This is a genomic window from Indolivaga capnocytophagoides DSM 22835, assembly GCF_000426485.1.
Lineage (GTDB): Bacteria > Bacteroidota > Bacteroidia > Bacteroidales > Dysgonomonadaceae > Dysgonomonas_A > Dysgonomonas_A capnocytophagoides.
The window spans coordinates 288,358-390,905 of the sequence record NZ_AUFL01000004.1; the positions used below are offsets into that span (position 1 = coordinate 288,358).

Genomic DNA, 102,548 nt, shown 5'->3' on the forward strand with positions numbered 1-102,548 from the left:
GGGGTGAAACTGTGTAGCATAAAAATTGTCTTTATGAAGTGCCGCACTGAATGGCTGTATATAGTCGGTAGTAGCGGTCGTATAAGTATTAACGGGTACATAAAAGCTATGTACAAAGTAAACATACTGATCTTCGAGGGAAATATCAAATAAAGGTGTTTTTACATCTTTGATTGTGTTCCAGCCCATGTGAGGGATTTTATCCTCGTGTCTCTCGGATATGAAACGTTTTACATCCGTATCAAATATATTCAGACAGCGGGCATCTCCTTCTTCCGAATGAGAGCACATCAACTGCATACCGAGACAGATACCCAATACCGGCTGTTTCAGACTCCGTATAAGAGTATCCAGTTGGTTTTTGCGAAGGTAATCCATAGTAGTACTGGCCTCTCCTACTCCCGGAAATATTACTTTGTCGGCTTTAGCTATGAGTTCTTTGTCATCCGACACAACAGCATCAACCCCTAAACGTTTCATTGCAGAGTCTACCGAAAATATATTCCCTGCATTATATTTTATAATAACAATACCCATTCGTTTGCGAGTGCTTATTCTTGTAACAAATTATCAAGGACTTTTACCATTTGCGAAAATTCCTCCGGATCATATAGTCTTGTTAACATAACTATTTTTCCATCTTTACCGATTATAACATTACGTGTTATGCCTGCGTCTTTTTCGGCATATAATTCAAAGATACCGGCTTTGGGATCTAGTCCGATCGGATAAGTTACTCCTGTCTTTTTTGCAAAGGCCAAAACTGTTTCAGCCGGCTCATCTCTGTCTATACCATAAAGAGCAAACGCAGGGTTTGATTTATGTTTCTGCCAGATGTCAGACTCTATAAAGGGCATCTCTTTACGGCAAACACCACACCAACTTGCTGTGAATTGCAACATAACGACTTTACCTTTCAGATCCGAAAGTTTAACAACCGAACCATCGGGTAATGTCATTGTAAAGTCCGGAGCTGTATCTCCGACCTTCACCAGATATTTGCGGTCGGCCTCTTCCTGAGCAAAAAGACTACCGAACACCGATATTAAAAGAGTAAATATTATAATAGTCCGTTTCATTTTTATATCACTTATTTAAAAGATAATTACGATACTTAAAAGCAAAAGGTAAAGCTGCTAATGAACCTAATGTATCTGCAAGAAAATCGAACCAGTCTCCTGAACGGGGCGGAAAATAATTTTGCTGCAGAATCTCAATCAGACCACCGTACAATATGGGGCAGACAAATGCATAAAATAATAATTTGCCAATATGTATATGTCCCTGTTTTGCATGAATGTAATTCAGAGCCGTAGCCCCAGATAATCCTAAATACATTAAGAAATGAACTATCTTATCGGTGGGGATCAAAAAGTCGAATTGGACTTCGGGAATGTCCCTCGGTGGGATAAAACAGCATAAATATAAGATCACAAATGATATAACCACAGGAACACTCGCATATCTTAAAATAGAATAACGCTTCATCTATTACCTTTTTGTAAATTAAGCAAATGAAAGTATATCATTAAATACTTTCAAGTTATAATAAGCTTAGGCTCTTATATTAGCCAAAGTAATAAATAGGTCTGCAACCTTAAAAGTCTCAGACTTTTTTATTGACTTTCTTAATGTGATAGCAATATCATAGTGTGCCTCAAACAGGCAACCTCAAATTCTTACTATTACTTAAATAATACAAAGATGCTACAAATTATTGATATTTACATATAAATAATAACAGTTTTCATATCTGTTTACTGTATTTTTGCAGTCCAAAACTTTTTAGGCTATTACATTGTTTAAACGTGCAGAATGTAAAGCCGCAGATCTTTTTATGGCTTTAGTAAGTAGTAAAAAGGTCTGAAACCATAGGATTTTTAGGTATGTTACCAGAAGAAAGTAACGAATTGAATATCTCACCCAAGTTACCATGGCTTGCCGCAATGGCCATGTTTATGCAATCACTTGATGGTACAATTCTCAATACAGCACTGCCGACCATAGCTATCGACCTGCATCACTCTCAACTATCCATGCAGGCTGTAGTAGTTAGTTATGCCCTTACCCTGGCATTGCTGATACCGGTTAGTGGTTGGTTGTCGGACAAATACGGGACTAAACGCATTTTTAGTATTGCTGTATTTTTATTCACATTAGGCTCATTGGCATGTGCTATATCGACCACATTCAATCAGCTTGTTGCATCACGTGTTCTACAAGCTATCGGCGGTTCTATGATGGTTCCGGTATCTAGGCTTGCTTTGATATATGCTTATCCAAAAAATAAATTGCTGGGAGTTATAAACTTTGTAACAATGCCCGGATTGGTAGGGCCATTACTCGGTCCACTACTTGGAGGCTGGCTTGTAGATGTGGCATCATGGCATTGGATATTCCTTATAAATATACCTATTGGTATAGCCGGACTGATATTTACACAATACGTTATGCCCAACTTTACAAGAGGGGGGAAACGCTTCGATCTGATAGGCTTTATTTTATTTTCGGGTGGATTGATAGCTCTCTCCTTAGCTCTCGAATCCGGTGACGGAGGTAATATAAACTGGAAATCACTCGGTATTATACTGTTTTTGGCAGCCCTGTTCGGCACATTATATATATTATATGCCAAACGGGTAAACAACCCGATTATAAATCTCAATTTATTTAAGATACGAACACTAAGGATAGGTCTGATAGGTAACCTTTGTACACGCTTAGGAATTGGCAGTTTACCTTTTCTTCTTCCTCAGATGTTGCAGATAGCATTTTTGAGAAGTTCTACCGAATCGGGGCTTTTAATGATGGCTTCGGCAGTCACTACTATATTCGCAAAATCGCAGGTTATACCTTTAGTTAAACGGTTTGGGTACAAAAAAGTACTTATCACCAATACAGTAATACTGGCAATTGTGATATCAATGTTTGCCCTACCTGATAAATCCACACCGATATTCTTATTGATACCCGTTTTGTTTGTATATGGAGCTATAAACTCTATCCAAATGTCGTCAATGAATACTATTTCGCTGGCTGATCTCACCCCCGAAGTTGCCAGCGGAGGTAATAGTATGCTGGCTATCACTCAACAATTATCGATTAGTTTCGGAGTATCGGTAGGAGCTATGATACTTCGCTCAACTGAGTCGGCATCGTGGCTTACAGACGGTGATATAGGACTATCTTTTAAATACACTTTTATTATATTAGGTGTTATTACACTATTATCAGCTGGAATATTTGCCCGATTAAAGAAAACAGACGGAGACGATATGTCCGGTCATAAGTAAGATTTTTATAAACATAAAAAAGACGGGTAAATATTTTCTTATTTATCCGTCTTTTTATATACATTATCTTTGTTTTACCTCACAGTGAAAACAATATTCATAAAAGCATCGTAATTCGGAAGGTTGTTGACGGTATAACTCAATACTCCAGTATTGCTTATTGCTGCTACCGTTATGCATGGATCGGTGTAAGTAACATAATAGTTGAGTTGATTGACTGCAAAAAATGGGATACTATTATTTGCGCCTGCACTTTTGATCTTTGGAGCCGAAAATCCGGTATTATATATACTGTATAAATCAAGGGTCTGCACTCCTGTCAATAAATTGCCTGATCCATCTGATGTCGGGATATTTACTGATGGCATATAAAAAAAGTGTCGATTATATAATGTAAGACATGTCCAGGCATATGTACCGGGGTTAGATCGAGTATCTTTGTATTGCGATATACATTTCAAGTCAGTATCATAGACTATCAGGCTCGGTGCAGGACTCGATATAGCTAACTTCTGAGCATTAGTTATACGTGGGATAAGTAAACCTTTATCATTATTGTATGTATCTATTTCGAGTACAGCTGAAGCATGCGGTGTATCGGTATTTATTCCGATCTGTGCTGATAGCTTCATAATCGCCATAAGCAGCAATATAAATGTAATTGAATGTTTCATTGTTGTTTTGAATTTAGCAGATCTGAACGGGTCATACGGTTGGTTTTGAGAGTACAGTTAACTATATTGGCTGTCATGGTGATAGCGGTAAGTTTAGTTCCATCAGCTTTGTACGGTGTTATTTCGATGGTATATATGCCGGCATTATTGTACGAATACACCTGCGAATATTTACTTTGGGAAGCATTAACTGTTTGTGTTATTTTGGCTGAACCATCGCCGAAATACCATTCAAGTTTATCAGGAGCATTACCTCCGGACAGATCGACCTCTACACTGTAAGTCCTGTTATGCGATGTACAGGCAAAGGGTTGTTCTTTAGGTATAATACGAATAAATCCGGCGGCAAAAGTCGGTAAACCCAGATATGCACTATTTTTCAGATAATTCGGAAAATATTTCATCGTTGTGCCTCCTGCATCAGGGTTCATTATAACATATAAGTGTTTTGTAGCATTAGCAGATCCGGCACTATTGGTTCGTATTCCATACAATCGTCCATCTATTCCAGGCTTGATATTACTGGGGCCATAGGCCAAGAAAGTAGATGCAGTACCTGCTCTGAGTTTTGCCCATGTATTTACATAAACTTGTATACTGTTATTATATCCACTTGATATATAGATATATTGATTATTCGGAGAAAATGTTCCCGAATATGTCAGTATGGGCAATGTTTGTGTCTGTATCCCCGAAATAAGTCCGGTAGAAGGATTAAAGACTGCCGATATAACCTGACATCCTGCCCAGTTAAATGATGCCAGCTTGGTATAATCAGAAGAAACGATAAGCTCTCCGAGATACACGGTTCCGCTTGAAACAATCGCAGAACTTGCTATGGTTTGATGCGCAGTTGATGATATTCCGGTTTCGGTGATTGCCCAAACATAAAATGTTTGCAGGGTACGATGTATCAACCAATAATCCTTTCCATTAGAATTGGGTACAGCTGCAATATTTTCATACACAGCTCCACTTTTTATGACATTATTTTTAGATGTAACGGCTCCCAATCCTGCATTTTTAGAAATATCTACAATAGAATATCTGATACCGTTCGGATATGCTGTATAGTCTTGAGGTACAGTTATTATATAATATTCTGTTGTACTTCCGGGTTTAGGAACTGCAATACCCGATTGAGTGGAGGACGGACCACCTAGCAAACCTGTACCATTACTCATTACATTACCATTCTTATCATAAACCGTAGAGCCATCTGACGAAAATAGTAAGTTTCCATTGTATGTAGAAACCGTAAAACAACCCTCGGATGTAGATAAAGGGCCGACTATTGCTTCGGGCATATTAGGCACAACAGTACCATCGCTAGCCGTAGCATTATTTAATGAGTTAAAGTTCAAACCTGCCTTGTATCCGAAATGCCACCAGCTTGTTTCTTTCTGAGCCATTACATTTAAGTAGCAAAGCACAGATAGTGAAAGTATTATTATTTTTTTCATTTTTTCTTACTAGATTGAAATTGACCTTATTTTAGTACAAATACAACAGTCATAAATGAATCATAATCCGATTCGGCTTTTATGTCATAAGTCATTACACCGTTATTATCGATGGACACATTGTCAAGTACATCGGTGTCATAATTGGTTATATAATAATAAAGATCTGTCCGGTTTGTAAAATAAGGAATATTCGCAGGTGCGGACGGATTTTTCTTCGGTGCGGTAAACTGAGTCTTATACTTATCATACAGATCAATAGTCTTGCCTGTTACCACGGAAGATGCATCGACAGCGATGGTGGGCATATAGAAAAATCCGTTCTGAGCATCTTTTGCCGATAAACAAACCCACACAGGAGAAGTTGTTGTTCCGGCATTCTGAGCAATACATTTCAAAGTAGTATCATATACAAGCAAGCCTTCGGCGGGAGTTGCGATAGCTATTTTTTGTACAGTAGTCATTCGTGGAATCAATATTCCTTTGTTTGTACTTTCTATATCCAGTGCGGCACTGGCATTCGGGGTACTTGTGTTTATCCCGACTTGAGCTTGTAAAGTTGCTATGCTGATAAAGCATAACGTCCATAAAATAATCTTTTTCATTGTTGTTTTTATTTAGAGTTGTTTCTTTTGTACATGTTTCTTTTGCTGTTGAAAATTTAAATAACATCGGGGTGCACTCTCTGCATCCCGATGTATGTATCAGTTGACTTAGGGGCAGAGCATTGTATTGCGGGGAATCTGAACGACAACAATATAACAACGCTACCCGACAAAGCCTGCCCAGCCAACTTATTTTGAAATTGGTATAAATTAAATAATTAGTAAAGGTAGAAATGAGCCAATTGGGCAATAACATAACGAATGCCGAAGTATAAAAAAATACTCCGTCATTTTGACACAATAGAAATTTTAGTTTGATTATTACGCTAGATGCGTCTCTCTCTCTCTCTCTCTCTCTCTCTCTCTCTCTCTCTCTAATATTTCACACAAGACAGCCAAACCTAAATTGTTAAAATTTAGATCTGATTTGAAGTTTCTATGTGTGAAACAGATAGTCATTAACTAATAGTTAAGAGATTGATTACAGGGGCAAATATAAATCATTTATTTTTATAAAACAAAAGGAAAAGCCTTGAGACTTTTCCTTTCGGTTGTTCCTGAAAAACGAATAAGAGTATTATTCATTTTCTTTGTCTATATTCTTTCGTTCGAGCAGATCTTTTATGTCAGTATCGTTTATCAACTTCACATTTGTCAATAAAAACCGCTGATCTACAAAATGCCCCATCTCGTTACATTCTTTAATTGCCTGTTCTGTGCAGACTCTGGGGTCGTATTTAAGCCCACATAGCAAGAACATTTTCACATAATTACTCTTGAAATCGATGCTCTCTATTTCTATTTCTCCGCTTTCATAAGCAAACTCCAATTCTTTGCGGATTGTTTCTTTTTGAAACTCCGTAAAATCAGATCGATCATTAGATGCTATAACCGAAAAATAACGCAGTTTTCCATTTTTACCTCCTAAACCGGTGGAAACAAAAAATTGCTTTTCGCCTGACAAATCGGCATCCAATAGAATTTTACTTTCTGCCAAAGCCAGAGCCGACCAATTAGATAATTCTGACTCGAGCGGACTGCTGTGATATGTTTCTATTGCTCGGTATGCCGCAACATCAGCTATAGCAGCCAATGCTGAAAGATAATACCTTTTGTCTTCGATATTTATTCCGGGTGAGAATAATCGACCTATCATGTAATTGCGGTCGGGCTGCATATTTGCATCCTGAGATTGGATATACTTCGAATATTGAAAATATTTCATTTGTTCTTCCACCGGCACTATCTCATTCAACATGTGCATGTTTGACTTCATCTCACCTGATGAATCCCTCAATTGACTTAATATTTTATCAAATTTATCCATGGCTCAATATTCATTAGGTGATTTCTTATATTTGGATAATCTTCAAAAATCGTACCAATTAATATAAATTTTATTGATAAGAACAATCCCAGAGTGCGCATACATCTATTACGGTAATAAGTCTGATGCAGCATTTAGTCCCAATATTCTATTCTCCGGAGATAACCTGTTCGATCCGGTCTATATACGTTTAACACAAAAAAGAGAAAAAATATTTTGAAAACAGTCAAAAATTTAGTTAAAACAGCATTTTTACACAAACAATGACTCATTTTGAACTGTTTTGATGAAAAATAAGGTTTGTACCTTAAAAAAAAACAAATACCGAATGAAAGCTATATTCACACCTATAGACCACGAAAACTGGGCAAGAAAAAAATATTTCGATTATTTTTATAACAAAATAAAAACAAGATACAATCTCAGTAAAAACATCGACATCACACAGCTGATCGAAGCCAAGCAATCCAAAGGGTTCAAATTTTATCCGGCGATGCTGTACATTATAACAAAGGCAGTTAATCAGAATGTTGAGTTCCGTATGTCATTCAATGCCGAAGGTACACTTGGCTTTTGGAACTATGTAAATCCGGCATATACAATCTTCCATGACGACGATAAAACATTTTCGGATATATGGAGTGAGTATAACGAGAATTTCCGGGTATTTTATTCGAATGTATGCACCGATATGGAGACGTATAAAGACGTAAAGGAAATAAAAGCACGCCCCGATCAGCCAGCCAATTTTTGTCTGCTGTCGTCATTACCATGGCTTAGTTTCGATGGATTTGCCCAAGATACATTTACTGAATCTTCGTTACTCTTCCCTTTTATTCGATTTGGAAAATACTTCGAACAGAATGGCAAAATTTTACTACCTTTAGCTGTCTTTGTCAATCATGCAGCGGCTGACGGATACCACACATGCAAATTGATCAATGATATACAAGATATCGCAAACAATGTAGATGAATGGAGTTTATAAAAAACAGACTCTAAGCAACAGAAAGTATCTAGTATACGATTAAAGGAATAACTTTCTGTTTTATTCACACTTACACATTTAATATTAACAATCGCCGAAGCGAAGGCGAGGTAAATAGGTCTGAGACCTTAAAATATAATTATAAAATGGGACTATTTGATTTTTTCAGGAAGATTATAAAAAACAAAACCGACCAACCGATACCTAAACCGGGTAATATCAGTCAGGCAGAACATCCTATACTTCTGGCTATGCCTGTGTTTATCAATAATCGGGGCTATGACTTCGATAAGGTTATCGATCATCTGAAAACATTCTGGAAACTGTCGGTTACTGAATTATCAGGAGACAATGCCACTGCGGTTTTTGATCTTGACGGTCAGCCTGTGGCTATCGCAAATATGCCTGTTCCTGTTCCGGAAGAAGAACTGGACGCTATTATCGACTATGCTTATTTGTGGAGGGAAGCAAGAGAAACTCTCAAACATCAGACAAACCATGCCATAGTATCAGTGCTTAGCAGTGATCGATCCGAAACTGAAAGACACACATTGTTAAGTAAGATGCTTTGCTCTATATTAATGACATCTCCCGATTGTATAGCCATATATCAGGGGCAGGAAACATTACTGCTTCAACGTGATTTTTATCTGGCTTGTATCGAGGATCTCCAAAACGGACGCATACCTGTACCTGCATGGGTATATATAGGATTGCGCAAGACCGATGAAGGTATCAATGCTTATACTTACGGTATGAAAAGTTTTGGAAAACCCGAATTTGAAATTATCGGTACTCCTTTGGATGCAGACAGCCTTTATACCCTGGTTCTGAATATAGCATCTTATACTATCGGTAAGGATGTGATATTTAATAATGGAGACACATTCAGTTTAGCGGAAAATGCCAAAATGAAGATTACCGAATCTCAGGGAATTTATGTAGACGGCACAACGCTGAAGTTGTCTATCGATTAAAGTAATGATATGGAGAATGAACGGAAACAGTTGTTACAAAGCTGTTTCCGATGGTAATGATATATTTCCTAGTTTTTCTATCTGATCTACATCGTAAGGCGTTTCCTGATACAAGTAATAGTTCATCCAGTTATTAAACAAAAGGTTTCCATGACCTGTCCAGCGAGAGATCGGTTTTTGACCCGGATCGTCCTGCCTGTAATAATGTTTCGGGATATCAATATCCATTCCTTTATCCTTATCTCTTGAGTATTCGTTATGCAATGTGTATAGTGAATATTCGGAGTGACCTGTTACATAAAACTCTCGCCCTCCCCTGCCGACAACTATATATATACCCGCTTCGTCGGATTCCGATAATATTTTCAGGTCTTTATGCTTTTCTATATCTTCCCTCCTTACTTCGGTATGACGGCTGTGCGGAGCATAGAACTCATCATCAAAACCCCGAAACAAAGGAAAACTGCGGTCATTTATTGTATGTTTGAATACACCGAACATTTTTTCGTGCATAGGATACTTCGGAATACCATAAAAGCGGTAAAGCGCAGCCTGAGCCGCCCAACAGATATAAAATGTAGATGTTACGTGGTGTTTTGCCCAATCGAAAACAGATGAAACTTCGTTCCAATAACTAACCTCTTCGTATTCCATCATCTCCACGGGTGCACCTGTAACTATCAAACCATCGTAATTACTGCTTTTTACTTCATCAAACTCCTTATAGAAAGCATCCATATGCTCAATTGGAGTATTTTTGGACTGATGTGTCGACAAACGAAGAAAATCAATCTCTATTTGCAAAGGTGTATTGGACAGCAAGCGTACCAAATCGGTTTCTGCTGCGATTTTTATAGGCATCAAATTCAATATTAATACCTTAAGAGGTCTAATATCTTGTTCTTTGGCTCTAAGTTGCGACATCACGAAGATATTTTCTTTCTTTAGGATTTCTATTGCAGGCAAATTATCCGGTAGTGTAACGGGCATATCTGAATTATTACGTTCTGTTAATTATATATTCCAGCGTTTTTTACTGATAAGTTGTAAAGTTATAAAAAAAACAAGATTATCAAGAGGCTCTCTCAATTTTGCTTCTTCCGGACTCTTTTCTTTCGAATATTTTCCTTATAATTATAATCGTTTTTCGATTGTTTCAGAGACTAAGCAACAGAAGGCAGCTAAACAATGAATTGGTTAAGAATAACTATCTGTTAATATTACACTTACAAAACAAATAAAAAGGTCTGAGACCTTAAATGTAAATATCTGCATTTTTATGAAAAGGAAATTATCGTTTTTAGTTATTGCCGTACTTATGCAGTCGGCATTGGTATACGGACAAGAGGCTTTATGGGGTGCTCAGGATATCGTTTCTCCAGAAGTACTACCAGACAACCGGGTTACATTCAGAGTTTTAAATCCACAGAAAGCAAAAATACAGCTGACAGGCGACTTTTTGCCAGTAGGAAAACAAAGTACGCCTTTCGGTGAGGTGGACGCTCCATTGCCTGCCGATTTTAAAGAAGGAGCCAACGGTATATGGGAATATACTACGGAGCAGCCTTTGCCATCGGAGCTTTACTCCTATTCTTTTATTATTGACGGCATCAAGACCTCCGACCCTAATAATATGTATTTAGTACGTGACGTGGCTTCTCTAACTAATATTTTTTTGGTTGGCGGAGGTCAGGCAGACTATTATAAAGTGAATAATGTAGCTCACGGAACAGTTTCGAAACGTTGGTACAACAGCCCGACATTAAAGAAAGACAGGCGGATAACCATTTATACTCCTGCCGGATACGAAACATCAAATCTCGAATATCCGGTTCTGTATCTTCTGCATGGAATGGGAGGCGATGAAGAGGCTTGGAACACTCTGGGGCGCACTATTCAGATAATGGATAACCTGATCGCTCAGGGAAAGGCAAAGCCGATGATCGTGGTGATGCCAAACGGCAATGTAGTACAGGAAGCCGCTCCGGGCGAATCGTCATTGGGTTTCTATAAGCCTACATTTAATCTACCTCATACAATGGACGGCACGATGGAAGAAAGTTTCCCTGATATAGTCAAATTTATAGATTCTAATTACCGTACTGTAAAATCAAAACAAGGTCGTGCCATTGCCGGATTGTCGATGGGCGGTTTCCACTCACTACATATTTCCAAGCAATATCCCGATATGTTCGATTATGTAGGATTATTCTCTGCAGCAATACTCCCTACAAATAAAGTGCAGTCTTCTGTTTATGAAAACATTGACGCTAAATTGAAAGTCCAATTCGAAAAGAATCCTAAACTATACTGGATCGCCATCGGCAAAGACGATTTTCTGTATAAAGCAAATGCCGAATACCGAGAGTTATTAGATAAAGCAGGTTACAAGTATACCTATGTGGAATCGGATGGCGGACATATCTGGCGAAACTGGAGGGTATATCTTACTGAATTTGCGCCGTTACTGTTTAAATAATATTTTTTATTCATTATAACTGACATAAACGGCTTAATAAATAGTGATTATTAAGCCGTTCGTGTTTCATTTTGTGTAATTACGATTGTATTGTATTGTATTGTATTGTATTGTTGAGCTACTTAGAATTTTCCGAGAAATTAAATAGGCTATTTATTTTCTCCGCTTTATACATTTTCTACCTTTGTGGAATACAAACACATTTATACACATTATATGAACAGGCTACACTTTATTCTACTTTCATTATTGGCGTTATTATTTTCAGCATGCAGCAAAGATGATAATGATACTCCAAGCGGGAACTTATTAAGTATATCGAATAACCTCGAAACATTCGGCATCAATAAAAGTAACCAAACAATAAGACTTACAGCTGAGCAAAAATGGTCGATAACAGGTTGTCCAAACTGGTTATCTTTAGATAAAACCGAAGGGGAAACCTCAACAGACCTTAATCTAGAAGTGGATTCTAACCTTTCGCTTGATGAAAGAACTGCATCTCTAATAATTGAAAGTGGAACAGAAAAGATTTTGTTACAGGTAAAACAAAGAGGAGCTTCTCGAAATGAACTTCTACAATGGAGATCTCTGCAACTCGGGACATTCGAAGATGTGCAATACAAATTAGATGAAAATAATATTGAGCGCACTTACAGTTTCAAAGTCTATGAGCAATTTATTACACCTACTATGAAAAATAAGATATTTGTAGGTAATCTTGTTGATTCGAAACTTGATGATAAATTCGATATTAAAGAATATAACGGATATACATTCAACCCAATTACAGTATCTACTCTCATGGGGAATGTTGAGACTTATATTCCCTCTAAAAAATCAGAAGAAGAGTATGTAAAAGCGATACTGAAGAAAAATAAGACACAAAACGAAAGCTTTTCTTCTAATTCAGGCATAAAATATTATTCACACCGCGAACTTAACCTAATTGGTTTAAGTAATGTGGGAGTTGCTCTCGATGAAGAAATTGCCGGTAAATCATATAAAAATATGGAGATGAAAAAGAAAGGTGGCGTAATATTTTCTTTTTCTCAGACTATATTTTCCATAACTATGGATTACCCAGATCCGTTGATAAAGGAAATAATAACTAAGACTCCCGAAAATGCCGACTTATCTTACATATCATCTGTATCTTATGGACGTTTTGGATTATTGATTGCTGAATCGGATTCTGATGCCGAAAAGTTAAGAAAAGCAGTGTTACATTCTATACAAAACCAAACATTAAACACTGAAGAAAATGAGATACTTTTAAACTCAGATTTCTATTTAGTAAAACACAATTCTTCTCAAAACATATCAATTATAAAGGGCGGTTCGGAACTTATAAGTATTTACAAAGGCATTGGTGAAAATTTGGATAATATATACCCAATCAGCTTTAATGTAACCAATTTTTTCGGATACTCAATGCAATTTATCAATTTCTCATTACGATTAGAATAATCAATATTGGCAGTTGCTTGAAGTCTTTGGTTGTAACAACCTAAAAGATTACCTTTGCAATGCAAATCGCAAAAATAAAATATATGTCATCTGCATTTAAAGATTATCTTCAAAAACATAACTACAGTAACTTTGATATGAAAGCAGTGCTCTTCGATATGGATGGAGTACTTTATGATTCGATGAAATACCATGCTAAAGCGTGGAAGGCTGTCATGGATGAAGAAGGACTTGACTCTACTTATGAGGAATACTTCATGCACGAAGGCCGTGTCGGTTACAGCACTATAGACCTTGTGATACAGCGAAACAAAGGACGTCATGCCACAGAAGAAGAGAAACAACGTATATATAAGCGTAAATCGGAACTGTTTGCCATATTCAATGATGGGGAGCTGATACCTTATGCTTACGACCTTCTGAAAGCCGTTAAAGGGAAAGGACTGCAATGTATTGTAGTCACAGGTTCGGGACAGCCCTCTCTGCTTGACAACCTCGACAATAACTTTCCGGGAATCTTCAATCGTAATCAAATGGTCACAGCTTTCGATGTAAAGAACGGAAAGCCGCATCCCGAGCCTTATCTTATGGGTTTGGAAAAAGGCGGACATCTGAAAGCCAATCAGGCTATAGTTGTTGAAAATGCACCGATGGGAATAGAAGCAGCCGTTGCTGCCGGATTATTTACGGTAGCTATCAATACAGGTCCTCTGGACGAAAAAGTGTTGTGGGATGGAGGTGCTGATATCGTTTTACCGTCTATGGAAGCATTGTTCCGCAACTGGGAATCATACGCCAATGAATTGAGTTTGTAATATTTTTCAATTAAGGCTAACAGCCCTTTTCTGAGTTTGTTAGTCTTAATTTTTGTCTTATCCTTTATACTTCAAAGTGTCTAAAAGTGCAAATAGCTCACCTTTGCTATTTGGCAGCACATACCACTTATCTTCGACTTTAGCCTTTCCTAATTCTTTCCAGATAGACACCCAATTGTCTGTAAGCCCTGATTCTTCGGCATGATGCAATACCAGCATATAATCAGGCGCAACCATCTTTACCATAATTCCGCTATTGTTCCAAGCTGTATCGTTTACAAACGTGCCAAGTATCCGTTCTATATGGGCTTTGGTTTCTTCCTCTTTTATCCGTGATTGAGTATCTTCGTTAGCTGTATAAAGAATTTTGATTGTATCGACAGAAGTAAAATCAAGATTGAGTTTCATCGTATCCCGAGCAGATACCGTCTGATTGTCTTTTGCCGGAACTTGTGAGCCGTTACTGCTGCATGAGAACATGGCTATAGAAGAAATAAAACCACTGATAACAAATACTTTCTGAATGTTTTTCGCTTTCATATAATTTAGTATAGTTTGTCTTCTTTCATTAAGGGTATAAATGTAATTATTTTTTCGCAGATCGAAAGTATTCTTGTTTTTAAGTATTTTCTTTCGGTATATCAGATCAATTTTTGCGGCATCCTGTATTAGTAATTATACTTTGTTAGGATGGGAGTATTTTCTTATTTAAAATAAATATAAATAAAGACGTTATTCTCGGCAAAAATAAGCATCTTTGTAATTCTTATTTAAGTCTAACAGGTCTGTCCCCGTAAGAGACCCCGAATATATAAAAAGATATGTTGTTGTCCGACCTTAAAACCGGCGAACTAGGCGTTATAGTCAAAGTCAATGGTAGTGGAGCCTTCCGTAAACGAATCCTCGAAATGGGATTTATTAAAGGAAAAGTCATTAAAGTTATACTTAATGCACCGCTCAAAGATCCCATCAAATATAAGATAATGGATTACGAAGTTTCGTTGCGCCGCAGCGAAGCTCACCTCATAGAAGTAATTTACCCGAAAGATTTACAGAAGAAGAAAACTCACGAAGAAGAATTCTCTTTCGAAAACAGTTATGACGAAAATGACAGTTTTCATAAAAAAGAACCGGGAAACACAAAGAAAATTACAGTCGCCCTTGTCGGCAATCCCAATGCAGGAAAGACATCTCTTTTCAATATAGCATCCGGAGCGCACGAGCATGTAGGTAACTATGGTGGTGTAACCGTAGATTCGAAAGAAGGTAAATTTAAACACGCAGGATATCAGATAAAAATAGTAGACCTTCCGGGTACTTATTCGATATCGGCTTATACACCCGAAGAGTTATATGTGCGTAATTACCTTGTGGAAGAAAAACCCGATGTAGTGATAAACGTGGTAGCCGCATCTAACCTTGAGCGGAACCTATACCTTACAACCGAGCTTATCGATCTGAGCGTACCGATGGTGATTGACCTGAATATGTACGACGAACTTCAGGCAAGCGGCAGTGAGTTTAATTATCCTAAATTGGCACGATCATTAGGCATACCTATTGTCCCTACTATCTGTCGTTCGGGAATGGGTATCAAAGACCTTTTTGATGCTGTTATACGTGTTTATGAGGATAAAGAGCCTATTGTACGCCACATAAAAATATATTATGGCAATACGATAGAAAATGCAATCAGCAAATTGAATATACTGATAGATAAGGAAAAAGACCCGGGACACATCTTCCCTACCAGATACCTGTCTATCAAATTACTGGAAAAAGACAAAGCTGTAACCGACCTTATAAAGGAAACATATACAACCGCTGATACTATACTGGCTGCAACAGCTCAGGAAATTAAAAATATAGAAAGTACACTGAATGAAGACACCGAATCGGCTGTAACTAATGCCCGATACGGATTTGTGGCGGGAGGACTAAAAGAAACATACAAAGAGAAACTGAAAGAATCGGATTCGACACGTATCATAGATGCAGTGGTGACAAATAAGTACCTCGGTTTCCCGTTGTTCTTCCTCTTTATGTGGATCATGTTTGAATGTACCTTCCGTTTGGGAGGTTACCCGATGGAGTGGATAGAGTCGGCTGTCGGATGGCTGGGAGAAGCCATAGCCACATATATGCCCGACGGCATGCTCAAAGACCTTATTATAGACGGTATAATAGGTGGAGTCGGCGGAGTTATCGTATTCCTGCCCAATATCGTTATACTTTATGCTTTTATATCCTTTATGGAAGATTCGGGGTATATGGCACGTGCCGCCTTCATTATGGATAAGATTATGCATAAAATGGGTTTGCACGGTAAATCGTTTATTCCGCTTATCATGGGATTCGGCTGTAACGTACCTGCCATATTGGCAACACGTACCATCGAAAGCCGAAACAGCCGTATGATAACCATGCTGGTCAATCCGTTCATGTCATGTAGTGCCCGTCTGCCCGTTTACCTTCTGTTTGCAGGTGTATTCTTCAAATCATATGCAGGATTGGTATTATTCGGTTTATATGCTACCGGTATATTGCTTGCCGTAATATCAGCACGCATTTTCAAGCGATACATGTTTGCAGGTGAAGACGCACCTTTTGTAATGGAACTCCCCCCCTATCGTATGCCAACCGTCAAATCGGTGCTGATACATATGTGGGATAAATCGCGTCAGTATCTTCGCAAAATGGGAGGAGTAATCCTTATAGCATCCATCGCAATCTGGTTTTTAGGATATTTCCCGTTGAATAACAATAAAGTCGAAAATCTGGATGCTCAAATAACTCAGACAGAACAACAATTCGATAACGGACAACTGACCGAAGAGCAGAAAGATGAGAAAATAGCGGAAATAGAATCATTGAAAAATATCGACCATACCGAAAGTTCGTATATCGGACGTATCGGTAAATTTATCGAGCCGGTAATGCGACCTTTGGGATTCGATTGGCGTATCAGTGTCAGCCTTTTGACAGGTAGTGCAGCCAAAGAAGTGGTAGTCAGCACACTGGGTGTATTATACACCGGTAATGCCGACGAAGACGAAGGTTCGTTGCAAGACAGGCTTCTGAGCAGTACCAATGCTGATGGATCTCCGACATTTACTCCGCTGGTTGTGGCAAGCTTTTTGCTATTTGTATTGATATATTTCCCATGTGTAGCTACGATTGCTGCCATTAAGGAAGAATCGGGTTCTTGGAAATGGGGATTGTTCAGTATAGCTTATACCACCATACTGGCTTGGGTACTGGCATTCCTTGTATTTCAGATCGGAAGCTTAATAATTTAGAAAATATCGAACGAAATTAATCGGCCGGTTGTTTTAATGTCTCAGACCTTAAATGATAATCAGGTCTCAATAATAATAAAAGATTATGATACAGGAAATAATAGTTGCAGTTGTAGGATTAGCCGTATTAGGTTGGATCGGCTATAAAGTATACTCTTTTTTCTTTGGAAAGAATAAAGGACGTACAGCATGCGGATGTTCGAGCTGTCATTGCCATGTAACAGAGAAAACCAAATAGGGCCGAAACCTGAAAATATGCTTTTTAGCATATTTGAATAAAATACTGTCAAATTATTTGGATATTTCATTTCAGTCATTTATATTTGAAATAACAAATAAGAGAAACCTAAAGGAGTAGAGACTCCAGCTAAAATATAGGTCGTACTGGTCGATTAGGAAACTCATCAATGAATAGATAAATTCCGAGACAAGCTTACCGTTACCAATGGCGGGTCACACCTTTCGGGGTTGCTTCAGGGCACAGTGAATTACAAAGGAGCGGAGCACTCAAATCCTGTTACACGGAGTTTCGTCTTTATCTTTCAGTACGATTTTATAGAAAAGCAGATTATATGAACAATATAATCTGCTTTTTTTTAGGTAATAATTCAATTTATGTATTTGAAAAAGACTATGAGTTACTCCCCTTATCGCAAGTCAAAGGCTTTATTAAAGACAATAAACACCTGCCGGATATTTCATCCGAAAAAGAAATGCAGGAAAACGGGCTTAATGTAAATGAATTTCAGATCAACTTACTCAAAGAAGTAGAAGAGCTCACTCTATATATTATACAACAAGACGATAAGATCAATAAACTCGAAAAAGAATTGGTAAAATTGAAGTCGGAAGACTGAAATCCTAATAAAATAGAGGATAAAGACTTGCATAATTCATTTCTAACAGCTAATTTTGATCTAAGAAAAGACGCTAAATACGGAGGAAAGCCTCCTGCAAGATATAGGGTCGTACTGGTCGATTGGGAAACTCATCAATTAATAGATAAATTCCGAGACAAGCTTACCGTTTCTAATGGCGGGTCACACCCTCCGGGGTTGCTTTATGCGCAGTGAATTACAAAGGGAGCGGGGCACTCAAATCCTGTTTTACGGAGTTTCGTCATTTTCCACTGGTACGGCTCTTCTTATAACAAAAGACTAATCGATATATTCGGTTGGTCTTTTTTGTTTTGAATGATATTTTTATTTTCTTTGATAAAAATGAAAAAATCCTTATAACAACACTTATTTATTGAATATATAAAAAATGGACATTACAATCAGAAAAGCGACAGAAAAAGATCTCCCAAAGGTATTTAATTTGGTTAAAGAGTTTGCCGGCTACCTGGGTAAGACTGATAAAGTAAAGACATCTGTCGAAGATTTTATAAAACAGCAAGAATATTACTCATGTATATTAGCCGAAAATCCAAAAGGAGAAGCTATTGGTTATGCTATATTTTCGACTATATTTCACACTTGGAGCGGAAAATCGATTTATCTGGACGACCTGTATGTTAATGAAGCATACCGGGGCTGTTCGGTAGGAACGATGCTGATATGCGCTCTGATAGAATATGCAAAGCAACAGCAGGTTAAACATCTCAACTGGCAGGTTCTCGATTGGAACGAGTCGGCTATAGGCTTTTACAAAAAGCTGGGAGCAACTGTAGGTGACGATAACCTGAATTGCACCTTCGAAATAAAATAAGGTCTTAGACCTATTTATTACTAAAAACAAAGTAAAACTTAAATATAACACATGAATTCACCTTCCAGAATAGACGTAGCCGACGTCTTGAGAGGATTCTCGGTAATGGGAATCTTTCTTATTCATTGCATTGAGCATTTCAATTTTTATTCGTTTCCCGAAGTGGAAAACCCGTGGCTAAAATTTTTCGATAAAGCAATCTGGGATTCTGTATTCTTTACATTTTCCGGTAAAGGGTATGCAATCTTCGCCCTGCTTTTCGGATTCAGTTTTTTCATTCAGGACAATGGACGTAAACTCAAAGGTGAAGATTTTCGCCCTCGTTTTGCCTGGCGTTTGGTTTTGCTTTTCGTGTGGGGAAATATCAATGCGATGTTTTTCACAGGCGAAATATTAGTTTTGTATTCACTGGTCGGCTTCTCGCTGATTTTTGTTGCACGGCTCTCAAACAAGACAGTATTTATCATTCTCACTATACTGATGCTGCAACCTGTAGAATGGTGTAAAATGATATATGCTCTGATTAATCCCGATTTCGTGCCGGGAAAAAGCCTTACCTATTACTATTTTGGAGAAGCATATGCCGTACAGCAAAACGGAAACTTTATCGAAACCCTGAAAATGAATCTCTGGGACGGACAGATGGCATCGCTTGCTTATGCGTGGGAATACGGACGTATTTTCCAAACAGCAGCCTTGTTTATGATGGGAATGCTAATCGGGCGTACAAGTTTGCTGCTTCAGAACGATTCGAATCTGAAATTCTGGAAAAAAACACTTTTGATTTCCGTGATATGCTTCTTCCCTCTCAATGGATTAGCAAATATGCTGCCCGACTTTATCAACAACAAAGCAGTACTTACACCACTGCAAACCGTTGTGCGATCGCTTGCCAATCTGTCATTTATGCTCTTTATGATGGGGACGCTTATCAATGTTTATTATCTTACCCGTTTCCATAAACTGTTAGGCAAACTTGCCCCTTATGGAATGATGAGCCTCACATGCTACATCACGCAGTCGATGGTAGGTTCGTTTCTGTTTTATAACTGGGGATTAGGATTGCACGACAAGCTGAGCATTACCTTTTCGTTTCTGTTGGGTATTGTCCTGTTCCTTCTTCAATTCTCGTTTGCCCGCTGGTGGATGAAAAGCCATCGACACGGTCCGTTGGAATATCTCTGGAGAAAGGCTACATGGATCGGTGCAAAATGATAAAACGATCATCTATATAAAAGATAAAGGTCTGCTCAAAAAATTGGGCAGACCTTTATCTTTGTTTCTGTCTTATAGATTGGAATTAATCGATTTCCATTGATCTATTGCAGGAATCACACCCGATTTAATCAGGCTATCCCTCAGATCGCAGAGGTGTTTGTAACTCTGTTTCAGTTCGCAGTGTTCATCATCTGTACCTTTCACATCTTTATAATGAACTCCATTTGCATCTAACGAAGTTTCCATCGCCATCATAACGTGGTCAAACTCACCGTTATTGACATATGCACCTACAGGCCAGTCAAATTTATCGCCACCCATCACTGCACCTATCATGGCAAGCGACAGGTATGCCGGACTCTGAAACGAAGAACGCCCCCTCAAATCAATGATATTTTTACCCCCTTGTATCACCCTTTCTTTGAGTGATTTCCATTGTTCGCTGGTTAATTGGGGTGTTCCGATCAGGTCATTCAGCGGTTTACCGTCGATAGTTGCGGTAGACGAAAACACAGCCATTTGTTCGCCATGTCCTCCATAAGTGCGGCAATTGACAACCTTATCGGGATGTATATTGAAGTGTTTAGCCAGTTCGTTTCTTAGTCGGGTACTGTCTAACGCCGCCAATGTAGTAACTTGAGATGGTTTAAGACCCGAATATAATAATGTGAGCAATCCTGTAATATCCGCAGGATTGAAGATAACAACCACATGTTTTACATCAGGACAGTAACTCTTGATATCTTTCCCGAACTGAATAGCTATTTCGGCATTTCCCTTCAGCAAATCTTCACGGGTCATACCTTCTTTTCGGGCAGCACCCCCCGAAGATATCACATACTTACTGCCTTTGAGAGCCTCTTTAATATCGGATGTAAAAGAGAGGTTCAGCCCTTTGAACCCACATTGAAGAAGTTCTTCGGCAACACCTTCCAACCCTTTGGCATAGGGGTCATACAAACAAATATTGTCGGACAACCCCATAAGAATTGCAGATTGAGCCATATTAGAACCAATCATTCCGGCAGCTCCTATTATTGTGAGCTTTTCTGAAGTAAGAGTTTTCATATCCTTCCGTTTTTTTTAGGCTTCAAGCCTATTGTTATTTTTATTAACCTCAGAAAGTATTTAAAGATCGACAAACAGTTCTGAGACTTTAAAGTTATCTGTTTTAGATGATAAATGGTCATTTAAAATTATTATATACTATAACTAAAAGTTATGGTACAGATAAAAAACAGTAGAAAGTCTCTTTTTGTTTATTCATAACTCCTGATATATAGGCTTTTTGAATTTTATTCTTTACGCCTGCTGTACAGAACGGATACCTCGCAACTACAGTTAACGCCGCTCGGCTTACGCCCGTCAGGTTTCCGGCATTGACGAAAAGCATGGGGTACCCGTTGTGAGAAGAAAGCGTTAAAAGACAAATAGATATCGGCGATAATCATTTTATTTGTCTTAGCTTTCGAGCACGTAACGGATCGGGCTTGTAGGCACAGCCTTGATCTTTTGTTTCGTTTTGCATCAAGGCAAAATAAAAAACAAACCCGAGAGGGTGCGTTAGTAAATAGCAGAACTTGAAAGTATAAAATAAAGAACGATTTTATCAATCTAACTACTGATTGACATTAATGATAAACTTCCATCACTTACGCAAGCTGTCTCCCTTAAAGAGTACACGGGTGGTTATAGCCTTTATCCGGTCTAAAACCCTGTCGCCGTATTGGCTGCGTATTTGGTCGGATGTGAGATTAGTGGATACGATAACGATCTTCCCTGATTTTTCGGCCGCATCCATTATCTCTGCAAAGGCAAGACGGCGTTCGCCATACTTTATCATCATTTCTTCGGAACCGATGTCATCCAGACTGATAATGCCTTTAGTCAGTACTTCATCCAGTTTGTGATTCATTTCCTGCATGTCGTATATCTTTACAACCTTGCGGCAGGCATGCAGCAATATAGCCGGAATAACCTGTCGGCAAAGCAAACTCTTGCCGCGTCCGCAGTTACCATAAAGAAACAAGCCCTTGCCCTGATTGTCGGTAAGCCATTCAGCCACACGGTCGTATTCGGGCAGCCATTGAGCCTTTGTACCGTCTTTAGCCAGAAAATATTCGAGAGCCCGGTATAAAAGATTTCGGGCATCGGGTACTTTCATATAGATACGGTCGGCTGGCATCGGCATACGGTGAAGACGCATTTCTTTTTCTACTTCTTCAAAATTCACTGTACGAGATTGTGTTGTCATGCTTTGCAAAATTATGTTTATTGTTATATTTTATTTTTTCCGATGGACGCTTATCCCTCTCTAACTGGAGCCGCAACCAGTTGGCAAAGTGCTGTTTAATATCTTTGGTATCGGTATGTGCAGAGCCTTCGTTTTCGAGTTTTACGAAGAACAGTTTCAGGTAACGAATCAGATTATCGCTGTTTTTGATGCCGTTATTTACACACAAGGTATTGATATATGGTTTATTCTCAGACATGAAAGACATTAATCGATGCAACCTGTTTGATATAATATAAGATCTCCCATCGATATTTATATTAGCAGTGAGGCTTTGTTCAGGTTTACCCTCCTTTGATTTACTTTTCTTTTCTGTACTTTCTTTTACTTTAGTTTCCTTTACTTTACTTTGTGTATTATGGGAGTCATTAACGGGGTTATTGTCGGAAGAAATCCAGTAAATATCGTTAATAACCGATTCTTTCCTTTTAAGGGTGGCAGACTGAAATCTCGCCTGTATAGATTCGGATGTAAGGATACGATGACTTTCGTACATCTGCATATCGAAAAAACCTACTTCGAGAGCCTTAGTGATGACTTCATTTACGCTTTCTTCCGAAACATCCAATGTGTCGGCTGTATGAAAGCACAGATCGTCGCTGTATTCGGCATAATATCCCTTGTCTTTATAGATGTTGCACAATAACCCGATAAGTATGGAGAATGCTTGTTCACCGCTTTTTTTGACAATCTTGCGAACTTTAATATCATATAAAATATCTACATCAAGAGGGAAGTAATCCAGTCCGGTTTTAAGAGGTCGTGCCATATATTATAAAATTATATTGTTAAATTATGTTTCTTTTATATAATAAATGAAATTTTTATGTAAATTGGTATCGACTTAAAGGTCTTAGCATTTGTTTATAGATAAAATAATTAAGTGCGAAATCGATAATGTCAAAAAATAAAAAACATCAACTATCTGAAAATCATTAAGTAATAAATTCAGTACAACCGTATATTTTTATATTATTTAACAAAAAGCAGTAGTAAACTGGTCTCTGACCCTATTTTTTCAGCATGAAGAACTTACTGTTATTCATTACGGTATTTATTTTCTTCTCGTGTGCCAAAGATGACTATAACGGGAACGACAGTACCACTCCTATCGACTTGAGGTTCGCTGCAGAACAGCAAACCATACCGGCCGAAAAAGGAGCGGATTTGTATGCTGTACAAGTATATATATCGGTAGCCGGTTCTGATGATTATGTTGCTTATGCATACGGATTGTTCGACAACAACTCCGATATAAAGTTGGTGTTGCCCGATGATGCCAGATACAAAATAGAATCGACCATAGTGATTGACGGTAAACAGTTCGTGAGCCACGACAGCCTGTCGTACTACGAACCGTTTGTAGCAAATGATCATACTCCGGTTGAGTTATCCAATAAATTCACAATAAGCAGTACCCGTTATTTTACCGATCTGTCGGGAAGTAAATCACGTGTTGTATCTCAAACCAAAGACTCAACTTACAACCATATATATCTGATTCCGGCTCTCGACCGGTATTATGGCGAATTAGCCGACTTCGATCCCGAACTATCACCTAAAGCCGAGGTAAATATGGATAGAGTTGTATTCGGGATGAACCTTTCGATAAAAAACACAACTAAATCAACGATCTCCCTTAAAATAGACGGAACACCCGATTCGCTTGTTGTTGAAGGCGGTTCCAACAGAGCATTGGACAGACTGTATACCCTGCCCGACTTCAAAAAAGCAGGAGAATTACTCGATCCGCTCAAAATAACGATACAACACAACAACGGAGGCGTACTTGTTGAAGGTCAGGGCGAATACTTCGTGAAGAAACAAGCCCGTGAAATAATTACCCTTACCGTATCGAAAGCCGATAAGACCAAAGCAAGCTACAATTACGACATAGAACGCATAGCCGGATTTTATTGAAGCTGCAAATTCACAGATAAAAAATTGTATATTGAGGACTTACCTTAATATATCGGCATGTATAGATCATATGTCTACCCTTTTTTGTACATTTGCCCCAAAATAAATTTGCCGTATATAAAAAAAGCATCAGCTGAGACTCAATACCTGTAAAATTGACAGAAAAGGAGTATGCCGACAGCTTATTAATGGTATGGCAATAATGGTCTCCAACCAAAAGATTATAAATGGAAATTTCAGCGTTCAGCCCTTATATGCTTTTCAACAGAGAACAATGGGCAGCCTTGCGAGAGTCGGAACCAATGACACTGACTCCCGAAGAAGTCGAAAAACTAAAAGGTATCAATGACGAACTGTCGATGGACGAGATTCGGGATATATACCTGCCGTTGTCCCGTTTGCTCAGTTACTACGTAACCGCAACCACCAGCCGTCAGGCGGCAATGATGAAGTTTCTGAATCAGGAAGCACGCAAAATACCCTTTATAATAGGTGTAGCGGGCAGTGTTTCGGTCGGAAAAAGCACTACGTCACGCGTATTACAGGCATTACTTAGCCGATGGAAGGAAAACACAAAAGTAGCGTTGATCACCACTGACGGATTTCTGTATCCGAATGCCGTATTGGAAGAAAAAGGACTGATGCTGAAAAAAGGCTTTCCTCAGTCATATGATATCCACAGCCTGATACAATTTGTGAGTGATATAAAATCGGGTAAAACCGAAGTAAAAGCACCTAAATATTCACACCTCATATATGATGTAGTACCCGATGAGTACGAAATTATACGGCAACCCGATATACTGATTATCGAAGGACTGAACGTCTTGCAGAGCGGGATGGATTATCCGCAGGACAAACCCCGTGTATTTCTTTCGGATTATCTCAATTTCTCCATATATGTGGATGCCGAAGAAGAACTGCTCGAAAAATGGTACATCTCCCGCTTTCTGAAATTCAGACAGGGTGCATTTGCCGATCCGAAGTCTTATTTCTACAATTTCACGATGCTGACTGATGGCGGAGCGATACAGATGGCTAAAGGTGTATGGCGTGAAATAAACCGCAAAAATTTACGCAAAAATATATTACCCACACGTGAACGTGCCAGCCTGATTCTTCATAAAAGCGAAAATCATCAGGTCGATTATGTACGCTTGAAAAGGTAAAGGTATCAGGTCTTTTTACTATTTTCGCAATCATAAGATTGAAAACAATAAAAAAATATCAAATATGAATATATCGGAACTAAAAAGCGATAATTTCTTCCTGCTTGCCGGACCTTGTATTATCGAAGGTGAAGAAATGGCATTGAATATCGCAGAACAGATCATGCAGATCACCTCTAAGCTCAATATACCTTATGTATTTAAAGGCTCATACCGCAAGGCAAACCGTTCGCGTGTGGATTCTTTCACAGGAATAGGAGATGAAAAAGCTCTGAAAATATTGCGCAAAGTCCGTGAAACATTCGGCATACCTGTAGTTACGGATATACACGAAGCACACGAAGCCGCTATGGCTGCCGAATATGTGGATGTACTTCAGATACCTGCATTTCTGTGCCGTCAGACCGATCTTTTGATTGCAGCAGCTAAAACAGGCAAAACAATAAACATCAAGAAAGGACAATTTCTGGCTCCTTCGGCTATGAAGTTTGCCGCACAGAAAATAATAGACTCGGGCAATAATAATGTAACGCTTACCGAACGTGGAGTATCATTCGGATACGGCGATTTAGTTGTAGATTTCAGAGGTATACCCGAAATGCAGGAATTTGGATTTCCGGTTGTTCTGGATGCAACACACTGCCTGCAAAAACCCAATCAGGCATCGGGAGTAACCGGTGGACAACCTAAACTGATCGAAACCATGTGTAAAGCTGGTATAGCAGTAGGTGCAGACGGTTTATTTATAGAAACCCACCCTACCCCTTCGACTGCAAAATCGGATGGTGCAAATATGCTTCCTCTTGATCAATTGGAGGGATTACTTACTAAACTTGTAAGAATAAAAGAGGCTATAAGATAATGGAGTTCAGGTACAAATTAATATTGGCATCTAACTCGCCACGTAGAAAAGAATTATTGTCAGGGCTCGATTACGACTACGAAGTGGTGGTTATACCCGGTATAGACGAATCTTATCCCGACAATATCGAAAAACGTCAGGTAGCCCAATATATAGCCAAAAAGAAAGCCGCAGCATACGAAGATTATCTGAAAGATGATACACTCGTTATCACTGCCGATACAGTAGTAATACTGGACAACAAAATATTCGGAAAACCGTCAGATGAAGCCTGTGCCAAGCAAATGCTCCGTGAACTATCGGGGCGTACGCATCAGGTGGTAACGGGTGTATGCCTCAGTACAGCCGATAAACAGCACGCATTCAGTGTAACATCTGAAGTAAGGTTCGCTACACTCACCGAGTCTGAAATCGAATATTACGTCACCCGATACAAGCCATTAGACAAAGCCGGTGCATATGGTATTCAGGAATGGATCGGATTTGTTGGGGTCGAGTTTATATCCGGCTCCTATTATAATGTAATGGGACTTCCGATACAGCGTCTCTTCAGGGAACTGAAAAACTTCTGAGGTCTCAGTCCATTATTTATTACCCGTCTAAGTATAATAGCAACAAAACGTTATTGTCTTAAAACTAAATATCGTTCTGTTGCTTCATGAATAACACTCTATATGATGAAACGGACACTTATTGCAATGTATTTATTCTCATCGGCTATTCTATCAAGCAGTGCTCAGGAGCAGGACTCAATAGATTCACCGAGAGCATTTCTTAATTTAGGGTTTGCAGGCATCTGGTGTACCAATGGCGAAAAAACTGATGAAACGACAAATAACATATCGTTATCATTGATTCATGGCTACAGTTATAATGTATATGGCTTTATGCTTGCACCATTTGCAACCGTAAGAAAGTCGATGCACGGACTCCAGACAGGTATGATTAACCTTGCATCAGACATGAAAGGTGTGCAAGCAGGTTTCGGCAATAATGCAGATAAGCTCAGAGGAATACAGATAGGAGGCTTCAACGGTATAAACCAAGAGTCCGGAGGGCTTCAGATTGGATTAGCCAACTCCCGCAAATCGGGAGGCATACAGATCGGGTTAGTCAATATCGCCGAACATAATAACTATCCTATAGGTTTGATCAATATCATCAAAGACGGAGATATGTATGCGGGAATTATGACCGACGAAATGAGTAATTTCACAGCAACTTTCCGGTCAGGAGGACGATATCTTTACGGCATTGCCGGTTTTGGACATAGTTTTGCATCATCCCTCAATCAATGGATATTGGAAGGAGGTATAGGTATACACACTCCGATATTTAACAGGTTAAGAATAGATACCGAAATATCAGCCGCATTGATTACCAAATTTTACGGGCGTATACATTTTGGCGATCAGGAAGAAGCAGAACGAAAAGCCGAAGAATATAACTATAAGACAGCAACGAAATACTCTTTCCGTATAATGCCTACTTATAGATTCGGTAAACGAATAGAGGTATTTGGAGGACCATCACTCAATTACTTACAATCTCATTGTATGGAGAATGAACGAATATTCCCATCTAATTATATGTGGCGAAAATTTACGTCATCGTCCTTGAAGCAGCTCTATTGGGGCTGGACTGCCGGAGTACAATATAAATTATAAGAATATGAATAATTACGATAATTCGAACATACGACGCCAAGACCGTATACTGGAAGCCGACCAGGCATTGAATCTCCTTATCAACGGGGAATACGGCTTTCTAGCCATGAGTAACGACGGGAGCGCATACGGAATCCCGATCAGCTATATCTATTCCGACAACAAGATATACCTGCATTGCGCCCCTGAAGGCGAAAAATTGAGGTATATCGAGAAAAATCCGTCAGTCTGTTTCTGTGTAGTCGGTTCTACAATGGTACAGCCCGCTAAATTTACCACAGCTTACGAAAGCGTTTTGGCATTCGGAGATATTGTAACAGTTGATGACAACGATGAGCGGATGAAAGCCCTCGAATTACTGGTCGATAAATATTCTCCTGAATACAAAGAAATCGGACTGAAATATGCTAAAGGATCTTTTTCCAGAACCACTGTATTGCGCATAGATATCAAACGGATAAGCGGAAAAAGCAAAAGATCGGATGCGCCGTCAGTCACAGACCGTTCTAAATGAAATAACAAAAAGAGATACACTTTCGCTAAAGCTGTATCTCTTTTCTAAAATTAAGCAATTGATAAAATTAAAGTAGTTATACTTTATATCACAAATATATCTTTTTGACAACCAAAACAAAAATTTACTCGACAAATTGACATATCCGATCGATATATAGTGTACAATAATCGGAGAACGGGTTTTACAGCCATTATTTTACTAAATTAACACTCATCTTGAGACTCTATTTCTTACCTTTGCAGAACTAATATTACAGTAGGGTTTAAGACCCGAAAAGAGAAAACAAAACGAGATGAAAACTGCAATTATTACAATCGGGGATGAAATACTGATAGGACAAATAGTCGATACGAATACAGCCTGGATGGCTCAAAAATTAACAAACGCCGGATTTGATGTAACCGAAAAAATATCTATCGGTGATAACGCCCGGCAAATAAAAGACACAATAGCCGATGTCTTCACACGGGTGGATGTTATCCTTACCACCGGAGGAATAGGACCGACAAAAGACGATATAACCAAGAAGACCCTCTGCGAATATTATGGTACGGAATTGATATTCGATGATTCGGTATTGGCGAATATACAAAATGTAGTTTCAACATGGACGGCTTTAAACCCGCTCACCCACGATCAGGCTTATGTTCCGAAAGATTGTACCGTTATACAAAACAAAGTAGGAACAGCCCCCATAACATGGTTCGACCGCAATGACAAAGTATTGGTATCCATGCCTGGAGTGCCATACGAAATGAAGTTCAATATGGAGAACGAAATAATACCGCGTCTCCAATCGAAATACAGTGCCGAAGCCTATGTCAGCAAGGTGTTTATAGTAGTCGGGTACACCGAATCGGCATTAGCAATCCATCTCACCGACTGGGAAAACAATCTACCCGAAGGATTCGGTCTGGCTTATTTACCTTCTCCCGGGGTGATGAAGCTTCGCCTATTCGTAAAAGGTGAAGAACGCCGTCACGAACTGGAAGAAGAAATCGTAAAGTTGTATAATCTGCTGGATAAAGCAATTGTTGCCGACAGAGATATTCCATTGGAAAAAATTTTAGGAGAGCATCTTCTTTCATCGGGTCTAACGATAGGTACAGCCGAAAGCTGCACAGGCGGCAATATAGCTCACCTTATTACATCTATCGCCGGATCATCGGAATATTTCAAAGGCGGTATAGTTTCGTATTCGAACGAAGTAAAATGCAACATACTGAAAGTTTCGGCATCTAATATAGAAAAAGACGGAGCTGTGAGTTGTTCGGTCGTGACAGATATGGCTAAAGGTGCACAAAAAGCATTAAACGTAGATTGTGCAATAGCTGTATCGGGCATAGCGGGTCCCGGTGGAGGAACCGATGAAAAACCGGTTGGCACGGTATGGATAGCCACTGCAATAGGAGAACGGCTAGTTGCGAAAAAATATCAAATGGGCAAAAACAGAGATATGAATATTATAAGAGCTTCTAATACCGCCATGATGCAATTATTGGAAATGCTGAACGAATAAGCGTTATAAACTTATCAAACATACAACATTCAAAATTTAAACACATGAAACGGACGTATTTTACTTTTTTATCAATAATAGTATTTGTATCCACTATATTTATCAGTTGTGGAAGTGATGACAGTGATAACCGTACGTCATACACATTTACAGCCGTAGCATCGACAAATTATCCCATCAAAGGGTTTGCCGACCAAACAGTTGTAAATACAGAGCCTGTAACAGTTCTTCTTGATGATATGCTGAAAGGAAATGATTATGTTTCGCCTATAACTAAAGGAGAATTATTCCCTACTCAAGGTACAGCTCTCGAAATTATAGGACTAAAAAGTGATGCTTCTCTCAAAAATTTTAAAATCACGGTAAATGATGTTACCAAAACATTTACAGAAATAAAAGAAAGTGATGCAAACCTATATACAAAAGATATGATCAGTTTTATGGATGAGACATTTACAAGAATGATTACTCGCAAAAAGCTAACAATATCTATTTCTTTCACTCCAAGCCAGACAATTACAGATCAGGATAATGTGTATTTAAAGATTGCTTACAACGGAAGATACACCTATCTGAAATAAGGATATTTAACACTCAGTAGATGTTTTTTTTTAAACAAATTCAAACAAAGGGCAGATATAATTGTTCTACTACTAAGGAATAATTAAAATACATATGACTAAAAAGATATATACCATTGTTGCATTTCTTCTTATAGGCTGTATGCTGACTCTTACAGCTCAAAAGAAAACTTTATACGATTTCAAAGTAAAAGACATCGACGGAAAACCGTATGATCTTGCAAAACTGAAAGGAAAAAAAGTACTGATTGTTAATGTTGCATCTAAATGCGGTTTAACACCTCAGTACGCACAACTCGAAGAACTTTATCAGAAGTACAAAGATCAGGGATTAATTATATTGGGTTTTCCGAGTAATGATTTTAAAGAACAAGAACCGGGTACAAATGCCGAAATAAAAGAATTCTGCACACTGAATTATGGAGTTACTTTCCCTATAATGGATAAGATAACTGTTGTGGGCAATAAAAAGGTTCCACTCTATAAATGGCTGACAGAAAAGACTGAAAACGGCAAATTTGACGCTGAAGTTCAATGGAACTTTCAGAAATTTATGATCGATACCGATGGCCAGGTTTCCGGTTATGTTTTACCAAAGGGAAGTCCATTAAGTGCCGAGATAATAAGCTGGATTGAAAAACCTTGATCTTAAGGTCTCAGGTCTATCTGTTATCCATATCTAAATGTAAGATCAATAGATAGTTATTGCTTTAAAATAGAATATTAAATACTTACTGTTACTTAATATATTTAACAAAATAACAAAAAAATTAAAAAAAACTATGTATCTTTCGCCCAACAAAGGGCTAAATTTTAGGGATTCCATTGTTTATCTAGAAATTATGAATATGAAAAAATTTTACTTATTTGCTGCAAGCACACTTCTTGCATTATCAGTTAACGCTCAGGAAAAAGCATTGAAACAATACGGATTTGGGGATAACTGGTTCATTCAGGGACAAGTTGGGGGGTCATACACTTTTAGTGAAAACTCCAGTAAAGCAGACCTTTTTGATGTGGTAACACCTCATGTCGCATTGTCAGTAGGAAAACACTTCTCTCCTATTGCCGGAGCACGTTTACAAGTCGGAGGATGGGAAAGCAAAACTTATCTTGGCGAAGCTTTAGACAAAACGTACAAAAACAAATACATTCAGGCAAACGCAGACGCGTTGCTGAATTTAACAAATCTATTCTCTACATACGAAGGTGATAAAGCTTTTAACCTATATGGTATTTTAGGTCTTGGTTATGTGCATACATTTGCAGACAGAGACATCAAAGAAGCTGATGTAAAAACAACAAACACTATTGTTCCTCGTGTAGGTTTACAAGCTGATTTCCGTTTGACAGAAAGCCTGAGCCTTAATGTTGAAGCTACAGGTAACCTGATGGCCGACAGATTTAACGGAATTGTTGGAGGTAAAAATAACGATGCTACATTGAACCTGTTAGCAGGTTTGACATACCGTTTTACTCCCGGAGGATTCCAAACAGTTGACGTAATTGATCCTAGCGAATTAAGTGCTGTTAATGACAAAGTAAACGAGTTACAATCTCAGTTAAGAAACAAAGACAGACAAATTCAGGAATACAAAGCATCTGTTGCTGGTCTTGAAAGAAAACTAGCGGAAAAACCTGCTGAAGTTGTAACTAAAGGCGAAAGCGAAGTTGTATTGAATGCTGTAGTAGTATTCCGTATCGGTAGTGCTAAACTTGAACAAAATCAGGATATTAACATTTATAACGCTGCAAAATATCTGCAAGACAATAAAGATGTTAATGTAACAGTTACAGGATATGCTGATAAGAGTACAGGTACAGCTGCTATCAACCAAAGATTATCGGAACAAAGAGCTAAAGCCGTTGCTGATATCCTTATCAAGAAATATGGTATCGAAGCTAACCGTATAACTACAGAAGCTAGTGGCGACAGAGTTCAACCATTCCAGATTGATTCTTGGAACCGTGTAGTAATCTTCACTGCTAAATAATTTTAAGCAGAACAGATAAAATATCAATTAAAAGGCTGTCTCAGTAATGAGGCGGCCTTTTTCCTTTTAAGCAGAACCTGCATAAACTGTGTTTAATTAAGAACAATCGGTAGGGATTCAGTGTTAGTCAAATAAGATAGAGAAACAACTGCCCTTCTCTAAAAGAATCAATATAATATTAATCCTAAACAATTTACATGCCTATGCTTATATTGCAGATAAACGATTTATGGAACAACGATACATACCGTGTATTATTTACAAGTATATTATTCATTTTTTCGCTGACAGCTGTTTTTATCATATACAGGTTTACCATCAATCATTTGAAAAAGAAAGCTGCTAAAAGTGATAACCAGTTAGACGATTTTGTTATCGAGTTGCTGAAAGTGCCGCTGCTGTGGCTTGCGTTCTGGATTGTTCTGAAGATATTCAGTGCATATTCTTTTCTGGCAGATCTACCCTTTGCGGGAAACCTTGCACAGATAAATAACATCTTATTAATAGCTACTATAGGATGGATATTGATTAAAAGTGTAAGAATAGCCTTCTATTATTTTCAGAAAAAGCAGGATATGACGGTATCCGACAATCTGAATGCCCGGAAAAATCTCACCAAAATGAAGATTTTCGAAGGGATTATAGTTGCCCTTATCACGGTCATTGTAGTTGCTATTTGCCTTATGACTTTTGATAAAGTACGTTCTATCGGAATCAGTTTATTAACATCAGCCGGAATCGCCGGTATAATTATAGGATTTGCCGCACAGAAAAGTATTGCCACCATTCTGGCAGGAATACAGATTGCTATCACACAACCAATCAGGCTGGATGATGTTGTTATTGTAGAAGGAGAATGGGGACGGATCGAAGAAATTACGCTGACATATGTTGTTGTGAAAATATGGGACGAACGCAGGCTTATACTTCCTGTAAATTATTTTCTGGATCAACCCTTTCAGAATTGGACTCGTAATGCTTCGAATATTTTGGGAACAGTATTTCTGTATGTCGATTATAAACTTCCGGTCGATTCGCTGCGCTCTTATCTCAACTCATTGGTTGAAGATAATCCGTTATGGGATAAGCGGGTTGCTAATATACAGGTCACCAACACAAATGAACGGAATAAAGAACTGAGAGTTTTACTCAGTAGCATAGATTCTTCTAAGAATTGGGACTTAAGAGTGGAAATACGCGAAAAACTGATAGATTATATAAATAACAACTATCCCGATAGCTTTGTGAAATACCGTATGGTTGAAGATAATAAACCAGATCGGGGATAAAAAAAATTGAAGTTGCTTATAACCGACTCTCTGAGTTTATAAGCAACTTCAATATCACCCTATAATAAAAAGCACGATGTATATCAGATACCAATTTGTGCCTTGACAAATGCTTCAGCATCATCTTCTGTTTTAAAGTAAATTATACGATTATATTCGACCGGAAATTTACTTAAGGCGATCTTTATTATTTTCTTCACCTTTCCGTAAGCACTTGTTTCGCTGGCAGCAACACTGCCATAACCATCTTCAATTCGTTCTATACTGATCCTCTGAATGACCAGCCTTTGAGGATCTACACTATATATAGTGTCCCCAACCTTCAAGTTTACTACAGCTCCCATGGTAATATCGTTTTTAAGTGGTCTTGTTATTATAACAGACAATAAAGGGATATAGTTCTCCGAAAAATCTTTTTAACATAAAATAAATCTGATAGTTGAAGTCTTTTTTTTATTAAGTATCTTTGTATAAGATTCTGCTTGATTTTTTATGCATAATCTTATACAAAAGACATATTTCAGAAGGATAACTTTATGCTTGGTAAGTCAATAAAAAGGTCTCTGACCTTATTTTCTTTTTTATTGAACCTTTCGGTATGTTTCGGACAGATATACACAGGTAAAGTAATTGACAAGGATTCTAAAAACGAAGTCGAATTTGTCGAAATAGGAATACTCAATCACGAAACAGGGACAATATCCGATATTGATGGCCGATATTCAATAGATATTACTAACTGTGATGCGGCGGATACCTTGCGTTTTTCGCATGTGGGGTATCAGCATATCGACTTTAAGGTTTCGGAATTCAGAGACAAAATAGACAAGGATATATATTTACAGCCCAAAGACAATTATATAGAAACAATAATAGTCGATCATAAAAGGTTTAAGGAAAAGACTTTGGGTAATAATTTCTCAGGCGATAAATATCAGGGAGGATTTATTCAAAATATAAAAGGATTCGAATGCGGTGTACTACTAAATATCGATAAACGGGCTATTCTCGAAAAATTAATAATGAACGTGACGGATTGTGCTTACGAAAGTATTTACTATAGAGTGAATGTGTACAAAGAAACCGGAAAAAATAAGTTCGAAAACATACTGAGCAAGCCTATCTATCTGAAGCAGGAAATGAATGGACACGAAAAGGAATTATCTATTGACCTGACACCTTATTATGTTCATGTAGAAGGAAATACACTGGTAACCTTGCAACATATAGCCAATATCGGAAAGGGGCAGCTTTTGTTTGCCGGCAGTTCATTTAAAGGATCGGTCTGTTATTACAGAACATCGTCTCAGGGGGGCTGGTCAAAAACACCGATGAAACTATCATTCAGAGTGGAGGCATTAGTCGAAAATTAGTTCGGGCAGATTGCTTAATCAGAATATATCTCCTACCTTTGCATTCATTTTCTGGCTTAACTGCAAATAAAAAAGGTCTCGAACCTTAATTTACATGATGAAAAAACAACAAAGTACAACGTTTTCCATACTCATACTCCTCAGTATAACTCATATGTTTAATGACACCCTGCAAAATATGGTGCAGGCTGTTTATCCGTTATTGAAGGAGTCCTTAGTTCTGAATTTTAGTCAAATAGGCATCATTACCTTGGTTTACCAAATGTCTTCGTCGATATTTCAGCCCATTATCGGGGCATATACCGACCGCAAGCCGCAACCTTACTCATTGCCTATCGGTATGATGTTCACTATGTGCGGCATTCTGTCTTTAGCCTTTGCTTCGGATTTTATGCACGTTCTTTTAGCTGTGTTTCTGGCAGGGATCGGATCATCGGTTTTTCATCCCGAAGCGAGTAGACTCGCTCATATTGCATCAGGAGGAAAGCACGGTCTGGCACAATCGATCTTTCAGGTCGGAGGCAACTTTGGAGGCTCTATCGGCCCATTGTTCGCAGCTATATTCATAGCTCCATACGGTCGCCAGAATATAGGCTGGTTTGCAATTATTGCACTTGTATGTATTCTGTTTATGTTATATATAAGCCGTTGGTATAAGGGTGTTTTACTTCGGGTAAAAGAAACTCGCACATCGCAAGATTATATAGAGCCGAAAGTAAATAAACCTATTGCATCGAAACGGAAGATAATATCAACGCTCCTTATCTTGTTGATTCTTATTTTCTCGAAATACGTTTATATGTCAAGTTTAACTAGTTATTATACATTCTATCTGATCGAAAAATTCGGAGTATCAATCGGGCAGTCACAGATTTATTTATTTATTTTTTTATTTGCAGTCGCTCTTGGTACATTTTTCGGAGGTCCTATCGGAGACCGGTTCGGGCGAAAGTATGTGATTTGGTTCTCTATACTCGGCGCAGCCCCTTTTGCCTTATATATGCCTTATGCAGGGCTTACCGGAACATGTATACTGAGTGTGATTATCGGTCTTGTACTATCTTCGGCTTTTTCGGCAATACTGGTATATGCTCAGGAATTATTACCAGGTAAGGAAGGTCTTATCGGAGGTCTCTTCTTCGGACTGGCATTCGGTATAGCAGGTATTGCATCCGCCATTTTTGGTAAGTTAGCAGACCTCCACGGCATTGAGTATATTTATCATATAGCGGCATTTATGCCACTGCTGGGGCTTGTGGCAGGTCTTTTACCTAATATTAAAAGAGAGAAATAAAGATCGTTTTTCTTTTCTTCTTGCTATCTTAGCATCGTGATTCATGCTATAAAATAATACGATAACTATCTATTACCGTCAAAGGTATAATTCTAGAAAACAATAAATTGATCAAAGTACGAAAAATAGAACTGCTTGCTCCGGCTAAAAATCTCGAATGCGGAATAGAAGCTATTAATCACGGAGCAGATGCTTTATATATCGGAGCTCCTAAATTCGGAGCCCGTTCTGCAGTAGGTAATTCTCTCGAAGATATACATGCCTTAGCTCAATATGCTCATCAGTTTGACGCAAGAGTATATGTTGCTTTAAACACGATACTGAACGATACTGAACTCACCGAAGCCGAAAGCCTGATATGGAGCTTATATAAAGCCGGGGTTGATGCAATCATCATTCAGGATATGGGTATTCTGGTGCTCGATCTTCCTCCTATCCCACTCCATGCCAGCACACAAACAGATAACCGTACTGTCGAAAAAGTCCAATTTATGGCTAATGCCGGATTTTCGCAGGTTGTCTTAGCCCGTGAGCTTACAATAGACGAAATAAAGCGTATAGCAGACAACGTTTCGGTATCGCTAGAAGCCTTTGTCCATGGTGCATTATGTGTTTGTTACAGCGGACAGTGTTATCTGAGTGAAGCCATCAGCAAAAGAAGTGCTAATCGTGGAGCCTGTGCACAATTTTGCCGTTTGCCCTATACTTTGGTTGATTCGGATGATGAAGAAATCCTTCAAAAGAAACATTTGCTTTCGATGAAAGATTTGAACTTATCTGAGCAGCTTGAAGAAATAATGGATGCAGGAGTCAGCTCTTTGAAAATAGAGGGAAGGCTTAAAGATATACAATACGTAAAAAATGTAGTTGCTTATTATCGTCAAAAGTTAGACCGCATATTATCTCGCCGACAAGAGTATATTCGTGCGTCAGCAGGAAAAAGTACATATACATTCAAACCAGACTTAGATAAAAGTTTCAACAGAAGCTACACTCAGTACTTCTTCAATGGACGTACTCCCGATATGTGGTCATTGGATACTCCCAAATCAGTAGGAGAACCCATCGGTAAAGTGAAAGATGTTTTCGACCGCTTCTTTACTTTATCGGGCACAAAAAAGCTGAATAACGGAGACGGGCTCTGTTTTATGGGAAACAACAACAAAGAGCTTTTCGGAATCAGAGTGAACAGAATTGATGGCGAAAAGATCTTTCCTGCTGAAAATCACGTACAGATACGCAAAGGAACTTTTGTTTATCGAAACTATGATCATGAATTCGATAAAGTAGTAAACAAAAAATCAGCTGAACGTAAAATTAATGTCTCCATCACTCTATCAGAAATAAATGACGGATTTATCGTTTATGCCGAAGACGAAACCGGAATAACAGCTCAACACGATATAAACATAACTAAAGAAGTCGCTCAAAAAGATCAGAGCACCAATATAAGCAATAACCTGAGCAAGGCGGGCAATACGATTTTTGAAGTTTCGGAGGTAAAGATAAATACATCTCAAAACTGGTTTATTCCGTCTTCTCTCTTATCCGAATGGAGACGTGTATTATTGAGTAATCTTCTGATAAACAGAATATCTTCTCATATCATAGAAGTAGTTGTCCATGAGCCGACTAATCACCCATTCCCTGTTAAAGATATTACATATCTTGGAAATGTGATGAATGAGAGAGGACGCAGATTTTATGAGCTGCATCAGGCTAACATCAGCCAGATGGCATTCGAAAAAAAATCAATAGACAATGTCCCCCTCATGTTTACCCGGCATTGTATCAAGCAATCTATGGGATGGTGTCCGAAAGACAGTAAAGTAACTATGCAATACAAAGAACCTCTTTATATAGTACATAACGATACCCGTCTCAGACTAGAATTTGATTGTCGAAAATGTGAAATGAAAGTTTATAACGACTGAGAGAAAGAATAAAAAAAGTCCGTTATCTGAATTCAGATAACGGACTTTTACCTTATATTAAAAGGCTTATGCTTCTTGAGCTTCTGTATCAACTATTTTCCAAACCAATGATGCTAATATAGCACCGACAAACGGCCCTACAATAAATATCCATAATTGGCTAAGAGCTTCACCTCCCTGAAAAAGAGCAGGTCCAATACTACGAGCAGGATTAACAGATGTACCAGTTAAAGGAATACACACAATGTGTACCAGTAAAAGAGATAAACCGATAGCTAAACCGGCAAAATTCCCGGCTCCGCCTTTCGATGTTGTGCCTAATACAACTAATACAAACACAAACGTAAATACGATTTCGGCAATCAAGCCACCGGTAAAACTTACTCCGGGTTGAAGCCCATTTGCTCCTGTAGTAGTTGCAAAACTACCACTCTGAGCAATATAAGAGGCACTGCCTGTATCAATAGATGATACGATTGCAAACAGAATAGCAGAGCCTATTACAGCACCTAATACTTGAAATAACATATACATTGCGGCATCTTTTGCCGACATTCTTTTGGATAAGAAAACCCCTAAAGTTATCGCCGGATTGATATGGCATCCCGAAACTTTACCTATAGTATAGGCCATTGCTACAACAGATAGCCCAAACCCGAAAGCAACAGTAAGAACCTGAGCTGTAGAGCCTACTCCAAAATTAAAGATTGCACTACCGCATCCCATAAGAACTAACACCATAGTTCCGACTAATTCCGCTAAATACTTTTTCATGAGAAATGTGTTAAATTATACAATGCAAATATAATAAAATCAGACATATTTTAGCATAATAGAATTTCTTTTATGTTAAAATACAGATAATACTATCGTAACAGGGTATAATAAAATTATTTCTTTGGAGGACGGATACTTACTTTCTCAATTAATTCTTTTGTTATAATAATGGGGCTCTCATCAACTTCAATACCAAATACATTGATAAGTATATTCTTTGATTTTTCGGATAATTTCTTTGCTCCTCCTCCTGATAGATTCAAACCGGAAGGAGTAACGAGCCCATCAACTCGGTTTGCTGTATTCATAAATTCCCATCTACCATTGTTAAACACAGGAGTAACGTGCCCGTCCGGCAATTTATTTAACGGAATATTAGATCTTAAATTCTTTAATCCTTCACCTAATTGATATTTATCTTCGAATTCGGCTCCTCCTGTCTTTTTCTGATATTTCTTTGCAAACTCCGATAAATCATCGTCTTGTATAGCTTTTCCGAGTGTAGACTGTTGTCGAAATGACGATGGGGGAAGAGAGGTTGGCTTGACCTGTTTTAACAAATCCTTTTTAATTTCATCCCTTATTGACCCTGATAATGAACTTTGAGCTTGTAAGGTAATCCCGATTGAAAGGAAAAGAAAACTAGTAACGCATCTCTGACTAAAGTTCATTTTTTTTGTATTAAATAACCGAAAAATATAACAGGTAAAACCATAAAATGGTCTGAGGCCTTAATGTAAATTTATAGAGCAAATCTATAAAATAAGTATGTTGCTTTTTATACAAAAAAGTTAACAAACATTACATTATGAAACTTTAAGGTCTCTGTTCTTTTATTGATTTTGCAAACGTAATATTTACAGGTAACTATTGCTTTCGAGTTTCTAATACTTAAAAAAATTAATTATCAATATCCATACCTAAAACATGTTTCAGTACATTTTTTGATTTAGTCGATATCGGCTTTTTCTCTTTGAATCCTGAAAGATTTAGACCTCCTGCAGTCACTTCGGCTTTAATACCCTGTAACCGATTTTTCTGCGATAAGTTATCTTGAATAAAATCAGTTGCGGATTTTTTTATAAAATAAGATTTACCATTAGAGATAACGACCTTATATGTCGATCCGTTTTCCATCTTGAACAGATCCATGTTAGCCATCGATCCCCCTAGCCCCTTAGTTGTAAGTTTATCTTCAAACTGAGCTCCCCCGTTCCGGTACTGACCTATTTTTTTATGGATATTATCCTTATTTACAACTTTTACAACCGCCCCCTCTCTAAATTGTTCTTTGTAATTTCTCATATTAGGGTCTATGATCTGCAGTGGTGGCTTTACCTGATTGAGAAGTGATTTTTTGCGTTCGTCTTCTATCGATGATTGTGCATATACTGATCCAGAGAATAAGAGAATCAAGCATATATTACAGGTTATCTGTTTTGTAAAGGTCATAATCAATAGTGTCAGTGATATGACAACAAAACTAACTAAAGACAACCTTATTATATATGTAAAGAAAGTTAACCTTATAACCTATACATATAAGAATTGTTTCGTTTGTTAAAAATTAACTAAACAAACGACCGAGACAGTAATAACACAATTTGCTCTAAATAAGTAGCATCTATTTCAGAAAAGCACCCTATATATTCACTATCTATATCCAAAACGCCCATGATTGAGTCGTTTATTCTAATAGGAAGAACTATCTCTGACAACGATTCGGCATCGCAGGCAATATGCCCCGGAAAAGTATTGACATCTTCCACTATTTGAATTTTATCTTCTTTCCATGCTGTACCGCAAACACCTTTGCCGTATGCTATACGGGTACATGCTATTTTTCCCTGAAAAGGACCTAATACTAATTGATTATTCTTTATAATGTAAAAGCCAACCCATAAAAAATGAAAGGCTTCTTTTAATACTGCCGAAACATTAGCCATATTTGCTATCATATCAGTTTCACCCGATAGTAAGCCCTCAATTTGAGGAAGTAAACTCTTATATTGCTCTTCTCTCGATACATCTTGGAGAAGATTTAATTTTTCAGTCATAATTTTATTTTGGATTTTTTACCCGTGCTATAATCTCAACTTTTATTTCGATACTGTCATTAACTATGCTAGATTGCATTTCATCATATATCGTATTCGAACCGTAATTAATCCCCCATTGAGTACGATCTATTTTAAACGGACGAGAGACTGCCTTATAAACATCCCCGTCTTTAGTGATCTTCGCATCAAAAGACAACCCTTTGTCCAAACCTTTCAATTCCAGATGACCTCCAATATGGTGAGTAACACTATCATTATTTGCAACTACTTCACACTGAGTTAAAGTGAATTGTGCATCCGGAAACCTGATAATATCAAAAAAGTCACTCCTATTCAAATGTCTTTCGAGTTTTAGCCGATCTTTTTCATTAGTTATGCTTGTACACTTTATCGTATTCATATTTATAGTAAAGCCTCCTAATTTTATTTTGTCACCTGCAATATACAAGATACCTTCTTTCAGTTTCAATGTTCCGTGATGCATTGTCTTTGGTCCGAATCCTGTCCAATAAATAATTGAAGCATCTGTATCCACGGTCAATGGTATGCCATTATCTTCGGTCGCCACTGCCATAGTCTTTTCTTTTTTTTCTTTACATGAATAACTAAAAAGCAATCCTAAAATCAATATCCACGTTACATTGTTCATTTTAATCTTTACCATATATTGTATGCTTATTTTCTCTTTATTTTCTGAGAGAGTAAAAAAATCCCCAAACTATATAATGCCACAAAAATAACATTAAAAAGCAGAACAGTAATAAGCTGCTTTGATATTTTTCGTTTGCAATACCGTATTGAATCAATATATCCAATATTAGCTTTATAATATACAATAATATTAAAATAACCGATAAACCATAGCATATTATGATGCTATCTTACAAAAACAAATACATTAATATGGATATATATAAAGATATATCCAATCATTATATTTATAGTAAACAAAAAAAATCCGGTACAAATAACCAACAGAAAAGATTCAACAAAAGCTAAAAGTAAGGGTTTGTTATTTTTTCTAACATTTTATTTGGATTACAAGAAATATATTATACTTTTGTTGTCAACATTTAAATAGGATTCAATGAAGTCATTTATTAACAATATTAGCATTTCTCTTATTCTGCTCTGGGAACAATCTTAGAGTGAGTAATGCTGTGTAGTAATTAAAAATGATAATAATATATACCAGAGCCTTTCTCACAAAAGAGAAAGGCTCTGATTTTTTTAATAAAGTACACTCGGTTATTTTTTAGGATTAACTATTAAATTTTTTAATATTGATTTGTTATGGACAAGTTATTTATTTTTGACACGACATTAAGAGATGGAGAGCAGGTACCAGGCTGCCAGTTAAACACAATTGAAAAAATTGAGGTAGCCAAATCACTCGAAATACTCGGTGTAGATGTTATTGAAGCCGGTTTTCCTGTCTCTAGTCCGGGAGACTTTAAGTCTGTTGTCGAAATATCAAAAGCAGTAACATGGCCTACGATATGCGCATTAACCAGAGCCGTAGAAAAAGACATAGAAGTTGCAGCTGAAGCCCTGAAATACGCAAAAAACAAAAGAATACACACCGGAATCGGAACATCCGAATACCATATAAAATATAAGTTCAACTCGACTCAGGACGAGATTATTGAGCGGGCAGCAGCAGCAGTAAAATATGCAAAACGTTTCGTTGAAGATATTGAATTTTATGCCGAAGACGCCGGACGTACAGACAATGCCTACCTAGCCAGAGTAGTACAGGCTGTAATCAATGCCGGTGCTACTGTAGTAAATATACCTGACACAACCGGATATTGTCTGCCTACCGAATACGGAGCAAAAATAAAATATCTGATAGATCATGTGGATATGAAAAATGCAATATTATCTACACATTGTCATCAAGATTTGGGTATGGCTACGGCCAACTCCATAATGGGAGTCATGAATGGAGCCCGTCAAGTAGAAGTTACAATCAACGGTATCGGTGAACGTGCCGGAAATACATCTCTGGAAGAAGTTGTTATGGCTATAAAGAGTCATAAAGAACTAAATATAGAAACAAATATCAATACACAAAAGATATACCCGATAAGCCGGATGATTTCGAGTCTTATGAACATGCCTGTTCAGCCCAATAAAGCAATAGTAGGCCGTAATGCTTTTGCCCATTCATCAGGGATACATCAGGATGGTGTATTAAAGAATATGGCTACCTACGAAATCATAGATCCTAAAGAAGTTGGTATTGATGACAATGCCATCGTACTTACAGCCAGAAGCGGGCGTGCTGCTTTAAAAAACAGATTGGGAATACTTGGTATCCAGATTTCAGATGATGAGTTAGCCGAAATTTATCAACGTTTTTTAGAACTTGCCGATAGAAAAAAAGATATTACTGACGAAGATATTCTTATCTTAGCAGGCAAAGAAACGGGAAAAATGCACCGCATCAAATTAGATTACCTGCAAGTAATAGCCGGAATCGGAGTAAAATGTGTTGCAAATGTCGGGATAGATATAGCCGGCGAAAAATTTGAAGCATCGGCATCCGGCAATGGTCCTGTAGATGCAGCCATATCAGCTATTAAACAAATAGTCCGTCGTCATACAGTGATACAAGAATTCCTGATACAAGCTATCAATAAAGGTAGCGATGATGTAGGGAAAGTACATATGCAAGTAGAACATGACGGGCAGATATATTATGGATTCGCAGCAAATACAGACATCGTAGCCGCGTCGGCCGAAGCATTTATCAATGCAATAAATAAGTTTGTCAAATAATGTCCAAAACTTTTGGAGAACTTTGGATAGCACAATAAAAACGGAGAGATACAGTTATAATATACAATAAGTAACTCTCTGTTATTTAACCAGAAGCATCTGTGGAGCCTAAAAAAATTGAATATATAGATAGTTTAAGAGGAATTGCTATATTATTAGTAGTGGGAGTACATATCCTTACCTATTTTAAGGGTAATACATCGGAATTTTTCCCTCCGCTATTAACAGAATATATATATGATTTCCGTTGCGGTGTATCCCTCTTCTTTATTGTCAGTGCATATACTTTGGCAATGTCGCACGACCGAAGAAGTGATGAGAAATATGCCTCTAGAAATTTCTTTATCAGACGGTTTTTCCGTATAGCACCTATTTATTACTTAGCCATTATTTGCATCTATTTATATAGATATAATTTCAATGTGGCTGATTTCATAGAAGGAACTAAATCATTCTGGTTTGTGAGCAATTTCTTATTCATAAATACACTATCTCCCCATATAATTGGAATAATCGTACCGGGAGGATGGTCTGTTTCTGTCGAATTCATGTTTTATATTCTATTTCCGATTTTAACCATATGGGTAAAGAATACCAACCGGAGTTTACTATTCTTTTGTATCATGATCACCATTGCGGCTCTATTCCATTATATATATAAAGATGATCCGCTGTTGTCGAAATTTGAATTTATGGAAATAAATTTTCTGTATCAGATACCGATCTTTTTCCTTGGAATATTTGCTTACCATATTATTCAAAAAAAAGATTACAGAATAAATCCGGTCACCATCTTATTTGCAGCTGCGATAATCATTATGTTTGCTCATATAGACTATCCTTATTATTTCCCCTGGATTATTGCTTTTACTGTGCTTCTCGTTGTACAAAGTAAATATTCTCTGAAAATATTCTCGAATAAGATTCTAGCTCAGATAGGAAAAGTCAGTTTCAGTATGTATATTATTCATTTCTTTGTAATACAAATACTCGAAAGTTTAGGATTTGTACAAATCATTCCGATCACGAATCTGACAAGTTCTTTGCTCAACTTTTGCATGCTGTATCTGGCTGTAGCTCTGATTACATTCCTTATTGCCAATATTACATATAAACTTATAGAAATACCGGGACAAAACCTGGGTAAGAAAATCATAAAAAAATTAGATCAACAAAATAAAATTACTGTATGAAAACATTGTTTGATAAAATCTGGGATGCACACACTGTATCTACCGTAGTTGATGGACCTACACAATTGTACATCGACAGGCACTTTTGCCATGAGGTAACAAGCCCGCAGGCTTTTAACGGATTACGTTCCAGAGGACTCAAGGTTCTTCGCCCCGAAAGAACGACTCTTACAGCAGACCATAATACACCGACAATCAATCAAGATCAGCCGGTAAAAGATCCTATTTCCAAAAATCAATTGGATACCCTTTCTAAAAATGCTCAGGAATTCGGATTGACATTGTATGCTCTTGGTCACAGAAAAAACGGAGTAGTACATATCATCGGACCTGAAAACGGATATACTCAACCCGGTATGACTATCGTATGTGGAGATAGCCACACTTCTACTCATGGAGCTTTCGGTTCTATTGCATTCGGAATAGGTACATCCGAAGTCGAAATGGTATTGGCTACACAATGTATCTTGCAGTCGAGACCTAAAACAATGAGGATAACCTTCAACGGAAAATTGGATAAAGGTGTAACAGCTAAAGATGTTGCGCTATATATGATATCTAAGTTGACAACAGGAGGAGCCACCGGATATTTCGTTGAATATGCAGGTGAGGTAATCCGCAACATGTCGATGGAGGAACGTATGACTCTATGTAACCTGAGTATAGAGATGGGTGCTCGCGGAGGGCTTATTGCTCCTGATGAAAAGACATTCAATTATGTAAAAGGTCGTGAATTTGCACCTAAAGGAGAAGAATACGACAAAGCTTTGACATATTGGGAAACGCTTAAAACAGATGAAGGAGCCAAATTCGATAAGGAACTGGTATTTGAAGCTGCCGACATACAACCCATGATTACATACGGAACTAATCCGGGAATGGGTATGGCTATAAACGGAACTATCCCTACATTGGACGAAATAGATGAAGCCGGACGTATTTCTTTCCAGAAATCAATGGATTATATGGGGTTCAAACCGGGAGAAAAACTTGAAGGTAAACAAATAGACTATGTCTTTTTAGGCAGTTGTACTAATGGCCGTATTGAAGACTTCCGAGCATTTACCAACTTCATCAAAGGCAAGAAAAAAGCAGAAAACGTGATTGCATGGCTCGTTCCTGGAAGTTGGATGGTAGAACAACAAATTAAGGAAGAAGGATTGTATGACATACTTATCGAAGCCGGATTTGAATTACGTCAACCCGGATGTTCGGCATGTTTGGCTATGAATGATGATAAAGTACCAGCCGGAAAATATGCAGTATCGACATCAAACCGTAATTTCGAAGGACGACAAGGTCCGGGAGCCCGTACTATTTTGGCTGGACCATTGGTTGCTGCTGCTGCTGCTGTTACCGGAAAAATTACTGACCCCAGAAGTTTTATGTAATATCCGATTGCATTAAGGTCTCAGACCTATTTATTGACTTTGCAAGCATAACAGCAACAGCAGGTTATCGTTAAAAGAAATGTCATTAAATATTTTCTGTCACTTAATTTACTTAAAAAAATTGTCTAAATGGAAAAGTTTCAAAAATTAACATCAACATACGTTCCACTTCCAATCGAAAATGTGGATACAGACCAAATTATACCTGCACGTTTCCTTAAAGCTACAACTAAAGAGGGTTTCGGAGATAATCTTTTTGCCGACTGGCGATATGAAAAAGACGGAAATCCAAAAAAAGATTTCGTACTGAACAACCCTACTTACAGTGGAGAAATTCTGGTTGCAGGTAAGAACTTCGGTAGCGGATCGAGTCGCGAACACGCTGCATGGGCTATTGCTGGTTATGGTTTTAAAGCTGTTGTATCGAGCTTTTTTGCCGATATTTTCAGAAATAATGCTTTAAATAACGGTGTTTTACCTGTAATTATTTCACCTGAATTTCTTGCTGAAATTTTCAGCTCTATGAGCAAGAATCCAAAGGCTACATTGACCATAGATCTGGAAAATCAAACCATAACCAATAATTCGACCGGAAAGAGCGAATCATTCGAAATCAATCCTTACAAAAAAGAGTGTTTGATGAAAGGTCTTGATGATATAGATTACCTGTTATCAAAAAAAGATTCAATCGAGCAATACGAAACAGATCGTACATTCTAATAATGCTGAATATGCCAATACCTGATTCAATTTAGGTATTGGCTTTTCTGAACAATCAATCTATAACTACATCCAATGTTAGTATGTTAGAAATAATGGATACAACCCTGCGGGACGGAGAACAGACTTCGGGCGTATCATTCTCGTCGCAGGAGAAAATGAGTATAGCTCACTTATTACTGGTCGATCTGGGTGTCAACCGTATAGAGATTGCATCAGCCAGAGTTTCGAACGGAGAGTTTAATACTGTGAAGAAAATTGCCGATTGGGCAAGAGGTGCAGGTTATATTGATCAGATAGAGATATTGGGCTTTGTTGATAATGGAGCTTCTTTAAGATGGATCAAAGATGTAGGATGCAAAACCATCAATTTATTATCAAAGGGATCTTACAAACACGTAACTGAGCAATTAAAAAAAACACCGGAAGAACATCTCGAAGATATTAAACGTGAAATCAATCTGGCTGTAGAAATGGGAATAGACGTAAATCTCTACCTAGAAGACTGGTCTAACGGTATCCTCAATTCTATGGAATATGTATATTTCATGGTCGACAATCTGAAAGATATGCCTATCAAGCGTTTTATGCTGCCCGATACCCTTGGTATATTAAACCCTCATACAACCATGAGAGCCTGTCGGCGTATGGTAAGACGCTATCCCAATCTCCATTTCGACTTTCATGCTCATAACGACTATGATCTGGCTGTTGCAAACGTAATGGTTGCTATTGAAGTCGGAGTCAAAGGTGTGCATGTGACCATGAACGGACTAGGAGAACGTGCAGGCAATGCCTCTTTATCAAGTGTTGTAGCAGTCGTTCACGATCAACTGAATATAAAAACTTCTATCAAAGAAGATAAGTTGAACAGGGTCAGTCGGGTTGTAGAGACATATTCAGGTCTTAATATTGCCGCAAATCAGCCGATTGTCGGAGAAAATGTATTTACACAATGCGCAGGAATACATGCTGATGGAGACAATAAAAACAATCTGTATTACAACGAATTATATCCCGAAAGATTTGGACGTGTCCGAGAATATGCTCTAGGGAAGTTATCAGGAAAATCGAATATAAGAAAGAATATAGAAGCACTTGGTATCGAACTCGATGATAAAGAAATGACACTAGTTACGAACAGAGTTATCGAGTTGGGTGATAAAAAAGAGATTATAACTCAAGACGATCTTCCGTATATCATATCTGATGTATTGAAAGGTGGAGAGAAAATACAGAAAGTCAAAATCATATCATTTGCGTTTCTTTTATCGAAAGGAGTACGGCCATCAGCATCTGTAAGGATTGAGATAGACGGTAATGAGTATGAAGGAATAGCTGCCGGAGACGGACAATACCATGCTTTTTCGAAGGCTCTCTGGAAGATCTACACTAAACTAGATAAACAGAAGCCCGATCTTATCAACTATTCGGTAATTATACCTCCAGGTGGACGAACCGATGCATTGGTTCAGACAGTTATTACCTGGCGAATCAACGGTAAGACCTTTAAGACAAGAGGTCTTGATGCTGACCAAACCGAAGCAGCTGTAAAAGCTACCGAAAAAATGCTGAATATAATAGAAGATATGTAAGGTCTTAGATCTTTGTAAATCAGAAGAAAAGGAATGAAACTTAAGATAAAGAATATAATATCGGATCGTAATTTTGAAACGTGGGTAAGTTACCAACTTATTTACGAATGGGAAGATGAACTGTCCCGAACATTACAAATACCGATTATTAATAATCCCGATAGACTCGAAACAAATCTGGTCAACAGGATTAGATACAACTTATCAAAGCGAATTTCATATCCTTTAATTAAAATAATGCGGCGTATATTACCGTCTTCTAAGGAGAATAAGGAACTAACGGTCAGCTTGTACTTCAATCTGATAGTCTCCGCTCCCATTGAGCTAAAAAAAAGCAGGATGAGCAAGATAGTGCCGGTTATAGTCGATGCTTTTATTGATGCGGATTTTTTACCGGAGTTCAATAAAAAGTACGCTGACTGCCCTTTAGTGCTTATTTCAAGTATAGAAACTTACAATTACCTGAAGTCAGCAAACTGTCCTTTAAATATACATTATTGGGGTTTGAGTTTACCCGATAAGTACAAAATGAATTCGGATAGTACCTACCCTAAAAAGTACGATATTTTATTAGCCGGAAGACAAAATAGCTGTCTCGAACAATATCTCGAAGAGTTTATTAAAAAAAACACAGACAAGGATATTAATATTGTGAGAAGTGAAATTCAAGAGGGACAGTTGATTTTTACATCAAACAAAGATGGTGTATTAGGCAGCTTCAACAGTAGGGACGAATATATGCAGCTACTAAGAAAAGCTCGTGTTGTATTCTATGCCACTCCCGGACAGGATGGAGGCGAAAAACGAACAAAAGGCTATAACCCTGTAACTCCTAAATATTTGGAGTCACTGTCAGCCCAATGCAAAATTATACTTCGATATCCTGATACAGTTGAAACCCAATTGTATGGGTTGCCAAAAGTATCCCCAAGTATAGATAGTTACGAGGCTTTTGAGAAACAAATAGATTTATATATTTCGCAAAAAGACAACTTTGACAGAGAGACATATACCGGTATATTAAATAACTCGTATACCTCAGTCAGAGCACAAGAACTCTCTGATATAATTAAGAACGTATAGATAGGATAAAAAAAGAATAATAGTGAACGAGAATCAGAAAAAACTAAAAATAGGTGTTCTAGGAGGAGGTATCAGCGGACTGAGTGTCGCCCGTCTTCTGAATAACCTATATGACGTAGAAGTATTAGAGGCTTTGCCTGTATGCGGAGGGATTGCCCGCACCACCAATGTTAACGGAATAGCATATCATACCGTTGGAGGACATTGTTTCAATTCCAAACATCAAGATGTACTGTCTTTTGTTTTTGATGAAGTACTTCCTTTGGATCAATGGAATAAAATTGAAAGGAAATCGAAGATTAAGTTTCATGGATATGAAGTAGACTACCCTATTGAGTTTTCTATAAAACAGATTTATGAGCATGATAAAGAGTTAGCTAAAAAGTTAACTTTGGATTTTCTCAATTCTACAGACGACGGAAAATACTCTAATCTGGAAGAGTGGTTCCAGAAGAAATTCGGAAATAGTTTTGCCGAAGAATATTTTATACCATATAACCGTAAAATATGGAATAACGAACCCCGTAACATGAGTTACCTATGGGTAGAAGATAAGCTTCCGATTCCAGATAAAGACTCTTTTTTCGAAGGGTTAATATCCAATATAAAGGATAAAATGTCTCACGCGGTATTCTATTACCCTAAAAGTAACAACCAAAATACATTTCTGGACGCTTTAGCAAATGGACTAAACGTAAAAAATAATTACAAGGTAACTTCTATTCAATTGAATCAGTCCACAAATAAATGGATTGTAAACAATAAAGATACATTTGATCTGCTTATCAATACAACTCCATTAGATAAGCTCATCAGCCTATTCTCGGATGCTCCCGAAAACGTACAGAAGATGGCTGGAGCTTTGAGAAAAAACGGAGTATCAAATATCCTTTGGGAAGCTCAGGAAACGGACAAAACATGGACATACATTCCCGATAAAGATTACCTTTTCCATAGGTATATCCATATCGGATCTTATTTTACACCCCGCCGGAATATTTCAATATCTGAGGTAATCGGCAGCCATAGTAAAGAAGAAATGGCAAAAGCCGGATCTTCAGATGATTTTCTCATCAGACCATTAGCTCATTCAACTTCTGAATATGCTTATGTCATTTTCGATGAAAATTATACGGAAGCGACCACTAAAATAAAAGAGTATCTGCAAGAAAAGGGCATATACACCTTAGGCAGATTTGGCGAATGGCAATATTATAACATGGATATTTGCATCAAAAAAGCAATTGATTTATCTAAGATAATTACAAATAAATATAATTAAAATGAAATTAAACATTGCAGTACTCCCGGGTGATGGTATAGGTCCCGAAATCATTGGACAAGCTTTACGCGTAACAGAAGCTATTTGCGAAAAATTCGGACACGAATTATCTTACGAATACGGTATCGTAGGAGCATGTGCCATTGATCAGGTGGGAAGCCCCTACCCCGAATCAACTCACGAACTTTGTATGGAATCCGACGCTGTTCTATTCGGAGCTATCGGAGACCCTAAATATGATAATAATCCTTCGGCTAAAGTTCGTCCCGAACAAGGTCTTTTGAAGATGCGCAAAGACTTGGGATTATACGCAAACCTTCGTCCTATCACGACTTTTCCCTCTTTGATACATAAATCTCCGCTTCGTGCCGATTTAGTTGAAGGTGCTGATTTTATGTGCGTCAGGGAATTGACCGGCGGACTGTACTTCGGACGCCCTCAGGGACGTTCGGAAGATGGAAATACGGCTTATGATACTTGTGTATATACCCGTGAAGAAGTAGAACGTATACTACACTTGTCATATAAATACGCCCGTCAACGCCGTAAGAAATTAACGGTTGTAGATAAAGCTAATGTTCTTTGTACTTCTCGTCTATGGAGAGAAGTTGCACAGGAAATTGAAAAACAATATCCTGATGTAGAGACCGAATATATGTTTGTAGATAATGCAGCTATGCAAATTATACAATGGCCAAAACGCTTTGACGTGCTGGTTACCGAAAACCTTTTCGGAGATATACTTACCGACGAATCATCTGTTATTACAGGTTCATTAGGGATGTTGCCATCAGCTTCGATCGGAATCCATACTTCGGTATTCGAACCGATACATGGATCTTATCCTCAGGCCGCAGGCAAAAATATAGCCAATCCTGTAGCTACTATTCTTTCAGCGGCAATGATGTTCGAATACGCATTCAATCTGATGGAAGAAGGTAAACTCATCAGAGATGCAGTAAATGCTTCACTAGAGGAAGGTATCGTTACCGAAGATATAGCATCGGGTGGAAAAGCTTATTCAACATCCGAAGTCGGAGACTGGATCGTTAATTTCGTAAAGAAATAAAATTACCAAGACAATCACAAAAGGCAATATTCTCTTTCGGATATTGCCTTTTTTCAATTAGTAAACAAGAAGAAAAAATCATACCTTTGTTACTTATTCTAACAATAATACAAGGTCATAGCCCCTAATTGATATATGAAGGAAAAAGCCCATAATACAGCCTTACAGGAAATGAAGGTTAGCAAACCGTCCGAGTTGCTCGATTTTTTGATTGAATCGAAGGTTCGTAAGAGTCGGAATGCCGTAAAATCGTTATTAACCCACAAACAAATCAAAGTTAATAATCAGACTGTTACCCAATATAATTATGAATTGAAAACGGGTGATAAGGTTAGCATTCACAAACACGACCATAAACTAGATGAGAAAAAGCTAAAAGGGTTGACTATCATATATGAAGATAAATATATTGTAGTAATAGACAAAGAATCCGGATTACTCTCAGTTTCGACAGGTAAAGAACAAATGAAAGAAACTGCTTACAATATTATAAGTTCTTATCTGAAGGTAAAGAATGCTGAAAACAAGCCGTATATATTATACCGTTTAGATCGTGAGACATCTGGATTAATGGTATTCACAAAAGATCCTGATTTGCAGGAAAAACTGCAAAAAGAATGGATATTACATCCGCCCAAAAGATCATATATTGCTGTTGTGGATAGCCCTTTAGCTGTTACATCGGGAACTATTACTTCATGGTTGACTGAAAATAAAAATTTCGTAGTTTTTGCTTCTGAAAAAGATAATGGAGGGCTCAAAGCTGTAACTCATTACAAAGTAGAAAAAGCGAATAGCAGATACACTGTTTTGAAATTGAATGCAGAAACATCAAGAAAAAATCAGTTGCGGGTTCAGTTGCAATTTATAGGACATCCTATTGTCGGAGATAAAAAATACGGATCCAAGACAAGCCCTATCAGACGTATTGCATTACATGCCAACGAATTAGAATTCAGACATCCGGTAACAAAAGAAAAAATGTATTTTGTATCGGCTCTGCCTAAAAAAATGCAGGTCATGGTAGATGCAATTAATCCGCCTAAACCTAAGGAAGACAGCGAATAATATATGGATACATTTAAGACAATACAAGATACTGCACAAGGTTTATTTACAGAAAAGAAAAGTAAATTTATCTCTTATGCGATTCCTGTTAAAAGTGTCGAGGATGTAAAAACAGAACTGGAAAAGTACAGAAAAGAATATTATGATGCCCGACATATATGTTGGGCATATATGCTTGGTGCAGAACGCAATGAGTTCAGATCTAATGACGATGGCGAACCCTCTGGTACAGCAGGAAAACCCATATTAGGTCAAATCAATTCGAATGAGCTTACAGACATATTGATACTCGTTGTGCGTTATTTTGGTGGTATAAAACTCGGAACCAGCGGGCTTATCGTTTCTTATCGCGAGGCAGCATCCGAGGCAATAACAGCTTCCGAAATCATTGAAAAAACAGTGGATATCGACATTCGTTTCAAATTTGAGTACCCCTTCATGAATGATGTTATGAAGGTTGTAAAGGATTTGGAACCTGTAATTCTTGAACAACAATACGATATGGATTGTATAATGGAATTACGGATAAGAAAAGCGTTATTTGAACAGTTAAAAAGTAGATTAGAGAAAATCGAGACTTTACATATTATATCCGAATAACAACATTTCTCATTCTGTTTTATCACTTAGATTTCAAACCTATGCCAATTAAGTACCCCAAAATACCTCATGTTTTTATTAAAGATTCGTCTAAATACAAGCTACTGAACATCAAGGGGATTACAGCAATAGCAGCTTTTGAACAGACTGTTAAAAGTGAGGGGCTTATGTATCTTGAAGAACACTTAATGATCTTTGTGTTAGATGGAGTAAATATATTAACCCATGGAGACCAGCAATTTACTATCAGTAAAAATCAAATGATATTGCTTCCTTGCAATACTGTATGGAAATTCTCCAAAGCAGGCAATCCGAACGAAGATAATCGATATAACAGCATGTTGTTCTTTTTAAAAGATGAATTTATTTCTGATTTTATAAAAATTGCTGATATTAAGAATTTGAATAATATATCGACTAACACATTAGAAGTTCGATTAATACAAGAAGCGCTTTTACCATATCTGAATTCCCTGAGACCGTATTTTAATGCAAATAATGGTATAGATTCAGAATTAGTGCGTCTCAAGATAATAGAATTATTATATAACTTGTTATTAACAGAACCTTCTTTACTGCAACATATCCTCCAACTCAGGCAGAATATTAAAAGTGATCTTATTTCAGTACTGGAACAGCACTATACCGATCACTTGACATTAGCAGAATTAGCGAAACTTTCAGGGCGTAGTTTATCTACATTTAAACGTGAATTTATGTCTATATATAATATATATCCATCATTGTTCATTCGTAATAAAAGACTTGAAAAAGCGCAATCACTCCTTCGTTCTACCTCTTTGAATGTTGCTGAAGTATGTTATATGAGTGGTTTCGAAAATATAGCACATTTCTCAATGATATATAAAAAAAGATATGGATATACCCCATCAGCAGAAAAAAAGACATGAACTAAATAATGAAATTTATTGAACTATATAATAAAGCAGCCAATCTCTTATTACTCTATTTTTGTAGTATTCAAAATAAAAAAACAATATGACAAAAACAATTGTAATAGCCAAGATTGAAATTATTAAAGGAAAAGAGGCTGAATATTTATCTCTGGTTGCACCACTAAAGGAAATGACAAACACCGAAGCCGGGAATCTAACTTATAAGTTATATAAGGAGGTTGACAATACATCAGAATATATAGCTTATGAGGAATATGTAAATCAAGAAGCATTCAAGCAACACTGTAGCACTAAACTCTTTGCATCTTTCGTGGAACAGGTAAAACCTTTATTAGCAAAAGAAATGGATATTCAGATTTTTTAAATTAAAACATTTTTAGCCGGTTAGTATTAGATATTTAAATATAAGATGATAACTTTATAAAATAAATAACATCTCTAATGAAAATAACAATAATAGGCGGAGGTAATATGGGTAGTGCCATTGCTCTGGGGTTGGCATCGGGAAACTGTATTACGGCATCAGATATAACAGTAATTAATCGACGTCAGGAAAAGGCTGATGAATTAAAATCCGCAAACAATAAGATTAATTCAGTTGCAAATGATTATTCATCTATATCCAATGCCGATATTATTGTATTAGGCGTTAAACCTTGGATGATTGAAGACATTCTTACATCTTACAAAGACAAAATCAACAACCGGCAAATTATATTATCAGTTGCTGCAGGAATCACTCTTGACCAATTGGCCGGATGGACTTATCCTGCATCTCCGGTATATAGAGTAATACCAAACACTGCAATTGCTATAAAACAAAGTATGACTTTTGTAGCTTCTAAAAATGCAACAAAACAACAAGATGATTTAATAATCAGTCTGTTTAATGAACTGGGTAAAACTTTATTAATCGAGGAGAAGCTATTTCCGGCTGTAACATCTTTATCTTCTTGTGGAATTGCTTATGCTTTCCGCTATATCCGTGCAGCAATGGAAGGCGGAGTCGAAATTGGAGTGAAAGCCGATCATGCAAAAGAAATAGTCATGCAGACATTGCAAGGAGCAATAGACTTACTTGCAGCTAATCAGTCACATCCTGAAAGTGAAATAGATAAAGTAACAACTCCAGGAGGAATTACTATAAAAGGGCTGAATGAGATGGAGCATGCAGGCTTCACATCAGCTGTGATTAAAGGATTAAAAGCCAGCAATGTCAAATAAGAAGACAAATAGCAAGCTTTATTATTTTAATCCAGGACATGAGAATGCAATTCTCAATGGATCTCCATATTATACACCTCCGGCTAATATTGCCAAAATGCAAGCCGACTTAGAGAGCCTTCCTGTATGGTATGCGGACTCGAATGATTGTGTTTATACCCGTAATGCCCTATCTCGTGAATTTTCTCTATTTATTACTAATAATGGGATACCTATCGCCCAAACGATAACACAGGATCAATTGGATACAAACTCATCCTATGCTGTCCACTTTTGGGGTATTTCACCTCAGGCGATACATTTTATTGAAGAAATAAATAGACAAACGGGCTCAATATTACAAACTCCCGTTTGGAATAATAAATTAGAGGAACTGAGCAGCCGAAAAACCGCTGCAATATGCTTAAGGAGCCTTCTAAACGAAATTCCGAAAATATCGGATAATATCATTCCCGAATTTTATTCTGATTTAAACAGTATTGAAAATACCGTAGCTCTAAATAAATATCAGTTATTAGCAAAGGCTCCATTTTCTTCATCCGGAAGAGGTCTTTTGTGGTTACCTGTAGGGGAACTGACAAGAACAGAGCGACAGATATTGCACGGTATATTAAAAAAACAAAAGAATGTATCCATAGAAAGAGCATTAAACAAGCAAATTGATTTTGCTATGGAATTTATCATATCACCGGATGCAGATGATTGTTTTGTAGGATATTCCCTTTTTGAAACAAACAGCAAAGGTGCGTATACAGGAAATTATTTAGGATTGCAATCCAATATTGAAAACACAATAACTAAATATATTCAAAAAAATTTACTTGAATCTGTAAAAAATTGGTTATCATCATATTTGAAACAAAATTTTGCTTCTTTTTATGAAGGCTGCATCGGTGTTGACATGATGATTTATCTCGAAAATGACTCCTACAAACTACACCCTTGTGTAGAAATAAACGTAAGGGATAATATGGGACTGCTAGCCCTACGTTTCAGTCAAAACCACTTGGATAAATCAGCAACCGGACACTTTTATATTGATTTTAGTTCAAAAGAGAATGTCATGTATGAAAAACACATACAAATGCAAGAAGAACATCCTCTGGTTCTATCAGGAAACAAATTTACACACGGTTATTTTAGTTTATGTCCTGTATCTCCAAGAACCAACTATAGAGCTTATATCTTATTGGATTAAGATCTATACTATAATACAGCAAGATTATTTATTAGATGAATATTTTCTAGCTAAAAAAATCTTATAATAAGCAACGGTTTCATTTCCCTGAATATCAGCGACAGATAATCTCAACTGATAAGGACCTTTCATCCATGTTTGACGTAATTTATATTTCAACTCGTTTTTCGAATCAATATAAGAGACTTGAGTTGTGGTATCTAAAGCAACAGACTGAATAATGGTTTTGTCGGTCTTTCCATATATCGCTTGAGACTGATAATTTCTTTTCCAATAAGCGTATACAACAGTATCCCCGGGATACATTACTGTATCTACTTTAGATGTATCTTTAACTATATCAGTAGCATCTGCATTCAATCCTCTTATTCGTATATTATAGGATGACAATGCTTTATCATCTTTAAAACGGATTCTTATTCGATTAAATATACTATCCTGATCCATAAAATAGTATAAAGTATCTCCATCAGACAGAGATAACGGATAAGTAGCTGTTGAATCAAGAGCTAATATTTCAAAAGAAGGCGGTGTATTATCATCATTATCTTCTTTGCTACAGGAAAACAAAAAACAAGTCAGAATAAATCCTGATATAAATAACATAAAATACTTAATTCCCATATATTTTTTGTTTCTCGTTTCTAACTTAACTCTTGACATATCATTTGGACAGGCTGTCTTTCAGATTTTTGACAGCTTCCTTTATATCCATTGAATCTTTCAGCAAAGTTATAAATTTACTTCCAATTATAGCACCATTTGCATTAGCTTGTGCAGCATCTAAAGTAGCTTTATTGGATATACCGAATCCGATCAGTCGAGGATTTTTCAATCCCATAGAATTTATTTTCTTGAAATAGGCTTGTTTTCCATCATCAAAATTGCTTTGAGCTCCCGTAGTAGATGCCGACGAAACCATATAAATAAACCCATCAGTATGATCATCAATAAGGCGGATACGTTCGTCCGATGTTTCCGGAGTTATAAGCATTACTATCTTGATATCGTATTTCTCTGCTATGGGTTTGTATTCTTTCAAATAATCATCAAAAGGTAAGTCTGGTATAATCGCACCATCGATACCAACTTCATTACATTGCTTACAGAAATTTTCGAATCCATATTGCATTATCGGATTAAGATATCCCATCATAATCAGAGGGATACTTACTTTTTTCCTGATATCAGCCAGTTGATGAAACAATATCCGAAGAGTCATGCCGTTACGCAGAGCAATAGTTCCACTAGCCTGAATAGTAGGACCGTCTGCCATCGGATCAGAAAATGGAATACCTATTTCAATCAAATCAATATCATTATCCTCTAATTGAGAAATGATTTCACAAGTATCATTTAATTGAGGGTAACCAGCTGTAAAATAAATGGAAAGTATATCTTTTTTCTTCTGGTCAAAAAGTTGTTTTATTCTATTCATCGTTATATTGTTTTAAAGTGAGATATAAAGTTGTTCAACATATTTATATTTTTCAATCCGGGTTCAATTTCAAATTTACTGTTCAAATCCAAAGCGTATAAACGGGGTAAAGAAAGTTTACTAATGCTTTCGACGTCTGACGCGGATATTCCTCCGCTAAGAAAAAATGGCAGATTTTCTTGATATGCTTTCAATATATTCCAATCGAACTTTATGCCTGACCCTCCATGTTGAGAAGTCTTGGTATCAAATAAGAAATAATCACATACTTCAGTATATTCTTTTGTCTTTGCAAAATCAGCCTCCGTTGAGACATTAAATGCTTTGATTACCTTAACACCTGTTTCTTTACGGCATTTTAAGCAAAGCTCCACCGATTCTTGCCCATGTAGTTGTACATAAGTCAGCTTATACTTATTTACCAATCGGGCTATTGTCTCAAAATCTTCATTAACAAACACTCCTACCCTTTCTATTGAAACCGGAAGTGACGATAAATCGGTAAGTTCCAAGCCTACTGCATACCGTGGAGATTTCTCAAAAAATATAAATCCTATAAAGTCAATCGGCAATTGACCTAATTGATCTATATTTTGCGGATTCTTCATTCCACAGACTTTTATTTTCATACCTATTTTGTTTTCAATTCCTGAATAAACTGGTTTAATGCTTGTCCCGGATTATCTGTTTTCATAAAGTTTTCACCCATTAAAAAACCCTTATAACCAACACTTTGCAATTCTTTTACCGTTTGCGTTTGAGAAATTCCACTCTCTGATATTTTTAAGAAATCCGTAGGTATTTTATCTGCCAGATCAAAAGAACCTTTCACGTCTGTAATAAATGTAGTCAGATCCCGATTATTTACGCCTACAACATCCACATATTCATTTATATGTGACAATTCTTTTTCGTTATGAATTTCAAGCAAAACATCCATCCCTAATTCTTTGGCTAAAGCTCCAAATTGTTTTGTTTCTTTTATTGTTAAAGAAGCTGCAATCAAGAGTATGGCATTAGCTCCTAAAACTTTGGCCTGGTAAAACTGATATTCATCCACCATAAAGTCTTTTCTCAACAATGGTGTTTTTGTTAAACTTCGTGCTAACTCAAAATCAGTAAAAGTTCCTCCAAAAAAATCAGTATCTGTCAGAACAGAAATTGCACTAGCTCCATTTTCTGAATAAGATGGAATAACATCTTCTATTTTTGCATTTTCGAAAATCCAGCCTCTTGAAGGTGATTTACGCTTAAACTCGGATATAATACCCGTTGAAGAATTGGCCAATGACTTTTTGAATGAATATAGGTTATTTGTATCGGCTATTTGTGCAGCCAATTTATCAATACTTATTTCTTTCTTTTGCAGTTCGACCTCTTTGCGCTTATTAGCTACAATACGGTCTAGTATATTTGTCATAATGAAACTTATTTATCTTTCTTAAAAACTTTTATCTGGGAAGTCAGGATTACAATACATATTCCAAACACACCGATCAAAGCATACGAGTACCTCAGATTAGTTGCCTGTGATATATAACCGATCAATGGAGGCCCCATCAAAAAACCAAGAAAACTAATACTCGAAACTATGGTCAACGCGATCCCTGTAGGTATCTTGGTTTTCTGTCCGGCAATACTATAAATAGTAGGTACTATACTTGACGTGCCCAACCCTATTATCATAAATCCGAGTATGGTGAGGGGCAAAGAAGGAAACGCTACAGCTAGAAATAATCCTAAAGAAATAAGTAACCCTCCTGCCTGAATGATTCGTTGGCGTCCCCATCTTTCGATAGCCTTATCGGCAAAGAAACGTCCGGATGCCATGGTAACCATATATGCAGCAAATCCCAATGGCACCAATTTTTCCGAGACTTTCACAATATCTTTAAAGTACAATCCACTCCAATCTGACATTGCTCCCTCGGCAGCCATTCCACAGAATGCAACTATACCAAGTAGATACAAGAATGTTTCAGGCTTATTCTTCTTTTTAGACTCCAGTTCGTCCTTATTCTTTTGCTTTTTTATATCCGGTTGTAAAAACCTTTTATTAACAAACATATTAATCAATACAATTACAGCAACTATCAGAAAATGATAGAATGGACTTAATCCTATATTTATCATCAGCAAACCGATAGCCGAGCCCGTAAAACAAGCAAGGCTCCATCCTCCATGAAACGACGACATTATAGATTTACCATATAATGACTCTATACTGACACCTTGCGTATTTACTGAAATGTTACAGAAGTTACCAAAGAACCCGAATACTATCAAGCTCATAAGCAATGCATATTCCGTCTGAGATGCTCCTATAGCAATAAGGGTCAAAGCATAGAAAAATAAAGATACAGGCAAGATTTTACGACTGCCTATCTTTGAAACCAATAGCCCAGATAATGTCATTCCACAAATCTGACCTATCGGAATCATCAATAAAATTGTACCCCATGCAGCATCATCTAATCCTAAGAATCCTTTGATATCGGGTATACGGCTCGCCCAACTCGAGAAACACAGTCCTTGAGAAAAATAAAATGCAAATATCCCTAAACGAATTCGTTTTCGCTCGGCATCACTCAGTTTATGTATAACTTCTTCTTCCATCTGTTCAATATGAAATATTCTGATATTTAAGAAACTGCAAGTATTTAATGATATATTTTTAGTCTATAACAAATTTTGGTTGTTTTACTTACCAAAGTAATAAAAGGTCTGAGACCTTATTTCTTTTCACCCAATAACGAATATACCATGGGTATATTATGTTCTAAATGACTTATTCGATATTTACCCTTAGCAAACTCAACTATATTTTTGAAACACGGATAAGGGGAATAATCAAATTCATCAAACTTCTTTATTTCTATCCCTACCCCGATTAAACTATTCAGAACATCACTCAATGGATGATTCCACGATATTTCCGAATAACTTATATCGGCATTCCTATCGGCATAAGTTCCTGCAAATGTCTCTATAATCTCTCCGGTATCAAAATAATCGTATGCTATTTTACGAAAATCTTCATCAAAGATCCAAACCAATGGATGAAATTCCACAAATACAAACTTTCCATGAGGTTTTAAATAATTTGATATCAGTTGAGCCCAACTGTCCAAATCCGGCAACCAGCCTATAACTCCATAAGATGTAAATACAATATCAAATTTCTGATCAAGTATTTCCGGTAAGTCATAGATATCTGAGCATATAAAATTGACGTCGAAACCAAGCTGTTTAGAAAAGATTCGCGCATTTTCTATTGCTTTTTCAGACAAATCAACAGCTGTTACTTCTGCCCCCATACGTGCCAAAGATATTGAGTCCTGTCCGAAATGACATTGCAGATGCAGTATACTTTTACCATGAACATCTCCAAGCATATCTAATTCGATACTATTCAGAGTATTTCTACCTTTCAAGAAAGAATCATTATCATAAAAGTCAGAATCAATATGAATAGCTGTTTTTATGTTCCAAGCTTGTCTGTTTATTTCCTTATAATTATTCATAATTTTGTTAAAGCTTCTTTTTCCAGTTCAATAAAAGCTCCGATCATTGCTCGATAAACCTTCTCTGCAATATCAGGGTTCAGCTTTTTCGAAACAGCCACATGCCGTACCTTATCAATCACCTCTTGTACTCTTTGAGGAGCTTCCACTTCAGCCTCACTTTTTTTGAATCGAGAGGCTTCATTCACAAAAAAACTTCTTTCTGATATTAACTGGATGATAACTCTGTCAATCAGGTCGATATTATATCGCACATCATCCAATGAGTTATAACTTTTTGTTTCCATCTTATCAGCTGTTTAATTCAAGAAATTTATGAAATGTATTTTTAAGTCTGCCACTATCAATTGCTTCTGTTGCCTGAGCAATACAATCATCAATAGACAATTCGGGTTTGATAGTTTGAATCGCAAAAGCAGAATTTATTATCACTGCATTTTTTTGAGCTTTCGTAGCAGTATTGTTAACAACGTCATCAAATATTGCAGCAGCATCTTCGAGCGTTGCTCCTCCATCAAGATCAGCTTCTGCATATCTGTCAAATCCTAATTCTTCAGGAGTATATATTGTCTCAGTTTGCTTTGTTATAATCTTAAAATCGCCTGTCAATGAAATTTCATCATATCCATCCAGCCCATGTACTATTGCATAATCTACATCGGTTTGCTGATACATATAAAAATACATACGAGCCATTTTCAGGTTAAATACACCCAGCATTTGCTTTTTGGGACAAATTGGATTCACCACAGGTCCTAACATGTTGAAAAACGTTCGTACCCCCAATGCTTTTCTGACAGGAGCAACGACTTTTAAAGCATTATTGAACAATGGAGCATGCAAGTAAGCAATATTTACCTTATCCAAAGATTCTTCGAGTTTCGAAATATCGGTTGTAAATTTTACACCATGCTGTTCCATTACTGTTGATGCACCACTTACAGATGTAGCTCCGTAATTTCCATGTTTAGCGACTTTATATCCTGCCGCGGCAACAGTAAAACACGATAATGTCGAAATATTAAATGTATTTTTATTATCACCTCCGGTTCCTACAATATCTATGGGATCATAAGCCCTCAAGGCATCTACATTTGTCCGAAGATCCAACAATGCATCTGTAAAACCCATAAATTCATCAATAGAGATACTTCGCATCAAATATACACTTATAAATGCAGCTATCTGCGATTCATTGTATTCTCCGGCAGCCATGTGGCTAAGGATATCTTTGGCCTCCTGCCTATCCAGATGCTGATGGCTAAACAATCGGTTTAATATTTGCTTCATAACTTTTTAATTTTTAAGCATTAGCACATACACTATACTAATTTTTCAAGTGTATCTCTTGATTTTGCTATTTCTTCGTCGGTCAGTTCGTAGTTTTTCATATTTCCACTCAAATACTGATCATAAGCGGCCATATCAATTAAGCCATGTCCCGAAAGATTAAACAATATAGTTTTTTGTACTCCTTCTTCTTTAGCCTTTAATGCTTCTCTGATGGCTACGGCAATAGCATGTGTCGATTCCGGTGCAGGGATAATACCTTCGGTATTCGCAAATAGTTTTCCGGCTTCAAACGTTTCAAGCTGCGGAATATCCTGTACTTCAATCAGTCCATCTTTTCTCAATTGACTGACAATAGTTCCGGCTCCATGATATCGAAGTCCTCCTGCATGAATGTCTGCTGGTTGAAAATCATGTCCTAATGTATACATAGGTAAAAGCGGGGTAAGCCCTACTGTATCGCCAAAATCATATTCGAAACGACCTCGTGACAATTTAGGACAACTGGAAGGTTCTGCTGCAATAACCCGAATTTCTTTTCCATCAGTCAATTTATGACGCAAAAAAGGAAAGCCGATACCTGAAAAGTTTGAACCTCCACCGAAACATCCGATAACAATATCAGGATATTCGCCTGCCATACCCATTTGCTTTTCACTTTCGAGTCCGATAACAGTTTGATGCAAAGCAACATGATTCAGCACACTGCCTAATGTATATCTAGCCTCGGGATCCTGTACCGCCATTTCTACAGCTTCGGATATTGCAATACCCAGACTACCTGAATTATCAGGATCTTTAGCTAGTATGCTGCGTCCTGCATTGGTCGTATTACTGGGTGATGGAATCACATTTGCCCCCCAAGTTTGCATCATCATTCTGCGGTATGGTTTCTGCCCGGAGCTAACTTTCACCATATATACATCCAAACCTAAACCGAATACACTTGAAGCAAAACTTAATGCTGCACCCCACTGACCTGCACCGGTTTCGGTTGTGAGCCGTTTTATGCCTTGCATCTTATTGTAGTATGCCTGAGGTAATGCCGAGTTCAGTTTATGTGAGCCGACAGGACTGACTCCTTCGTTCTTAAAGTAAATATGAGCCGGAGTATCTAATGCTTTTTCAAGACCTGTTGCTCTTACCAATGGTGTAGGTCGCCATATCTTGTATAATTCACGCACTTCTTCCGGTATCTCGATCCAACGCTCCTGCGACATTTCTTGCTTGATTAGTTCTTTTGCAAAAACAGGTTCCAAATCTTCTGCCGTTAATACTTGTTTCGTAGCCGGATTTAATGGAGGTAAAGGTTTATTATCCATATCAGCTACAATATTATACCACTTTTCGGGAATTTCGTTTTCACTCAAAAATATCTTTTTGCTCATATTATTTTTTAAGATTATATTTATAGAAAGTAAGGTATCTGACCTTTTTATTGACTTTGCAAACACAACAACAGCTGGTTATTGCTTTAAAACACATCATTAAATACTTCTATTACTTATTTTAGTTTAAAAGAAAAAAACTTATTTCGATAAAAAATTTTTCACTATAATTTCTCCTTCAGGTGTTAATACCGATTCGGGATGAAACTGAACTCCATGTACATCATAGATGTTGTGTTTCATTGCCATAATTTGCCCCGATTTATCAACTGCTGTGACTGTAAAACATTCGGGTAAACCTTTAGAGTCAACGATCCATGAATGATAGCGCCCCACTTCTATTTCACTGTCAATATCCGAGAAGATATAATCATCAGCAATAATTTCCACTTTTGTAGAAATTCCATGATAAACATCCTCCAGATTAATCAATGTTCCGCCAAATGCTTCACCTATTGCCTGATGTCCTAAACAGACTCCTAATATCGGCTTTAACGAAGCATATTGTTTTATTAGGGGGAGAAGTAAACCGGCCTCAGAAGGAATACCCGGCCCGGGAGAAAGAATAATTTTATCGTATTTAGCAACGTCAGCCAATTCTATTTTATCATTTCTGAATACATCAACATCTGTATAGCCCAGTTCTTTAACAAGATGTACTAGATTGTATGTAAATGAATCGTAATTGTCGAATATTAATATTTTCATGATGAGATCTTATTTCTTAATGGTTTCAGCGACTTTTACAGCTTTAGCCAATGCTCCTAGTTTATTCTTTACTTCCATAACTTCTGTTTCAGGTGTTGACTTTGCAACAATTCCCCCACCCGCCTGATAATAAAGCGTATTATTTTTACTCATAAATGTTCGGATCGTTATTGCCTGATTTAAATCTCCGTCAAAACCAATATAACCGATGCAACCACCATATACTCCACGCATAGCAGGCTCTATATCTCTGATAAGCTGCATAGCCCTGACTTTTGGAGCACCTGATAATGTTCCTGCAGGAAATGTATCAGCAAATACTTTTATGCTGTCAATACCCTTATCAACAACACCGCTAACCCTCGAAACAAGATGAATGACATGTGAGTAAAACTGTACATTCTTATAAAATTCAACTTTTACGTTATTACAGTTTCTACTCAAATCGTTTCGTGCTAAGTCAACCAACATCACATGTTCGGCATTTTCTTTTTCGTCTTTTAGTAAATTTTCGGATAAAACGCGGTCTTTTTCATCATCTCCTGTTCGAAAATAAGTTCCCGCAATAGGATCTATATACGCTTTACCTTTACTCACCTTACAATGTGTTTCCGGAGAAGATCCGAAGACTCTGAATGAGCCAAAATCGAAGAAAAATAAATAGGGAGAAGGATTGATCGAACGTAAAGCCCTGTATACATTAAATTCGTCTCCTTTAAATTTTTGAGTAAAACACCTTGATAATACTATTTGAAATACATCTCCCCGTTTACAATGAGATATACCCTTGTTTATCATCCCTATATGTTCTTCATCCGTGATATAAGAAGATTCAGAACCAATACATTCAAAATTATATTCTGCAATATTATTATTTAGTAGGACAGCTTCAAGTTCATCAATCTTAGATATTTCCCCGTCTAACAAATTTTCCACAATAGTCAATTCATTTTTTAAGTGATTGATTACTATAATAAAATGATATAGGTTATAATAAAACTCTGGAACATCTGCATTTTCAAGCTTAGTATTTATCGGATCTACATCTTCAAAATAACGAATAGCGTCATAGGATGTATAGCCCATAAATCCGTTTAAACCTGTTGAATTATTTCCTCTCACTTCAAATTTTTTAAGGAACGATTGAAATGCGGATGTCAGTTCTATGGATTCATCCAATTCTTCAATATCAACTTTTCCACAGGGATATTCTTTAATTATCTGTTCATTCTGAACTTTAAATGAGGCGATGGCCTTCACTCCTATTAAAGAATAACTATTATCATCAGAATGATAGTCTGAACTTTCGAGCAAAGTCGATTCAGGATATATATCTCTTATTTTCAGATAAATTCCTACGGGAGTTTGTAAATCTGCTAATAGTTTTTTTGTTTGTACATTTATTATAGTTTTCATAAAGCCAGATTCTCTTTTATACGTACATAAGTTTCCATATCCTTATCTCCACGCCCCGAAAGGCAAAGCACAATAATATCGTCTTTTTTGAATTGTTTTTGCCCGAAAACGCCCAGAGCATGAGCCGACTCAATAGCAGGAATAATTCCTTCGATGGCAGTCAATTCAAAAGCGGCTTTTATCGCTTCATCATCGGTTACAGCCAGAACTTCAGACCGTCCTATTTTTGCAAGATGGGCATGCATAGGTCCGATACCCGGATAATCGAGCCCGGCCGATATAGAATAAGGTTCTTCTATCTGACCATCTTCCGATTGCATTATCAACGTTTTACTTCCATGTATAATACCCAAACGTCCGAGATGTATAGTCGCAGCAGACTCACCCGAATTAATACCTTTACCGGCAGCTTCAGCTAAAACGATTTTCACATCCGGTTCATCCAGAAAATGATAAATCATACCTGCAGCATTACTTCCTCCTCCAACACAAGCTATCACATAATCGGGAGTCTCACGTCCCTCTTTTTCAAGAAGTTGTTTACGGGTCTCTTCGCTTATTACAGACTGTAAACGAGCTACCATATCAGGATACGGATGCGGCCCTACTGTAGATCCTATAATATAATAGGTATCAGAGGGATTACAACACCAATCTCTGATAGCTTCATTTGTGGCATCTTTCAATGTCATATTTCCACTGGTTACAGGAACAACTTTAGCTCCCAGCATTTCCATTTTCTGAACATTCAACTTTTGACGCTGAACATCTGTTGCACCCATATAAACAATACATTCCATATCCATCAAGGCACATACGGTTGCTGTAGCTACACCATGTTGTCCGGCTCCTGTTTCGGCGATGATACGGGTTTTCCCCATACGTCTGGCCAATAATATCTGACCGATAGTATTATTTATTTTGTGTGCTCCGGTATGATTAAGATCTTCTCTCTTCAGATAGATTTTACATCCGTATTTCTCTGACAACCTTTTGGCCAAGTACAAAGGAGAAGGACGTCCCACATAATCTTTCAACAAATCATGGTATTCTTTCTGAAAGGCTGGGTCATCTAAAACCTGTAAATAAGCATTTTTCAGATCTTCTACATTGTCATAAAGTATTTCGGGGATATAAGCTCCACCGAATTCTCCATAAAAACCATTAGAGTCAACTTTAAAATTTTCCATTTGTATATCTTGTTTTTGTTATTTTCAAAAGTGTTATCAAAGAAAAAGCCCATCGTGAGTACGACGGGCTTGTATTTTAATTTATTTCCATTCTATAAATACACAAGGATTCTGACTCACGACTGTTTAAGTTGTAAGCGCCACCACCAGTATGTATTTGTCAATTGAAAATTCATTTCTACTTCATTTTGATAGATGCAAAGTTATAAAATTTTTAGAATGGACAAATAATTATCCTGCTTTTTTCATTTTTTTTCGTCAGACTTTGCTATAAACTCTTCGACCTTCTTTACCATATTCTTACTTCCGCAGTAAAATGGTGTTCTTTCGTGCAATTCAGTCGGTTTCATTTCCAATATACGGGTACGTCCGTTAGAAGCATATCCTCCCGCCTGTTCTGTTATGAAAGCCATCGGATTACATTCATAAAGCAAACGAAGCTTACCTTTGGGAGTTTTAAATGTCGAAGGATACATATAAACACCACCTCTCATAAGGTTACGGTGACAGTCCGAAACAAGACTTCCTATATAACGGGATGTGTACGGACGGTTATCTTTCTCTTCCTGACAGTATTTAATATAATCTTTTACCCCTTGAGGAAAATGTACATAATTTCCTTCATTCACCGAATATACGTTTCCATCCTCAGGACATTTCATATTAGGATGCGACAGATAAAAACTACCGATTGCCTGGTTGAGTGTAAAACCGCTTACGCCCTTACCTGTTGTATACACAATCATGGTAGATGTACCATATAGAATATAGCCGGCAGCAACTTGTTTTACTCCGGGTTGAAGAAAATCTTCCATCGTAACAGGTGTACCAACCGGAGATATGCGTCTGTACACAGAAAATATAGTACCGACCGATACATTCACATCAATATTTGAAGATCCATCCAAAGGATCCATCAATACTACATACTTGTTGTTATGGGCTTCGTCAAGCCCTTCAATGGTGATAAAGTTGTCATTTTCTTCAGAAGCAATACCACAAACAATTTCTCTGTTGACAAGTGTTTCCACAAATACATTATGAGCATACAAGTCTAACTTCTGCTGATCCTCGCCCTGTACATTAGTAGTCCCCACTGAACCAATAATATCTATTAAACCGGCTTTACGAATTTTATAGCTCACAACCCGTGCAGCTAATAAGATCGAGTTTAATAGTCTGGATAATTCGCCTGTAGAGTATTGAAAGTCGTCTTGCCTTTCAATAATAAATTCATCCAATGTCTTTCTTGTGTTTTTCTTCATAACTAAACGCAATTAAATAATTTCTTTTAAATATTCGAACATCAGCATACTTTCCTTATATCCGATCTTCTACTTTGATATTAATTATATTAACGCACTTTTTAAATGAATGTTTTGAAAGAACTATTATTTTGTCAAAAAAGAAGAAGATTATTTATTTAAGAATATCCGAATTTAAACATTATGATAAAAATAAAAAGAGGCTTACAATTCCTTGTAAGCCTCTCATTTTTTAAGTAGCGGGACCGGGACTTGAACCCGGGACCTCATGATTATGAATCATGCGCTCTAACCAGCTGAGCTATCCCGCCATTACCTGATTAGCGGATGCAAAAGTAGAAGATATTTTTTTATTTCACAAGTCTATTTTCAAAAAAGATTTAATAAAACAAGTAACTTTAATGAAAGACTCTGAGAGTGAGACTATAAATCAAATAGATTTTTTCTTTTATTTTTCAGAATATCTTTCATTCTGAATTTATACACGCATTTCGGTAAAAAAATGATAAAAAAGATTATATTTGCAGGCTTAAAGTAAGTTATATGTAGCTATTTAGCTAGGCTTCACTTATAAAATCGGATTGATAATTGCATGAAGAATATATTAAGCCTGAATCTATATCTTATTGAATATTAAATATTAAAACAAAAATAGTAACAAAAGTAAGTGTAAAATGCAAAACAAAGGATTTGTAATCACATTTTCCGTTTTGTTGACTTTGGTCTGCTGTTTTTATCTCTCATTCTCATTTGTGACGAGATATTATGAAAAACAAGCTGCCGAATTCGCAAACGGGGATCTCAATGCGGAGAGTCATTATCTGGACTCTATTTCTACAGAAAAAGTATGGTTAGGATACACCCTTAAACAAGCCCGGGAAAAAGAAATTGGACTAGGACTTGACCTTAAAGGAGGTATGAACGTTATCCTCGAAGTTGATGCTGCAGCTGTGCTCAGATCATTGGCTAATGAAGAAGACGCTCAATTCAATCAAGCGCTAAAATTAGCAGTTGATGAAAACCGTAAGGGAAGTAACAAAGACTTCATTACTTTATTTGTTGAGAAATATGAAGGTATTAATAAGTCTGGTAAATTAGCTGCTGTATTTGGTGCTAAGTTGAAAGACCAAATTAATCCGACCGATGACAACGCTGCCGTAAAAAAAGTTTTAGTAACAGAACTTCAAAGCGTTGCTGATAACTCATTCAATGTTTTACGTACACGTATCGACCGTTTTGGGGTAGTTGCTCCTAACATTCAAAAATTAGATCGTGCAGAACGTATTCTAATCGAGTTACCGGGAATAAAAGAACCTGAACGTGTAAAAAAACTTTTACAAGGTAATGCTAACCTTGAGTTTTGGAAAACATACAATCTCCAGGAAATCCAAGGCTACTTGAGTTCTATCAATTCAAGAAGTGTTGATATTCTTGCAGCTCAAAAAACAGGAAATAAAGTAGCAGCGGACTCTGTCGCTACAGATTCAACCGCATCTGCACAAGAAGAAAAAGCTATAGCTAATGCTATTTCAGAAAAAGCATTCAGCAAACCTCTTTTCGATTATTTTGACGGAAATTGGGGCGGAGGTGCTACAGTTGCAATTGCAGATAAAAAAGATACTGCAGCAATTAATGCTATTCTATACGCAGCAAGGGATTTATATCCCACCGATTTGAAATTCTCTTGGGGATTCAAAGCAATCGACGATAAAGAAACTAAATTCCAATTATACTCTTTGAGAGGAGACGGTACGAAAAGAGGTCCTGCACTGGATGGCGATGCAGTAGTTTCGGCTAAAGCAGATCAGGTACAAGGTCAAGGATGGGGCGTAAGCATGCAAATGAATACCACCGGAGCAAAACGTTGGGCATCCGTAACAGGAGCTGAACGTGGAAAATCAATCGCTATTGTTCTTGATGGATATGTATATTCAGCTCCAATGGTTAATGACCGTATAGAAGGAGGTAACTCTTCTATCACAGGAAACTTCTCAATAGATGAAGCAAAAGACTTGGAAAACGTGCTGAAATCCGGAAAAATGCGTGCAGGAGTACGTATTGTACAAGAAGATATCGTAGGTCCTTCGTTAGGGGACGAGTCAATCCAAGCAGGTGTTATATCTTTCGTAGTAGCTATCATTGTGTTGATGGCTTATATGTGCTTAGTTTATGGTTTGATTCCAGGACTTATAGCCAATGCTGCTCTATTACTCAACTTATTCTTCACGATGGGAGTACTGGCGTCATTCCATGCTGTACTCACGTTGCCCGGTATTGCAGGTCTTGTATTGGCTTTGGCAATGGCTGTGGATGCGAACGTTCTTATATATGAAAGAACAAAAGAAGAATTACGTTCAGGAAAGAATGTCAAAACGGCTGTTCAGGATGGCTACAAACATGCATTTACCGCAATTTTTGACTCCAACTTAACATCCATCATTACTGGTCTTATCCTTTATAATTTTGGAACAGGAGCTATCCGTGGATTTGCGATTACAGAAATTATCGGTATTGCGGCTTCATTCTTTACTGCGATCTTCATGACACGTATGATTTACACATATGCGTTCTCGAAAGGAAAGCTTTTGAATTTGACATTCTCTACTAAGCCGGTTCGTAATTTCTTAATGGATACTAAGATCAACTTCCTTAATATGCACCGCAAAGCTTATTTAATCTCAGCTATTGTTGTTTTATTAGGTGTTGTTTCGATATTTACATTAGGGTTAAACAAAGGTATCGACTTCTCGGGAGGACGTAACTATATCGTTCGTTTCGATAAACCGGTAAGTACAGAAGATATCACAGATGCACTTAAGCCTCAATTCGATGGAGCTATGGTAAGTACAATCACTATCGGATCAAGCAACCAGGTAAGAATATCTACCAACTACAAAATCGAAGATGCTAATACCAGTGTAGAAACTGAGATCAAGGATAAAATGGCTACAGCTCTAAGCAGCTATATAGCTCCGGGTAAAACTATTGACGACTACATTCAAAGTTCGCAGAAGGTAGGTCCAAGTGTTGCCGATGATATGAAAACAGCAGCCGTTATAGCCGTTGTTATCGCAATCATCTGTATGGGTCTATATATATTGTTGCGTTTCCGAGATGTAGCTTTCTCTGTAGGAACTATAATCGCTGTGGCACACGATGCTGCCATCATTATATTTGCATATTCGTTCTTCCACAAATTCATGCCATTCTCATTAGAGATCGACCAACACTTTATAGCAGCTATCCTTACTGTTGTAGGGTTCTCTATTCACGATAAGGTCGTTATCTTTGACCGTGTGCGTGAAAGACGTAATATGTATCCGCTAAGAGATATAGGTATCAACATCAATGATTCATTGAACACTACCCTAACCCGTACAATCAGTACTACAGTAAGTACAATATTAGTACTTTTATGTATCTTTACACTAGGAGGTGATTCAATCAGAAGCTTTGCTTTTGCGATGTTGCTTGGTATCATTTTAGCAGTATATTCATCGGTATTCATTGCAACTCCAATTGCTTATGAAATCCTTGATAAAAAAGCGAAAAAAGTAAAAGGCGAAAATTAATATTTTCATCCAATATAATATAAAGGCTGCCAAAATAGGCAGCCTTTTGTTTTTAATATGAGTGCTTGTCTTTCTTTTATTTTCGTATATTTGTTGCGTTTTAGGTCTGAGACCTGCTAATTATTTTATTGCATTGACCGGCTAAAGTTGGCTACCAATTGCAATAGGTCATTAAACTTCTCATTTTACTTAACTTATATGTCCAAATATAATTTTGATACTATCATAGATCGTAAAGGCACAAATGCCTTAAAGACAGATGTCTTGAAAGAAAGATATGGCAGTGAAGACTTGATCCCGTTGTGGGTTGCAGATATGGATTTCTTATCACCGCCCGCCATTTCGGAAGCTATAATAGAACGAGCCCAGCATTGTTTGTTTGGGTATACCTGCCCTGCCCAATCATATTATGATTCGATTCTCAATTGGATCAAGAAGTCTCATCAATGGGAAATCAAGCAAGAATGGATCAGTTTTATTCCGGGAATAGTAAAAGGCATAGCTTTTGTTGTTGATTGCTTTTCTGATAAGAGCGATAAAGTTATCATACAACCACCGGTTTATCATCCGTTCCGTATAATTCCGACATTACATCATCGAACAATTGTAAACAATCCTTTAGTATTATCGGCAGGTCAATATGAAATGAATTTAGAAAACCTGAATTCTGTTATTGACGACAGTTGTAAGATTTTAATACTTTGTAATCCTCATAATCCGGGAGGCCGTGTATGGAATAAACAAGAACTAATTGATCTGGCGGAGCTCTGTTACGACCGTAATATATTGGTAATATCCGACGAAATCCATTCGGATCTGATACATCAGGATAATAAACATACTCCGTTTGCCTCTGTATCGGAAAAAGCAGCTCAAAACAGTATCACTTTTATGGCTCCCAGCAAGACATTCAATATTGCCGGTATTGTCAGTTCATTTGCTATTGTTCCGAATGATGAAATCAGAAGTCAATTTTATAATTATCTGAAGAGCAGTGAACTTGACGAAGGTCATATATTTGCCTATACTGCAACAGAAGCAGCATATACTAAATGTGATGACTGGTTGAATGAAGCAATAGAGTATATTTGGCAGAATATACAATTTGTCAATGACTATCTGAAAAAGAATATACCTCAGATAAAGGTTATGATACCGCAAGCATCTTACCTAGTCTGGCTTGATTGCCGGGAGTTGAATTTACCTCAGAATAAGTTAGTTTCATTATTTGTAAAAGATGCTAAGTTGGCACTTAACGATGGGGCTATGTTTGGTAAAGAAGGAAATGGGTTTATGCGGATGAACGTAGGATCACCACGAAGTGTCTTAGCTCAGGCTCTGGACAATCTGAAGGACGCATTATTGAAATAAGAATTAATGCAACAAAAAGGCATGATTCTTGTTATATTATAAAAAAACAGCTTTAGGTCAACTGAAGCGATTATCAACTTTAATCATAAATAAAATAAACAAAATGAAGATTTCACCTAATAAATTTGTTTCGGTATCATACGACCTGAATGTAGGCGAAGGTGGCGAAAAAGAATTAATGGAAAAAGCAACTGCTGAAAATCCTCTGGAATTTATTTTCGGAACTAACTCTATGTTAGAAGCTTTCGAAAAAAATCTGGAAGATTTATCAGAAGGAGACACCTTTGATTTCGTATTAACACCGGAGCAAGCATACGGTGAATACGATGACGAGCATGTAGTAGATTTGCCTCGCAATATATTCGAGGTTGAAGGAAAACTGGATGAAAATGTAGTATTTGAAGGCAATACAGTTCCTATGATGGATGCTAACGGAAACAGATTGAATGGTTCTGTTATATCTGTTGGTGACGATGTTATCAAAATGGATTTCAACCATCCTCTAGCCGGAGAAACATTACATTTTACAGGTAACATTTTATCAGTAAGAGAAGCTTCTGCTGAAGAAATCGCAGCGTTATTTGCACCTCAAGGTGGCGGATGTGGTTCAGGATGCGGTTGTGGCAGTCATGAAGAAGAATCTGAATCTTGCGGATGTGGTTCCGGAGGATGCGGATGTCACTAAGCCGATTGCAATATAAATAACAAAAAAAGCAGATCCACAGATCTGCTTTTTTTGTATTATCAGTACTTATATGAAACCAAGATCTAAAACCTTAGAATTTGTATGTGAGCATTAATTTACCTTCTCCCGTTTTAGAATACACACTGTCAAAATATTTGTAGTGTGTAGAACGTCTGTAAAAACTACCAATTCCTGTCAGATACCACTGATCTCGAAGTTTTAAATCGACACGAAGGCTCGATGTATTAAATGTTGCATTAGATTTATCGCCCTGAGCATTTAACTCGTTATAATCAACAGTAGCTAAATCCGTACCTTCAGGATAACCTTTCCACGTATAAAGACGATATCCTTCATACAGCCACGAAACACCGATCTTATCCTTATAAGAGATGTTTATACCTGTTTTCCATCCAAATCCACTGGCCAGATTGTAGTTTCTTTCTGAAACTTTATAATGATCACTCAGCGTTGCTCCTAAAAGAATACCATTAATGTGGGCATAAGAATTAAAATCCCAATCGGCAAATCGTTTACTCTTATGAATAAGTCCAACACCAAAAGCTGCAGGTGTTGCCATTTTATACGGAATTTCATTCGAGACACTCGAAATTGTATCCGAATCATAATAGTCGAAATGTTGATATATACCGATATTAAAATAATCCTTACTATTGTCAATCAGTTCAGCAGCCCACAATCGGCCTATTATATTAATCTGACCCAATAGAGGTTGAGAAGCTTGTACATTGAGACTGGCACGCATTGTAAAATAATCGAAAGGCTTACTGTTTTCTCCATCATATCGATCTCCATATTCAGCACTAAACAACGTACCGAATCCTACCCCTTTATCCAATATTTCATCCTGAATTTCCAATACTCGTACTCCGGCAGAGATTTCGACACTAATCTCCGGTATACCAAACTGCCGTCCCGAAGATGGCCTTACTTTCCATGCATCTCCATTAATTAAACGAGTTAAGCCTCTAGTAGGAGCAACAAGAAAAGCTAGTACCTCACGCCTAACCCTCTCTCCTCCCCTTTTTCTGTCATCCAGAATCATATCCGATCCTCTATAAAATACTTCTCCGATAGCCATTCCTCCTATCGGAGTTGCTATTATATCATTAATGGAAGGATGCTCATTCTCCATAAACAATTCCCACATAGCACTTCCTCCCAAAGCAAATGCTCCGGATTCCCAATAATTATATCCTCTGGATCGAGCCGAGTTATAATATAGATTACCATGATAAGGATGCAAAAACATATTTGTTCCCAACTGATCATTGTCCCAATAAAAACCATTTTCAAGATTCTTTTTTATCGAGTTAAACCCAATATAAGCAAAATCAGCTTTTTGTACATATCTATCAAAAGCCCAAACACCAAGATTTAGCCCTATCACCTGCCCGGCGGCTGCCCATCCGTTCTTTTTTGAAGAATAATACTGTAAATCCAAAGAATCAACAGCATGTGGAGTTGTAGTTTTGTGTCTCATCAGAAACTGAGCTGATATATTCTGATGTATTAGTATCACTGAAAAAATTAAAATATATTTTCTCATTCAATTTTTATTAAGGTCGCAGACCTGTTTTTTATATTTTATACAGCAAGGTTAATTAGCTAGCGCTATAACACTTACTTTGCGAACAAAAAGGTCTAAGACCTAAAAACACCAGTACCCCTAATAATCTTAACCGATTTATTATAAAAATATCTGTCAAGCCATTAAATTTGTACAGAATTTGTGACACGAATATACTTAAGATTATTTAAAATGGAAATACTAGAAACCTTTTTATTGCCATCGGCCTGGATTGCATTACTCACACTGGCCTTTCTCGAAATCGTGTTAGGGGTAGATAATATTGTTTTTCTCTCTATCATGTCTTCTAAACTACCCCAAGAACAGCAAGGCAAAGCCAGAACCATAGGTTTAATTTGTGCTATGCTATTCCGCATTTTATTGCTGTTTTGTATATCATTGCTGATGCAGTTAACCAAACCCATATTATCTTTTGACACGGCCTATTTCGATGGATCTATATCGGGTCAGAGCTTGATTATTTTATGTGGTGGACTGTTCTTATTATACAAAAGTGTTACCGAGATACACCATAAACTGGAAGGTGAAGAAGACCTCCATTCCGGAGCTAAAAAGAATGGGCTAGTATCGGTCATAGTACAAATAGTAGCTTTGGATATTGTTTTTTCATTCGATAGTGTACTTACAGCCGTAGGTCTGGTCAGTTTCAACGAATTCGGATATGAGGGTGCGATGGCTATTATGGTTACAGCAGTGATTATATCTGTAATGATAATGCTTCTATTCTCGGGGCCTGTCAGTCGATTTGTAAATACACATCCCACAATCCAGATATTGGGATTGTCTTTTCTTATACTAATCGGTGTAATGCTTTTATTAGAAGCAGCCCATTTGTCTCACATATCCCTTTTCGGAACAGTAGTAGGAGAAATCCCCAAGGGTTATATTTATTTTGCCATCGCATTTTCGCTATTAGTAGAGTTCTTCAATATGAAAATGAGAAAACGGTCAAAACCGGTTCAATTGAGAGATTCCGAAATAGTAGAACATAAAAAGAAAAATTGATCATAAAGGATCATTTTTGCTAAAATAGTATACGTTTTTGATTGATGCGTAGGATTGCGGGTCTTCATAGTTTTACTATATTTGTATCTAAAGAAAACGAATAATCACACAAATATAAAATTCATGGAAAACAAAGAATTACTAGACTTGGTTACTTCTCGGGCTAATTCGTGGTTGGAAGGCAATTACGATGCAGAGACTAAAGCCGAAGTAAAAAAGTTAATGGATAGCTCTGATAAAAGCGAACTGATCGAATGCTTTTACAAAGATCTTGAATTCGGAACAGGAGGGCTTCGTGGTATTATGGGTGTAGGTTCTAACCGTATGAATAAATATACAGTTGGGGCAGCTACACAAGGTTTGTCAAACTATTTATTGAAAGAATTTGCAAATTTACCCGAAATAAAAGTTGTTATCAGTTATGACTGTCGCAACAACAGTAAGAAATTCGCTCAAATAACAGCTGATGTATTTACCGCTAACGGAATAAAAGTATATCTGTTTGAGAATCTAAGACCTACTCCCGAAGTATCTTTTGCAATCCGTAAATTAGGATGTCAAAGTGGTGTTATGCTTACTGCTTCTCACAATCCGAAAGAATACAACGGCTACAAAGCATATTGGAACGACGGAGCGCAGGTTACACCTCCTCACGATTCTAATATTATAGACGAAGTAAACAAAGTAACTGCTGCTGATATCAAATTTGAAGGCAAACCATCCCTGATTGAAAAATTAGGAGAAGATATGGATAACCAATTTATCGAAGCAGTACGCAGTGTATTATTATCACCCGAATCGGTGAAAAAACATGGCAATATCGGAATCGTTTATACTCCAATTCATGGAACAGGAGGGCAGTTGGTTCCTAAAGCTCTTAAAGCATACGGATTTACAAACATCATTCATGTTCCCGAACAGGATGTTGTAAGTGGAGATTTCCCCACAGTAAAATCACCGAATCCAGAAGAACCTGCGGCAATGGCGATGGCTGTTCAGAAAGGAATAGAAACCGGAGCTGATCTTGTTTTCGCTACAGACCCGGATGCAGACCGTTTTGGTGCAGGTGTACGTGATGATAATGGTAACTTTGTTTTATTAAACGGTAATCAGACAATGATTATTCTCGTTTATTATCTTGTTACCCGTTGGAGAGAGCTAGGTAAGCTTACAGGAACAGAATACACTGTTCGCACTATTGTGACTAGCGAACTGACTCAGACTATTTCAGAAAAGAATGGCGTGGAAATGTTTGAATGTTTCACAGGATTTAAATGGGTAGCAACAGTTATGCGCGAACTTGAAGGTAAACGTAAATACATCGGTGGCGGTGAAGAAAGCTACGGATTCCTTGCCGTAGACTTCATCCGTGATAAAGATTCTGTATCTGCTGCTGCTTTATTTGCCGAAATCGCCGCTTGGTGCAAAGATAACGGACGTACTATTTATCAGATGCTTCAGGATATTTATGTTGAATATGGCTTCTCTAAAGAAAAAGGTATTTCTGTTGTGAAAAAAGGAATAACCGGAGCTCAGGAGATACAAGCTATGATGGATAAGTTCCGTAATAATCCGTTAAAAGAAATTGCTGGTTCAAAAGTCATTACCGTAAAAGACTACATTCCTCTTGAATCAAAAAATACTATAACAGGAGAGGTTAGCAAGATGGATATGCCTACAACTTCTAATGTATTGCAATACTTTACCGAAGATAAGACTAAAGTATCTATCCGTCCTTCAGGAACAGAACCTAAAATTAAGTTCTATATCGAAGTTCATGGAAAACTAGCGTCTCGTGCAGACTTTTCAGCAGTAAATGAAGAAACAGACAAAAAGATCGAGCAAATCTGTAAAGATTTAGGTATCTGATCAAATGTCTTAAGGTCTCAGACCTATTAATATAGCAGTATAAAGCCGGTGGATTTAGTCCATCGGCTTTCTTTATCTAAACCCGAAGCTGATTATTTATTTTTATCTATAAGTAAAATATTCTTTGAAATCAGCCTTCAGCCAACAGTTATCATTACCAAAATCAGATTAGCAGATAAAAAGGTATCACCTGAAAATGTGTATTTTTGGCGTTACTTTTGTTACCTTTTAGAACTTAAATTTAAGGACACACTTAAAAGCGATAACAGTCTGTTGTATCTATGCTTACAATGTTAACAAAAAGGTCTGCGATCTTAAAATTCTAATGCTCAGATATTAGATCAATAATACAAATCTTTTGGCTGACAAGCAGTCGAATATCAATAATATTATTAACTTTGCATCGTTATTCAGGTGCTTTTTATTCATATATCCGAATAAAAAGTGAAAAGGGAATCAGGTGTAAATCCTGAACAGACCCCGCTGCTGTAAGCTTCTCTGATGTTATTGGTACTGCTTGATCCACTGTTTATGCACAACGGGAAGGACAACCAATAATGAAGCAAGTCAGAAGACCTGCCTGATGTATACATTTTTGTGGCTTTCGGGTTTATAAAGCAGACAAATAAGATTCATATAACTAAAAACTGGTCAATAGAATTTATGGTAGTATTATTGTTATGTATGAAACCACAACAATAATTACCTGTATGTATTTAAGCTGTTTCGATAGTTTAGGTAACAGATAGTATCTTAGGATATATCCGAGGAATAACTACCTATTGCTTTTATATTTGCAAAGTCGATAAAAAAGTCTGAGACCTTATTGGTTACTCTTATTATAAATTTATATACATAAACACTATATTATATAAAATGGAAGCATATAGAAATTTTAAAGGTACTAAATGGCAGAATGAAATTAATATTAACAATTTCATTTTGGAAAATTATACCGAGTACTCCGGAAACGAATCTTTTCTTGAAGGTCCGACTGAAGCGACCAATCAATTATGGAAGCTTCTTAGTGAAATGTTTCTCGAAGAAAAGAAAAATGGAATTTATGATGCCGAAACCCGCATTCCATCGCAAATAGATGCATATGGCGCTGGATATATAAATAAAGATCTTGAAAAGATAGTCGGTGTACAAACAGATAAGCCACTGAAAAGAGCTATTTTCCCGAATGGTGGTCTTCGTATGGTTCAACAGAGCCTTGAAGAATATGGCTATAAACTGGATGAAACCACTGCTGAGATTTTCACAAAATACCGCAGGACACACAACGAAGGAGTATTTGCGGCCTATACAGACAGTATTCGTCGTGCCCGCAGCAACGGCTTATTGACAGGTCTGCCCGATGCTTATGGCCGCGGCCGTATTATCGGAGACTACCGCCGTGTTGCCCTTTATGGTATAGACAGACTTATCAGCGAAAGAGAGAAACGTTTCAAAGAGTGTGACCCTATAGTTATGACGGATGATTTGATCCGTTTGAGAGAAGAATTAAGTACACAAATACAAGCATTAAAAGCCTTAAAACGTATGGCTGCTTCTTACGGCTTTGATATCTCTCAATCGGCAAAAAATGCACAGGAGGCTATACAGTGGACTTATTTTGCATATCTTGGTGCTATTAAAGACCAAAACGGTGCCGCGATGAGCCTTGGACGTGTAACTACTTTCCTTGATATCTTCATCGAAAGAGACTTGAAAGAAGGTACACTTACAGAACAGGGAGCACAAGAGCTGATCGATCATTTCATTATGAAACTTCGTATCGTTCGTTTCCTTAGAACAAATGAATACAACGAATTATTCTCCGGAGATCCGGTTTGGGTTACTGAATCAATCGGAGGTATGACTAACAACGGTAAATCGATGGTTACTAAAAACAGCTATCGAATGCTACATACTTTATATAACCTTGGACCCGCTCCGGAACCGAACCTTACTATCCTTTGGAGTGACAGGCTTCCTGAGAACTGGAAGAAATATTGTGCAAAGGTATCAATTGATACATCTTCACTTCAGTATGAGAATGATGATTTGATGCGTCCTCAATTGGGTGACGACTATGGTATTGCATGTTGTGTGTCTCCTATGCGTATAGGACATCAGATGCAATTTTTCGGTGCTCGTGCCAATCTGCCTAAATCTCTCCTTTATACTATAAACGGGGGTAAAGACGAGAAAACGAAAGCTCAGGTATTGCCAAAACACTGGGTGGAAAAAATTTCGGGAGATTATCTTGAATTTGATGAAGTTTGGGATAAATTTGACCGTACACTCGACTGGGTAGCCGAAACATACGTCAAAGCATTGAATATTATCCACTATATGCACGACAAATATTCATACGAAGCTCTTGAAATGGCTTTGCATGATGTAGATATTGTACGCACTCAAGCATTCGGAGTTTCAGGTTTATCTATTATTGCAGATTCATTTGCGGCTATCAAATTCGGGAAAGTACGTATTGTAAGAGATGCTGATGGCGATGCTGTTGATTATATACAAGAAAAAGAATATGTTCCGTTTGGAAATAATGACGATAATACAGACCAGTTTGCCATTGATATCGTTGAAAAATTCATGAGCAAAATCCGTAAACGCAAGATGTATAAAGATGCAATACCTACTCAATCGGTATTAACTATTACTTCTAATGTTGTTTATGGAAAGAAAACAGGTAACACCCCTGACGGTCGCCGCGATGGCACTCCATTTGCGCCGGGAGCCAATCCAATGCACGGACGTGATACCAGAGGTGCAGTAGCATCACTTTCGTCTGTCGCTAAATTACCATTCGAACATGCCAATGACGGTATTTCTTATACGTTTGCCATTACGCCGAACACTTTGGGTAAAAACAGAGAAGAGGAAGCGGCAAATCTATCGGGACTGATGGATGGATATTTTGCCCAGACAGGTCATCACTTGAATATAAATGTCTTTGATCGTAACCTATTGATCGATGCAATGGATCATCCCGAAAAATATCCTCAGTTAACAATTCGTGTATCAGGATATGCTGTAAACTTTGTTAAATTAACAAAGGAACAACAATTGGATGTTATCAATAGAACGATTACAACTTCGTTCTAGGTTGCAGACCTTTTATTACTTTGGCAATTATAACAATCTGAATTTGTTATAATTTGAAAATATATAATTAAATACATTCTTTTACTTAGTATATTTACAAGCAGAGAAAAGCTCTTTTTCTCTGCTTGATTTTCTTGATTCGATATGAAAGGTTTGATTCACTCTTTTGAAAGTTTCGGAACAAAGGATGGTCCCGGCATCCGGTTTGTATTCTTTATGCAGGGTTGTCCACTCAGGTGTTTATACTGCCATAATCCTGATACATGGAACATGTGCAAAGTTCAATATCAAATGACACCCGAGGAAGCATTCAAAGAGGTTATTAAGGTAAAGGCTTTTGTCAAAGGGGGTGTTACTATCTCAGGGGGAGAACCTATGCTGCAACCCGAATTTGTGGCATCTTTATTCAAATTATGCAAAGATACAGGAATGCACACAGCTGTCGACACATCTGGGTTTATATTAAATGATAAAGTCAGGGAAGCTCTAAAATATACAGATTTAGTCCTTTTGGATATCAAACATATCAATCCAGAGAAGTACCAGATACTGACAGGGAAGCCACTAGAACCAACACTAAAATTTATCGAATACCTTAAAGATATAAATAAGCCGATATGGATACGCTATGTTTTGGTTCCGGGCTATTCTGATGATGAAGCAGACCTACACAATTGGGCTAAATTTGTGTCAAGATTAAAAAATGTTGAGCGTGTGGATATCCTACCCTTTCATCAGATGGGAATGCAAAAGTGGAAAGAGCTGAATCAGGAATACAAACTATCTGATGTTAATCCTCCTTCAGCAGAACTCATATCAAAAACGACTGAAATATTTAGGAGCTACGGTTTAAAAGTATGACGTATCAGCCTAAATTCAGGCAATGCAACAAGCATTCCGAATTCATCTCCATCACACCTCTTTCTTTAGAGTAAACTAAAGCCCTATACAAGGATTCGGACGCTAATTCAGTCGCACGTAATAAATCCGCACCTTTAGCTAATTGCACGGATATAATAGCAGTAAACAAATCGCCGGCTCCTACCATTGCGATATCTAGTTTAGGTGATGATATTCGATCGGCATGTCCGTTTTGTATAACGAGCATATCTATGATATCAGCGGGTGTATCTTTAAGAATACATCCTGTTACTATTATCTTTTTCTCAGACAACAACGGATTGGCAACCACAGCCTCCAGAATTGAATCGACTGTATCAGCATCACTCTTCAATAACCGTTTCAATTCGAAATGATTAGGAGTCATCACATCTGCAAGAGGGATCAAATACTCTGAAATAGATTTTTCGACCTCTTCGGAAACATACATGCCCTGATCGAAGTCCCCCATTACAGGATCGCAGATATATAGGCGATCAGGATATTGATCTTTGATATGTTTAATGAACTGTGCCGAAGACTCAACAATTTCTGGAGTACCTATATAGCCGGTAATTATATTATTAACATCTTTAATGACATTTATAGCTTTAATTCCTTCTACCAGTTCATCAAAAAGAGCTTTTGATGTAGCACTACCATATATACGAGATATTCCGGTATGTGTGGAAAACAACACTGAAGGGAACGCTATAACATCCAATCCATGCAGTTGTATTGCCAATTCGGCAATATTATTCCCAACATAACCACATACCAAACGACTCTGAATAGAAAGTATCTTCTTTCTGAAACCTAAATCTGTCTTTTTCATTTTACCTTTTAAACTGCTCATTTGAGAAAGTAAAGTAAGGGATAATTTTTCAGAAAGAGCAAAAAAGGAAGGAGTAAGTTTGTTATAAACTAAAGTATCATCAAATACCTGCTGTTACTTATAATCTCATCTTACCCCTTCCTTCCGAAACAACCTTTTTCATCAAAACTAGTCTCTAAATGTGCTTATATCTAGTGTAGCACTTTTCAGCTTTTCAGTTTTTACAGTAAGTGTAATTTTTCCAGGTTTCTTTCCTGATTGAATAATAACAACAGCCTTGCCGTTAAATAACTTTCTCTGCGGCTTTTTCAAAGAAACAGAATCTGTAGGATCACCATTATCAGTTCCGGTAATAAAGCCATCTCCCGAAACCGAAAAGTCCATTAGATTATCAGCTGTCGGTACAGGTATGCCGTTTTCATCCACTGCTTCAATCGTAACAAAGGATAAATCTTTGCCGTTCGCTTTAATTTTACTTCGATCGGCTGTTAGTTTAATAGTTGCTGGCTTTCCGGCTGTTTTAATCTCTTTTGTTAAAACTTCTTTTCCATTTTTATACGATACTGCTTTTAATGTACCCTTTGTAAAAGGAACACGCCAAACAACATGGAATACATCTTTACTCTTTGATTTCTTTCCTAATGATTTCCCATTCAGGAAAAGCTCTACTTCATCTGCATTATTATAATATGCCCACACATCGACATTCTGTCCCTCTTGCCAATTCCAGTGAGGAAATATATGCAAAACATTTTTGTCTGTCCATTCACTCTGGTACATATAATACACATCCTTAGGAATACCCGCCAGATCGACTATTCCAAAATAAGAACTTCGAGAAGGCCACCAAAAAGGTGTAGGCTCACCAAGATAATCAAAGCCTGTCCAAACATATATACCGGATATATGATCATTGTTTTTCACCAATCTCCACGACTCCTCATGAGTAGTTCCCCATGGCACATGACAATTATCATAAGATGAGCATTGATGTATAGGACGATCAAATGGCTTATCCCATCTCTCGGGCCATATATCAATACTGTCAGATGGCATCTTATAATATCCTCTCGACATCAGAGCCGATGTAGATTCTGTAACAATCAGTTTTTGATTTGGAAATTTCTTATGAAATTCTTCCTGCCAGTTATATTCGTGGTAGTTAAAACCAATTATATCCATTACACCCGAACGAAACAAATGATTATCTGGCTCCGTTTCATTATTACCGGACGATATAGGGCGCGTAGGATCTAATTTCCTCACAATATCTGCCAGTTTTATTGTCAATAACGAGTTAACATGTAAATCTTTGGTCTGTATTTTTTTACTATCCAATGTATTGGCAAAATTCAGAACCAGATTTGCCTGCTGCAAATTCAGGGTATCAGCATCGATATGAGACCACTGTTCCAGTACTTCATTCCCAATGCACCAGATAAATACCGAAGGGTGATTACGGTCTCGTAAGATTAAATCGGCAAGGTCTTTCTCATGCCATTCCGGAAAATACTGAGAATAATCATATGGAGATTTTTTCTTTCTCCACATATCAAATGTCTCATTCATAACAATGAATCCCATTTTGTCACAAAGTTCCAATAGCTCAGGAGCAGGAGGATTATGAGCCGTACGTATCCCATTACATCCCATTTCCTTCAGAATTTCCAACTGACGTTCTATGGCTCTGACATTCACAGCAGCACCTAATGCACCTAAATCGTGATGATTGCAGACTCCCTTTATTTTAACAGATTTACCGTTTAATAGAAAACCTTTATCTGCATCAAATACAAAATAACGTATACCTAAAGGAGTTTCATAGTTATCTATAAGCTTGTTATCCTGTTTAATCTCGCTTACAACCTTATACATATAAGGATTTGTATCCGACCATAAGACCGGATTTTCGACAAGCAGGAGCTGATCAACCGATAATGTATCATCAGCAGGAATTATCACTGTTGAAGAAACTCGTTTAACCTCTTTTCCTTCGGCATCAATAAGAATAGACGATAACTCTATCTGCTGATTCGATTTGCGTTCATTCTTAATTCGGGTTATCATTCTCACTTCAGCCTTATCCTCCGTTACAAAAGGTGTCGACGCAAATGTACCCCAATGATCTACATGTATAGGGTTCACCTTAACTAACCAGACATTACGGTAAATACCCGATCCTGAATACCACCTTGAATTAGGCTGCTTAGAATTATCCACGCGCACAGCTATCACATTTTTTTCACCATACTTGAGATATGGAGTCAGATCGTAACGAAACGAAATATAGCCGTTGGGTCTTTCTCCGAGCAAATGCCCATTAATCCAGACTTTGCTATTCCAGTATATACCATCAAAATCTATATATATATTCTTTTCTTTATCCGACTGGGTGACAGAAAACTCCTTCCTGTACCATCCTATTCCTCCAGGCAAAGCCCCTCCGCCGGGTGTAGCGGGATTCGATAATGAAAAATCGGCTTCGATACTCCAATCATGAGGTAAGTTTAAAGTCCTCCATTCTTTATCATCGAATTGAGGCTGATAAGCATCCTGTGGATCTCCAAGTACAAACTTCCAGTTTTCGGTAAAGTCCGCAATCTGCCGTGCTTGTTTTTCAGAAGAACAGGAAGCGGTTAAGCTACAGAACAGAAAGCTGATGCAGATATAATTGATTAATGAGATACTGAAATTCATTTTCATAAGGCACTAATTCATAAAGTGATATATATATAAAATCCAAAGAGATCGGATATAATCTCTTTGGATTTTAATGATAAGAAGATTACTTATGACTATCGTAATAGGCTTTTGACACATAGTTATATACTAAAAGACAAGGTCCTTCACTCGGATCATTGTCACGAAGAACAGCTAACTGCATGGAGTTTTCAGTCAATGACAGTATCTTCATACTTGTCCATTTAGTAACTATGGCAATACGGCCCGAATCTCTCAGGATAGTAGCATTGGTAGTGGTTAAAGTATGCTTATCTACATCCATCCAATAAGATCCGTTTTCGGTTTTACTTTCGGCTTTCTTATCAGCAACCAGTGTATGTCCTGTTATTGCTCCGAATGTCAACGAACCATAATCGACAGCAGACATGAGCCAGGTGTTTTCCGAATATTTAGGACTCCAATTCCAAGAATCTCCTCCTACAGTTTTACCTTCGGTTACACTCTCCCAGCTGTCATCTGTCCCATAGAAAAACATAGGGCCGTCAAAGTACACCGATTTACCTCTCGCATCCAAGTCAAGGTACCACGTCTTTTCTTTGCCCACTCCACCTGTCAGGTACGTCCATAAAACGCTTTTCTCCATATAGTCGAGATCATAAGTTGTGATATCTATAACCTTTGGGTCTGCTGCGACCAATCCACCATTCGACGCTATAGAATAATTGATGGTATACTTACCTGCAAAACCAAACTTGAGTGTATCGGAATAGTTGGTAGTGTAACCACCCGCTGAACCGGAAGTATTGTCCCACGACCAGTAAACAATATCACTGGTGTTATTCGATTTAATGATAACTTTATTAGGATTTTCTGAATCCTGATATGCCTCGAAACTCAGTTTATCTTTTGCTATTGGAGTATCTAATTTCGGATCATCAGGAGAACATGCCGAAAATAATAATATCCCGCTAAAAAGTATCAGTAATGATTTATATATAGTTTTCATAATTTACGATATTAAGGTCTCAGACCTATTTTTTTACTTTGTAAGCATAAATACAACAGATAGTTACCGCTTTAAAATGATGCAATACTTATACCTTCTGTTACTTATTTTAAAGGTATGAGACCTTATTTCCATCCTGAATTTTGAATCAAGACTCCATTTGACAATGTTATCTGTGTATTAGGAATTTGCATAAATCCTCGAGTAGTTTTTATATTGTCGGCAGTTATAGTTACCACATCACTGGCATTTCCGCTCAATACAGATTGCGTTTGAGCGATCGTTGATGCAGCAACATCCAATCCCTGACGTAATAAATCCCAATAACGAAGACCTTCAAATGCAAATTCAAGACGGCGTTCTTCCAATAAGTTAGCTTGAGATACAGCTTTAGTAGTAAGTCCTGCACGTTTGCGCACTAAGTCATAATATGACTGGGCATTAGCAGACCCCAATTCGGCCGCCATCAACAACACATCAGCATAGCGAATAACTACAAAATCCTGATCCTGGGATATCTGAAAATCATTTAAGCCACCTGTATCCGAAGTTCCATCAGGTAATGCAGTAGGAGTATATTTCTTGACCGAATATCCGGTGTATTCTCTTTGTCCGGCGAGATCGAAAGTGTTTAAAATACCTTCTCCTTCTATATCTATCATAGATGCAGTTTTTCTGGAATCAAGAGATGTATAAGCACTAACCAGCCTCGGATTGACAGTGCAAGCACCCCAACCTTTACCATAAGGAGAGAAGTTGGTATTGCGTAACCCCATCATTACAAGCCAGCGGTTACCATCTACATTTCCATCATAGTCTGTTGTACTATTGAATTTTTGAGCAAATACTGTTTCCACATTACCCATTCCCGCATATCCGGACTTATCAAGAGTATTATCTGCTGTATTCGCAACATAACTGGCTGCAGGCCATAAAGATTTAAATGTAGGAATCAAATCAAATTCTTTACTGTTGATCACATCTTCAACTCCACTCAAAACTTCGGCTTTAGTTACACCCAAATCATCTGCGCCATAATATCCTGTATAAAATAAATATACACGAGCCAGCATAGCTTCGGCAGCATAGCGGGTTACCCTACCATCATTCTCTTTTGCTTTTGACTTAGGATAAGCATCAGCAGGAATATTTTCAGCTGCAAACTTCAGATCCTGAGCTATCAGTTTATATGTTTCTACCGGTTCAGATTGAGGTAAATTAGCAGTAGTAGGTTCTGTCAATAAAGGTACTTTTTCGAAAAGACGTACCAAATCGAAATATAGGATGGCTCTCAGAAAGCGGGTTTCACCCTCAATACGAGCCTTTGCTGTTTGATTGCTGTCTCCCCACGATACACCTTCGAGTTTCTGCAATAAAGTATTACATCTGAATATACCTGCATAATAATCTGTCCATGTACCATTGAATAGGTTATTATCTGATGGAGATTGCGAAATATCAAATCTGTCTAGTGCCTGATAGCCTCTGCCATCAGTATTACCGGTACCCCCAAAACAATTATCAGAAAGCACTTCCGATACTACATAAAAAGATAAATTTCCATTAGAGCTCGTTCTCTGATATCCATCATAACATCCGACAAGAGCCATTTCGGCATCAGCCAAAGTCTTGTAAAAATTATCGTCGGTTATATTGGTTTCAGATTCTACATCGAGAAAACTGTTGGAACAAGAGCTTAGCCCAAAGCCTAAAGCTAATGCCAGAATTATATTGAATTTAAACGTTTTCATTGTTTTTTCTTTTAAATAAATGATCGATTTTAACAATACATTTTCAATCACACTTGCTCTGATTAGATATTCGATCAAAGCAATAAATAAGTCTGAGACCTTAGAATTTTATGTTAACTCCAAACAAATAAGTTCTGGGACGAGGATAATACCCCAAATCGATACCCGATACCCAACCTTCTGTTCCGTAACCAATCTCAGGATCCATTCCATTGTATTTAGTAAATGTGAATGCGTTTTGTACCGATGCATAAAATCGAAGTTGGCTGATAGCTTTCAGTTTGATAATATGCGAAAGATCATAACCCAATGTTATATTACTGATTCTTAAGAAGTCGCCATCATGTACATATAAGTCTGAGAATATCCAGTTTATATTGGAATTGGTTACACGAGGAATTTTATTTGAAGTCCCCTCTCCTGTCCATCTGTCAAGAATATCTGTAGTATAATTAGCCAGATAGTTTGTCTGATTTCTATATGATTGTACGATCTTATTTCCAACAGAACCATTTGCTGTAACAGAGAAGTCTAAGCCTTTGTAGTCTAAGCCAAAGCTAAGTCCATAAGTAAAGTCCGGCATGCCGTTACCAAGATCAGTTTTATCAGATGCATCTATTTTACCGTCATGATTGAGGTCAACAAATTTTACATCACCAGGTTTCACACTCGATTGCAAAATACCGTTACCTGAGGCCTTCCAATCTGCGATTTCCTGTTCGTTCTGAAAAACACCTGCAGTTTTGTATCCATAAAAATAACCGATAGCATATCCATTTTCGGCTCTATAAAATTCTTCCGAATTATCGTACAACATATTAGTTGCTCCGTGAATAATACCGTCTTGAGTAGGTATATTTCCGACTTTATTCTTATTAAAAGCACCATTGGCAGATACATTGTAGTTTACATCGCCAATTTTATCTCTCCAAGAAACAGCTAACTCAAAACCTGTGTTTTTTACATCTCCACCATTAATATATGGAGCATCTGCTCCGGCTGTTGCCAGAATAGGAGCTTTTACCAGCCAGTCTTTAGTCGTTTTAACATAAAAATCGAAATTCACACCTAAACGGCTCTGCAAAAACAATGCATCCAAACCGATATTAGTCTGTTCAGAAGTTTCCCATTTTATATTTTTATTAGACAATCTGCTGGGATAAGCACCTTGAGTGTTCGTTTTATCTGTACCGAATACATACTCTCCATTTGAAGTATTAATAGGTGCTGAGTATTGAAAATCATCAATATTCTGATTACCAACCTGTCCCCAACTGGCTCTTAACTTCAATTGGTCGATAGACAAGTCTTTCGCTATTGACTGCATAAACGGTTCATTCGAAATATTCCATCCTGCAGAGAATGAAGGGAAGTATCCCCAACGATGTCCCGATGCAAATTTTGATGAAGCATCAGCTCTCAATGTTGCATTAAACATATATTTTTCGGCATAGTTATAGCCTATACGACCAAAGTACGATATGCGGCGGTATTTATTATCAGGGCCACCATCCGCCGTTTTGGTATGCACTATATTGCCATCACTATCAAGATGAGCCTTACCTGTTGTATTAACCAGATATGCGTGAGAGAAGTCATTAAACTGAGATAGTAAATTCCAATTAGATCCTGATAAGTATGAACCGTCATAACGAACAATCTCCGCACCAACTAAAGCAGAAAAAGCATGATCTTCGTTCAGTTTAAAATCATATCCTGCAGTATTTGTCCATGTCAAAGTCTGACCTTTGTTCATATTCTGATTAACTGTAGTATGATCGGTATTGTATGTATATGCCGAGAATTGATACAAAGGAGTGAAACTTCGGTAATCCGAAGAAGAATAATTAATACCGAAAGTAGAGCGAATTTTTAAGTTTGTGATAGGCTCCAATTCTGCATATATATCAGCCATTAACTTCTGAGCATTATTCTTATTGTTCGAATTTGTCATCATCGATCCGTATGGGTTACTATCTCCGGTATACCACAATGATTTTGAAGTATCATTATACGGGCTGTCATACACATTATTATCACTATAAACAGGTGATAAAGGAGAAGTATTAAACGCTCCACGCAGAGTATTATTATACTGATTACCTACACCAATACCTCTGTTCTTGATATAATTAAAGTTTAAATGTTGTCCAACCTTCAAAATATTGGAATACAGTTTGTGTTCGGTATTAATACGGAATCCGTATCTTTCGTAATTAGAAACCTTACTTCCTCCCACAATACCTTCCTGACTGGTATAATTTAAAGACATCGAGTAAACTGAATTTTCAGATCCCCCGTTGATGTTCAATGCATAATTGGATGTTTTAGCATTGTCCTTAAACATATAATCTAACCATTCTGTATCCGCCAGATCACCTAAATTACTCCAATTATAAGGAGAACTGCCCGAATTGATAGACTGCTCATCCATGATGGTTTTATATTCCTTTGCATTAAGCATATTAGTTTTTCGGGCAACGTTTTGAACACCAAAGTATGCATCAAAAGAAACCTGCCCTTTACCTTTAGATCCTTGCTTGGTTGTTACCAATACCACACCATTAGCAGCCTGCGCACCATATATCGCAGCAGAAGCAGCATCTTTCAGTACATCAATAGATTGTATATCCGATGCATTAAGCAAAGTGATATCACCCTCTATCCCGTCAATTATATACAATGGTGCCGCATTACCCACAGTACCCAGACCACGTATTGTTACTTTCATATCAGCTCCCGGCTGACCCGAGGTAGACGAAATCTGTACACCCGGAGTCTTTCCTTGCAAGGCTTGCAATGGATTGGTAGTATTCAGTTTGGCGATGTCATCTCCTTTTACCTGAACTGTTGCTCCGGTATTGAGTTTCTTTTTCTGAACACCATATCCGATAGCCACAACTTCATCCAGAACATTATTATCTTCCGAAAGTTGAATATTCAGAGTTTTTTGATTAGCCACAGATACAGATGTGGTTTTAAATCCCAAATAAGTAATTTCAAGAATTGCGTTCCCCGGAACTTTTATTAAGAATTTACCGTCCAGATCTGTTACTGTTCCATTAGTTGTTCCTTTTTGTACGACAGATGCTCCCACCAAAGGTTCTCCATCGGTTGCCGATACTACTACCCCGGACACATCCTGCCCGGACTGGGCAGTAAGGTTAAATAATAGTCCAAAGGTAACCAGCAACATCAAACAACGTTTTAGCGATTGTTTCATAGATATGTGCAAATGCTTGTTCATGGTCATTAATTTTTTAAGTTTTTCATTGCTTACATGGTTATAGAAAGTTTTTTGCCTGTATATGTTACTGTTTTTACAGGGTGTTTTTGTCCATCTTTAGATATCCATTCGATATCAAATTTGCGGGAAGTTGGCATTCCTTCAAATTTTCCCTGAACATCATTAATAGTTACTGTTTTTGTTTTCTCATTGTAATTAATTTTAATAGTCGAATACTTACCTTTCTCATAGTTATAATTTGTGGCTTCATCCTCATATAGAGTAAACTCGCCATCGGTTCCTGTATAGATTTGCAGTAATATATCGTTCTGAGATTCTTTTGTGGACTGAATATCCTTACCCATAGGCAGAATAGCTCCTTCTCGCACAAACAACGGAAGCCTTTCATATGGAGCGAAAACATGCTTGCTCTGATTACCTTGTATATACTCTCTTGTATCGAAATTATACCAGTTAGCTCCATTAGGGAAATATACATCACGACTGGTTTCTTTATATTTATATACTGGTGCAACCATAAGGTCGGGACCAAACATATACTGATCACCTATATTATGAGTCTTGACATCCGATGTAAAATCCATAACCAAAGCACGCATTATTGTATAGTCATTGAAATAAGTCATTCCTGCCAAAGAATATATATAAGGCATAAGGCGATAACGCAGTTTAGTATAATGTACCATGCTATTGTAAGCTGGATGTCCTTCAGGTGCGATATTATATATTTCGCGATAAGGATATTGTCCATGACTGCGGAACAAAGGACAGAATGCACCGAATTGGAACCAGCGGGTATTCAACTCACGCCATTCTTTCAGATCCTCAGAACCTTCTTTAGCTTGTTCATAACGTTTCTCAACGCAAAAACCACCGATATCCATAGTCCAATAAGGGATTCCCGACATAGCGAAATTAAGTCCTGCCGAAATCTGAGATTTCATATCTTCCCAACGAGTACCTATATCACCGCTCCACGTTGCGGTAGAATATCTTTGCAGACCTGCAAACCCCGAACGTGTCAAAAGAAATACACGGCTGTCCGGATTTTCTCCTCGTTGCCCATCGTATATTGCCATTGCATTTACTAAAGCATAAGCATTAAAGTATTCGGTAGATGAACCCAAAGCCGTAGGTGTACTTAATTCTTTACGGTATTGCATGCTTGCATTTGAGAGAATATCGGGTTCCGAAGCATCCATCCACCACGCATCTATACCTTTAGAATATAACTTCTCGCTCATCTGCTTCCAGAAAAGTTTGCGTGCACCCTCACTGTACGCATCGTAGAAGGAACCGATATAACCGGCAGCAATCCAGTCTTTAATACTATCCTGAACAGCACGTCTATACATCCAGCCTTCTTTGTCGAAAGCTTTGTAATTATCTGTTGTATAATAAAATTTAGGCCATACCGATATCATTATATGAGCATCCATCGCATGAACACTATCGATCATACCTTTAGCGTCCGGAAAACGAGCAAGATCGAAATCATGACTACCCCATGCATTCTGAGGCCAATACGACCAATCCAGAACGATATTATCAAGCGGAATATTTCTTTTTCGGTATTCTTTTACAGCAGACAATAATTCGTCCTGAGTTTTATATCTTTCTCTACTTTGCCAGAATCCCATAGCCCACTTAGGCATGATCTGCGATTTACCTGTAACCTGACGATAACCTTTGATTACATCATCCATATTATTTCCTCGGATAAAGTAATAGTCGATCTCATCTCCCATTTCCGACCAAAGAGAGAGTTTCTTCTGTTCCTGATCAGCACGGGGACTTAAAAATTTAAGACTTACATAAGAAATTCCTCCATCGGGCTGCCAATCGAGTCTTATTTTATATTTTTTACCTGCTTCGAAATTGTAGATAAACTTATAGCTATTGGGATTCCACGCAGTGCGCCATCTTTCGGGAACAACCTCTTCGTCATTAATATATACTTTAGTATAACCGGCATAGTATAATATAAAACGGTGTACACCTGATTCTTTTGCTTCAACCTGTCCTTCCCAGATAATTTTCGAATTATTGAATGGGAAATTTTCCGGAAAATTATTTACTGTTTCAAGATTCTCATAATCAATCTTAGTTTCGTCTCTTTCCACAAATACCTGCTTCGCATCTCCATTAACAAGATATGTCGCCGTTAATCCACCTTCTTTACCATCCTTATTATAAAGCTTAAAACTATCCAGATTGGCATAATCACGAGAATCTCCGTATTTAGTCAAAGAGTAATTATCCCATAATATCCCATAATTTTTAGAAGAAATAATAAAAGGCACTGATACCTTTGTATTATATTGGTAAAGCACTTCGTTCTTACCTTTATAATTAAACTCATCAGCCTGATGCTGTCCAAGTCCATAAAAAGATTCATCATCAGGTGATTCGAACACCTGACTCATTGTATAAGCTTTTTTGCTCTCTACTTCAATGTCCTTGAAAGATTTCCCTCCACCTTTATTTTCGGCTAATAATACATTCCCTTTCAGATCGGTAAATATAACCTCTCCGGTAGACAATGATACATTAGCTATTGTTGTTGCTGTTTTAAGAAAAACATTGCCTTCTTTTTCATCAACACTCCAACCCTCTTTTTGAGTCGAAGGAAATACAGTTATTAAACTCTTTTTTTCCGAAAATTTATTTGAAGGGGTAGCCGTAACCCTTATTACATCATCATTAATAACTTGCAGTCGAATACTTTTGGCATTCCCCGGCTGTGGATTTTTCAGATTCACAACTATTCCATCCTCTGTTTTCGTGAATGAACTTTTGCAACTGAAGAATAAACAAGGCACTAACACCATCATTAAAAACAAATGTCTCGTCATGATATTTATAATTTAGATTTTAAGGTCACAGATTTAAGATTTCTTTTAATATTCGCCAATAAAATACTCTCTGTGACTTGGTCTATGCAAAATTAAGTTAAGAATACCCAACCACCTCTACTGAATGTTTTTAAAAGAAGGTACTCTTCGAATTATCATAGGGGTGAAATGTTTCTTTAACAGCACTGAAATAGTAACAAAATGTTTATTGTTAGACATTTTATTTAAATTTGCTAATCATAAAAAATGTGACCAACAGACCTATGAAAACAGCTTATTACCTTGTTGCCTTATTGTTTGGTTTATGTATTAATATATATTCTCAATCATTTGACTTCTTACATATCAATAACACAGACGGTTTATCGAACAATCAGATCGAATGTATATTTAAGGACAGTAAAGGTTTTATGTGGTTTGGAACAAACTCCGGGTTAAACAGATATGACGGTCGAAATTTTAAAATTTTTAAACATAGCAGGTATGATGTTAACAGTGCGCCAATAGACCGATTTACGAATATACAGGAAGATGTGAATGGTAATTTGTGGTTATACTATAATGGAATGAGTTATTTCATTTATAATTCTAAATCCGAAAAATTTATAGTCAACGTAGAGCCCGAATTAAGCAAAATGGGTTTGCCTTCCAATCCCAATCTGATTGAAATAGATAGAAACAAAGATTTTTATGCGTATTATAAAGACAAAGGCGTGTATAAATACGATATTAAAAATAAAAAGCTCTCTCAGTATAAACAAACAAACAAAGCTACAGATATAAGCACGGGGGAAATCACCCGGATAAAGATGAATGAACACTACATCTGGTTTCTGCATAAAGACGGACTTATAGAGCGTCTGGACAAAAGTACCAATCAGATAGATTTACAGGATAAATTCTTTCAAACACATAACAATTCAACCATTATTAAATCGATATTCATCGATTCCGACAACGACTTATGGCTATATCCGGGAATCGGGGACAAAGGTATCGCCTACTTTTCACCGAAAACTAAGCAGTGGACTTTTCTAGATCAGGATGGGAGCATTAAATTATCCAGTAACTTTATCAGGTCAATAGATCAGGATCAGAATGGCCTCTTTTGGATAGGGACCGATCATGGAGGGCTCAATATTTTTAATAAAAGAGACAAGAGTGTAACTGTTTTAAAGAATGACATATATAACAACAACACCATAAGCCAGAATTCGATTATCAGTACCTATTGTTCTGACGACGGTATTGTATGGGTAGGAACCTATAAAAATGGAATATCTTATTACCACCCCAATCTATTCAAATTTAAAAAGACCCCATTATTTGAAATATATAAGAGAGATTCGGAAACCCTAGATTGTAATAGCCTTTTTAAGGATAAGGACGATAATCTATGGATAGGAACAAATGGAAGAGGAATAATTAAGTACAACGAGAAAACCAAATCAATACAAACCTACAGATATTCTCAGACTGATCAAAACAGCATATCCTCAGATATTATAACATCTATATTCGAAGATCACAAACAAGTATTATGGGTTGGTACCTTTCTGGGAGGGTTGAACTCTTTCGACGGAAACAAATTCACCCGTTATCAGATAAAAGAAAACGATCCAAACAGTATATCGGGAAAAAGCGTATATGGCCTATCAGAAGACGAAGACAATAACTTATGGATAGGCACATTAGGGGGAGGAGTCAATAAATTAGATGAATCACGAAGTATTTTCACGCGTTTCAACACACAGAACACTCCTCAGTTATCTTCGGATTACAGCCTTTCGATGTATCGCAGTTCCGACAAAAATATCTATATAAGTACCGACAGAGGAGCAAATATAATAGGTAAAAACGATAAAAAAATTCTATCATTACTCACTTCCAATCAAGTGGATTCTCTCACAAATCTTGCTATAAACTATATAATAGAAGACTCTCGTAAATTAGTTTGGCTAGCTACCGATAATGGTATAAATATATATAATCCTGAAACCAAATCATTCACTTATATTACATCCCATCAAGAACTGACTGCTGATGAAGTAGTCTCTCTTATAGAAGATAATAATGGAAATATCTGGGCCGGCACTCGTAACGGACTTGTCTGTATATATTGTCAATATGCTAATAATAAGCTAACTTATACTCTGGCTTTTTTTGATACCAGAGACGGATTACCCAGCTCTATATTTAACCAGAATTCAATATTCAAAGACAAAAACGGACTTATCTATATTGGTAGCACAAGTGGTTATATTTGCTTCGATCCCAATAATATCACATTTAATAAAATACCTCCTCACCCTAAATTTACAGAACTGCTTATAGCAAATCAAACAATAAAGCCTGACATTAAGTATAATAACAGAGTAATCATAAAAAAAGCAATCACTGATCTCGACCAGATTGAGCTTAATTACGACGAAACTAACTTTACCTTATTATTTTCATCTCTCAACTACATTCATCCGGAGAAGAATCATTACAGGTATATGCTGGAAGGCATTGACACTAAATGGACTGACATCAAAGATGGTATCGGGGCAGCGTCCTATTCGAATCTTAATCCGGGTACATACAAACTAATCGTCTACGGAAGTAATGATGATGGTGTATGGGCTTCTGATCCATTAGTGATGAAAATCATTGTACACCCGCCCTTCTGGCTTACATGGTGGGCTTATCTCATTTACTCTTTAATATTTCTGGTGATTCTGCGAAAATTTATTCAATACAAGCTGAATCAGCAGAAAATAGAATTTAAGCAAACTCAAAAAATTCTGGAAGCAAATAAGATCCACGAAGTAGATGAATTAAAGTTTCGGTTCTTTACCAACATCAGTCACGAATTCAAGACACCTATTACATTAATACTCACACCGCTTGACAAATTGTTAAAAGAACCTTGTACAGAAGAACAGAAAACTCTCCTGACAATCATGAAACGGAATGCTTTAAACCTTCTGGATATGGTTAATGAAATTCTGGATTTCAGAAAGCTCGACATGAAAAAAATGAGCCTGAATCTCACTTCCGGAGATATAATATCATTTACCAGAAATGTATGCCAGAAATTCTCATCATTGGCTGCGGATAAATCCATAAAACTAACATTCACAACCTATCTGGAAGAGCTTCGTATGGATTTTGATGTCGAGAAATTAAATAAAGTATTAGTAAATCTGCTTTCAAATGCTTTCAAATATACCGATTCGGGACATGTGGATGTAAGCGTGGGCATTATGGAATTAGTTGATAAGGAAAACATCAAACAACTTAGCATTAAAGTTTCCGATACAGGGATAGGAATACCAAAAAATGACTTAAATAAAATATTTGACCGTTTCTACAGAGTGGAGAATCAAAGCCATAAGAGTCTTCCTGGTACAGGGGTGGGTCTGCATCTGGTCAGTGAATATGTAAAGCTGCATCACGGCGAAATATTTGTAGAAAGTGAAGAAGACAAAGGTTCTGCATTCACAATACATATCCCTATTCAAAATTCATCTTATAAAAAACTCAAGAATCAGGATGTTATTTATTCTGTCGAAGAAAACACCGAGGATATGGAATTACTCCGTGACGATGCAACAAATACACACAATACATCTATGCCCATCTTGCTGGTTGTGGATGACAACGAAGATTTCAGGGAATTTATGAGGAGCTTATTTTCGAAAGACTACCAAATAATCACAGCAAATAATGGAGAGGAGGCGTATCAAAAGGTATTGGAACAATTACCGGATATCATTCTTTGTGATGTCATGATGCCTGTAATGGATGGATATGAATTCTGCCGGAAAATAAAAGAAGATATACGTACATCTCACATTCCTGTTATTCTATTAACAGCAAAATCGTCTCAAGAGAATCAATATTCGGGTATAGAAGCCGGAGCAGATGATTATATATCCAAACCATTTAATCTTGAAATGCTGACTCTGAAAATATCCAAGATAATCGAAAAACAAAAAAATAAGCATTCGACCTTTAAAAAGAAGATAGATATATCTCCCAGTGAGATAGAAGTGATGACAATGGACGAAAAGTTTGTAAAAAAAGCCATATCCATTGTTGAGACCAATATGGATAATACCGAATTTCTGGTCGAAGACCTTTGCCGTGAAATGGCTATGAGTCGTGTTTATTTTTATAAAAAGATCTTGGCATTGACAGATAAATCTCCATCCGAGTTTATCCGATTTATCCGATTGAAACGGGCGGCGACCTTACTCGAAAAAAGCCAAATGTTTGTCAACGAAGTGGCATTTCAGGTAGGTTTTAATGACCCTAAGTATTTCCGAAAGTACTTTAAGGAAGAATTTGGATTAACTCCGAATGAATACAAGAAAAGATTCACGAAAGAGTAATGCAAAACAAATAAACACCCTTTAGTTTACATATTACCCCCTTATTTAGGAAAAGAAGCCCTACAAGAGAAACAGTAAGCAAAGATATTCACCTATAAATGTAATATTTTTGCTTTACAGATATAAGCCGGTCTCAAGACCTTAAATCCATGAAATAAATCTCGGAATGAGATTAAGGTCTCAGACCTATTTATTGAACTTTGCAAGCATAACAGCAAGAGCAGGTTATCGCTTTAAAATGTGTCATTAAATACTTTCTGTCATTTACAATAAATACCAACACATTATTATGAGATATAATCTTATATGTTTATTTATATTATTATGTTCGTTTGGAACATCTGCTTCAAATCAATGGCTATACTATTTCGATAAGCCAGCATCTATCTGGGAAGAATCCGTTCCTCTAGGAAACGGACGTATCGGGATGATGCCCTGGGCAGGTATAAACAACGAAAGAATCGTTCTGAATGAAATATCATTATGGGCAGGAAGTAAACAAGATGCCGATAACCCCGATGCATATAAATACCTTGGAGAAATAAGAGACCTTCTTTTTTCAGGTAAAAATAAAGAAGCACAACAGTTGATGTACAAAACATTCACCTGTAAAGGCAGAGGTGGAGAAGATAATGCGGCGTTCGGTAATTTTCAGAACTTCGGAAATCTTTCTATTGATTTCAAATATCCCGATTCGGCAGCAACCGTAAAAGATTATAGACGTACTCTTGATATAAGCAACGCCATATCAACTACAACTTATAGTAAAGGCAATATCAGCTATACACGTGAATATTTTACATCTTTTACCGATGATATAGGAATTATACGGCTTACTGCCGATCAGAAAAAAGCTATATCATTAAATATTTCGATGTTCAGAGATGAACGATTTCAAACATATGCAACCGGAAATACCCTCTATATATCAGGACAAATGAATGCCACAAATAAAGATTCAGGCATGAAATATGAAGGACAAGCCAAAATCATAAATAAAGGAGGAAGACTGACTACTCATGACGGGAGTATAGAAATATCAGGTGCAGACGAGGTTCTTATATATATATCATTAGCAACCAACTATAAGAATAACAATCCGACTGCAACGAATCTTAAACTACTAAAAAATGACAATAAATCATACTCAAACCTACGGGAACAACATATACAAGAGTATAAAAAATGGTTTGACCGGGTAGATCTAACGTTAGATAAAAATCAAAATTCGGGACTACCGATCGATAAACGATTATATGCTTTTGAAAAAGACAAATCTGACTTTGACCTGATAGGGCTTTATATGCAATACGGAAGATACCTTTTGATATCTTCTACCCGCAAAGGTGGGTTACCTCCTAACCTGCAAGGTTTATGGGCTCCGCAAATTGCCACTCCGTGGAATGGAGATTATCATCTTAATATCAATTTGCAAATGAACTTCTGGGGAGCAGAAACGGGCAATCTTTCCGATCTGCATTTACCATTGACCGAATACATCAAATCATTAGTTATTCCGGGTGAAAAAACAGCCAAAATATATTATAACAGCCGTGGATGGGTTACTCATATACTAGGTAATATCTGGGGATTTACCTCTCCGGCTGAAGATCCGGCTTGGGGAGCAACCAATACGGCAGGAGCCTGGCTTTGCCAACACTTATGGCAACATTATGAATATACAAAAGATAAAAAATATTTGGCATCGGTATATCCTGTAATGAAGGGTGCAGCCTTATTTTTTGAGGATATGCTGATAGAAGACCCCAATAATGGCTATCT

General features: G+C 37.2%; 87 protein-coding genes, 1 tRNA gene and 1 riboswitch (1 of these 89 running past the window's edge). Of the genes, 49 read left to right on the forward strand and 39 right to left on the reverse strand.

Annotated features, from left to right (window positions below):
* The 3 genes in view from hisH to K322_RS0101280 are tightly spaced (at most 14 nt apart) and all read right to left on the reverse strand, a layout consistent with a single transcriptional unit that may run on beyond the window.
* Positions 1 to 537, reverse strand: the 5' portion of a protein-coding gene (hisH, locus tag K322_RS0101270) for an imidazole glycerol phosphate synthase subunit HisH (RefSeq protein ID WP_026625228.1). 54 nt of this gene lie to the left of the window's left edge; only the first 537 of its 591 coding nucleotides appear in the window; its start codon is at positions 535 to 537; its stop codon lies beyond the left edge, outside the window.
* 14 nt (positions 538 to 551) lie between these two features.
* Positions 552 to 1,079 carry a TlpA family protein disulfide reductase gene (locus K322_RS0101275; protein WP_026625229.1) on the reverse strand — a complete coding sequence of 176 codons (528 nt, stop codon included), beginning with the start codon at positions 1,077 to 1,079 and terminating at the stop codon, positions 552 to 554.
* 7 nt (positions 1,080 to 1,086) lie between these two features.
* Positions 1,087 to 1,488, reverse strand: coding sequence for a VanZ family protein (locus K322_RS0101280; RefSeq protein ID WP_026625230.1), 402 nt, complete (start codon positions 1,486 to 1,488; stop codon positions 1,087 to 1,089).
* A gap of 398 nt (positions 1,489 to 1,886) precedes the next feature.
* Between K322_RS0101280 and K322_RS0101285 the strand changes: the two genes are divergently transcribed.
* Positions 1,887 to 3,293, forward strand: coding sequence for a DHA2 family efflux MFS transporter permease subunit (locus tag K322_RS0101285; RefSeq protein WP_051290544.1), 1,407 nt, complete (start codon positions 1,887 to 1,889; stop codon positions 3,291 to 3,293).
* 74 nt (positions 3,294 to 3,367) lie between these two features.
* Here the strand turns inward: K322_RS0101285 and K322_RS0101290 are convergent, their stop codons facing one another.
* From K322_RS0101290 to K322_RS0101305, 4 genes are all read right to left on the reverse strand, one after another.
* Entirely contained in the window at positions 3,368 to 3,967 is a 600-nt protein-coding gene (locus K322_RS0101290) for a hypothetical protein (protein ID WP_026625232.1), read from the reverse strand.
* Positions 3,964 to 5,430: a hypothetical protein gene (locus K322_RS0101295; RefSeq protein WP_157279364.1), complete on the reverse strand. Its 1,467-nt coding sequence runs from the start codon at positions 5,428 to 5,430 to the stop codon at positions 3,964 to 3,966. Before K322_RS0101295 ends, K322_RS0101290 begins: the two co-directional genes overlap by 4 nt.
* A 26-nt stretch (positions 5,431 to 5,456) precedes the next feature.
* Positions 5,457 to 6,035, reverse strand: a complete 579-nt coding sequence (locus K322_RS0101300; protein ID WP_026625234.1) for a hypothetical protein — start codon at positions 6,033 to 6,035, stop codon at positions 5,457 to 5,459.
* A 577-nt stretch (positions 6,036 to 6,612) separates the two neighbouring features.
* A complete protein-coding gene (locus K322_RS0101305) occupies positions 6,613 to 7,362 on the reverse strand; it encodes a hypothetical protein (RefSeq protein ID WP_026625235.1) in 750 nt (249 codons plus the stop codon).
* Positions 7,363 to 7,690: 328 nt separating this feature from the next.
* On the opposite strand from K322_RS0101305, the gene K322_RS0101310 reads away from it, so the two are divergent.
* Together K322_RS0101310 and K322_RS0101315 are read left to right on the forward strand one after the other, a co-directional pair.
* Positions 7,691 to 8,350, forward strand: coding sequence for a CatA-like O-acetyltransferase (locus K322_RS0101310; protein ID WP_026625236.1), 660 nt, complete (start codon positions 7,691 to 7,693; stop codon positions 8,348 to 8,350).
* A gap of 146 nt (positions 8,351 to 8,496) precedes the next feature.
* Positions 8,497 to 9,327, forward strand: coding sequence for a DUF4261 domain-containing protein (locus tag K322_RS0101315; protein ID WP_051290545.1), 831 nt, complete (start codon positions 8,497 to 8,499; stop codon positions 9,325 to 9,327).
* A 33-nt stretch (positions 9,328 to 9,360) separates the two neighbouring features.
* Here the strand turns inward: K322_RS0101315 and metA are convergent, their stop codons facing one another.
* Positions 9,361 to 10,317, reverse strand: a complete 957-nt coding sequence (gene metA / locus K322_RS0101320) for a homoserine O-acetyltransferase MetA (RefSeq protein ID WP_026625238.1) — start codon at positions 10,315 to 10,317, stop codon at positions 9,361 to 9,363.
* 289 nt (positions 10,318 to 10,606) lie between these two features.
* Here metA and K322_RS0101325 point away from each other — a divergent pair, with 289 nt between their 5' ends.
* The 3 genes from K322_RS0101325 to K322_RS0101335 all read left to right on the forward strand — a co-directional run bounded on the left by K322_RS0101325 (position 10,607) and on the right by K322_RS0101335 (position 14,091).
* Positions 10,607 to 11,806 (forward strand): esterase, encoded by a 1,200-nt coding sequence (locus tag K322_RS0101325; RefSeq protein ID WP_026625239.1) that lies wholly within the window; start codon positions 10,607 to 10,609, stop codon positions 11,804 to 11,806.
* Between the two features lie 216 nt (positions 11,807 to 12,022).
* The gene (locus K322_RS0101330) at positions 12,023 to 13,276 is read left to right on the forward strand and encodes a BACON domain-containing protein (RefSeq protein ID WP_026625240.1); all 1,254 of its coding nucleotides are present in this window, start codon (positions 12,023 to 12,025) and stop codon (positions 13,274 to 13,276) included.
* Positions 13,277 to 13,359: 83 nt separating this feature from the next.
* Complete coding sequence (locus tag K322_RS0101335) at positions 13,360 to 14,091, forward strand: HAD family hydrolase (protein WP_026625241.1); 732 nt, start codon at positions 13,360 to 13,362, stop codon at positions 14,089 to 14,091.
* Between the two features lie 57 nt (positions 14,092 to 14,148).
* On the opposite strand, the gene K322_RS0101340 is transcribed toward K322_RS0101335, so the two are convergent.
* A complete protein-coding gene (locus K322_RS0101340; protein WP_026625242.1) occupies positions 14,149 to 14,631 on the reverse strand; it encodes a hypothetical protein in 483 nt (160 codons plus the stop codon).
* Between the two features lie 281 nt (positions 14,632 to 14,912).
* Between K322_RS0101340 and feoB the strand changes: the two genes are divergently transcribed.
* From feoB to K322_RS0101365, 6 genes are all read left to right on the forward strand, one after another.
* Positions 14,913 to 17,390 carry a ferrous iron transport protein B gene (gene feoB / locus K322_RS0101345; RefSeq protein WP_026625243.1) on the forward strand — a complete coding sequence of 826 codons (2,478 nt, stop codon included), beginning with the start codon at positions 14,913 to 14,915 and terminating at the stop codon, positions 17,388 to 17,390.
* 85 nt (positions 17,391 to 17,475) lie between these two features.
* A complete protein-coding gene (locus tag K322_RS20520; RefSeq protein WP_084158483.1) occupies positions 17,476 to 17,628 on the forward strand; it encodes a FeoB-associated Cys-rich membrane protein in 153 nt (50 codons plus the stop codon).
* Positions 17,629 to 17,962: 334 nt separating this feature from the next.
* Positions 17,963 to 18,247 carry a hypothetical protein gene (locus K322_RS0101355; protein ID WP_026625244.1) on the forward strand — a complete coding sequence of 95 codons (285 nt, stop codon included), beginning with the start codon at positions 17,963 to 17,965 and terminating at the stop codon, positions 18,245 to 18,247.
* Positions 18,248 to 18,274: 27 nt separating this feature from the next.
* A complete protein-coding gene (locus K322_RS20770) occupies positions 18,275 to 18,463 on the forward strand; it encodes a hypothetical protein (protein WP_134435250.1) in 189 nt (62 codons plus the stop codon).
* 193 nt (positions 18,464 to 18,656) lie between these two features.
* A complete protein-coding gene (locus K322_RS0101360; protein WP_026625245.1) occupies positions 18,657 to 19,100 on the forward strand; it encodes a GNAT family N-acetyltransferase in 444 nt (147 codons plus the stop codon).
* Positions 19,101 to 19,151: 51 nt separating this feature from the next.
* Positions 19,152 to 20,315, forward strand: coding sequence for a DUF418 domain-containing protein (locus K322_RS0101365; RefSeq protein ID WP_026625246.1), 1,164 nt, complete (start codon positions 19,152 to 19,154; stop codon positions 20,313 to 20,315).
* A gap of 72 nt (positions 20,316 to 20,387) precedes the next feature.
* On the opposite strand, the gene K322_RS0101370 is transcribed toward K322_RS0101365, so the two are convergent.
* The 3 genes from K322_RS0101370 to K322_RS20060 all read right to left on the reverse strand — a co-directional run bounded on the left by K322_RS0101370 (position 20,388) and on the right by K322_RS20060 (position 23,380).
* Entirely contained in the window at positions 20,388 to 21,386 is a 999-nt protein-coding gene (locus K322_RS0101370; protein WP_026625247.1) for a malate dehydrogenase, read from the reverse strand.
* Positions 21,387 to 21,966: 580 nt separating this feature from the next.
* A complete protein-coding gene (locus K322_RS0101380; RefSeq protein WP_026625248.1) occupies positions 21,967 to 22,572 on the reverse strand; it encodes a P-loop NTPase family protein in 606 nt (201 codons plus the stop codon).
* A complete protein-coding gene (locus K322_RS20060) occupies positions 22,541 to 23,380 on the reverse strand; it encodes a DUF4373 domain-containing protein (protein WP_051290546.1) in 840 nt (279 codons plus the stop codon). The genes K322_RS0101380 and K322_RS20060 overlap by 32 nt, the downstream gene beginning before the upstream one ends.
* A gap of 254 nt (positions 23,381 to 23,634) precedes the next feature.
* On the opposite strand from K322_RS20060, the gene K322_RS0101390 reads away from it, so the two are divergent.
* From K322_RS0101390 to K322_RS18290, 11 genes are all read left to right on the forward strand, one after another.
* On the forward strand, positions 23,635 to 24,531 hold the full coding sequence (locus K322_RS0101390; RefSeq protein WP_026625249.1) for a hypothetical protein: 897 nt from the start codon (positions 23,635 to 23,637) through the stop codon (positions 24,529 to 24,531).
* A gap of 227 nt (positions 24,532 to 24,758) precedes the next feature.
* The gene (gene coaA, locus K322_RS0101395; protein WP_026625250.1) at positions 24,759 to 25,700 is read left to right on the forward strand and encodes a type I pantothenate kinase; all 942 of its coding nucleotides are present in this window, start codon (positions 24,759 to 24,761) and stop codon (positions 25,698 to 25,700) included.
* A 55-nt stretch (positions 25,701 to 25,755) separates the two neighbouring features.
* On the forward strand, positions 25,756 to 26,562 hold the full coding sequence (gene kdsA, locus K322_RS0101400; RefSeq protein WP_374116877.1) for a 3-deoxy-8-phosphooctulonate synthase: 807 nt from the start codon (positions 25,756 to 25,758) through the stop codon (positions 26,560 to 26,562).
* Entirely contained in the window at positions 26,562 to 27,134 is a 573-nt protein-coding gene (locus K322_RS0101405; protein ID WP_026625252.1) for a Maf-like protein, read from the forward strand. Before kdsA ends, K322_RS0101405 begins: the two co-directional genes overlap by 1 nt.
* A 102-nt stretch (positions 27,135 to 27,236) precedes the next feature.
* Entirely contained in the window at positions 27,237 to 28,229 is a 993-nt protein-coding gene (locus tag K322_RS0101410; protein ID WP_026625253.1) for an RNA-binding protein, read from the forward strand.
* Between the two features lie 4 nt (positions 28,230 to 28,233).
* On the forward strand, positions 28,234 to 28,743 hold the full coding sequence (locus K322_RS0101415; protein WP_026625254.1) for a pyridoxamine 5'-phosphate oxidase family protein: 510 nt from the start codon (positions 28,234 to 28,236) through the stop codon (positions 28,741 to 28,743).
* Between the two features lie 295 nt (positions 28,744 to 29,038).
* Complete coding sequence (locus tag K322_RS0101420; RefSeq protein WP_026625255.1) at positions 29,039 to 30,265, forward strand: CinA family nicotinamide mononucleotide deamidase-related protein; 1,227 nt, start codon at positions 29,039 to 29,041, stop codon at positions 30,263 to 30,265.
* 44 nt (positions 30,266 to 30,309) lie between these two features.
* Positions 30,310 to 30,846, forward strand: a complete 537-nt coding sequence (locus K322_RS0101425) for a hypothetical protein (RefSeq protein ID WP_026625256.1) — start codon at positions 30,310 to 30,312, stop codon at positions 30,844 to 30,846.
* A gap of 94 nt (positions 30,847 to 30,940) precedes the next feature.
* Positions 30,941 to 31,492 (forward strand): glutathione peroxidase, encoded by a 552-nt coding sequence (locus tag K322_RS0101430; RefSeq protein ID WP_035331016.1) that lies wholly within the window; start codon positions 30,941 to 30,943, stop codon positions 31,490 to 31,492.
* A gap of 202 nt (positions 31,493 to 31,694) precedes the next feature.
* Positions 31,695 to 32,840, forward strand: a complete 1,146-nt coding sequence (locus tag K322_RS0101435) for an OmpA family protein (protein WP_026625258.1) — start codon at positions 31,695 to 31,697, stop codon at positions 32,838 to 32,840.
* Positions 32,841 to 33,037: 197 nt separating this feature from the next.
* Positions 33,038 to 34,129 (forward strand): mechanosensitive ion channel family protein, encoded by a 1,092-nt coding sequence (locus tag K322_RS18290; RefSeq protein ID WP_260200825.1) that lies wholly within the window; start codon positions 33,038 to 33,040, stop codon positions 34,127 to 34,129.
* A gap of 83 nt (positions 34,130 to 34,212) precedes the next feature.
* On the opposite strand, the gene K322_RS0101445 is transcribed toward K322_RS18290, so the two are convergent.
* On the reverse strand, positions 34,213 to 34,473 hold the full coding sequence (locus tag K322_RS0101445; RefSeq protein WP_026625259.1) for a hypothetical protein: 261 nt from the start codon (positions 34,471 to 34,473) through the stop codon (positions 34,213 to 34,215).
* A 192-nt stretch (positions 34,474 to 34,665) separates the two neighbouring features.
* On the opposite strand from K322_RS0101445, the gene K322_RS0101450 reads away from it, so the two are divergent.
* The 3 genes from K322_RS0101450 to K322_RS0101460 all read left to right on the forward strand — a co-directional run bounded on the left by K322_RS0101450 (position 34,666) and on the right by K322_RS0101460 (position 38,730).
* Positions 34,666 to 35,502 carry a carboxypeptidase-like regulatory domain-containing protein gene (locus tag K322_RS0101450; RefSeq protein WP_026625260.1) on the forward strand — a complete coding sequence of 279 codons (837 nt, stop codon included), beginning with the start codon at positions 34,666 to 34,668 and terminating at the stop codon, positions 35,500 to 35,502.
* Positions 35,503 to 35,596: 94 nt separating this feature from the next.
* On the forward strand, positions 35,597 to 36,796 hold the full coding sequence (locus K322_RS0101455) for an MFS transporter (RefSeq protein WP_026625261.1): 1,200 nt from the start codon (positions 35,597 to 35,599) through the stop codon (positions 36,794 to 36,796).
* Between the two features lie 107 nt (positions 36,797 to 36,903).
* Positions 36,904 to 38,730, forward strand: coding sequence for a peptidase U32 family protein (locus K322_RS0101460; protein ID WP_026625262.1), 1,827 nt, complete (start codon positions 36,904 to 36,906; stop codon positions 38,728 to 38,730).
* Between the two features lie 66 nt (positions 38,731 to 38,796).
* On the opposite strand, the gene K322_RS0101465 is transcribed toward K322_RS0101460, so the two are convergent.
* The 5 genes from K322_RS0101465 to K322_RS0101485 all read right to left on the reverse strand — a co-directional run bounded on the left by K322_RS0101465 (position 38,797) and on the right by K322_RS0101485 (position 42,231).
* Positions 38,797 to 39,504, reverse strand: coding sequence for an MIP family channel protein (locus tag K322_RS0101465; RefSeq protein ID WP_026625263.1), 708 nt, complete (start codon positions 39,502 to 39,504; stop codon positions 38,797 to 38,799).
* Between the two features lie 116 nt (positions 39,505 to 39,620).
* Positions 39,621 to 40,178: a hypothetical protein gene (locus K322_RS0101470; protein WP_026625264.1), complete on the reverse strand. Its 558-nt coding sequence runs from the start codon at positions 40,176 to 40,178 to the stop codon at positions 39,621 to 39,623.
* A gap of 229 nt (positions 40,179 to 40,407) precedes the next feature.
* On the reverse strand, positions 40,408 to 40,959 hold the full coding sequence (locus K322_RS0101475; protein ID WP_026625265.1) for a hypothetical protein: 552 nt from the start codon (positions 40,957 to 40,959) through the stop codon (positions 40,408 to 40,410).
* Between the two features lie 119 nt (positions 40,960 to 41,078).
* Complete coding sequence (locus tag K322_RS0101480) at positions 41,079 to 41,564, reverse strand: GAF domain-containing protein (RefSeq protein ID WP_026625266.1); 486 nt, start codon at positions 41,562 to 41,564, stop codon at positions 41,079 to 41,081.
* Positions 41,565 to 41,568: 4 nt separating this feature from the next.
* Positions 41,569 to 42,231 carry a YceI family protein gene (locus K322_RS0101485; RefSeq protein WP_026625267.1) on the reverse strand — a complete coding sequence of 221 codons (663 nt, stop codon included), beginning with the start codon at positions 42,229 to 42,231 and terminating at the stop codon, positions 41,569 to 41,571.
* A gap of 629 nt (positions 42,232 to 42,860) precedes the next feature.
* On the opposite strand from K322_RS0101485, the gene K322_RS0101500 reads away from it, so the two are divergent.
* The 14 genes from K322_RS0101500 to K322_RS0101565 all read left to right on the forward strand — a co-directional run bounded on the left by K322_RS0101500 (position 42,861) and on the right by K322_RS0101565 (position 57,691).
* Positions 42,861 to 44,351, forward strand: a complete 1,491-nt coding sequence (locus tag K322_RS0101500) for a 2-isopropylmalate synthase (RefSeq protein ID WP_026625269.1) — start codon at positions 42,861 to 42,863, stop codon at positions 44,349 to 44,351.
* Positions 44,352 to 44,452: 101 nt separating this feature from the next.
* A complete protein-coding gene (locus K322_RS0101505) occupies positions 44,453 to 45,544 on the forward strand; it encodes an acyltransferase family protein (protein ID WP_026625270.1) in 1,092 nt (363 codons plus the stop codon).
* On the forward strand, positions 45,541 to 46,935 hold the full coding sequence (gene leuC / locus K322_RS0101510; RefSeq protein ID WP_026625271.1) for a 3-isopropylmalate dehydratase large subunit: 1,395 nt from the start codon (positions 45,541 to 45,543) through the stop codon (positions 46,933 to 46,935). Before K322_RS0101505 ends, leuC begins: the two co-directional genes overlap by 4 nt.
* A gap of 129 nt (positions 46,936 to 47,064) precedes the next feature.
* Entirely contained in the window at positions 47,065 to 47,655 is a 591-nt protein-coding gene (gene leuD, locus K322_RS0101515; RefSeq protein WP_026625272.1) for a 3-isopropylmalate dehydratase small subunit, read from the forward strand.
* Between the two features lie 83 nt (positions 47,656 to 47,738).
* Positions 47,739 to 49,250, forward strand: a complete 1,512-nt coding sequence (locus K322_RS0101520) for an alpha-isopropylmalate synthase regulatory domain-containing protein (protein ID WP_026625273.1) — start codon at positions 47,739 to 47,741, stop codon at positions 49,248 to 49,250.
* A 33-nt stretch (positions 49,251 to 49,283) separates the two neighbouring features.
* Entirely contained in the window at positions 49,284 to 50,333 is a 1,050-nt protein-coding gene (locus K322_RS0101525) for a hypothetical protein (protein WP_026625274.1), read from the forward strand.
* Between the two features lie 22 nt (positions 50,334 to 50,355).
* Entirely contained in the window at positions 50,356 to 51,615 is a 1,260-nt protein-coding gene (locus K322_RS0101530; RefSeq protein ID WP_051290548.1) for a protoporphyrinogen/coproporphyrinogen oxidase, read from the forward strand.
* Position 51,616: 1 nt separating this feature from the next.
* On the forward strand, positions 51,617 to 52,684 hold the full coding sequence (leuB, locus tag K322_RS0101535) for a 3-isopropylmalate dehydrogenase (RefSeq protein ID WP_026625276.1): 1,068 nt from the start codon (positions 51,617 to 51,619) through the stop codon (positions 52,682 to 52,684).
* A gap of 135 nt (positions 52,685 to 52,819) precedes the next feature.
* On the forward strand, positions 52,820 to 53,752 hold the full coding sequence (locus K322_RS18295) for an RluA family pseudouridine synthase (protein WP_035331020.1): 933 nt from the start codon (positions 52,820 to 52,822) through the stop codon (positions 53,750 to 53,752).
* A gap of 3 nt (positions 53,753 to 53,755) precedes the next feature.
* A complete protein-coding gene (locus K322_RS0101545) occupies positions 53,756 to 54,352 on the forward strand; it encodes an IMPACT family protein (protein ID WP_026625277.1) in 597 nt (198 codons plus the stop codon).
* A gap of 41 nt (positions 54,353 to 54,393) precedes the next feature.
* Positions 54,394 to 55,263 carry an AraC family transcriptional regulator gene (locus K322_RS0101550; RefSeq protein WP_026625278.1) on the forward strand — a complete coding sequence of 290 codons (870 nt, stop codon included), beginning with the start codon at positions 54,394 to 54,396 and terminating at the stop codon, positions 55,261 to 55,263.
* An 88-nt stretch (positions 55,264 to 55,351) separates the two neighbouring features.
* The gene (locus K322_RS0101555) at positions 55,352 to 55,633 is read left to right on the forward strand and encodes a putative quinol monooxygenase (RefSeq protein WP_026625279.1); all 282 of its coding nucleotides are present in this window, start codon (positions 55,352 to 55,354) and stop codon (positions 55,631 to 55,633) included.
* 77 nt (positions 55,634 to 55,710) lie between these two features.
* Complete coding sequence (gene proC / locus K322_RS0101560; protein ID WP_026625280.1) at positions 55,711 to 56,493, forward strand: pyrroline-5-carboxylate reductase; 783 nt, start codon at positions 55,711 to 55,713, stop codon at positions 56,491 to 56,493.
* Positions 56,483 to 57,691 (forward strand): hypothetical protein, encoded by a 1,209-nt coding sequence (locus tag K322_RS0101565; RefSeq protein ID WP_026625281.1) that lies wholly within the window; start codon positions 56,483 to 56,485, stop codon positions 57,689 to 57,691. Before proC ends, K322_RS0101565 begins: the two co-directional genes overlap by 11 nt.
* Before the next feature lie 24 nt (positions 57,692 to 57,715).
* On the opposite strand, the gene K322_RS0101570 is transcribed toward K322_RS0101565, so the two are convergent.
* From K322_RS0101570 to K322_RS0101635, 14 genes are all read right to left on the reverse strand, one after another.
* A complete protein-coding gene (locus K322_RS0101570; protein WP_035331022.1) occupies positions 57,716 to 58,315 on the reverse strand; it encodes a hypothetical protein in 600 nt (199 codons plus the stop codon).
* Positions 58,316 to 58,355: 40 nt separating this feature from the next.
* Positions 58,356 to 59,129 (reverse strand): tryptophan synthase subunit alpha, encoded by a 774-nt coding sequence (gene trpA, locus K322_RS0101575; RefSeq protein WP_026625283.1) that lies wholly within the window; start codon positions 59,127 to 59,129, stop codon positions 58,356 to 58,358.
* 2 nt (positions 59,130 to 59,131) lie between these two features.
* Positions 59,132 to 59,758, reverse strand: a complete 627-nt coding sequence (locus tag K322_RS0101580) for a phosphoribosylanthranilate isomerase (protein ID WP_026625284.1) — start codon at positions 59,756 to 59,758, stop codon at positions 59,132 to 59,134.
* A 2-nt stretch (positions 59,759 to 59,760) separates the two neighbouring features.
* The gene (gene trpC, locus K322_RS0101585) at positions 59,761 to 60,549 is read right to left on the reverse strand and encodes an indole-3-glycerol phosphate synthase TrpC (RefSeq protein ID WP_026625285.1); all 789 of its coding nucleotides are present in this window, start codon (positions 60,547 to 60,549) and stop codon (positions 59,761 to 59,763) included.
* Between the two features lie 8 nt (positions 60,550 to 60,557).
* Complete coding sequence (locus K322_RS0101590; protein ID WP_051290549.1) at positions 60,558 to 61,745, reverse strand: MFS transporter; 1,188 nt, start codon at positions 61,743 to 61,745, stop codon at positions 60,558 to 60,560.
* Positions 61,746 to 61,861: 116 nt separating this feature from the next.
* Entirely contained in the window at positions 61,862 to 62,653 is a 792-nt protein-coding gene (locus K322_RS0101595) for a class I SAM-dependent methyltransferase (RefSeq protein WP_026625287.1), read from the reverse strand.
* Entirely contained in the window at positions 62,650 to 62,940 is a 291-nt protein-coding gene (locus K322_RS0101600) for a chorismate mutase (RefSeq protein ID WP_026625288.1), read from the reverse strand. Before K322_RS0101600 ends, K322_RS0101595 begins: the two co-directional genes overlap by 4 nt.
* A gap of 4 nt (positions 62,941 to 62,944) precedes the next feature.
* Positions 62,945 to 63,943, reverse strand: coding sequence for an anthranilate phosphoribosyltransferase (gene trpD / locus K322_RS0101605; protein ID WP_026625289.1), 999 nt, complete (start codon positions 63,941 to 63,943; stop codon positions 62,945 to 62,947).
* Between the two features lie 32 nt (positions 63,944 to 63,975).
* Positions 63,976 to 65,331 carry a TrpB-like pyridoxal phosphate-dependent enzyme gene (locus K322_RS0101610; protein ID WP_026625290.1) on the reverse strand — a complete coding sequence of 452 codons (1,356 nt, stop codon included), beginning with the start codon at positions 65,329 to 65,331 and terminating at the stop codon, positions 63,976 to 63,978.
* A 141-nt stretch (positions 65,332 to 65,472) separates the two neighbouring features.
* Positions 65,473 to 66,039 carry an anthranilate synthase component II gene (locus tag K322_RS0101615; RefSeq protein ID WP_026625291.1) on the reverse strand — a complete coding sequence of 189 codons (567 nt, stop codon included), beginning with the start codon at positions 66,037 to 66,039 and terminating at the stop codon, positions 65,473 to 65,475.
* 9 nt (positions 66,040 to 66,048) lie between these two features.
* Positions 66,049 to 67,455 carry an anthranilate synthase component I family protein gene (locus K322_RS0101620; RefSeq protein WP_026625292.1) on the reverse strand — a complete coding sequence of 469 codons (1,407 nt, stop codon included), beginning with the start codon at positions 67,453 to 67,455 and terminating at the stop codon, positions 66,049 to 66,051.
* Entirely contained in the window at positions 67,452 to 68,645 is a 1,194-nt protein-coding gene (gene trpB, locus K322_RS0101625; protein ID WP_026625293.1) for a tryptophan synthase subunit beta, read from the reverse strand. Before trpB ends, K322_RS0101620 begins: the two co-directional genes overlap by 4 nt.
* A 245-nt stretch (positions 68,646 to 68,890) precedes the next feature.
* Positions 68,891 to 69,910 carry a class 1 fructose-bisphosphatase gene (fbp, locus tag K322_RS0101630; protein WP_026625294.1) on the reverse strand — a complete coding sequence of 340 codons (1,020 nt, stop codon included), beginning with the start codon at positions 69,908 to 69,910 and terminating at the stop codon, positions 68,891 to 68,893.
* 237 nt (positions 69,911 to 70,147) lie between these two features.
* Positions 70,148 to 70,221: transfer RNA gene (locus K322_RS0101635), tRNA-Met, on the reverse strand.
* A gap of 363 nt (positions 70,222 to 70,584) precedes the next feature.
* Here K322_RS0101635 and secDF point away from each other — a divergent pair.
* The 3 genes from secDF (at position 70,585) to K322_RS0101650 (ending at position 75,538) form a co-directional block, all read left to right on the forward strand.
* On the forward strand, positions 70,585 to 73,482 hold the full coding sequence (secDF, locus tag K322_RS0101640; protein WP_026625295.1) for a protein translocase subunit SecDF: 2,898 nt from the start codon (positions 70,585 to 70,587) through the stop codon (positions 73,480 to 73,482).
* A 198-nt stretch (positions 73,483 to 73,680) separates the two neighbouring features.
* Positions 73,681 to 74,853, forward strand: coding sequence for a MalY/PatB family protein (locus K322_RS0101645; RefSeq protein ID WP_026625296.1), 1,173 nt, complete (start codon positions 73,681 to 73,683; stop codon positions 74,851 to 74,853).
* Positions 74,854 to 74,956: 103 nt separating this feature from the next.
* On the forward strand, positions 74,957 to 75,538 hold the full coding sequence (locus K322_RS0101650) for an FKBP-type peptidyl-prolyl cis-trans isomerase (RefSeq protein WP_026625297.1): 582 nt from the start codon (positions 74,957 to 74,959) through the stop codon (positions 75,536 to 75,538).
* A 91-nt stretch (positions 75,539 to 75,629) separates the two neighbouring features.
* Here K322_RS0101650 and K322_RS0101655 read toward each other — a convergent pair whose 3' ends face one another.
* Positions 75,630 to 77,108, reverse strand: coding sequence for a DUF3943 domain-containing protein (locus K322_RS0101655; protein ID WP_026625298.1), 1,479 nt, complete (start codon positions 77,106 to 77,108; stop codon positions 75,630 to 75,632).
* A gap of 213 nt (positions 77,109 to 77,321) precedes the next feature.
* Here K322_RS0101655 and K322_RS0101660 point away from each other — a divergent pair, with 213 nt between their 5' ends.
* From K322_RS0101660 to pflA, 4 genes are all read left to right on the forward strand, one after another.
* On the forward strand, positions 77,322 to 78,155 hold the full coding sequence (locus K322_RS0101660) for a TerC family protein (protein WP_026625299.1): 834 nt from the start codon (positions 77,322 to 77,324) through the stop codon (positions 78,153 to 78,155).
* 123 nt (positions 78,156 to 78,278) lie between these two features.
* Entirely contained in the window at positions 78,279 to 80,024 is a 1,746-nt protein-coding gene (locus K322_RS0101665) for a phospho-sugar mutase (protein WP_026625300.1), read from the forward strand.
* A gap of 395 nt (positions 80,025 to 80,419) precedes the next feature.
* A riboswitch (cobalamin riboswitch) is annotated at positions 80,420 to 80,622 on the forward strand.
* Between the two features lie 278 nt (positions 80,623 to 80,900).
* Positions 80,901 to 83,132 carry a formate C-acetyltransferase gene (gene pflB, locus K322_RS0101670; RefSeq protein ID WP_026625301.1) on the forward strand — a complete coding sequence of 744 codons (2,232 nt, stop codon included), beginning with the start codon at positions 80,901 to 80,903 and terminating at the stop codon, positions 83,130 to 83,132.
* Positions 83,133 to 83,276: 144 nt separating this feature from the next.
* The gene (gene pflA, locus K322_RS0101675) at positions 83,277 to 83,993 is read left to right on the forward strand and encodes a pyruvate formate-lyase-activating protein (RefSeq protein ID WP_026625302.1); all 717 of its coding nucleotides are present in this window, start codon (positions 83,277 to 83,279) and stop codon (positions 83,991 to 83,993) included.
* A 4-nt stretch (positions 83,994 to 83,997) separates the two neighbouring features.
* Here the strand turns inward: pflA and pdxY are convergent, their stop codons facing one another.
* The 6 genes from pdxY to K322_RS0101705 all read right to left on the reverse strand — a co-directional run bounded on the left by pdxY (position 83,998) and on the right by K322_RS0101705 (position 96,366).
* A complete protein-coding gene (gene pdxY, locus K322_RS18300; RefSeq protein WP_157279366.1) occupies positions 83,998 to 84,846 on the reverse strand; it encodes a pyridoxal kinase in 849 nt (282 codons plus the stop codon).
* Positions 84,847 to 85,014: 168 nt separating this feature from the next.
* Positions 85,015 to 87,543 carry a sugar-binding domain-containing protein gene (locus tag K322_RS0101685; protein WP_051290554.1) on the reverse strand — a complete coding sequence of 843 codons (2,529 nt, stop codon included), beginning with the start codon at positions 87,541 to 87,543 and terminating at the stop codon, positions 85,015 to 85,017.
* A gap of 88 nt (positions 87,544 to 87,631) precedes the next feature.
* Positions 87,632 to 88,534, reverse strand: a complete 903-nt coding sequence (locus tag K322_RS0101690; protein WP_026625304.1) for a hypothetical protein — start codon at positions 88,532 to 88,534, stop codon at positions 87,632 to 87,634.
* A 125-nt stretch (positions 88,535 to 88,659) separates the two neighbouring features.
* Entirely contained in the window at positions 88,660 to 90,285 is a 1,626-nt protein-coding gene (locus K322_RS0101695; protein WP_026625305.1) for a RagB/SusD family nutrient uptake outer membrane protein, read from the reverse strand.
* 100 nt (positions 90,286 to 90,385) lie between these two features.
* The gene (locus tag K322_RS0101700; RefSeq protein WP_051290551.1) at positions 90,386 to 93,532 is read right to left on the reverse strand and encodes a SusC/RagA family TonB-linked outer membrane protein; all 3,147 of its coding nucleotides are present in this window, start codon (positions 93,530 to 93,532) and stop codon (positions 90,386 to 90,388) included.
* 29 nt (positions 93,533 to 93,561) lie between these two features.
* Positions 93,562 to 96,366 (reverse strand): TIM-barrel domain-containing protein, encoded by a 2,805-nt coding sequence (locus tag K322_RS0101705; RefSeq protein ID WP_260200836.1) that lies wholly within the window; start codon positions 96,364 to 96,366, stop codon positions 93,562 to 93,564.
* 284 nt (positions 96,367 to 96,650) lie between these two features.
* Between K322_RS0101705 and K322_RS0101710 the strand changes: the two genes are divergently transcribed.
* On the forward strand, positions 96,651 to 100,766 hold the full coding sequence (locus tag K322_RS0101710) for a hybrid sensor histidine kinase/response regulator (RefSeq protein ID WP_051290552.1): 4,116 nt from the start codon (positions 96,651 to 96,653) through the stop codon (positions 100,764 to 100,766).
* A gap of 289 nt (positions 100,767 to 101,055) precedes the next feature.
* On the forward strand, positions 101,056 to 102,548 hold a 1,493-nt coding region (locus tag K322_RS18305; protein WP_035331028.1), incomplete at its 3' end, for a glycoside hydrolase family 95 protein.

What these genes read in the sequence shown, in the direction of transcription:
- K322_RS0101465 (WP_026625263.1), bottom strand. Translation starts at nt 39,504, where the DNA reads ATGAAAAAGTATTTAGCGGAATTAGTCGGAACTATGGTGTTAGTTCTT.
- K322_RS0101500 (WP_026625269.1), top strand. Translation starts at nt 42,861, where the DNA reads ATGGACAAGTTATTTATTTTTGACACGACATTAAGAGATGGAGAGCAG.
- K322_RS0101310 (WP_026625236.1), top strand. Translation starts at nt 7,691, where the DNA reads ATGAAAGCTATATTCACACCTATAGACCACGAAAACTGGGCAAGAAAA.
- K322_RS0101420 (WP_026625255.1), top strand. Translation starts at nt 29,039, where the DNA reads ATGAAAACTGCAATTATTACAATCGGGGATGAAATACTGATAGGACAA.
- K322_RS18295 (WP_035331020.1), top strand. Translation starts at nt 52,820, where the DNA reads ATGAAGGAAAAAGCCCATAATACAGCCTTACAGGAAATGAAGGTTAGC.
- K322_RS0101285 (WP_051290544.1), top strand. Translation starts at nt 1,887, where the DNA reads ATGTTACCAGAAGAAAGTAACGAATTGAATATCTCACCCAAGTTACCA.
- K322_RS0101455 (WP_026625261.1), top strand. Translation starts at nt 35,597, where the DNA reads ATGATGAAAAAACAACAAAGTACAACGTTTTCCATACTCATACTCCTC.
- K322_RS0101565 (WP_026625281.1), top strand. Translation starts at nt 56,483, where the DNA reads ATGTCAAATAAGAAGACAAATAGCAAGCTTTATTATTTTAATCCAGGA.
- K322_RS0101705 (WP_260200836.1), bottom strand. Translation starts at nt 96,366, where the DNA reads ATGATGGTGTTAGTGCCTTGTTTATTCTTCAGTTGCAAAAGTTCATTC.
- K322_RS0101435 (WP_026625258.1), top strand. Translation starts at nt 31,695, where the DNA reads ATGAAAAAATTTTACTTATTTGCTGCAAGCACACTTCTTGCATTATCA.
- K322_RS0101380 (WP_026625248.1), bottom strand. Translation starts at nt 22,572, where the DNA reads ATGACAACACAATCTCGTACAGTGAATTTTGAAGAAGTAGAAAAAGAA.
- K322_RS0101485 (WP_026625267.1), bottom strand. Translation starts at nt 42,231, where the DNA reads ATGGTAAAGATTAAAATGAACAATGTAACGTGGATATTGATTTTAGGA.
- K322_RS0101450 (WP_026625260.1), top strand. Translation starts at nt 34,666, where the DNA reads ATGCTTGGTAAGTCAATAAAAAGGTCTCTGACCTTATTTTCTTTTTTA.
- pflA (WP_026625302.1), top strand. Translation starts at nt 83,277, where the DNA reads ATGAAAGGTTTGATTCACTCTTTTGAAAGTTTCGGAACAAAGGATGGT.
- K322_RS18290 (WP_260200825.1), top strand. Translation starts at nt 33,038, where the DNA reads ATGCCTATGCTTATATTGCAGATAAACGATTTATGGAACAACGATACA.
- leuC (WP_026625271.1), top strand. Translation starts at nt 45,541, where the DNA reads ATGAAAACATTGTTTGATAAAATCTGGGATGCACACACTGTATCTACC.
- K322_RS0101410 (WP_026625253.1), top strand. Translation starts at nt 27,237, where the DNA reads ATGATGAAACGGACACTTATTGCAATGTATTTATTCTCATCGGCTATT.
- K322_RS0101405 (WP_026625252.1), top strand. Translation starts at nt 26,562, where the DNA reads ATGGAGTTCAGGTACAAATTAATATTGGCATCTAACTCGCCACGTAGA.
- K322_RS0101525 (WP_026625274.1), top strand. Translation starts at nt 49,284, where the DNA reads ATGAAACTTAAGATAAAGAATATAATATCGGATCGTAATTTTGAAACG.
- trpC (WP_026625285.1), bottom strand. Translation starts at nt 60,549, where the DNA reads ATGACAAATATACTAGACCGTATTGTAGCTAATAAGCGCAAAGAGGTC.
- K322_RS0101295 (WP_157279364.1), bottom strand. Translation starts at nt 5,430, where the DNA reads ATGAAAAAAATAATAATACTTTCACTATCTGTGCTTTGCTACTTAAAT.
- K322_RS0101475 (WP_026625265.1), bottom strand. Translation starts at nt 40,959, where the DNA reads ATGACCTTTACAAAACAGATAACCTGTAATATATGCTTGATTCTCTTA.
- K322_RS0101360 (WP_026625245.1), top strand. Translation starts at nt 18,657, where the DNA reads ATGGACATTACAATCAGAAAAGCGACAGAAAAAGATCTCCCAAAGGTA.
- K322_RS0101275 (WP_026625229.1), bottom strand. Translation starts at nt 1,079, where the DNA reads ATGAAACGGACTATTATAATATTTACTCTTTTAATATCGGTGTTCGGT.
- K322_RS0101300 (WP_026625234.1), bottom strand. Translation starts at nt 6,035, where the DNA reads ATGAAAAAGATTATTTTATGGACGTTATGCTTTATCAGCATAGCAACT.
- K322_RS0101685 (WP_051290554.1), bottom strand. Translation starts at nt 87,543, where the DNA reads ATGAATTTCAGTATCTCATTAATCAATTATATCTGCATCAGCTTTCTG.
- K322_RS0101415 (WP_026625254.1), top strand. Translation starts at nt 28,234, where the DNA reads ATGAATAATTACGATAATTCGAACATACGACGCCAAGACCGTATACTG.
- pflB (WP_026625301.1), top strand. Translation starts at nt 80,901, where the DNA reads ATGGAAGCATATAGAAATTTTAAAGGTACTAAATGGCAGAATGAAATT.
- K322_RS0101430 (WP_035331016.1), top strand. Translation starts at nt 30,941, where the DNA reads ATGACTAAAAAGATATATACCATTGTTGCATTTCTTCTTATAGGCTGT.
- K322_RS0101325 (WP_026625239.1), top strand. Translation starts at nt 10,607, where the DNA reads ATGAAAAGGAAATTATCGTTTTTAGTTATTGCCGTACTTATGCAGTCG.
- trpD (WP_026625289.1), bottom strand. Translation starts at nt 63,943, where the DNA reads ATGAAGCAAATATTAAACCGATTGTTTAGCCATCAGCATCTGGATAGG.
- K322_RS0101580 (WP_026625284.1), bottom strand. Translation starts at nt 59,758, where the DNA reads ATGAAAATAAAAGTCTGTGGAATGAAGAATCCGCAAAATATAGATCAA.
- feoB (WP_026625243.1), top strand. Translation starts at nt 14,913, where the DNA reads ATGTTGTTGTCCGACCTTAAAACCGGCGAACTAGGCGTTATAGTCAAA.
- proC (WP_026625280.1), top strand. Translation starts at nt 55,711, where the DNA reads ATGAAAATAACAATAATAGGCGGAGGTAATATGGGTAGTGCCATTGCT.
- K322_RS0101390 (WP_026625249.1), top strand. Translation starts at nt 23,635, where the DNA reads ATGAAGAACTTACTGTTATTCATTACGGTATTTATTTTCTTCTCGTGT.
- K322_RS0101660 (WP_026625299.1), top strand. Translation starts at nt 77,322, where the DNA reads ATGGAAATACTAGAAACCTTTTTATTGCCATCGGCCTGGATTGCATTA.
- K322_RS0101340 (WP_026625242.1), bottom strand. Translation starts at nt 14,631, where the DNA reads ATGAAAGCGAAAAACATTCAGAAAGTATTTGTTATCAGTGGTTTTATT.
- leuB (WP_026625276.1), top strand. Translation starts at nt 51,617, where the DNA reads ATGAAATTAAACATTGCAGTACTCCCGGGTGATGGTATAGGTCCCGAA.
- K322_RS0101555 (WP_026625279.1), top strand. Translation starts at nt 55,352, where the DNA reads ATGACAAAAACAATTGTAATAGCCAAGATTGAAATTATTAAAGGAAAA.
- metA (WP_026625238.1), bottom strand. Translation starts at nt 10,317, where the DNA reads ATGCCCGTTACACTACCGGATAATTTGCCTGCAATAGAAATCCTAAAG.
- K322_RS0101650 (WP_026625297.1), top strand. Translation starts at nt 74,957, where the DNA reads ATGAAGATTTCACCTAATAAATTTGTTTCGGTATCATACGACCTGAAT.
- leuD (WP_026625272.1), top strand. Translation starts at nt 47,065, where the DNA reads ATGGAAAAGTTTCAAAAATTAACATCAACATACGTTCCACTTCCAATC.
- K322_RS0101550 (WP_026625278.1), top strand. Translation starts at nt 54,394, where the DNA reads ATGCCAATTAAGTACCCCAAAATACCTCATGTTTTTATTAAAGATTCG.
- fbp (WP_026625294.1), bottom strand. Translation starts at nt 69,910, where the DNA reads ATGAAGAAAAACACAAGAAAGACATTGGATGAATTTATTATTGAAAGG.
- K322_RS0101590 (WP_051290549.1), bottom strand. Translation starts at nt 61,745, where the DNA reads ATGGAAGAAGAAGTTATACATAAACTGAGTGATGCCGAGCGAAAACGA.
- K322_RS0101445 (WP_026625259.1), bottom strand. Translation starts at nt 34,473, where the DNA reads ATGGGAGCTGTAGTAAACTTGAAGGTTGGGGACACTATATATAGTGTA.
- K322_RS0101305 (WP_026625235.1), bottom strand. Translation starts at nt 7,362, where the DNA reads ATGGATAAATTTGATAAAATATTAAGTCAATTGAGGGATTCATCAGGT.
- coaA (WP_026625250.1), top strand. Translation starts at nt 24,759, where the DNA reads ATGGAAATTTCAGCGTTCAGCCCTTATATGCTTTTCAACAGAGAACAA.
- K322_RS0101610 (WP_026625290.1), bottom strand. Translation starts at nt 65,331, where the DNA reads ATGAGCAAAAAGATATTTTTGAGTGAAAACGAAATTCCCGAAAAGTGG.
- K322_RS0101615 (WP_026625291.1), bottom strand. Translation starts at nt 66,039, where the DNA reads ATGAAAATATTAATATTCGACAATTACGATTCATTTACATACAATCTA.
- K322_RS20520 (WP_084158483.1), top strand. Translation starts at nt 17,476, where the DNA reads ATGATACAGGAAATAATAGTTGCAGTTGTAGGATTAGCCGTATTAGGT.
- K322_RS0101330 (WP_026625240.1), top strand. Translation starts at nt 12,023, where the DNA reads ATGAACAGGCTACACTTTATTCTACTTTCATTATTGGCGTTATTATTT.
- K322_RS0101425 (WP_026625256.1), top strand. Translation starts at nt 30,310, where the DNA reads ATGAAACGGACGTATTTTACTTTTTTATCAATAATAGTATTTGTATCC.
- K322_RS0101545 (WP_026625277.1), top strand. Translation starts at nt 53,756, where the DNA reads ATGGATACATTTAAGACAATACAAGATACTGCACAAGGTTTATTTACA.
- K322_RS0101365 (WP_026625246.1), top strand. Translation starts at nt 19,152, where the DNA reads ATGAATTCACCTTCCAGAATAGACGTAGCCGACGTCTTGAGAGGATTC.
- K322_RS0101370 (WP_026625247.1), bottom strand. Translation starts at nt 21,386, where the DNA reads ATGAAAACTCTTACTTCAGAAAAGCTCACAATAATAGGAGCTGCCGGA.
- K322_RS0101290 (WP_026625232.1), bottom strand. Translation starts at nt 3,967, where the DNA reads ATGAAACATTCAATTACATTTATATTGCTGCTTATGGCGATTATGAAG.
- K322_RS0101335 (WP_026625241.1), top strand. Translation starts at nt 13,360, where the DNA reads ATGTCATCTGCATTTAAAGATTATCTTCAAAAACATAACTACAGTAAC.
- K322_RS0101595 (WP_026625287.1), bottom strand. Translation starts at nt 62,653, where the DNA reads ATGAATAATTATAAGGAAATAAACAGACAAGCTTGGAACATAAAAACA.
- K322_RS0101695 (WP_026625305.1), bottom strand. Translation starts at nt 90,285, where the DNA reads ATGAAAACGTTTAAATTCAATATAATTCTGGCATTAGCTTTAGGCTTT.
- K322_RS0101655 (WP_026625298.1), bottom strand. Translation starts at nt 77,108, where the DNA reads ATGAGAAAATATATTTTAATTTTTTCAGTGATACTAATACATCAGAAT.
- K322_RS0101700 (WP_051290551.1), bottom strand. Translation starts at nt 93,532, where the DNA reads ATGAACAAGCATTTGCACATATCTATGAAACAATCGCTAAAACGTTGT.
- K322_RS0101645 (WP_026625296.1), top strand. Translation starts at nt 73,681, where the DNA reads ATGTCCAAATATAATTTTGATACTATCATAGATCGTAAAGGCACAAAT.
- K322_RS0101710 (WP_051290552.1), top strand. Translation starts at nt 96,651, where the DNA reads ATGAAAACAGCTTATTACCTTGTTGCCTTATTGTTTGGTTTATGTATT.
- trpA (WP_026625283.1), bottom strand. Translation starts at nt 59,129, where the DNA reads ATGAATAGAATAAAACAACTTTTTGACCAGAAGAAAAAAGATATACTT.
- secDF (WP_026625295.1), top strand. Translation starts at nt 70,585, where the DNA reads ATGCAAAACAAAGGATTTGTAATCACATTTTCCGTTTTGTTGACTTTG.
- K322_RS0101690 (WP_026625304.1), bottom strand. Translation starts at nt 88,534, where the DNA reads ATGAAAACTATATATAAATCATTACTGATACTTTTTAGCGGGATATTA.
- K322_RS0101600 (WP_026625288.1), bottom strand. Translation starts at nt 62,940, where the DNA reads ATGGAAACAAAAAGTTATAACTCATTGGATGATGTGCGATATAATATC.
- K322_RS0101480 (WP_026625266.1), bottom strand. Translation starts at nt 41,564, where the DNA reads ATGACTGAAAAATTAAATCTTCTCCAAGATGTATCGAGAGAAGAGCAA.
- K322_RS0101355 (WP_026625244.1), top strand. Translation starts at nt 17,963, where the DNA reads ATGAACAATATAATCTGCTTTTTTTTAGGTAATAATTCAATTTATGTA.
- K322_RS0101520 (WP_026625273.1), top strand. Translation starts at nt 47,739, where the DNA reads ATGTTAGAAATAATGGATACAACCCTGCGGGACGGAGAACAGACTTCG.
- K322_RS0101570 (WP_035331022.1), bottom strand. Translation starts at nt 58,315, where the DNA reads ATGGGAATTAAGTATTTTATGTTATTTATATCAGGATTTATTCTGACT.
- K322_RS20060 (WP_051290546.1), bottom strand. Translation starts at nt 23,380, where the DNA reads ATGGCACGACCTCTTAAAACCGGACTGGATTACTTCCCTCTTGATGTA.
- K322_RS0101315 (WP_051290545.1), top strand. Translation starts at nt 8,497, where the DNA reads ATGGGACTATTTGATTTTTTCAGGAAGATTATAAAAAACAAAACCGAC.
- K322_RS0101470 (WP_026625264.1), bottom strand. Translation starts at nt 40,178, where the DNA reads ATGAACTTTAGTCAGAGATGCGTTACTAGTTTTCTTTTCCTTTCAATC.
- pdxY (WP_157279366.1), bottom strand. Translation starts at nt 84,846, where the DNA reads ATGAAAAAGACAGATTTAGGTTTCAGAAAGAAGATACTTTCTATTCAG.
- K322_RS0101280 (WP_026625230.1), bottom strand. Translation starts at nt 1,488, where the DNA reads ATGAAGCGTTATTCTATTTTAAGATATGCGAGTGTTCCTGTGGTTATA.
- K322_RS0101620 (WP_026625292.1), bottom strand. Translation starts at nt 67,455, where the DNA reads ATGAAAACTATAATAAATGTACAAACAAAAAAACTATTAGCAGATTTA.
- trpB (WP_026625293.1), bottom strand. Translation starts at nt 68,645, where the DNA reads ATGGAAAATTTTAAAGTTGACTCTAATGGTTTTTATGGAGAATTCGGT.
- K322_RS0101665 (WP_026625300.1), top strand. Translation starts at nt 78,279, where the DNA reads ATGGAAAACAAAGAATTACTAGACTTGGTTACTTCTCGGGCTAATTCG.